We start from the raw sequence: 101,917 nt of genomic DNA on the forward strand, positions 1-101,917 counted from the left end.
GTTGGTGATAAACTGAATAATACCGATAAAATGGCCGCATAACTTAACTGAATGTCCGAAAAACTATTGCAAGTTCAGGATTAGGTGTTAGTTCTTAGGTATTAGTTAGGAAGCGCAAAGAGTGAAAGAGGTTGATGTAGCGGGACGCTACACCGAACGAGGGGGCAAGCTCAGGGGCCGGAGTGGATAACGGTGGATGAGGGAGTTGTATTTATATTAGGCTTACAAAAAAGCATAAGCATATTTGTAATGTTAGTGTTCAAAAGCTTATAGTATTCATTAACTTTGTTACACTGATTAAAATTAGACGTTATGAATATTGCCGAGAAGAGAGATTTTATACACAGCCATTTACATCAGGTGAATGAGCCTGTATTGAATGATATCTATGAAAAAATGCTGGCTTTATTTAAAGAAGCGATGCTTGACGAATCAGAAGATGATATCAAGAAAGGAAATGTAATATCTCATCAATCGTTAAAGCAGGAGGTGCAAAATTGGAGACCTACCAAATAGTCTGGACAAACCGAGCGGTCAAAGATTTGCGCAAGGTTTATGATTTTTATACTGAGTAAATTGGAGAAGGTAAAGCTTATGAAATAATCGAAGAGTTATTGAGTAAAGTTGATGTTTTATCTGATGCTCGATTTGCTGAAATTGGTGTCACTGATGATGAGTTTAAACACCTTAAGAGATCTTATAAGAAATTGATTAAGAGGAATATTAAGATCACATATAGACTCAGTATCAGCAAATCGGTAGTTTATATTAATCGCTTATTTGATACTCGTCAGCATCCTCGCAAAAACAAATAGCACTGTCTAAGTATTTGACCAGGGTTGGGTATTGGTAGTTTTTGGTGTCATGGGTTGGTTCTTAGGTGTTAGGCAGGAGGCTGTAGGGAGATGATGCAAGGTGAGTAATGAGTGGCATGATGGTTCCCCCTCTGCCTTCGGCATCTCCCCAAGGGGAGAATAGGTTTACAGCTGTGCCTTCGGCATTTTCATCTCGGCTGCGCTCGATGACCGGCCGTGGGAGAATGGATTTAAATGATGCTGTCTTATCAGATGGGTTTGCTCAAGCCGCAAGGGCTCCAACTTTTTTCTACAGTCAAAAAAGGTTGGCAAAAAGTCCGCTGATTACACCATTCGATGACCCACTAAGCAAAGTTCCAGGAAAAATTTAAAGGATTACAAGTAGTGGAATTACTGTTTCTCTTGTTCATCATTCAAAGACAGGATTTTCTTCATTAACATGGAATCATCAAATAGAATGAGCCTTAAACCCTTAAACCACCCTTTTTTACAGCCTGGCAAAAGAAGTCAAGGTTGAGGGGCTAAAGGCAGATCTTAGTTTCGAATTAAAGGAATTGAAAACGCGAATTGAGCAAATATGGGTGTTAAGAGTAAGAGGTGAGTGATGAGTTGTGAGCGGTTAGAATGACAACGAAAATTAGAAAGATTAAGAGCCCCGAACCCGCAGGGCTTGACCTTTACTATTTGCCAGGCTGTGAGATTTTTGTTTAAGGATTTGAGGGTGGGGTAGTACTTAGCTCTTAGGAGTTAGGGTTTAGCTATTAGGGTGTAGGAGATAGGTATTTTAGGTTTGATAAGTGCAATGAAATGCACTTTTATATTAGAAAGCACATCCGGTAAAGTAAAATAGGGTGTAAAGTGCAGTTTGTTGCTCTTTTTGTGGTATTTGTTTGAAGTATTCTTTATTTTTGATACAAATAGAGCGGTATGTTGCACTTTTCAGAATTAATAAAAACCATTAAAGTCCGTAGAGAAATGCTGCAGGTGAATCAGGAAATGTTGGCTGATCTATCGGGTGTAAGCTTACGAACCATCAAGCAGTTTGAAAGTGGGAAAGGCAACCCCACCTTGCAGACGATGAGTAAAGTGGCTGATGCATTGGGTTTAGAACTTACATTGAAAGTAAAAACGTTAAATCCAGATGAATGAGACAAGCTAAAGTTATCTACAAAAACGAGGAGGCAGGTCTGCTTACTCAATTAGATAGTGGAGCATTTGTGTTTCGCTACAGTGATGCATGGTTTAATGCCACAGATAAACCACCTATTAGTCTTACATTACCTAAAAATCAGCAGGAATACCAGTCTGAATATTTGTTCCCGTTTTTTTACAATATGTTGCCGGAAGGGACGAATAAACAGGTTGTTTGTCATGCTATGCGTATTGATAAAGACGATCATTTTGGTTTATTGCTAACTACAGCAAGTTATGACACTATTGGCGCAGTTAGAATTATAAAAACGGATAATGTATGAGTTTACCTGATATACACTATTGCCCCGGAACATTAAAAGAAGGAAATAGAACCTATTCAGCAACAGCTCTAAAGCGTGTATTCAAGGGGAAGAAGGTAAGTCATATTCTTCCTTACGAGTCGCCGGCAACGAACGCGTTAACTGATGAACTGTTTAAGGATAACCGAAAAAGGATGTCTATTTCCGGTGTACAAGAAAAATTCTCTGTTTTGCTTGACAAAAATAAATTGCGTTTAATTACCGAAGGCGAACACGGGCAATACATTCTTAAACCTCAACCAAGTGCAGGTAAGCATCCTGAAATGATGCCAGCCAACGAGCATTTAACGATGCAAATAGCACGGCAGGTTTTTAATATCGAAACGGCCGAAAATGCACTTATTTTTTTTCGTAATGGCGAACCGGCCTATATTACTAAGCGATTTGATGTTCAAGATGACAACACGAAGGTGGCACAGGAAGATTTTGCTGCTTTAGCGCTAAGAACGCCTCAAACACACGGTGCAAACTATAAATACCTGGGTAACTATTATGATTTATTTGTGATAATGAAAAAGTTTGTTCCTGCCTATAATATTGAAGCTCCCAAGCTTTTGAAGCTTATCCTGTTTAATTATTTATTTTCTAACGGCGATGCACATTTTAAAAACTTTTCACTCATACAAACTGACTTTGGAGATTATAAATTGAGTCCGGCTTACGACTTGTTGAATAGCCGCATTCATATTGAAGATAAGGATTTTGCACTGGATGATGGTTTGTTACCTCCAGCTCTGGCAAAGGGAAAAGTACATGAACAGTTTTATCAACTTGGTGAGTTGGCAGGCATCAGTATCAAACTGATTGATAATATTTTTGCTCTGCTCAGTTCCGGTAAGGATGATGTTTTAAGGTTAATTAGTCATTCTTATCTTTCTGAAAAGTTGAAGCGTAACTACGAACAGGCCTATTTAACCCGCTTAAAAAAACTGAACAGGAAATAAGGGGTAGCTCTTAGGTGTTAGGTTCTAGCTATTAGTGTCTATCAATTGAAATTCGTGTATTTTTTGGCAGAAAATATAAGCAAACTGCCAATAGTTTTGATACTAAAATTTCGATAATCAGTGCTTTTACGGCTCGTCTAGGTTAGGGGTTAGCTAGGAGATGCAATGAAAAAGTATCAAGGGTCAAGCGCCTGCGGCTAGTGGAGGATGGAAGCGCAATGAGTCCTTCGGGAAGCTCAGGGCATTGTACTCAGCAATCAAGCATTGATTTGGTTATGTGAGATTTATGATGTTTGGATGTAGGAGTGTGCTTAGTGATTTATAGAGGATGAAAAAAAGCGAAGGATAACATGTAAGCTTTGTTGTTGCCATAATTTATCAGTTGTTATTAAGTTATGCCCATGGGCAGGTACAATCCATAGGCTTGAATTATCAATGGCATGGTGCATATCAACAGCTTCAGCAACAGAGAATAGGGGGTCGCTGTCGCCCAGAATTATTAGTGTTTTGGCTGTTATGGTAGATAAATAAGGGGGTGTGAAATTTATATCGTTATAGGTGTTGGAAAAGTTATTTAGTTGCTGGTATATTTTTCTGATTTGTTCATCCCCTCCAAGGTGTATGGAGCGGAGATATGATAAGTGGCTATCATTTAAATTATCAAATGTAAATGAGCTTAATACTTTTCTTGCCTGCTCTGAATAGTAGGACGATGTTCCAATTAGGACCATATTTGAGATTCTATCCGGTTGTTGCGTTGCCATGTGTAAAAGAGTCAGGCCACCAGAACTGTAACCTATTGCATTGAATTTGTTAATATTCAACTTATCGAGTAGGGCAAAGATATCAAGTGCTGACTCATTGTGTTTGAATTCATTAGTAGGATTGGTTGATTTACCATGTCCTCTCATGTCAGGGATGATTAATTTGTATTTTAATGATAAGGAATCTAGCAGATTATACCAGATAGTATGATTTTGTGTGAAACCATGCAGTAACACTAATGGGTATCCATCGCCAAAAGTCTCATAATAGATACTAACTCCATTAACTTCGGCAGTTTGCTTTGTTTGGGCGGCAGTTGAAGTTAATGTGATTAAAAAAATGGAAATTAGCAGGGCGTTTTTCATGACACAAATTAATAAGATGACTTAATAAACTGGTTTAAATCTTCACTGAGCTTTTGGAGTTGAAGCTGGTCGATGTACATCATGTGACCGGCTTCGTAGTATTTAATGGTGACGTTGTTTTTAGTATTCTCTTCAAAATGGATATGGTCAAAACAATAGGTGGTTACAGAGAAGGGGGTGGCACCATCATAGTAACCTGCTGCTACAAATATCTTAAGAAAAGGATTCTTAATCAACGCTCTACTAATGTCTTCACCCAAGTAGATTGGCCGACCTTTAAATTTGCCTAGTTTCCAACGATTAACTATAGAGCTGTTAAAGGTAATGTACTGACGATCATCCGGGTAGTTAAGATCTGTTTTTAGGTATTGGAAAAATGTGGATGAATATGAACCGTCCATAAATGTGGTACTTGGGTCATATATGGCATAATTAGACCAACTGTCAGTTGGATTAATCCGTCTTGTTAAACGGGAGTCGTACCGACCTATCATCAGACCTTCCTTTTCAAGTAGTTTGCCATAGAACATTTTAGTGCTAATGCGCAACTTCTTGCTTTTTAGATATTCCACATCTAAACCTGTGAATTCAGAGAGGTTTAATGCTAGACTGTTCAACTCTGATTCTGATAGGTTATTTCCTTTTATTATTGCCAGAGCAAGTTCATTCTGGGCAAATGTCTCTGATTTTTTGATGGTTGAAAACAGGTCTGGCATTAAATCATCATTTAATTTATTATGGAACCAGGCCGTTGCCGTGTAAAATGGTAAGGTGGTCATATATGGTAGCTCATTACCCGGGGAGTCCCAGGTGAGTATATCATTTGTAAATGGAGAAATAAGCATGATACCATTGATATACAAGCCGTATTCGTTCTGCAAAAAGGATGTTACTCCACAAGCTCTAAAGCCGCCATAGCTTTCTCCAATGATTAGTTTTGGAGAATTAAAGCGATTATTTTTAGATAGATATATCTAATGAATTCAGCAATGGATTGAATGTCATCGTCAATGCCATAGAATGTTTCTTCAGGTATTGTGTCTGCAGAAACACTAAATCCTGTCCCAACAGGGTCGATGAAGACTAAATCTGTATTTGGTAATACGGAGTAGATATTATCAACCAATTGATAAGGAGGTGGTAATAATTCTCCTTTTTCACCCATTTTGACTCTCTGAGGCCCCAGTATGCCAAGGTGTAACCAGACAGAGGAGGAACCTGGTCCACCATTAAATGAGAAAGTAATCGGACGAATAGAATCTGAGTTACCTAAGGTATAGGCCACGTAAAAGATGGATGCTGTTGGGTTTTGTTTTTTATCTCTGAGCAGTATTGTGCCAGCCGTGGCGGTATAGCGGAGAGCTGTATTGTTTATTAATAGTTCGTGTTGTGTAGTAACAGCTTCTTCTGTTAAATCTTTGGAGGTTTTTCCCTCTTGTGCTAATACGAGTGAAGTAAAGAGTGAAATAGTAATGACAATAGTTAACCTTTTAGCTGATTTCATAACAGGTTGTTTTGGTAAGTAACAAAGTATTGTCAGGGTGAAGTGTACAAAATTATGGTTGCAATTAAGAGATGTCAATACTTAATTAAAGGGAGTTGTTCGATTTGTAGCTAGAATTAGGGGACAAGCGCCTGCGGCTAGCGAGGGATGGAAGCGCAATGAGCCCTGAGGTATCGGGGGAGCCGACTTTTCAGAACACCTTGGAAGCCATGGAAGTGGCCGGACGTCAGTTAGGGGTAGTGAGTAATATTTTCTTTAACCTGAATCATGCCGAAACTAACGAAACCATTCAGACTATTGCACGGGAGGTTTCGCCTTTACTTACAGAATATTCCAATGATATATGGTTGAACGAGCAATTGTTTGAGAAGGTAAAAAAGGTTTATGACAGCCGTGAAGAAGCAAGTTATACGGCTGAAGAGGCCAAATTGCTGGAAGATACGTATACGGCATTTGTACGACGCGGTGCATTGTTAAGCGGGGAGAAAAGAGCTCGTTACCGGGAAATTACCAAGGAGCTTTCGAAATTAGGGTTGCAGTTTGGAGAGAATCTGCTGGCCGAAACCAACGGATATCAATTGCATATCACGGATAAAAAGGAATTGGAAGGCCTTCCTGAAGGCGTGATCAGTGCCGCTGCCGAAGTAGCAAAAGCACAGGCAAAGGAGGGATGGATATTTACTTTGCATTTTCCAAGTTATATGCCCTTCATGAAGTATTCGTCCAGGCGTGAGCTTCGGCAGCAAATGTACATGGCCTATTCAACCCGTGGTCATAATAACAACAAGCACGATAACAAGGAGATCATTACAAAACTCGTGTCGTTGAGGGTTGAAAAAGCAAAGCTTTTAGGATTTGAAACGCATGCTCATTATGTGCTTGAGGAGCGAATGGCTTTGGCCCCCGATAAAGTTAATGCATTCTTGCACGAGTTGTTGGATGCCTCATATAATGTAGGTAAGGAGGATGTTAAGGCCGTTGAGGATTACGCTCACCGTATTGGTCTTGAAGGACCTTTGCAACGCTGGGATTACCCTTATTATGCTGAGAAGCTGAAGTCTGAAAAATATGGATTGGACGATGAGGCGACTCGACCTTATTTCAGACTCGAAAAAGTGGAAGAAGGTGTATTTGGGTTGGCTGAAAAGCTGTATGGCTTAAGCTTCAAAGATAATAACGAGATAGCCAAATACCACGATGAGGTTAAGGTGTTCGAAGTTTTTGACGAAGACGGCAGTTTCCTGAGTGTGTTTTACGTTGATTATTTTCCGCGCAAGAGTAAGCAGGGTGGGGCCTGGATGACTTCGTTCAGGGATCAGTATGGAGAGGTGCGTCCGCATATTTCCATCGTGTGCAATTTTACGCGTCCTACGGGAGATAAACCATCGTTGCTGACCTTTAACGAGGTGCAGACATTTCTGCATGAATTTGGGCATGCCTTGCATGGTATGTTGAGCAAAGTAAAATATCAAAGTCTGGCCGGCACGAATGTATATCGCGATTTCGTGGAGCTGCCATCGCAGATCATGGAGAATTGGGCCACGTAAAAAGAATGGCTCAGGGAAGTGGGGATGCATTACAAAACCGGTGAAGTGATCCCCGATGATCTGATTCAAAAGATTATTGACAGTGATAAATACCAGAGTGGTTATGCCACGGTTCGCCAGTTGAGTTTTGGATTGAATGATATGGCTTGGCATTCGCTTAAGGATGCATTTAGCGGCGATGTAGTTGAGTTTGAAAAGGAGGCCATGAAAGCCACCGAGTTGTTTCCTGGAGTGGAAGGAACAGCCTTTTCCACAGGCTTCTCACATATTTTCGATGGAGGATATGCAGCCGGGTATTATGGCTACAAATGGGCCGAGGTGCTGGATGCCGATGCTTTTGACTCGTTCTTGGAGAATGGCATTTACGATAAAGCAACGGCTACTCGCTTCCGAAAAGAGATACTTGAAAAAGGAGGTACGCAGCATCCCATGACCTTGTATAAGAACTTTAAAGGACAGGAACCTTCGATTGAACCGTTGTTAAAACGTAGTGGCTTGATAAAATAAATTTTAGGGATGGCTTTTGAGTCATCCTTTTTTTAAAAATGCAAACTTTTTTATGTGTTTGTAATTTATGAAATATTGGTTATTAGTCAATTTAATGGTTCCTATCTATAATGCTTTTGTTAGTTCATATGGAAGGGCGTTGTCTATGGATTGTAAAATTTGACTTGTAAAAAATGTTTATTTTTGTAAGTTCGCAGTTAACTAATGTGTTTTATGAATTTCTCAAAGGATCTTGTAGATAAGCTAAACAATAGAAATGCAAAAGCATTAAAAGAATTTTTTGTAGGGTTTTATCCTTCGCTTTGTGTTTTTGCAAAAAAATATATTCCGGAATCTAATATTGTGGAAGATATTGTGCAGGATTCATTCATTGTTTTTTGGGAAGGGCAAAAACTATTTGATGATATAGATATATTGAAAGGTTTCTTATATAAAACAGCTAAATACAAATGTCTAAACCATTTAAAATTAAAAGGTTTACGAAACGAAATATTAGAAGGTGGTTTTGATAAAGATGATCTGTTATATGAGCTTGTTTTAGAGGAAGAAACATATAGAATTATTCATAAGGCTATTGAAGGCTTATCACCCCGAAGCCGACGTATTATTGAATTAAGTATGAAGGGGTATAAAAATCCTGAAATAGCCGAAGAATTAGATATTTCTATTAATACAGTTAAGACATTAAAGGGAAATGCCTATAAGTTATTAAGGAAAAACCTAAAAGATCATGTTTTTGTATTGTTTCTGCTTAACCAGGTGCTGAATATGTAGATTTTAATTTTTTTTCCTTTCATTATTGATTATCATTCTTTTCCTTCTTGCTGAGTTTTGCCATTTTTCGTGAAATATCGGAAATTGCAAAAAAATATTGTGTTTCATTCACCCTGTTTTAAATCTCATTACAATATTAAGTAGAAGGTGATAAGATGAATAAAATTCAGCATATAGTTAAGGTCGCAGAATTGATTGCAAAAAATATTTGCAACCAAAATGACTCTGTTGAAAAAGAAAAGCTTGATTCATGGAAAAATGAGTCGCTTCGGCATGAGAGACTGTACGATAAGATTGTTGACTGGGATAATTTTCAGGCGCGAAATAAAACATATAAAAGTTTTGATGCAGATAAAGCATGGGATGTATTTTATTATAATCTCAGTAAGAAAAAAACTAAGGTTAGGATATTGTCTATATTAAAATATGCAGCTGCAATTACGCTCCCTCTGTTGGTTGGAGGACTCATTTTTTATTTTCAGTCTGGAAGACAGCAAACTGTTTCGGAACAAATGGTATCAATTACCCCCGGAACACAAAGTGCAATAATAGTTTTGGATAATGGCAACAGAATCAATCTGGAAGAAAAGGAATTAAGTGAGCTGGTTGAAAACGATGGTTCAGTTATTCAGAATAAAAATGGAGAACTCAGTTATACTGCTATAAAAGAAAAAACATTAGGACAAAAACATCTGAAAAACACTTTAATTATACCAAGAGGTAGGGAATATAGTCTTGTTTTATCCGATGGTTCACGGGTGGTTCTTAATTCCGTAAGCAAGTTTACTTATCCGGTTGCATTTGACATGAATAAGCGCGAGGTGAGCTTGGAAGGAGAGGCGTATTTTGAAATTGAAAGAGATGAAACCCGGCCATTTTATGTCAATATCAACGGCTTGCGGATCGAAGTTCTTGGGACATCCTTCAATATAAAGGCCTATGGCGATGAAGAAGAAATATACACTACTTTGGTTGAGGGGCAAATTAAACTGAATACGGCAGTCAATGATAAGGAATGGATACTAAAACCTGATCAACAGGCTGTTTTGGAAAGAAGTAGTAATCAAGTCGTTGTTAATGATGTTGATGCCAAGCAGTTTATTGGATGGATCAGGGGTGTTTATTCATTCGATAACCAGCCTATTGAAGAAATAGTAAAGACACTTTCAAGGTGGTATGATTTCGATTATGAATTTAACAGTGAGAATGTTAAGAAGGTGAGATTTGAAGGTGGCTTGAATAAATATGATGATATCTATCCGATTCTGGATATAATGCAGAGTACTGGAAAAATAAAATATAAAGTGGAAGGAAAGAAAATAATCTTTATGTAGAAACGAAAACAGGAGATGTTTGCGCCATCTCCTGTCTAAACAATTTCTGCATGAAATACAGTAAAATAATTGTTTAATAAATCATTCAAAAGTATGAAAAAATTCTTGAATGCGTACTTTCTATATGCTGAAAGTAGGGCGAGGAAATTTAGGATTATGAAATTGGCAGTATTTTTTATGCTCATCGGATTGGTTCACGCATCAGCGAATTCGTATTCGCAGAGTGCCAAAATTAGTATTGATTTGAATAATGCGGAGCTAAAGGAAGTAATTAAAGAGATTCAGAAACAAACAGAATTCACCTTTTTTTACAGTCCCGAAGATGTAAAAGAAATTAAGAGTATTGATGTTAAGGTCATAGATGGCAAATTACAGGATATACTGAACGAGTGCATTAAAAACACTGGTTTGGAATATGAAATCAAACACAAAGCCATCATTTTAAAGAAATCCATTAACAATAGTAGCTCGGCAGAAATTGGTAATAACACGGAGGTGCAACGCAGAATCATAACCGGAAAAGTTACTGACATTCAAGGTGAACCGTTGCCTGGGGTTTCTATTGTTATTAAAGGAACAACATCCGGTAGTATTACGGATATTGATGGTAACTATACACTGGAAGTTCCAGATAATGCCGAGGTGCTGGTGTTCTCTTTTATTGGTATGAAAACACAGGAGATAGTAATTGGGGCGCAAACACTAATCAATATTTTAATGGAAGACGAGGCCTTTGGACTTGGTGAAGTTGTAGCAGTGGGGTATGGTTTTCAAAAAAAAGTAAACCTAACTGGTGCAGTAGCTACCATTACGGCAGAGGATATTAATAACCGTCCTGTGGTATCGGCAGCTGGTGCTTTGCAAGGCGCTGATCCATCTCTCAACCTGACTTTTGGTTCGGGAGTTTTAGATACTGATTATAATATTAATATCAGAGGTGTAACTTCAATTAACGGTGGTTCACCATTGATCCTTGCTGATGGTATGGAAGTTAACTTAAATCAGATCAATCCAAATGATATTGAATCAGTGTCTGTTCTTAAGGATGCTTCAAGTGCAGCAATATATGGAGCAAAGGCTTCTTCAGGAGTGATTTTGATTACTACCAAAAAGGGTAAAGATACCGGTGGGGTGAGTAAAATAAGTTATAATGGACGTATGGGTTGGTCGAAAAATACCACCTCTACCGATTTCATCAATACTGGTTATGATCATGTAAATATTGTTAATTCATTTTATCGTGTTTACAAGGGGCAAGACATGGCTTTATATTCTGACCAGGAAATGCAAATGCTATACGACCGGCGTAATGATGTAACCGAAAATCCGGATCGTCCATGGGTTACAGTAGGAGAGGGTGGAAAATACAATTATTACGGTAATTTTGACTGGCATAAATATTTCTTTCGGGATACACGGCCACAACAAGAGCATAACGTTAGTGCATCAGGTGGTAATGAAAAAATCAATTACTTTGTAAGTGGACGTTATCTAAACCAGGATGGTATTTTCAATATTTACGAAGATAATTACAATAACCTTTCGTTTCGTAGTAAGATTGAAGCCAAGTTAAAGCCATGGCTGAAGTATTCCAATAATATTAACTATAATGCCTCTATGTATAAGTACGCGGGGTTTTACGACGAACAATATACCTTTCGTGCACTGCAGTCAAATACAATGTCTTCCTTTTTACCGCGTAATCCCGATGGTTCTATTGTGCAGTATACGAATCAATTAAGTGCGAACTCTCCACTGGCAGCTGGACATGCCGGGTTTTTAACGGCTAATCAGGCACGCAACTCTCGTGGTAATAAGTACTTAATAATATCAAATCAGTTTGATGTTGATATTACAAAGGATTTGGTTTTGACAGCATCTTATGCTTATAAGTACCGAAATAGACTGTATAAATACCGGAATATGCCATTTGAGTATTCACGTCGTTTAGGTGAATATGAGAGTTTTGTGTCTGGTTCAGTGTATAATTTTTACCAGGAAAGCCACTATTATATCAATAATCATAATGCTAATGTTTATGCTACGTATGATCATAGCTGGGACAAGCATAACTTGAAGGCCGTATTTGGTTCTCAATACGAGGATTACCGGCAGACTTTCCTGAGGGCCAAACAAACGGATTTATTAAGTGATGACTTGGAATCATTTGCTGTAGCTACCGGGGAAATGACCTTGTCGCAAAGTATTAATGCCTTTCGCACTCTTGGTTATTTTAGCCGGATTAACTATGATTTTGAAGGTCGATATCTCGTTGAGTTGAGTGGACGTTGGGATGGTACGTCAAGATTTTCCAACGAGGATCGATGGGGATTTTTTCCATCAGCATCGGCCGGTTGGCGAGTTAGTGAAGAAGGTTTTTTTAATTCGTTGAAAGAGGTTGTAGGTAACTTAAAAGTTAGAGCGTCGGTTGGAAGTCTTGGTAATCAGCAGGTAGACTATTATTCATATATCGATCAAATTTATACTGATAGGGAAATGTCCTATACCTTTGATGGTGATAGCAAAGAAAATTATGCGACAGTATCAGCGCCTATTTCTTCATCGTTAACCTGGGAGACGGTTACTACCTATGATATAGGATTGGATGTGTCTTTGTTGAATAATCGTTTGTCTTTTACCGGTGATTATTACATCAGAGATACGAAAGACATGTTAACTGAGTCATTGACTCCTCCTAGTGTCTATGGAGCCAGTACTCCTAGGGCTAATTGTGCCGATTTGCGCACCAAAGGTTGGGAAATTTACCTGACATGGAACGATAGATTGACAGTTGCCAACAAACCTTTAACTTATAATATTGGTGTTACAGTTGGCGATTACCAATCAACGATTACCAAATATAATAATCCAGAGAAGTTAATCTCTGATTATTATGTTGGTAAAACATTAGGTGAAATTTGGGGATACTCAGTAGCTGGGTTATTTGCTACCGATGAAGAGGCTGCAGCTTATCAGGCTGAAATTGATGACAGGGCTGTGAATAATCGTGTGTATAATGGGAAGATTGATCGTTTTTTACTGGCAGGAGATGTACAATTTATAGATCTTAACGGAGACTATGAAATTAATGAAGGCTCAGGAACGGTAAGCGATCCGGGTGATAAGAGAATTATTGGTAATATGTTGCCACGTTATTCATATTCTGTTAATATGGGCGGCAATTGGAATGGTTTTGATTTATCTGTATTATTTCAAGGGGTAGGAAAGCAAGATTGGTATCCAACGCAAAACGCTTATAATTTTTGGGGGCCTTATTCTTTCCCTTCACTATCGTTTATCCATAAAGACTTCATGGATAATGTGTGGAGTGAGGATAATCCGAATGCATATTTTCCTCGCGCACGGGGGTATCAATCCTATAGCTCAGGTTCCTTAGGTGTGTATAACGATCGTTATCTGCAAGATGCATCCTATTTGCGATTGAAAAATCTGACTCTGGGATATACCTTACCGTTAAACAAGAAAATATTCGATAAGGTTAGAGTTTATGCTACCGGAGAAAACTTGTTTTACTGGTCGAAGCTTAAAAAGTATACCAAAACAGTTGATCCTGAATTAGCCAACTCTACTGATACTTATGACTCGAGAAGTGGAGTGGGGTATGCCTATTCAAAATCCTTTTCCGTTGGAGTTGATATTACTTTCTAATCACATGAACTGATACATTATGAAATTATTATATATATCAATTATTGCAATATTAGCCTTTGGGTTATCGGCCTGTGACGATTTCTTAACTTTGAACCCCGAAGATACTTTAAGCCCCGATACCTACTTTTCATCAGAAAATGAGTTGCGGCTTTGGACTAACTCATTCTATGCTCAAATGGATGAGGCTGATGGTCAGGCGGGGCAAAATGCCGATGATAATATCGACAATGCATTGGGTGCAATAATGGAAGGACAGCGCGATCCATCAAGTGAGAATGGGTGGAATTGGAGTATGCTGCGAAAGATTAACTACTATTTGCAAAACTCCCATAATTGCACCGATCTGGAGGCTCGGAATCATTATGATGGAGTGGCGTATTTCATGCGGGCTTATTTCTATTTTAAAAAGGTGCAACGTTATGGTGACGTGCCATGGTATAACCAGGTGATTGGATCAGCCGACGAGGAGTTGCTCTATAAACCGCGCGATAGCCGTGAGCTTGTTATGGATTCAGTAATGGCCGATTTAGATAATGCAATTAGTATGTTACGTACATCTAAAAGTGTATCAACTGTCACCAAGTGGACCGCTTTAGCATTAAAAACCCGTGCAGCTCTTTACGAAGGGACTTATCGTAAATACCACAATTTAGGAAATGCCGATAAATACCTTAAGCAGGTTGTGGATGCAGGGAAAGATTTCATAGCAAATAGTGGATATGGTCTCTACAATGAAGGGGACAAATCCTATCGTGATCTTTTTATCAGTGATGATGCAAAAGAAACTGAAGTGATCTTAACGCGTATTTATAGTATAGAATCAAATTTACGACATGGTATACCCTTTAATATTAGTAATATGCGGCAGGGGTTTACTAAAGATTTTATGAATCATTACCTGATGGCTAATGGTACCCGTATTAGCGATAATGCCGGATGGGAAACGATACAGTACCCTGCCGAGACGGTAAATCGTGATCCGCGTATGGCACAAACGGTGCTGTGTCCTGGATATATTCAGCCTGGTACTTCGGGGAAGGTAACCAACGATATCAGTGCTTTAACTGGGTATAAGTGTGTGAAGTTTATGGGTGAGCCTGAGTTTGATGGAGCCGCAAAAGCTATTTCTGATTGGCCACTTTTTCGAACAGCAGAGGTTTACTTAAATTATGCCGAAGCAAAAGCTGAATTAAACGAATTATCTCAGGCCGATCTGGATATAAGCATTAATAAAATCAGACAAAGGGCCAATATGCCTGGCTTAAACTTAGTTGCAGCTAACGGTAATCCTGATCCTTTTCTGGTGGACTATTATTCAAATGTGACTCAAAATTCAAATACAGGTGTTCTTCTGGAGATCCGAAGAGAAAGGACTATAGAGTTGGCTCTGGAAGGATTTCGTCAATGGGATCTTCTACGTTGGAAAGAAGGTCAGCGTTTCGTAGGTCCATATTATGGATGTTATTTTCCGGGTGAGGGAACCTATGATATGGATAATGACGGAAAAGACGATCTTGCGTTATGGGTAACAAATGAAATTACCATTCCCGGTGGAACAAGCAAACAAATTGGTGTTGATATTAAATTGTCTGATGGGAGTTCAGGTTATGTCACTGCTTTTGAGAGCTTCGATTTGGATTGGAATGAAGAACGGGATTATTTATGGCCCATACCAACAGACGAACGCGTTCTTTCCGGTGGAGTGCTGTCGCAAAATCCGGGATGGAAGGATAGTAGTGGTTATTAATCCTGCTAATATTGATGTAATGAATGCACTCCTGTTATGCTAATAATGTAAACAGGAGTGCAAATTATCGACGAATATAAATTTTGAAGATTGCGATTGATGAAGAGGTATTATTCTAGTGTTTTAATTATTTGCTTGTTGGCAGCTGCCGTAACAGCAGTTTCGTGTGATGATAACAATCTGGATGACGGCAGTAATAGTCAAGTCACGAAAAGTTCTAAAACGTATACAGATGCTCTCAATACGAGTGGTGCATTGAATGTGATGACGTTCAATATTCTGTGGGATAAAGTGACAACTGGTGATAAACAATGGTCGTATCGTCGACCAAGTTTGGTAAATCTTTTAAATCGACATAATCCTGATATTATTGGTGTGCAAGAAGCTTTTTTTAATCAAGCCAGGTACATTGCCAATGAAATTGATTATAAATATTTTGGATTTGGGATGAACGATGGTTTAAGCGAGACCGAATACCCGGATAGATACCAAAGTTTAAATCCTATTTTTTACAATCCCAATAGAGTTATTTTGCTTGATAAAGGGGTGTTTTGGTATTCGAGTGAATCGTCGTATCCAAATATTGGTTTTAGTAAAGGAACCACTGATCCGTATAATCGAATGTGCGTTTGGGGTAAGTTCAAAGAAAATGATGAAAGCGGGCAAACGTTTTATGTATTCAATACTCATTGGTCGACAGCAGAAGAAAGCCGAAAAAAGGGTGCTGTACTTTTGCTATCAAAAATTCAGGAGATTGCCGGAGAGAATGCTTTAGTAATCTGTACCGGAGATTTTAATTCTGATCCGGAGCGAGATGAATCTTACTCGATCATTACGGATGCTAATACACCTTTGCATTTAGTTAACACGAAAACAATATGCTCCCAAAAACCGGTTGGTCCTGATTTTACGGCTTCTGGTTTTGTTGTTGATTCCCGAACTGATGGTTGGGAAGTGGATCACATATTTGTCAGAAATATTGAAACCTGTACGGCACATAAGGTAATAACGGATTACGAGGGTGATAATTACCCTTCTGATCATTGGCCGGTTTTATCCATAATAGAGTTTAAGTAGAATTTATGAACGGGCAGGTATCCTGCTGTAACATACATTAATTTAACGAAAATGAAACTTTTAAATATATTACTGATTGGGTTTCTTCTGGTTGGTTGTCAGCTAGGAAATAAGCGAGAAACCAATCAGAAAGCACAGAACACAGTGGAAGCTATTCGGGAAAAGTTAACCAATCGGGTGTCCAGTTCTGTGATTGTAGTGGCGCATAGAGGCGATTGGCGAAATTTTCCGGAGAACTCCCTGGCGGCAATTGATAATGCTATTAAAATGGGCGTTGATATTGTTGAAATTGATGTTCAGCGCACAAAAGATAGTGTTTTAATTCTGATGCATGATAAGACGCTGGAAAGGACTACTACAGGGAAAGGTATTGTTTCGGAAACGTCCTATGAGAAGATTCAATCATTAAAACTGAAAAACGGTTGTGGTATCCGTACAAAACACCCTGTGCCTACGTTGGAAGAAGCGTTTATGCATGCCAAAGGAAAAATAATGCTCAACCTGGATAAGGCGGATCGGTATTTTGATCAGGTATTTGACCTGATGGAAAAAACAGGTGTGACAGACCAGATTATAATGAAAGGAACTAAAGAGGTTGAGAAAGTAAAGGCTTTTTATGGCGATTATTTAAATAAGGTTATTTATATGCCTGTTATTAATCTTGATAAGCCAAATGCACGCGAACAGATCCTTCTCTTCAAGGAGGCGCTTGATCCTGTTGCTTTTGAACTGCTCTATAAGAATGATTCCAATGTTTTAGCTAAAGAGGCTGGTTTGCTTTTAAAAGGTCAATCACTGATATGGTATAATACATTATGGGATACCATGGCCGGAGGCCATGATGACGATATGTCATTGGAGGATCTTAATGGTGGTTATGGATATTTGATTGATAGCCTGGGCGCGGGTATTATTCAAACCGATCGACCTCAGATGCTATTGGATTATCTGCGGGATAGAAAGTTACATCGGTAAGGTGGTAATATGAAATTATACATAGTAAAATGTATAGTTATACTCATTCAATTTAAATACGTATGATGAAATATTTAGTAGTACCATTGTGCTTTTTTATTGTAGTTGCCTGCAGTAAAGACACATCAACTCAAATAATGGAAACGACTGATTCTGTAGTGTATATTTCGAACGACGAAAGCCTCAATGTTGGGACACTAAATATCCGCTATAGTAATGACAATGATGGTGTCAACAACTGGGAATATCGTAAACAATGGGTTGTGGATTATATGAATTTTTTCGAGCTGGATGTCATTGGTTTTCAGGAGGAGAAACACGACCAGACAACTCAGCTGAAAATGTTAACATCCGATAATTATCGAATGATTGGGAAGGCCAGTAGCGCACAGCCCGGGTATGAATACAACGGGATTTATTACAATATAAATCGAGTTGAACTGCTTAAAGATGGCAGGTTTTGGTTGTCGGAAACGCCCGATGTAGAGAGTATTGGTTGGGATGCTAAATATCATCGACAGGTTACCTGGGCCAAGTTTAAACATAAGCTTACGCAAACAGAATTTTATGTTTTTAACACACACTTCTCTCATGTTAGTGATATAGCACGACAACATAGTGCCAAACTTCTAAAGAAAAAGATGCAGAGTATTGCTCTGGGATCTCCTGTTATAGCGACAGGCGATTTTAATTTTTGGCCAGATACAGCACCCTACAAAATCTTAACTCAAAATGCCGATGAAGGAGTGGTTCTGACTGAAGGGCGTCAATTGGTTGAACGACCCTATAATTCAAATTATACCGGGCATTGCTTCGGTAAGTGTTTCGAGGATGGCAAAATAGTCGACTACATCTTTGTTAATGATCAGGTATCCGTTTTAAAATACGGGGTTTTAACCGAACAAAGACAAGATGTCTTTCTATCTGATCACTACCCGGTGATTGCCAAAATATTATTTAACTAACTAAAATATGAAAAAATGAGATTAAAAAAATACGTTTTGCCAAAGCTCATAATATTGATGCTTGTATTCATAAGCTGTGAGGAGGAAAAAACAGAAGTGATCGATACAACACCTCCTACTGAAGTACTTAATTTAGTGGCTACGCCTGGTCAAGGAAAGGTGGCTTTGCAATGGGATCTTCCGGAAAAAAGCGATGCAGCTCAAATACGAATTACTTTTGTGCCTGTTAATGATGTTTCACAGCCTATTTTATTAACTCCTGAGTTTACTTCGTATGAAATTGTAGGGTTAGACGATGAAACTGAATATACGTTTACGTTGCAAACGGTGGATATTTATGTTAATAAATCAGTTGGTACTACAGTTACCGCTTTGACGGAAGCACCTGTGATAGTTGAGCCTGATGTATTAATTGATGAACGTGACGGCAGAACTTATAAAATAACCACTATTGGTGACCAGGTATGGATGGCTGAAAACCTGGCATATTTACCTGCAGGTCATTCTTTCTCAGGTAATACAACTGGTAGTGAAAGTCAGCCTTTTACCAGTCATTATTATGTATATGACTTTGATGAAGGCGGGGATATGACGGTTCTTAATGCTAACACAAATGCAAAAACTAACTATGAACAGTTGGGTGTACTATACAATTGGTATGCTGCAATTGGTATCCCGGAAAATGTGGCTGATGCTTCGAGTCTGGATGCTTACATGCAAACTTACACTGTTTGCCAGGGTGTCTGTCCGGATGGATGGCACTTGCCAAGCAATGAGGAATATGATGAGTTACTGGTAGCGATTGGTAAAGATGTTAATACCGGAGGAGATCCTTTGAAAGCTCGGTCGGGTTGGGATGTTAATCAAGGTACTGATGAATATGGATACGGATTGCTACCAACAGGACGAAGAAAAAGTGATAGTGCATTAGATTTTGAAGGTTCACCAAGCTATGGCTATTTATGGACATCTACTTTCTCAAAGTACGAGACCGGTACAACCGAAACAGGAACTGCCAGGGCTTATAACAGATACTTCAAAGGCGCTGACGATTATTTTAAACACAATACCTACCGAAGCAGCTATGGACTTGCTGTTCGATGTGTTAAGGATAGTGAAGAATAGATTCTAGAATGTACCCTCACAACGAATATGAGTTGTGGGGGTATAATCGACATATTTCTTATAGGTTAAATATTAGAAACCTAACTGCAAGGTGTCAGTTGGACAGGGTATTGTATGTCCGAAAATTAAATCAATTTCTAAATTTATATGAATAATGAAACTTAATATTTTGTTAATAATGCTATTGGCCCTGCTACATACAGGGATTACCAATGCTCAGACAAATCTGATAAAGGATCCGTTTTTTCAACACGATTATCTTACTAATTCAACAGATGAAACTGATAAGTGGATTCATAAGTTGAATCAGGAAGTGGTAAATGGCGAAATTAGCCGGGAAACTCAAAGTGGTTTTACGAATGCCTTTGTGCATTGTAATGTAGCCTATAAGTCATCTTCTGCCCGTTCTAATTGTTTTGTAGGCCAGCGTATTAGTGGCTTAGAGGCTAAGAGGTACAGGCTTGAATTTTGGATATGGTTCTCGACCAGGGATATGTATTATACAGCTGAAGTCACTCACTTGAATGAAAACTATACTAATGATAATGGTTCCAGGGTTGCTCAAGTTATCATGCAATCGGTAACAACCAGTGGAGGTAATTATCATACTCCGGGTAACTGGCAGAAAATATCAATGGATGTTGATCTGAGGGACGTAGAGGATTTAGGACGTTTAAAAGTAGTAAAGCTAGCTATCTACCCTAATTGTAATAATGTTACCACGCTTACCAAAGAATGTGATTATTATATTAGCGAGCCTCGTGTATATGAAGTGTCGGATGCGCATACCGATTATTTTACTGACAGTGGTTTTGATGCATGGCTGATTGAGGGCGAATCGCCTTTGCCCAGCGATTGGAATGTTAATTTGGGAAGTGATGCCTGTACCAAGCGTGCCCCTGGACATCTGGATACTGATTATGCTTGTTTGGTCGAAACCCATACAAATGGAGATGGCAGTTTTATTGAAACGATGCCTGGTAAGGTAATGATTCCCCGTAAAGAAGTAGCATTATCATTTTATGCGCGTTCTGCCGAGGATGGCGGACAAATGAACGTATTACTTGGAGTAACTAAAATTGGTGCTGTTGCCTTAACAAAAGACTGGAGCAGGTATGAATTGACTTATGATTATAGTAATGTCTCGGAGAGTGAAGAAGATAAGGTGCGGTTTGAGTTGCTGAATGCCAATGTTTATTATGTAGATGAAGTATGGTTGGCCCGTACTGATGGATTGATTGAGAAGAATAATGTGTTTGATCCAGGTAAAACCATAGAAGTAACCACTAATGCTGATAGTGGTGAAGGCTCATTAAGGCAAGCTGTTGCCAATGCAGTGGATGGTGACAGTATTGTTATTCCGGGCAATTTTACTATTACTTTGGCATCATCGTTGATAATCGATAAGGATGTTAAAATAAATGGTCAGGGTGCTGTTATTCAAGTTGCTGATCCAGGAATTACAAAACAGAAACTTATCGAGATAGGAAAAGCAAGTGATACCGGAGCATCCGCTTCAGATGTAGTGCTATACAATTTAAATTTGTATCCTGGGAACATTACGGGCACACACTCTACTGCCAGTAATGTGGCCAATTGTGGAGCAGGAATAACCATGTTTGACTACAATGTGCTTAAAGCTTATAATGTTACTATTGATGGAGGTAAAGGTAATTATTCCGGTGCAATCCATTTAGTTGGCTATAATGGAATTGCAAAGCTAATTAACTGTACATTTATTAATAATCAGGCAACCACAGCTAATGGAGGAGCTTTGATATTAAAGGGTACGAGTGTTTTGGAAGGCTGTTTTTTCGAAAACAACATAGCGAAAGGAAATGGTAGTGCTATTGCAACCTATGATGCGACAAAGATCTCTGATTGTGTCTTTAAATCTAACGAATCTCAGAATAGCACAGGAGGTGCTATTGTTAATTATGCGCAGGATAAGGGAGTTGTAGAAATAGATAGATGTTTATTTGATAGTAATAAGTCGACACATGCTACTGCAGGAGGTGGTGCTATTGCTGCCAACCATAATCACTGTTCCACTAAAGTTATTAACTCCACTTTTGTAAATAATCAGGGACCATTAGCCGGAGCGGTTTATTTTTGCACTAATTCAACCAAAACAACACGTGGGCAATGGACCTTTATTAATAATACATTTACCGGAAATACTTCTGCAGCTAATGGTGCTGGTGCTATGATTATTGATAATACAAAGGGTGATAGTTATGCATTTTCAGTAACACTGATTAACAATATTTTTGCCTACAATTACGATGCTTCTGGATTGCAAGATGTTATTGCCCAACATACCTTTGCGTATGTTTTAGAGGGGCGTAATAATATTTTTGGAACCTCCGTCGGTGTGGAAACTTGTACAAATACGGTAGCGTTTTCATACTCACCGGAGTCAGCTTTGTTTGCCGACTATTCGGTTACTACTAACAAAGTTCCCGTGTTGGATAAGAGTGGTGTAGTATTGCTTTCTGGTACTAATAGTGTGGCTTATCAGGCTGGTGTGGGGTATGCTGTCCATGATCCTGAAATTATTCCGGCGATTGATCAAAATGCTAATGTTCGGGCTGAAATTCCTTGTGTTGGAGCTGCAGAATATTCTTCACCAACAAGTATTGAGGATGCTTTTAAACGTAATGAAAGCATTATCTATCCAAATCCGGCAAATCAGCAAATCCGATTGAAAAGCAGTGCTGAAATACAGCATCTGGTGATTTATGATTTGGCTGGTGTAAAGCGTTTCGAGACATCAGACCTTGGGTCGGTTATTTGTTTGAATGGACTGTCTGCAGGTATTTATATTGTGAATATGAAAATTGAAAACAAAACGATTGTAGAACGCTTGGTTGTTAAGTGAACGATTAATTGATAATTACGAATATTATGAAATTGAAAATAGTATTGCCAGTATTAATGGGATTGTTGCTTTCAGGGGCTACATATGCTCAAAACGTTCAATTGGTTTCCAGACCTGTTGTGGAAAAAGAGCAGGTAAAAGCGTTGAAGAGTGTTAATGCATTTACGCTTTCAGATATTAATCATATCATTGGGTATGGTCAATCACTCTCATTAGGTTCAGTTGATCAATGTGTTATTTCACAGGCTCAAAAGTATAATTCATTGATGTTTAGTAAAGAGTTGCGCACATTGGACTATGCGGCCACAGATTTTACCAACGTAACATTTGTTCCTTTGATTGAAAAAGTATGGGCTAACCATGTCAATTATGCAGAGACGCCCTATAGTGGTATGTCGGAAATGTTGATAGAAACTATCTCAAAGCAAGACGGAACTTTTACAAAGCAATTGGTTTTTCAAGCTGCAGGTAAAGGAGGCACTTCCATTACAGGTTTAATTAAAGGTAATGAAAATACATATGGTTATATTCTTAAAGGTGTTGAACGAGCCAAGCAATTAGCCGATATGGATAGCAAGAGCTATAAAGTGCCATGTTTTACTTTTATTCATGGCGAAGCGGATACCTATGCCTACATGGATCCGGCACTTTATAAGAGTCATGTTATTCAAATGCAGGCAAGTATTGAAGCTGATATCAAGGCCATAAGCGGGCAAACCGAAGGAGTTCCATGTGTTCTTTCACAAACGGCTGCCTTCAATAGGTATTGGATGGTACGGCACAGCTCGAATATAGATAAGGAGGTATATCCGGAAATTTCGATAGCACAATATCAACTGGCGCTTGAGCACCCTGATCAATTTATTTTCTCTACTGCCATGTATCCAATTATTTATGGTTTGGATAATGTGCATTTAACCGCTGGGTCATCTAAGTTGGTAGGGGCTTATTTTGGTTATGCTATTAAAAAGGCCGTGGTTGATGGTGAATCAATGTTACCTATACACCCAACTAGTTATGTTTCGAATGGTAATGAATTGACTGTGACTTTTCATGTGCCTGTTGCGCCTTTAGCTTTGGATACCAAGCAAGTGCGTTTTATTGATAACTATGGATTTAACATCTATAGGGGTGATCGTGAAATCAAAATTGAATCGGTTGTGTTATCTGGAGAAGATGCCGTTAGGTTTGTTTGTTCAGAGCCTGTTCAATCAGGAGATGTGATTACTTATGCAATTAATGGTAAAACTACCGGTGCTCTGAATGGAGCTCGCGGTAACTTGCGCGATAGTCGTGGAGAAACAGTAACATTCCAAATTAATTGCACCACACATAAATTGCATAATTGGTGTCCAATCTTTAGAGAGATCATACAATTTTAATGATCTATATCTCATGACTAAAAGAAGCCTGTTGTGACTGTGCTTTTTTTAGTTTAAAATTTATCCATTTTATTTAGATAATGATACGGATCGTGAATACGACGTTCAGGATCCTATACTACATTGGCTTTATTAAAGCTTTTATAATATTGATTATTAAATGAATTTGAACTTTTATAAGAAGAAACCGGCTTTAGAAGTAAATCCTTCGGAGTCGGAATTTCAACAACGTAAGCGATACAAACGTCTGCGTTGGCAGACATTCTTGGCAGCGACAATTGGTTATAGTTTCTATTATGTTAGTAGAACAGGGTTGAATGTTGTTAAGAAGCCTATATTAGAAAGTGGCATTCTTGATACGAAGCAACTTGGTTATATTGGATCGGCTTTGCTTTTTACATATGCGATTGGGAAATTTGTGAATAGTTTTTTAGCTGATCATTCCAATATCAGGCGGTTTATGGCTACCGGATTGATTGTATCCGCTTGTGCCAATTTAATTGTTGGCATATTAGGGTTAATGAATAGCAATATTGGTTCAACAACTAACTTGTTTTTAATGTCATTTATTCTATTGTGGGGGATTAACGGATGGAGTCAATCAATGGGTGCCGGACCAAGTATCGTTTCATTGTCACGGTGGTTTCCTAAAAAAGAACGGGGTACATATTATGGCTTTTTTAGTGCAAGTCATAACTTTGGAGAGTTTTTGTCGTTCATTTTTGTAGGACTTATAGTAAGTCTTGTAGGATGGCAATGGGGATTTGTAAGTGCAGCATTGGCAGGTGCAGTGGGAGTGATAGTAATAGTGTTTTTTATGCACGACTCGCCTGAGAGTAAAGCGTTGCCATCGCTGGAAAAGCTTTCTAATGAAAGAGAAGAGAAAAAAACAGAGGTGAGTAAAACACAAATTGAAGTGTTAAAGAATCCTTATGTTTGGGTATTAGCTTTTTCAAGTGCGTTTATGTATATAAGCCGTTATGCAATAAACGGATGGGGAGTGCTTTTTTTGCAGGAACATAAGGGCTTTTCTCTTGAAATGGCAACGCGGATAATTTCCATTAATGCTTTGTTGGGGATTATTGGTACTATAGTATCAGGTTGGTTTTCCGATAAATTATTTAAAGGAAGTAGAAATGTTCCGGCTCTGATTTTTGGTGTTTTAAATACGGTATCTTTAAGTTTGTTTCTATTGTCGGGCGATAGTTTGTGGATAAATGTATTAAGTATGGTGTTGTTTGGTATTGCCATAGGTGTGCTAATTTGTTTCTTGGGTGGATTAATGGCTATTGATATAGTCCCCAGAAATGCCAGTGGAGCAGCTCTTGGTATTGTTGGTATAGCAAGTTACATAGGTGCAGGTATACAGGATGTAATAAGCGGTTACTTGATTGATAAGCATAAAACATATTCGGGGATGCTTAATGGAGTTGAACAATATGACTATAATTTTACAACAGTTGGTATGTTTTGGATTGGGGCGTCTATAGTATCTTTTGTTTTGGCGGTTTTGGTATGGAATGCAAAACAGAAGGTAAAAGAACAGTAGCTTTTATTCCACTGTATCAATAAAATTTTCATTAAACATGATATTAAGATTGTTTGACGTCAAAACTTATTGGACAAATTGATGCTTAAAATTAAGAGATACTTTTAGTTCTCCAAACAGCTAAATCATGATGATAATGATGAGCTATTGGAACCATTGAAAACTCAAAGAGTTTTCAATGGTTCCAATAGCTGCTACGATGCAGCTTTCCGGTTTTTCCTTCCCCTTTCTTTCATGGTTGATTTTTTAATTTGCATTCGTTGTTGTAAACGCTGTTCTGCATTGCCAAAATAGACATCAGATGGCGTTAAGTTATCTAACGATTCATGGTAACGCTCATAATTGTAATAATTGACAAATGCTTCTAAGCTGGCTCTTAAATCATCTGGATAGTAATAGTTATCCAGTTTAACGATATTCTTCATTGTCCTGTGATAGCGCTCAATCTTGCCCTGAGTCTGCGGATGATATGGTGCGCCCCTGACTGGAAATAACGGTCATATTGACCACCCTAAAACGATTTAATGTGACCACCTTGTAACGATACAAAGTGACCACCCTCGTTTTTCAGTAAAAAAAGAACTTTTTTCTGCTATTGGGATTCAAACAAATTTAATCATTTTCCTTTTTAAATGAAGAACGTTTTCTTCTCATGGATTCTCCTGTAAGTTCAATACGATGTGCTTGGTGTATTAACCGATCCAGGATTGCATCAGCAATGGTTTTCTCACCAATAATTTCATACCAGCCTTTGATAGGTATTTGCGATGTAACAATCATCGAGCCTTTACTGTGTCTGTCTTCCATAATTTCCAGCAGTGCAATTCTATTTTTGACTATCCAGTGGTTGCAATCCAAAATCATCTAGGATAATCAAATGCTGCCGTTCTTTTTTAGCCAGTTCCTTCAGGTAAGAACTATCAGCCTTGGCCATTTTTAGTTTAGAAAACAGTTTAGTGGTGTTATGGTACATCACACGGTAACCTGAGATACAAGCCTGATAACCCAGAGATGTAGCCAGGTAACTTTTTCCAGCTCCTGTACTGCCAGTGATAAGCACGTTTTCATTCTTACCTATAAAACTACATTCCGCTAAGCGCATCAACTTAGTCTGGTCAATGTTGCGACCTTCATCGTAGATGATGTTTTCCATTGACGCTTTGTAATGAAAGCGAGCATTTTTAATAGCCCTTTCTATCTTACGATTATTCCGATCATCCCATTCTGAATCAATCAGCATGGATACAAACTGGTCAAGCGTATAGTGGTCTGTTTTGCCTGTCTCTATAGCCGTCATAAAAGCGCTGTACATACCGTAGAACTTCATCTGTCGCATTTTAGATAGTGTTGTCTCGTTCATATCTGATAAGCTTTAGTTATTCGTAATATTTATCACCCCGTATGTTATTATGAAAGGGGATTGATTGTTGGTCATCAGACTCTTCATCTATCTTATCAAGGCCTCGTTTTAAGATATTATGGACAATCTTGTAGTTGAAAACATGATGTTCCAAGGCACGTTTACAAGCATTGCTCAAACGTTGGTTGCCTACTTTCTTGGCCATAGAAAGTACACCCATGCAGCTGCGATAAGCTTGTTCCGGATGCTGCTTGTGCTCGAGAAGTTGCACAATAAATTCTTTAACTGGTTCATCAATGGAAGCTGCCCAGTTGATAAAACGTTGTGGTGTCTAATCGGTGATAAAGCGATGCGTGGTTGCCAGATGCTCACTGTTTGTAGTGTAGTTGTATGGCCTTAACTCACGCTTGTGGGTAGCAATGCGATTGTATTTATAATAAACTTCGACGGAGGATGATGTATAAAGCAACTTAACGCGTTTGCGGATATACTGGTAAGGCACGTTGTAATAGTGTTTGTCTTCACCAAGGAGCACATGGCCGTTGAGCATAACTGTAGCCATAGCCTGCTTTTTAATCTCGTAGCGCTCCACAGGTAAGGGTTTTAAATGTGCTTTTTCATCCTCGATATAGAGCTGATAACGTGATGTTGGTCGTCCGGTAAGCTTAGCGTTATTATGCGTCTCCAACTCCTTCCAGATGGCTTTATTCAAGTCTCTGAGATTATGAAACACCTGTCGATTAATAACTGGGTATATGCGCTGATACAGGATTTTTACAGCTCCTTCGGCTAATGATTTATCCCTTGGCTTATAAGCTCTGGCTGGTAGAATGGTTGTGTCATAATGCTCTGCAAAGTCCTGGAACGTTTCATTGAGCTTCGGTTCATAACGATGGCTCTTGGTTACGGCTGACTTTAAGTTATCAGGTACAATGGCAGCCGGAACACCATTAAAGAAGTGCAAAGCGTTTTCTACTGATGCAACAAAATCCTCTTTCTTCTGACTCATCGATGCTTCAGCGTAAGTGTATTGGCTGGCACCCAAAATAGCCACAAAAAACTGCACCTGCTTGACTTCACCACTGTTAAGGTTGACTATCTCCAGTGTTTTACCAGCATAGTCAATAAACATCTTGTCGCCCGACTTGTGGTTCATGTGCATCACCGGATTGACCTTCTGGCTCCAACGGCGATAATACATCCCAAATTGGCTCGATTTAAAGCCGTCGGGGTGTTTAGCGATGTATTCTCTCCACATGTGCTGCCGGGTAATACCAGTCTTCTTTAATTGCCGTTCAACGTATGGGAAGAACTTGTAAAGCGCCTGTTGTTTCGGTGTTAAAACCTCTTGTTGATTATGGCTAAATAACTGCTCAAGTTCGCTGTCACTCTTTTCTTTAAGGTCATTGATGCTCATTTTGAGCACCGAATACAGGGCGATGTACTTCTTAACCGTATTGCGTGACAACGTCAAGTAGCGACTGATAAACGACTTGCTTTTACCCTGATGATGTAGATTTAATACTTTTCTTACTTTACTCATGTCTGTTAGTTTATTAGCCATAGATTTTAGCATTTGGTTAAATGCAACAATTTACAGCTTCAGCAGCATGAAAAAGTCTTTGATTTTACCTGGTCAATTTGCTCCGTTAGAGCCTGGTCACTTTGGAGCGTCAGAGAGTGGTCACTTTCATTCGTTAGACCTGGTCAATTTAAATCGTTAAGAGGTGGTCAACTTCAGCGTTTTTTCCAGTTTACCTGATATACACTATTGCCCCGGTACATTAAAAGAAGGAAATAAAACCTATTCAGCAACAGCTCTAAAGCGTGTATTCAAGGGGAAGAAGGTAAGTCATATTCTTCCTTACGAGTCGCCGGCAACGAACGCGTTAACTGATGAACTGTTTGCGGATAACCGAAAAAGGATGTCTATTTCCGGGGTACAAGAAAAATTCTCTGTTTTGCTGGATAAAAATAAATTGCGTTTAATTACCGAAGGCGAACAAGGGCAATACATTCTTAAACCTCAACCAAGTGCTGGTAAACATCCTGAAATGATGCCAGCCAACGAGCATTTAACGATGCAAATAGCAAGGCAGGTTTTTAATATCGAAACGGCCGAAAATGCGCTTATTTTTTTTCGTAACGGCGAACCGGCCTATATTACTAAGCGATTTGATGTTCAAGATGACAACACGAAGGTGGCACAGGAAGATTTTGCTGCTTTAGCGCTAAGAACGCCTCAAACACATGGCACAAACTATAAATACCTGGGTAACTATTATGATTTATTTGTGATAATGAAAAAGTTTGTTCCTGCCTATAATATTGAAGCTCCCAAGCTTTTGAAGCTTATCCTGTTTAATTATTTATTTTCTAACGGCGATGCACATTTTAAAAACTTTTCACTCATACAAACTGACTTTGGAGATTATAAATTGAGTCCGGCTTACGATTTGTTGAATAGCCGCATTCACATTGAAGATAGGGATTTTGCACTGGATGATGGTTTGTTACCTCCAGCTCTGGCAAAGGGAAAAGTGCATGAGCAGTTTTATCAACTTGGTGAGTTGGCAGGCATCAATATCAAACTGATTGATAATATTTTTGCTCTGCTCAGTTCCGGGAAGGATGATGTTTTAAGGTTAATTAGTCACTCCTATCTGTCTGAAAAGTTGAAGCGTAACTACGAACAGGCCTATTTAACACGGTTAAAAAAACTGAACAGGAAATAAGGGGTAGCTCTTAGGTGTTAGGTTCTGGCTATTAGTGTCTATCAATTGAAATTCGTGTATTTTTTGGCAGAAAATATAAGCAAGCTGCCAATAGTGTTGATACTAAAATATTGATAATTAGTACTTTTGTGACTCGTCCAGGTTGGGGTTAGTTAGGAGATGCAATGAAAAAGTATCAAGGGTCAAGATTCGTCTAGTGCGGTTTATAGAAGAAGTTGTTAAGTATATTGATAAAAGGAGTATGCCACACCGGGCTAGCAGAGATCAGGTCATGTCCGTAGTTAGGTGCGATCCATAAATATGCGTTAGGTATAGAGCGGTATAACTCAAGGGCTGTTTCAACCGGAAAAAGGATATCCCGGTCGCCTTGAATGATTAGCGTTTTAGTACGGATGGTTGAAAGCATCGGCGCAGTGAAATTTATGTCGTTGTAGGATTCGGAAAAGCCATTGAGTTGATGAAGAAGTTCCCTGACTTGCTTTTCCCCCCGTGGGTGTATTTTTAAGTAATAATCCCTTGTTGCTTTGTTAAGTGTTTCATAGGTATAATCCTTAAGAACATTACGACTAGACTTGGGGAAGTAAGGCGCTGTGCCAATCAAAACCATGGCTTCCAGTCTGGAGGTATCCATAAGGGCCATGTGTAAAAGCGTGAGGCCTCCGGCACTATAGCCAATAGCTTTGAATTTATTAATATCAAGATGATCTAATAGGCTGTAGATGTCAATGGCGGATTGTTTACATGTGAATTTATGCGCCGGGTTGGTAGACTGTCCATGCCCTCGCAAATCAGGGATTATAAGTTGATAATGAGATGAAAGAGAATCAATCAGATGATACCAGTCAGCATGTGTTTGTGTAAAGCCATGCAAAAGAACAAGTGGGGATCCTTCTCCATAGCTCTCGTAATAAATATCCACGTCTTTTAAATGGACGATTTCGTTGGTTTGGCTACAACATAAAATGACATTATAGATAAATAGAAAGAATACTATGTGAGTCTTCATAAGATATTGATTTTAATGATTGAGTACGAATTTTATTCCTTTAGTTAATGCGGCCGGGAACATCGAGTAGTGGGTTTCATTTCCAATAATAGCTGTTTGGTAGACGAAGCCTGTATAGTTACGCTCCTCGATGATCTTATTAAAGTCATGCCATGGTTCCACCATTGTAAACTGCCTATTGAAAAAAATACAATACCAATTATCCTACGATTAGGATCAGAAAGTTTATATTCATTCTCAATAAAAGGCAGTAATTCTTATCTGCACATTGCTTTTTTGCCCAAAGCCGAAGGTGCAAAACAGGGTTATCACGAGGCATGCTAGAAGGGAAAGTTTCATGGCTTGATAGAAAAATTAATAAGCGGATTTAATAAATTGGTTTAGATCTTCGCTCAACTTTTGTAACTGGGTTTGGTCATTGTATATCATGTGACCGGCTTCGTAGTATTTAATGGTGACGTTGTCTTTAGTATTCTCTTCAAAATGGATATGGTCAAAACAATAGTTGGTTACAGAGAAGGGGGTGGCACCATCATAGTAACCTGCTGCTACAAATATCTTAAGAAAAGGATTCTTAATCAACGCTCTACTAATGTCTTCACCCAAGTAGATTGGCCGACCTTTAAATTTGCCTAGTTTCCAACGATTAGCTATAGAGCTGTTAAAGGTAATGTACTGACGATCATCCGGGTAGTTAAGATCTGTTTTTAGGTATTGGAAAAATGTGGATGAATATGAACCGTCCATAAATGTGGTACTTGGGTCATATATGGCATAATTAGACCAACTGTCAGTTGGATTAATCCGTCTTGTTAAACGGGAGTCGTACCGACCTATCATCAGACCTTCCTTTTCAAGTAGTTTGTCATAGAACATTTTAGTGCTAATGCGCAACTTCTTGCTTTTTAGATATTCCACATCTAAACCTGTGAATTCAGAGAGGTTTAATGCAAGACTGTTTAACTCTGATTCTGATAGGTTATTTCCTTTTATTATTGCCAGAGCAAGTTCATTATGGGCAAATGTCTCTGATTTTTTGATGGTTGAAAACAGGTCTGGCATTAAATCATCATTTAATTTATTATGGAACCAGGCCGTTGCCGTGTAAAATGGTAAGGTGGTCATATATGGTAGCTCATTACCCGGGGAGTCCCAGGTGAGTATATCATTTGTAAATGGAGAAATAAGCATGATACCATTGATATACAAGCCGTATTCGTTCTGCAAAAAGGATGTTACTCCACAAGCTCTAAAGCCGCCATAGCTTTCTCCAATGATTAGTTTTGGAGAATTAAAGCGATTATTTTTAGATAAGTATAGGCGAATGAATTCGGCAGTCGCCTGAATATCTTCATCAATCCCATAGAAGAAGTCTTGAGAAGTTGGATCAAGAGCAATGCTAAAGCCAGTACCCACAGGATCGATGAAGACCAGGTCGGTATTTGGCAGCACCGAATAGATGTTATCAATCAGATGATAAGGGGGAGGTGTTGATCGACCATTGTCACTCATTTTTACTCTTTTGGGACCAAGAATCCCCAGATTCAACCAAAATGAAGAAGAGCCAGGACCTCCGTTGAAAGAAAAGGTAACCGGCCGGTTAGTTATGTTATCATCTAAAGAATAAGCTACATAAAAGATAGAGGCTGCTGGCTTTTGGTCTTTATTCTTGAGGATGATGGTGCCAGCTGTTGCTGTGTAGTTGAGTGTAGAATTATTAATTACCAGTTTGTGTTTGGTTTTAACTGTTTGCTCCTTTAGCTCCAGACTCTTTTTTTCCTCTTGTGCTAATATAAATGAGAAGCAAAATGAAATTGTAAGAGCAAGTAATGTAGTGGTTATGGATTTCATGACAGTGTAATTTAGATTGTATTCGAACGAGAACAAGACTATCAGGGAGGTGTCCATAAAATTACCGGGTTAAATAAGATTTGTCAATACTGAAATTAAACATTTAAGTTATACAGATATAAATATCACATGGTAGTGGCAGTATGAAGCATAAAATGAGGCTCAAGCGCCTGCGGCTAGCGTAGGATGGAAGCGCAATGAGTCCTTCGGCAAGCTCAGGAGCCGGAACGGAGGACGGTGGATGAGGTGGCGGAGGCGGTTTGCGGTGGAATAGCGGGTCGAGCCGACTGCGAGTGGAGCAAGGGTGGCAGGTTGAGAGCGATGAAATAGCGGAAACTGCCATAGCTTGGTAGTGGAGGTACGGAACGGACAAGCCGAGGGATGGCAGATTTTTGTACTGGCTGGAGTGAATACGGAGGCCAGTGCAAAAATGTGACCCCGTAAGGGCTTTGCCCACGGGGCGCAGCAGCCCGATGCCCGCAGCGACTAGCAGGCGAGCCAAACACAGGCAGCGCTTGGGGTGAGGGCTTATTGGCCGAACAGGCGCAGCGTAGCAAGGCGGTGATGACAATGTGCCCGAGGCACAAAGAGAGCTGCCGTGAGGAAGACCGTGGGAGTTGCAAAGGGCGTGACGGATTGGCGAATATTAAAGTGGTGAGTACTGAGTAATGAGTAGTGAGATGATTTGCCGCTTGACTAATTAAAGACGAATTGGTGAACTGTGAAATTGATGAATTGATGAGGTTTGGGATTAATGATTGTTAGCTATGAAATAGGGAATGAGCCACCCGGAGGGCGAGACAGCGGATGCCGAGACTTTAAAAATTGACACGGAGGCATTGGCTGGCACGATACGGCATGCGCTTTTGCCGACAAGGGATGACGAACACCGATGGACCTGGTCAAGTATGTTGGGATGTTCGATTAATGATGAGGGGAATAGTTGAAGGGTTGAATTGATAAACTGGTTGAGGAGTTTATTAGTTGAAGGGTTGAGGTGAATAACTGGGGAACTGAGAATTTGGTGAACTATTTAACTGAGGGATTGGGGATGTTGGGATTGTCATTTATCAGGATTTATTTATATTTAAGCTTTATCTGTCAGTATTATGAACGAATTAATTGTAACCCCTCAATCTAAGCTTCCTCCGGTATTTGCCAATATGAGTGCCAGCTATAAGGCTTATTGGTTTATTGGTATACTTGAATGCTTGGTTGAAGAAGGGTTGGAGGAGATTCCGATACGGCGTATTTGTGCGCGTATGCTGGTAAATGCCTGGTATCCGGTTCATTTTTTTAAGCTGCATTTTGGGGGGCTCAGGATTTAATTAGTCAGCATAATGACTTTGTGAAGGAATATCGGGGATTAGCAGCTGATATTAGGAAGAACAATCTATTAGAGATATTAACAGAAACAGCAGATAAAGAGATTGTTGAGAAGGTAATGCATTTTAGAAAGCATGTGCCCTTCCGCTTCTTATCGCCCTGGATCGGTTATAAGAGTGATACTCAGGTAGAGAAAGATTCTCAGGATTATAAAAATGAAGCTCCCTATGCAATCTTTCGTGACCGTAATACCATTGTCATAAATTCTACATGGATATCCTTTTTGAAATCGAATTATAAGCTTTTGATTGATTATGGTTATTGGTGTTTATCGCAATATGTTCAGTCAAAAAATCCAGGGGTACCTGATATTGCGGGTAAGTTAATAAAACCGGCCGTAAGAGGAAGTTTAGTGGCGCAGCGTATGTACTGGCAAATTGTTTTTGACCAAGTCGAACAGTTACAGTGCATTTATACCCATAAACAGCTTACGCCCCAAAAGTTTGACGTTGAACATTACATACCATGGAGTTTTACTGCTCATAACTTGATTTGGAATCTGGTACCAGCTGATTCAAGTATCAATTCATCAAAAAATAATAAGTTGCCGAATAAAAGTTTTTTGAAGGATTTTGTTGATTTACAAAGAATGGGTTTGCAAATTGTATTCGATAAAAGTCCGAAGAACAAGTTATTAGATGACTTTGCTGTATTTGGTGTTTCTGTCAAAGAATTGCTTAATTTACCCTCACATCGGTTCTTCGAGCTTTATGACAATCAAATATCACCCCAGTTGCAGTTGGCTCATCAACTGGGATTTGCTTATTGGAACTACCCAAATCATTAAAGTATGACAAAGAATCATTCCCACCTGACGGCCAAAGAACGCGATAAAATTTCTTTTCCAACAAATTGGCTCTTGCGCAATGGCTTACTTCGCGGACGCATATTGGATTTTGGTTGCGGCTTAGGGGCTGATACGAAGGGACTGCAAGCGGCAGGGTTTGATGTGGAAGCTTATGATCCGTATTACAAGCCTAAGCTACTTGATGGTTATTTTGATACCATTATTTGTCAGTATGTGATAAATGTGCTTGAAGAGAAATATCAGGAGCAAATAATTCTGGAGATGAGCTCCAAGCTGGCGCCCGGCGGCAGTGTATTTATCACAGTAAGACGTGATGTTAGATATCAAGGCTATCGAACGCATAAAATCCATCAGAAAACCACTTATCAACGTAATGTTCTTCTTAATTTCCCATCAGTATATGTGAATGATTTTTGTGAAATATACCAGATCAAGCGCAAAGTAGATCATCCTGTTAAATCAGCTTGTATTTTCTGCAGGCCATCTAATAAACTAAAGTATATCGCCGAATCATCAAACGCATTTGCGGTGTATGATGGCTATCCGGTAAGCAAAGGGCATGCCTTGGTAATACCCAAGATGCATGAAGCAGATTATTTTAGCTTATCCAGCTCTTTGCAGCATGAGCTTGTTGATGTTGTGGCTTTTGTCAAGAATTATCTGAGGCATAAATATATGCCTGATGGTTTTAATGTGGGCATTAATGTGGGGCAGGCAGCCGGCCAGACGGTTTTTCATGTACATATTCATATTATACCCCGTTATAAGGGCGATACACCTAATCCCAAAGGCGGTGTACGACACGTTATAAAAGGTAAAGGGTTTTATTAGGTGGGATTTATGATGTGAGGGATAGTTGAAGAGTTTATGCGTTGAAGTGAATAACTGGTGAGCTGGTTAGTTGGTGAACTGAGAAACTGGTGATCCGGTGAGTTGAAAAAATGGTTTAAGAGTAGAATAGTTGAACTGAGGAATTGGAGAAGGTGAGTAATATACGGATGCGATCTTGATGAGCAGCTTGTGGATAGAGAACGCATCCGGGGGAATCTTAGATTGTATTTTTTGCTTTTCAAGCAAAATCCAGGTTGTTTCGATTAATAGGCTGACCTGTTGAATATCATCTTCTTTTATCCAGCGAATCCTTTGGCCAAATAATCACATTCATCATTTCCCGCAGGCGGCTGCGTACCCGTTGGCCGTAGAGTTTTTCAATGTCCTTGGCATTGAGGTTAGTGGTGGCGTGGGTTATGAGCCTATCAGAGATAAATAAGTCGTAGCGGCTGAGAATGACTTCTGCCATGACGTTGCACTCGGATCCAAAGTGTTTGATATTGGATTCAGCCCCAAGGTCGTCGAGGCAGATGGTCTTGGGTGTTTTGTGTCCCGGCGTGATGTGGAAGCTATGTTTGCTGTAGCGGTGAATCACCTCGTAGCCATCTTTCTGAAATTCAAAACTGATATCGCGGCAAGCCTTAATGGCAAAGCGCTGATATGCCGGCAGAATGGAAGGCAGCAGCTTCATGAGGGCGGTCTTTCCACAACCAACGGGGCCTATCATCAGGATGCCTTTGCGGAGGTTTATGCCTTCTTGGCCGGCCACCTGTTGGTCTTGAATGAAGTAGGCAAAAAGCTTTTTGATGATGGGCATGTCTTCCTCATAGAGGTGAAAATGTGAACCGTATAGGGTCTGGCCATTGCGCGTGATGAGGTCGAGCGATCTTTTAAAATCGTAGTAGATGGTGTTGTCCTGGATGTGGTAGTGGGGCATAATGGGTAGTTGTTAGTTGGTGAACTGGTGAGTTGAAGAATTGGTTTAAGAGTTTATGAGTTGAACTGAAAAACTGGGCAACTGGGGAATAGTTTAAGAGTTGAGGAGTTGAAGGGTTGAATTGGGAGGTGAGCCGTGAGATGATTTGCAGTCTGGTACTGTTGTCCACGAATTTCACTAATTAGCACGAATGGTTCGAAGCGCTAAAGGGGCTCATCGTAGTTAGAGGATGAAGGTGGTGAAGAGATGGGGCGTAGCGGCCCACTGCGTCTATCGGGTTTAGGGGCATCATCTGTGCCATATTTTTCCCGGAATTGCTTTTTTCGCGCCTCGTGGGCTTGCTTCTCAAATTTTTTGATGTTAAGCATCCAGTTGCGGGCGGCAGCTTTCCAGTCTTTCATGGGCGTTTTGCCGCCAACGAGCCAGCCGTTTGACTCGTAGTAGTTGAAGAAGCGCTGGGCTTCGGCTTCAGGGTGGCCTTTTTCGTGAAAGTAGATTTGAATGTGCCGGAGCGGTGGATTTTTCCCCTTAGTCTGTTGGGCAGCTCTCCCAGGGGAGCATTGGGTTGATTTATGATGTTTGATGTGAGATGTATTTTTCATGGTGCTATCATTTTTAGGTATCGACGTTGAATATTTTTCTTCTTCATAGAGTGTGTTGTTTTTATCGTTTATAGAAGGGCTCACTTTTGATACTGAAGGTGTACAGGATATCGTATCAAAACTGTACAGGATAACAAGGCTGCCCTTGGTTTTGTCGAAGGATGGATCATAGCGTATGAATTTGTGATGATGCAGGTCTTTCAAGGCTTGTACATAGGTGTTTGGTGAGCCGATACGCGCTAGTTTCATGGTTTCTTTTCTGGTGATACTGACAGGGTTTTCAAAGCGGTTGCTGTTCCACATCCTGAACAAGACCAGGTAGAGACTGATGTGATAGGCCTTCAGGACTGTTAGCTGATCCATCAGGGCTAATGTGTTGTTAAGGTGCCTGATGTAGTTCATGGTGTTATTAGTATGCAGTTGTTAGTCAGTAGTCAGTAGTTAGAAGGCAGAAGGCGGAAGACAGAAATGATTGACAGCTTGCCTGACATCGCTTTAGCTGTTAAAACGAAGCTTCGTTTATTATAGACCGGCTTTGCCTTGTTGGGTGCTAGTATGACTGCTTGTTTTCTAGGAGCATCTTTTGGATATCGTCGCGGTTGTAGTAGATGACACCGCCTACCTTGGTGAAGGGCAGGGTGCCGTTATTGCGCAGGTTTTGCAGGGTACCGTTGGATACTTCCAGCAGGGCTTTGGCTTCGTTGGACTTTAGCCAGGTCTTGGTTTTTGGCTTGATGTTCTCTTTGAGTATTTGTTCGATATCACTGAGTAGTGATTTGCGGAATTGCCTCAAGTCATCGGTGGTGATGAGGTCGAGTAGTAATTTCTTGTTCTCGGTATTCATTTTTTTAGATGTTAGATCGCAACAAAAGTTGCTGTTAGAAATCAGATTATAGATGATTGATTTTGAACAAGAACAAAGGAAGGTAAATCGTCAATGCAAAAACAGTTGCAGGGGTTGTGCAACCTGTCAACAACCCCCCAAGAATAAAGGCTTATAGCCGTGTGAAAAAAATTAAATTTTATTGGATTGTATCAGTTTGAGCTGTTCCAGTATTTTTGTTTTCACGGCATCTACGGCTCCTCTTTCGGGTGAGTAGAATTTATTATACAGGCTCTCGAAGGATATGTTGTCGGTTTGCTTGGTGGCACAGTGTTGAGAAAAATGTTTAATGAGTTTTCTGATTTCAGCCTTTGAGAATATGTCTGATTCAACACAAAGGCGTAGGTAACACGCCAGTTGTGAAACAGATAATCCAGTGTTCAGCTTATGATCATTTGTTGGGGGTGTTTCATGCTGTGAAAATTTATCATTAATGTGGCAGGTGTTGGTCATGTAGTTAATCTCCTGGATCAGCCAGTTACTTAAGGTTTGCTGTAAAGCCGGTTGATCGGGTTGATAGCTCCAGCCATTGATTGGCGTAGTTTGCTTGACGAATTTATGATAATAATGAAGCAAGCGAAGCTGGTCGGCTTTGCTTTCCCTGGCACTACATTGGAGTTGGGTGTATTGGCTAAGGTGATTAATGCATTTCTCGGAGTTCAGGTTAAAGGCAATCACTTGTTTGTATAAAAATTCGGGTCTTCTTGTTAGCCCACTATTCATGACTGTTGGTGATTGTAGTCGATCGAGCCAGGCATTTAAAAAATGAATTTTGCTGTAGCTGTTATGTTCATCAGGCAGGCTAATAAAATCGTTTATGGGATGCAGAACGAGTTGTATCAGCTCTTCGGGTACCTGGTAGATATAAAACGCTTTGCTTAGTTCAGCCAGGCGTACCTTCATGGTATCGCGATTGTAGTTGATCCAGGCGATGGGCTGCTTTAGTTCAAAGTTAAAATACTTGTGGAATTCCTTACTGATCTGTAGTAGTGTTTTACTAAGCCTATAATGAGGGGTTTGATATTTACCACATTGACAATAAGAAAGTATTAAATCAATTATTAATAAGTAAAAATTAGAATTATGGAAACATTACAAAAGTTATAAAATGACTAAATATCATCATGTAAAACATGTCATTCAGACAGAAGAAAACTATTTTATGAAGAACTACCTATTAAGGTGCAGAATGAGTTTAAGGAATTTATCTATTAAAATAACAATCTCAATGTAAGTAAAATCTTTAATTGGGGTAAATTTACCTCGATAATTTTGCAGTAAGCGATATAAGTAGTATATTTGAGGTAAATTTACCTTTTATGATATCGGAGATACTAAAACATAGCATCAAACACTCAGGTGACAGATCAATTAAGAAGCTCTTCGCTGAAAAGCTTGAATTAACAGGTTTAAGTAAAACTCAATTTGAAAAGTTAGCAAATATACAAAGAAGAAGTTTGGATGGTATACTTGATAAAACTTCTAAGCAAACGGATATTATCAATCTGCTCAAAGTAGGTGAATTTCTTGAGTTAGAAATTGTGGAGTTAATGATTTTACACTTTGCAGATAGGCCTATAGAAGAAATTAAAGAGTTGCAGAATTCAATGGAAACTACTTTTATAAATAAGTATTTTGACCTTAAAGCACTGTCTAGTAATGGTTTTATCAAGAAAAACACCACGGTAGATGAATTGAAGGGAAGGATCTGTAATTTTTTTCAAATAGAATCAATCTATGAATATGAAAACCAGTTAAATGAGGTTTTGTATAGTAGGTCAAAAAGAAACTTTAGCGACAAAATGAAAGACTTTTGGATTAAGTCTTCCTATAAATATTTTGAGCTTGTTAATAATCCAAATCATTACTCTAGGCATGAACTTGTTGATTTAATTCCTAAAATAAAACCTTATACACAAAATGTAGAGAAGGGTCTTATAACAGTATTTAGGGCGCTGTACAATGTTGGAGTAACAGTTGTATTTCAACCGAGTTTACCAAAAACACAAGTGCGTGGAGCTACTTTCCTTATTAAAGACAAGCCTTGTATTGTAATTACTGATTTATTCAAAAGCTATCCAACCATTTGGTTTGCATTATTGCATGAATTGCATCATGTGCTTTACGATTTAGAACACCTTAAAAAGACACAATATCATTTAACAGGAGAGCCGGATTTGTTCTTGCTTCAAGAAGATAAGGCAAATAAATTCGCTTCGGATTACTTAATATCTGAAGATAAAATGAGGTTTATTGAGCCATTAATTAATAATCCATTAATGGTATCTAGATTTGCGAAAGAGATTCAGGTGCACCCATCAATTATTTATTCGCAATATCAATTTAGGCAAAAAGAAAAAGGGAAAAACTACTGGGGAGCATTTAGAGAGCATTTCCCAAATGTAGAATTAGCAAAAAAACAATTAAATGTTAGTAACTGGGATGTTGAGTCTTTGTTGGAAGCAGCAAATAAAGTAAGAGAACTTTTAACTGTATAATATGGAAAATAAGAGCATTAAGAAAGAGTCTGGATTATCATTAGAGGAGCAGGAGCGACTTGTGATTTTAATGAAAGCAGAAGACGTAAAAGGTGAGCAATTGTCAATTAACTTAGAAGCTGAACTAGTTGTCGAAAATGAGGCCGAAGAGTTGATTGGAAAAAATATTGATGACCCAATGGAGAAGTTTCAATTGTATTATAATGGTCTAACGAAACTTCTTAAGGATAATCTGCCGAAGGGTAAAAGAAATGAAGAAGCAAGGCGTATTATTTATGATGAAAAGAATATCTTAATTAATCGTGGGGCAAAAAAAGATGAAAAAGGCATAAGAGGCAGTGATGGTCGAATGGCTTATATTGAAGATTTGGAAGATGCAATTAAGATTGTTGCTGGATGGATTTCTAATAAAGGAACATATTTTGACCTTTATAAGGCATTTTGGGATAAAAATGAAGAGCTTGGATATGGTCATCAAAATTAACAAACATTGACACTGCTAAAATGAAAAAGCCTGTAAATCAAACGATTTACAGGCCTTTGTGTTTTTTTGATAGTGTTGAATGTGATCCCGGCGGGATCGTATCTTAATTGATATAATATTCTAAATCAGTCTTTTATAAAGCACTTAAAAATAAGGGTCTCGATATCGTCTCTTCTGATATTTATTAAATTAAAAACAAATGTCAATAATTATAGTGAGTAATGCAAATAGCTGATTTATTTAATAGGTTTAGTCGTAATAAGGTAATAAGACCACATACTTAATACATTTGAATATATTCATATTAATGGCACACTGCTTACTTAACCTTCTAAACGAAATTAACTACTACCGAAAGAAAATATGATGTTAAAGATAAGGGTACTACTCTTTGGAATCATCTTGTTTCATTATTTGTTAATTTATTCCATATCTGATAAGTATCAGTTAAGCTTATTATTTGTTGAAGATGGTTTATCGCACAATCAAGTATCCTTGATTGTGCAGGAACAATATGATTTTTGTTTAATAAAGTTGAAATCTATCCAAAACATGCCCAAACGTTAACTGCTGACTATCGCGTAAAAATAGATATTGATACTTTAAATAAATGGCTATTCTGTCTAGTTTCTGATGCGATGAAGTCTTGAGTTTCCTATTTATAAGTTTAAGTAATTTAGTAGTATATCAGTGTTAATTCATCTCAGGTAATCTAAAGGTTGTGTGAGGCAGAAATAACTAATAATTCAGTATTAATAAGATTTATAAGATTGTTTTAATAAAAAAGTTAATGCTAATAGAATGAAGTTATCGTCTTACCCATCCAATAAAAAAAGAATGAACAGAAAATTAACAAACGATAGCACAAATTGAATTTGTATGTTTTGTGTTATATTCTAATGTAAATTTAACATTGATTGGTTATAGGAAGAGGTAATTTTATTAGCAATTCTTTTTAATCAATTCAACATGAAGCTAAAATATAAATCGACTAATTGTGTTATCAATCAATCAGTTTCTATTGAGCGTATCAAACTGCCTCATAGTGAACAAAACTGGCATTTTCATGCAGAATTTGAGTTGATTTATCATTTAAAAGGGAAAGGAATCCGAATGGTTGGTGACCATTTGGAAAAATTTAATGATGGCGATTTGGTTCTTGTTGGTTCTGGTCTTCCTCATCTGTGGAAAATGCAGGATGATTCTGATGATGTGGATGTCGTTGTTCTTAAATTTGGTGAAGAATTCAGTAAAGGTGCATATTTATCGATACCAGAATTTAACAATATAAGGCGGCTCTTGGATTTAGCTCAACGAGGAATCAGCTTTGGAAATGTGACGCTTTCCAAAGTACGTGAATTGCTGGTTGCAATTTCTTCATGCGGTGGAGCCATACGTATCATAACCTTGTTAAAGATTTTATCGATACTGGCCGATGGGATTGATAAAGAATTATTGGCATCTACTCACTTTATAATATCGGATTCAAAATCTGATGACCAACGTCTCAGTAAAGTAATTGATTATGTTGTAAATAACTATTTACAGCAGGTGTCATTAGATGAAATTTCCAGAGAAGCTGCCATGACACCAAATTCGTTATGTCGGTTTTTTAAGGATCGGACAAATAAAACGATTTTTCAGTTTATCAATGAATTTAGAGTTGGAAAGGCATGTGAATTACTTATAAATGGAAACATGTCAATCTCAGAGGTTTGTTACGAATCAGGTTTTCATTCGTTAACCAGCTTTAACCGTGTTTTTAAGGAAATCAAGAAAACTACGCCAAGGGATTTTCGAAGCAGATACTATCCGATCTATAAGGAATGTCATACGAATGCCTGTTCTGCTTGATAAACAGGATGTTTTTTTAGAAGAGTTGTTTTGTTTGGATTGCAAATTAGATTTTTTGTGGGTTCTAATGAATCTGCCAGTCTGATTTATTTTATCTGGTTAATAACTGGTTATTGTTGGATAAAAAATGCAAAGTATCTACCTGGACTACAGTGTACATTTGCTTCGTGGTAAAAACGGAGAAAACATATAAAAGTTAGGGATAATGAATTTTGGATACCAGAAATTATACATAGGAGGCGAGCTAATTGACTCCAGTAAACAATTTAAAACTGATGTAATTTGTCCGGCTACAGGAGAATCGGTTGCGGTAATCGCAGAAGCAGCTAAAGAAGATACCGAAAGAGCTATTGAAGCTGCCCGTAGAGGCTTTTCTTACTGGTCAAAGTTACCATTGACAGAGCGCACCGAATGGATGATGAAGTTACGTCAGGCCGTATTGGACAATGAGGATTTGCTGCGTCAGGCTATGGTTCACGAAATGGGAAAAACCTATGAAGGTGCCTGGGAGGATATTGAGGCAGTGGTTAATGGATTAGAATGGTATCCAAACGCCATGAAAAACTTGCGGGATGAGCAGATTCCGGATTACGAAGGGACACATACGCATAAGATGGTGCATCAGCCAGCCGGTGTGGCGGTGGCCTATCTGGCATGGAATTTCCCATTACTTAATGTAGGTTTTAAGTTGGGGCCGGCTTTAGCTGCCGGATGTAGTTTAATTATCAAGCCTTCCTCCTTGTCACCATTGTCGGCTTATTTATTAGGCAAGATTATGCATGACATCAACTTCCCGGCTGGGGTTGTAAATATTATTGGCGGAAGCATTGATAACGTCGCAGATATATTAACAAAAAGTAAACAAACGAATGTGTTGACTATGATTGGTTCAACACAAACCGGTTTAAGAGTGATTGCCGATAGCACTACATCCATCAAGAAGTTAAGCATGGAATTGGGTGGTAATTCACCATTTATTGTTTTTGAAGATGCTGACTTTGATAAAGCATTGGATTTGGCGATAGGGCTAAAATTTGGTAATAGCGGACAAATATGTGTGGCAGCCAATCGCATATTTGTGCATGAAGACATTTACGATAAGTTTCTATCTGCTTATGTTGAACGGGCAAAAGCACTAAAACTTGGTTTTGGAAAAGATGAGAAACCAGATATGGGACCTGTAGTAACGCTCAATGATCGTGACAGGATGTTCGACTTGATTCATGAGGCTGTTTCGAAAGGAGCTGTGGTTGAAACAGGTGCTAAAATACCGGAAGGTAAAGAGAAAGGGAACTGGATTGAGCCAACGGTTCTATCAAATGTGAACACAAAGATGCGTGTGGCGAAGGAAGAGATTTTTGGTCCGGTAGCAGCTCTGTATAAATTCTCTACAGACGATGAAGTGCTTGAAATGGCTAACGATACAGAATACGGTTTGGCATCATACATTTTCACCAATAACCATGCACGTATTGAACGATTCAGTGCAGAATTGGAATTTGGAGAGGTACAGGTTAACGGTGTTAAATACTCTATTTATCTGCCACATGGAGGTATTAAAAATAGTGGAATTGGTCATGATTGCTCTCACCTGGCATTGGATGATTACCTCGTGAAAAAACGAGTGTCTGTTGCCAAATAAAACTTATTCAACTCATAAATCTGCCGTTAAAGAATTACCTTATGGAAGCAATGTTCTTACCTTTTTTATTAATCGTATTTGCCAGTATTTTGCAGGGATCATTTGGTTTGGGGATGAAATATATGGCTCCCTTAAAATGGGAGTCGTGGTGGCTGGTGCATGTACTTATAGCCATGATTATTTTACCATTAGGTTGGGCCTACGTCGCTGTGCCGGATTTATTTGATGTTTTAGGTAACTCATTTTCAAATCCTGATATGCAAAGTGTTGTTTTTATTGCCATGTTGTTTGGTTTTCTGTGGGGAATTGGCGGAATCTTATTCGGTGTTAGTGTGCCATACATTGGGTTATCATTAACCATGGGTATCGTGATGGGTTTAGCCGGTTCTGTTGGAGCCTTAATTCCATTGTTACGAATGGAAAACTCCACTTCTTTACCTCAATTCCCTTATGTTATAGCCGGATTGCTTATTACCCTCGTAGGCGTAACTATTACCGCCAAAGCCGGTATTGATAAAGATAAGTTGACTTCGGAAGCATCGGGTGATAAATCCAATATTCTGAAAGGAATACTGATTGCTGTTAGCTGTGGTGTTCTATCGGCCTTATTAAATGTCGGTTTCGTTGAAGCTGCTCCAATAGCAAAGCTTGCAGAAAGCATGGGGGCCATCGACAGAAATGCCAGTTTGGCAGCATGGGTAGTTGTATTAATGGGGGCCTTTATTATGAACGCGGGATATGCCATCTTTTTGCTGGTCAAAAATAAATCATGGAGTTCTTTCAAGGTTGAGGGTTCAGGCAAAGCCTATCGCTGGGCCATATTAGCAAGTGTTTTTTGGTTTGGAGCGCTGGGGGTATATGGCCAGGGAGCCGCATTAATCGGCCCGATTGGTAGTGTAATCGGATGGCCCATGTTACTAGGATTGTCCTTAATTGTAAGTAATTTCTGGGCCTATAGAGCCGGAGAATGGAATGGTGCGGCTAAGCCATTCCGATTATTATTAATAGGACTTGCAGTACTAATTATTGCAAGTATAATCCTGGGATATGCCAATATGGTATAAGGAGGAACCCACCTGAAAATAACAAGAAAATAAGTTGATGAAGATAGTTAAAATAGAACCCTATGTCGTTAGTCAGGAACTAAAAAAACCGTTTTACTTCTCTCAATGGGAATACAAAACACGCACTATCTGTTTGGTTAAAGTAACTGCCGAAGATGGTACCTATGGCTGGGGCGAAGGGTATGGTCCTGCTCATTTGGTGAAAGCCGGAATAGAGTTCTTTAAACCGTTTATAACAGGAATGAATGCAATGGAACATGAAACAGTGTGGCAAACGATGTACCGTCGATCACTTGATTATGCGCGACGTGGTGTAATACTTGCGGCCCTAAGTGCAATAGATATTGCGTTATGGGATATTAAAGGAAAGCATTATAAGATGCCGGTTTCAAGCCTGCTAGGGGGTAGAAAGCGCGAAAAGATAAAGCCTTATGCCACAGGTCTGTATTTTACACAATGTCAAAATCAGAAGCAGGAATTAGTTGATGAGGCAATTGACTACAAGCAGCAAGGTTTTAAAGGATTAAAGATGAAGGTTGGTTTGGGTATTTCCAGGGATGTTGAATATATAAAGGCCATTCGTCAAGCCATTGGAGAGGATATGGAGCTGATGATTGATTCCAATCATGCCTATTCATTGAAAGAAGCCATGTTATTGGCACGAAAAATTGAGCATCTGGATATTGCCTGGTTTGAGGAACCGGTTTCTCCGGAGCACTATAACTGTTATAAACTATTACGGGATAAAACCCATATTCCCATTGCAGGTGGTGAATGTGAATACTTACGATACGGTTTTTTACAGTTATTTCAGAATGATTCTGTGGACATCGCACAGCCTGATATTGCAGCGGCCGGAGGGTTGACAGAGGTTAAAAAAATAGCCGCCATGGCCAATACTTTTGGTATTGAGGTAGTGCCGCACAGCTGGGGCACTGGTATTGCTTTGCATGCCGCGATGCATTTAATTGCCAATCTGGATGTAATTCCTGGTCGTATGTTCGATTCAACTCCATGGATGGAATTGGACAGAACAGAAAATGAGTTGCGCGATGTATTGATTGAACCCTTGATTGTGCCTGAAAATGGCTATCTGCAGGTGCCTGAGCGGCCTGGTTTAGGAGTAGATGTGAATATGGATGTATTGGCCAAATACGTAGTTGATTAATTAAATGACTGATGATAAAGTACTTTACAAACATTGTTGCCTTGCTGTTATTAATTTCATCAGCGGCATGCGCTCAAAACAACAGCAATACCATTTCCTTAAATGGAACCTGGAACATCGTTTTTGATGATGCAAATGAAGGAGTAGTGAAGAAGTGGTTTCTGAATGAAGAATTCAGCAAGCTGGAAAGTAAGCACATTGAGGTTCCCTCTTGTTGGGAGGAGACAGAGGAAAACTACGAAGGAGTTGGGTTTTATACCAGAAACTTTACTATTCCGGCCAACTGGGAAGGTAAAATTGTGGAGATTGATTTCGATGCTGTGAATTATTATTCAGAAGTATGGATAAACGAACAGGTGGTAGGTTTTCACGAAGGTGGTTACACGCCTTTCAGCTTCCGTATTGATAAACTCCTCAAGTTCGGTGAGGAAAATACAATTATGGTCAGGGTGGTGAGTCCTATCATACTTACCGATAAGCGCATTGATGGAATGGGGCGCCAGGAAGTACCCATGTGGCGTGGTGCCATCACTGGTGGAATCTGGCAAGGCGTAAACCTAAGCGCCAAGGGACATACCCATTTGGCCGATGTGTTTATTGAGCCGCGTATTGCATCTAATGAGGCAGTATTGAATATGACCGTTAATAATGCGGATGCCTTTACAAACAACAAATTAGTTGAGGTTAGCATAGAAGATGCAAAAGGAAACGTTGTTGCTTACAGGAAAGAGAGCATCGTGGCTTTACCCGGTAAAAACAAATTGAGCTGGTCAATGAAAATTGAGGATGTCAAATATTGGTCAATGGATAATCCTTACTTATATAAGGCCAATGTTAGCGTATTGGATGACAAAGTACTTGAAGATAAGTGGTCGCACAAATTTGGGATGCGTGAGTTTTCTGTCAAAGATGATCAGTTCACTTTAAACGGTAATCCACTATATCTGAAAGCCACCTTTTTTGAGGGGCTTTATCCCGTTAAACTGGCTTATCCGGATAGCCGCGAGATGGCCATTAAGGAAATTACTCTCGCCAAAGAAGCTGGGTTTAATATGATTCGTCCCTGGCGAAAGCCGGCCCCACCGATGTGGTTGGATTTATGTGATTCATTGGGCGTGTTAACAGTTGGAAGTCTTGTGATGGAATGTATGTTACGACCTATTTCAACGCCTCGACTGTCGTATGTGGTAGAAAATGAATTGAGAGAAACCATTCTCAATAATCGTAATCGTACCTGTGTCGTACAATGGGAGTTGTTCAATGAGATTAATCGCCCTATTTTAACGCAGATGCTCAATTCCATGTCGGTTTTAGCGCGTGAATTGGACCCTACCCGTATGATTCTCGATGAGTCAGGAGGTTGGGGCGAAGGTGCCAATATTTACCTGCCTTATGAGCAAACCCCTATGAAATTTAATGACATTCACCATTACAGTGGCTCGCAGGTTTGTGAAGCAGAATTTAATGGATACCTGGCTACCGCTAAAACAAAAGAGGAGAAGGAAAATTCTGGAATAATTGATGCTAAAGGCTACGGGAAACATGTGGTACCTGGTATGATGACTTATCTGTCGGAGGTAGGTTATGGCAGTACACCGGATTTGATTAGCAATAATGAGGAGTTTAAGAAGAAAGGTAATCCCATTGTTGCACCACCGGTCTATCATAAAGCTCTGAATGACGGCTATGTGGCAGCATTAAAGAAGGTTGGATTTGATAAGATTTATTCAAATGTACAAGACCTTTATTTTGAAGAGCAAAAAATACATGGTATCGCTAATAAGCGCATGTTAGAAGCTATCCGCTTAAATTCAACCGTTAAGGGCTATTGTGTTCATGCATTAGTGGGAGGTGACTGGGTATTAGGTGCCGGTTTACTTGATTTATGGCGAAATCCAAAGACTCTGGTTTATGATATGACCAAAGCAGCTAATCAGCCACAGATAGCTCCAATACGCATTTTACCCCGTAATGTTTATGCACAAAAAGGAGCACTGTTGCAGGTATTTGGAGTAAGTGAGTTAGCAGATGAAAAGGCTGTTGTTGACGTGCAGATTAAGGATGGCAGTAAAAAGGTGGTGTGGTCAGAAAAGCTGAACACCAATTTCACATCCGGTATTTCGACTTTTATAGATGTCAAACTGGATACCAAAGACTACTCAGGTTCCTATACGGTAGAGGTAAGCGTAAGTAATGAAAGTGGTGAGATGATTACCAAAAATGAACAGCCTTTCGATGTTTTTACCACAGCACAGCTAGCTTCGCCTAAAGCCAAAGTTGCAGTAGTGGATGATGAGGGAAGCCTGAAAGCATTTCTGGATGCTAAAGGAGTTCAATACCTAGAGTTTACAAAAGAGTTGGATAAATCCATTCCGGTCTTAGTAGGTAAAGGTCAAAAAAAGGATAAGCGCTATCAACAGACTGCTATGGATGTAAAAGCCTTTGTTGAACAAGGGGGGTATGCTGTTTTTTTAGAAACCGTTGGCAATAAAATACCTGGGTTCGACCGGGTACTGCACGAAGTGGATGAGGATGCTTTACCACTTAATGCTGAACTGCATGCCAAGTGGGCCACACGTGGCGGTTGGGCGGCCAAATCACATATCGTAACAGAGCATTCGGTATTTGATGGATTGCCAACAAACCAGATAATGCATGGCGTATATGAAAATGTGCACCCAGTTGAATCCATGTCAAAAATTAAGGGACAGTACATTGCAGGTATGATTGGTTACGACCATTTTCCCAACAACGATGTAATGGTCCGTCATTATAACGGGCCGGGTGAAGTATGGTGGGCAGCAGATGTATTGGAGGCCAACATTGGAAAAGGACAAATGCTGATGTCAACCTTACGCATTATCGATTTTCTGGACAAAGACCCGGTGGCCGAAAAGCTGCTGTTTAATATTATGAACTATGCCACTTCTCAGGCACAGCAATAAGAATAAACGAGTCATACAATGCTGCCAATAGCTGTTGCTATCGAGCAGCATTGTTTTTTATAAAGATGAATAGTGTTATGAGACCTTTTTTTGTATTCCTCCTTTTAAGCTTTGGCCTTATTCAGGTTTTTGCCACTGACAAGCAGTGGAAGGCCAGATGGATATGGGCTGATGAAGATTTGAAAGCAGAAGCAGTGTTGGCCCGAAAGACCTTTGACATAAACACTTTACCGGATGAGGCAACGCTCAAAATAACCGCATCTGATTTTTACCAGCTGTACATCAATGGGCAATACATCAATAGAGGCCCTGCCCGAAGTGCAGCAAATCACCAGGCATATGATCACATCGATATTCGCCCCTATCTGAATAAAGGAACGAATGTAATAGCGGTTAGAGCGGTGTTTGAACCTGGGGCTCAATCCTATCAGTTTGAAGCACGTGCCGGCTTATTGGTGCAGATGGAGGTGGACAATCAGGTGATTGTTTCCGATGATTCATGGCGATTGATGGTAGATAGTAGCTGGGATAAGGAGTCTCCTGTCATCAGCCGTTTTCAGCGTGATGTATGTGATAATGTGGATATGCGATCCTACAGCCATGCTTGGTTTACTGGAGACTTTGATGATTCTTCTTGGTCTTTCGCCCATGAACTGATGCGTAATGCAGGTTGGCCAGCGCATCAGAAAGGTGTACGAGCTACTGCTTCAATAAATCCATGGATTAAGTTGGTCAAGCGCGATATTCCTATGTTAAAGGAAGAGTTGCTGTTGAAGCCAACACTTATTCTTACAAAAAACTACTTAGAATATCCTCAAGGATTGGTTAGTGAAAAAATCCTTTTGGATGGAACAATTGATAAAGCCATTAGCAAAAAAGAACGATTTGAATTGGTTTTTCAGGAAGGTGAGAAAGGCCGCCTGCTACTCTTTGATTTTGGGAAAGTAATGAATGGCTTTCCCTTAATTAACATTGAGGGGATATCCGGAACACAAATACGTGTATTATGTGCACCATATGTGCTGAATAACCATTTTTGTGCCAGTCTGGTGGATGCAAAATACGAAGACCGCATCACACTATCAGGGAAGAGGGACTTATGGGAGGCGTCTTATTTCAAACCATGCCGTTATATGGCCGTCTGGGTAGAGAATTCCGGATATCCGGTTACAATAAATCAAATAGCATTGCGACATATTTCATACCCTTTTGAACAGAAAGGACTTATGGAATCGGCAGATGCCCCATGGGTAAAAGATTTCTTTACAGCTTCTGCTAAAACAATAGAGGTTTGCACCACGGATGCAATCACCGATAATTACCGCGAGCGTCGCCAGTATGCCCAAACAGGGTATTATGGTGCTCTGGGCAATTATTACATCTTTGGTGACATGGCTTTGCAGCGCCGTTATTTGATACAGATTGCTCAGGAGCAAATGGCCGATGGTATTATGCCGGCGTATGCCCCACTGGCAACAAGCGACTATATGGTAATATTGGATTCTAATTGTTTTTGGCTAAAAAGCTTATGGAACTATTATTTGTATAGTGGTGATGAAAAAACTGTTAGGCAGTTACTGCCAGCAGCAGAACGTATTTTAGAACTCTTACATGGTTTTACGAATGAACATGGTTTGATTGACAATCCACCCTATGCCTATTGGCTCGATCATGCCGTAAATGATCGAAGTGGTGCTAATTTTACCTTAAATGCTCATTATTTGGAGGCTTTAGAGAATTATTCTGAATTGTTGACTAGGTTAAATGATACTAATTCAGAACGCTATGCTGCTAAAGCATCAAGCTTGCGAAACAGTCTTCAAAGTCAATTTTGGGACGAAGCGTCAGGCTTATTTGTGGATGCAGTAGTTGATGGGAAGCAATCAGAAAAGTATAGTGAGCACGCCAATGCTATGGTTTTAGCCTTGAATATTGCTACAGAAGAACAAGGCGAACGAATTGCTCAAAAGCTATTGGAAGATGATGACAATGATTTCGCCATGAGAGCATCCGGTATGACGATGGTGACGCCTGCCATGTCCTATTATCTGCATAAAGGATTATGCGAATATGGATATGTAAAAGAATCCTTCCAATTGTTTAATGATCGTTTTGGTCATATGCTGGCAGACAACACCAATAAAACCCTTTGGGAAGAGTGGTGGTTGCATGGTACCGGGCGAACGGGGAAGTTTATGCCTGGCAAAACACGTAGCGATGCCCAGACAGAGAGTGCTTTCCCGCCGGCTTTATTTGCGGAGTATTTATTCGGTTTAAAGCCTGTTGAACCGGGACTAAAGAGATGGGCATTAAATTACATCGATTCGGGTGTCGAAAATCTGAAGGGGGTTATTCCGGTTGGAAATGCTCAAATGCAAATTGAGTGGAAGGCTGGCAAGAAGCAAAGTCTCAAGTTGGTCATTCCTCAGGGTATTCAAATTGATGTGGATATAAAAAGCTTGGATGCAAAGGGAACTGTTTGGGTAAATAAGCAGGAGTTAGGAGGAGATGCAACAACATTGAACCTGATAGAAGGAGAGTATAACATTATATTTTAATCATTACAATTACAAAGATGCAGCCAATTGCACAAAAGGCCATGGCGCCTGATATCATAAAAAAAGTAGACGATGCCGGCGTTATTGCCGTACTGGTAATTGATGAAGTGAAGCATGCGATGCCTGTGGCCAAAGCCTTATTGGCAGGTGGGGTGTCAGCCATTGAACTAACGCTTCGTACACCTGTAGCCTGGGAGGCTGCCAAGGCTATTAAAGACGATCTGCCTGAGATAACCCTTGGTTTTGGTACGGTACTAACTGTTGAACAAGTGTTTAACGCGGCAAAAGTAGGGGCTGATTTTGCGGTGGCGCCAGGTTGCAATCCCAGAGTAATTGCTGCAGCTCAGGATTGCGGTTTGTCCTTTGCTCCAGGCGTAGTAACACCAACTGACATAGAAATGGCGTTGGAACAAGGCTGTCGTGTTATGAAATACTTCCCGGCAGAAACATCCGGGGGCATGATGCACCTCACCAATATGGTGGCGCCCTATAACTATTTAAATCTGAAGTTTATACCGCTTGGTGGTTTAAACATCAATAACGCTGCCAACTATATAAAGTCGCCATTGATTACGGCTATTGGCGGTTCATGGATTGCCAAGCAGGAGTTTATTAAAGGTGAACAATGGACAACCATTACACAGAATGCAAAAGAGATCAGTCAGTTGATCAGGAATATTAGAAGTAATAAAAAAGATTAAAGACAAATGTATCAGGACACAAGAAGAAATTGCTTGGATTTGTAATTAAATCATCTTGATACTAATATCTTGAAACTAAATAAATGAAAACAATAGTAACTTTTGGAGAGATTATGGGGCGAATGGCCTCACCAGCAAATTTGCGATTAAGACAAACACGCGAATTTGAAATCACTTATGCCGGGGCAGAAGCCAGTGTGGCTGCTTCTATCTGTAATTTTGGTGGAAAAGCACGTTATGTGACGGCTTTACCTAAGCATGCATTAGCTGAAGCAACAATGGATTCAGTTAGAGCCGTTGGTGTTGACGTAAGCTATGTGTTGCGTACCGACAATGGACGTTTAGGACTCTATTTTTTGGAAACCGGTGCCAATCAGCGTCCAAGCAATGTTATATACGATCGAGAGGATTCAGCGTTGGCTATTACAGCAGCTGACCAATATGACTGGGACGGTATTTTCGATGGTGCGCAGTGGTTACATTTGAGTGGCATTACGCCTGCGCTTTCAAAGAATGCAGCGGAAGCCACCTTGGTGGCAGCGCAAAAGGCCAAAGCAGCCGGTGCATTGGTTTCTATTGACTTAAATTTCCGTGGTAAACTATGGAAGTGGGATGCTTCCAAATCAGCGCATGAACTGGCTCAGCTCACCTTGCGTAAAATCTTGCCTTTTATCGATGTGGTAATTGCCAATGAAGAAGATTGCCACGATGTGTTAGGAATTCAGGCTGGTGATACGAATGTGCATTCAGGGGCCATAGATACGGCTCGCTATCCCGATGTGGCACGTCAGGTAGTGAAGCAATTTCCCAATGTGAGTAAGGTAGCCATTACCTTACGAGAGAGCTTATCAGCTTCTCATAACAACTGGGGAGCTATGCTCTACGATGCCAAATCAGATACCTCGTTTTTTGCACCTTTGGATGCAGAGGGGAATTATCAGTCATATAAAATCAAAAATATTGTTGATCGCGTAGGGGGTGGGGATTCTTTTGCAGGCGGTTTAATCTATGCGCTAACAACCTCAGAATTGTCAGAACCTCAGGTTGCTATACTATATGCGGTGGCGGCATCGTGTTTGAAACATTCTATTAAAGGAGATTTTAATTTTTCTACACGAGCTGAGGTTGAAGCGTTAATGGGAGGAAGTACATCTGGTCGTGTCGTGCGGTAATCAATATAGGGAGTAAAATAACTTTGTGTTATTAATTGAATGATTTCTGTCACTTATAAAACAGTTGTGTTAACATCTTTGGGAGATCGTAATTATTGACTACAATTCAGGACAAATGAAATATCTTTTATTCTTTATTTTATATACAGCAGTTATTCCAACCTGCTTAAGTCAGGTTGAGAAGCCCAATGTGATCCTTATTATGTGCGATGATCTGAACGACTACCAGGGTGTTTTTGGCGGTCATCCACAGGCACAAACACCTCATATTGACGCCATGGCAGCTGCTGGTGTACAGTTTATCAATGCGCAATCCAATGTGCCGGTTTGCCAGCCATCACGCAATAGTCTCTTCACTGGCGTATATCCGCATGATTCCAACGATTTTGGCTGGACAGGCCGTACCAAGCAAATGGTGTTGAAGCACAACAAAACCTTGATGCAGCTTTTTCAGGAAAATGGTTATTACACCCTTGGAACAGGTAAATTGCTACACGGTAATAACGAAACAAAATCATGGGATGAGTGGGGAATGAATACCAAGCACAATTATGGACCGTTTCCTTTTGATGGTGAGAAAATGGTGGCCCACCCGAAAGTGCCACAGCCCTATCAGTCAATTGGACCTGTCGATGGCTCATATGGCCGTTTATCAACCTGTGATTCATGGGTATATGGAAGGGATAAGAAGCCATTTAATTATGAGAGTGATGATAAGCGTGACCTGATGCAGGATGAGTTGCATGCGCAATGGGCGAGTAATAAGCTGAAAGAACTGGAGGCGAAAGATAGTTCTCAGCCTTTTTTTATGGGTGTTGGATTTGTCAATCCGCATACCCCCTTACATGCACCTGATCGTTTTTTTGATATGTTCCCAATTGAGGAACTGGAGCTGGCTCCCTGGTTAGAAAATGATGCTGAAGATACCTTCCTGAAGTATAATATCAATCCTAATAACAAAGGCTTTAGATACTATCGTACAATACTTGAGTCTTATAATGGCGATCGTGAGTTAGCATTAAAGCATTTCTTACAGGCTTACCTGGCTTGTGTGGCTTTTGTTGATGAACAGATTGGAAAGGTGTTGGATACCTTGGAAAAAACCAAATTTAAGGATAACACTATTGTGATTCTGACAGCCGACCATGGTTGGCAGATGGGAGAGAAAAATTACCTGTTTAAGAATTCGCCATGGGATGAAAGTTCCCGTGTGCCAATGGTGATAATGGCACCTGATGCCCATGTTGGAGCAAAGGTTGAGCAGCCTGTTTCTTTGATAGATATATATCCAACCTTATTAGATTACTGTAATTTATCAGGAAGTAACACAATTAATGAAGAAGGTGGGAAATTAGGAGGCTATAGCATGTTGCCATTGTTAGATAATGATGAGGAAACAATTTGGCGTGGACCGAGGGGAGCATTAACTATTGTTGGAAATATCGGGTCTTCGACTGCTATTGAAGAACAACATTATTCGTACCGTACAAAAGATTGGCGATATATTCGTTATGCAGATGGTACGGAAGAGTTGTACCACCATAAAAATGATCCTCATGAGTGGAAGAACTTAGTTGATGATAATAAGTACAAGATGGTAAAACTTAGCTTGTATAAAGAGGTTTGCGAAATATTAGGTGTAAAACTATAGAAACAGAGATTATGAAAATTATTAATATTGTAGCCATTGTTCTTGCTGTAGTTTGTTCATCAGCCATAGATACTTACGCAAAAGTAAAAAAGCTTAAACCCAATTTAATTGTAATCATGGCCGATGACCTTGGCTATGCTGATGTGGGCTTTAATGGTTGTAAAGATATTCCAACACCTAACATTGACCGAATAGCCAGCGAAGGCGTGAAGTTCACTAATGGTTATACCTCCTATTCGGTATGTAGTCCTAGTCGTGCTGGTTTTTTAACAGGTCGTTACCAGCAGCGTTTTGGTTTTGAACGTAACCCGCAATATCGTCCTGATGATCCTGATATGGGACTGACCACCGATGAAATGATCATAGCGGAATCATTGGCTCAGGTAGGTTATCAATCTACTGTCATTGGAAAATGGCACATGGGAGCTCATAAGGCAACACATCATCCCCTTAACAGAGGTTTTGCCGAATTCTTCGGGCACCTGGGCGGAGGACACCGTTATTTTCCTGAGGAATTAACCATCAAAGATAGTTATGCCATATCAGGTGAACATGATAGCTATCGCACCTGGATAATGCGAAATCATACGCCTGTAAAAACAAGTAAATACCTGACGGATGAGTTTTCTGATGAAGCGGTCAGCTTTATTAAACGTCATGCTAATGAGCCTTTCTTCCTGTTTCTATCTTACAATGCACCCCACGGACCATTACAAGCTACGGATGAATACCTTCAGCGCTTTCCTGATATTAAAGATACCAAGCGTAAAACCTATGCCGCCATGGTAAGTGCTCTGGACGATGGTGTTGGTCGCGTGCTTGAAACATTAGAAGATTTAGCCATTGATGATAATACAATCATCTTTTTCTTATCGGATAATGGAGGCCCGGAGACAAAGAATGCATCTGATAATGGGCCTCTGCGTGAAGGAAAAAGCTCACATTATGAGGGTGGATACCGTGTGCCATTTGCTATGCGCTGGAAAAGTCAGGTTGATGCAACGGTTTATGATTTTCCAATATCATCACTCGATATTTTTGCTACTATCTCGGCATTGGCTAAATCGCCCATTAATAAGGATAAACCCTTGGATGGCGTTAACCTCATTCCGTATGTTACTGGAAATAGCAATAAAGCACCACATCAAAATATCTATTTAAGAAAGTTTGATCAGCAACGTTATTGTGTACGAGATGGTGATTACAAATTAGTTATGCATAATAATGGGAAAACAAAGGAATTGTATAACCTCAGTGAGGATATTGGAGAGCAAAATAATTTAGCTGACCAAATGCCTGAGAAAGTGAAAGAATTGGAATTAATACTAAATGAGTGGACCTCTGAATTGATAGATCCTACTTTTCTTGGCCTGATACATTCTGAAGCCTGGAAGAAGGAAGGGCGTAAGGCTAAGTGAAATTAAACTAGGAATTGACAAATTCTCCTGAAGAATCAATAAGAAGTTTGGTTAAAACCTGGTTGTCTTTGGATAATAAACGCTCAAACCAATCATCAGTAAACCAGTACTTTTGAATATTGCTCAAACCGGGCTTTTAACCGTTAAAAAAGTAATTTAATATGAGGCGAGTTGTTTTGTTAATATACATGGCTGTAATGACTAGCGGCGTTATGGCACAGACAGTTGTTTTTTCTGATGATTTTGAATCATATGCTCTTAATGATGAGTTAGCAACACTTGGATATGTCTTTATTAAAAAGGCAGATTATCCAGGAACTATTAGCACCTCTGTTCAGAGCAACAATGGCAATCATTACGCTGCCTGTGTAGCCAGCGAAAACGGTCAGACCCTCATGCAGCTGCGTAAGGAAGTTGATGTTACTGCAGGCAAACAATACAAGCTGAGCATTAAAACAACCAGTCCATTTAAACGTCATTTACGCGTTTATCAATCCGATGGTATCACATTATTAAATCAAGGTGAAGATTTTACGCCATCAGAAGAGCAGAAGACGCGATGGATAGATCATGAGATGACTTTTACAGCAGGAGCCGGTATGAATACGGTGTACGTCGGTGTCTTCCACAATTGGTCGGGCACGCTGTTAGTGGATGAAATAAAAGTGGAGGAAGTCGCATTTACCGAGATAAGCGATTATTACATCAGTAGTTCAGAAGGTGACGATGCCAACGATGGCACCATAGATGCACCTTTCCAATCTTTAGAAAGAATTAGTCAGGCACCACTAAAGCCCGGTAATACCGTTAATTTTAAATGTGGGGATCGTTTCGATGGTCATTTTGTTGTAAATGGTTCAGGTACATTGGAAAATCCCATTACCATAACTTCATACGGAGAAGGTAATAAACCAATTATTACCGGGGAAGTAGGATCTGCAGCCGGTGGCGATTATCAGGAAGCTATTTTAGTGGAGAATCACGATAACCTTATTTTTGATGGTTTGGAGATTAATAATGAACGAACAGTCAACCGAGCAGGCGTGGATGAAACCGATGCCTATGGTATTTATGTCTTAAATACCGGAGCAGAAATCATGCGTAATTTTGTCTTCCGAAATATGACTTTTCAGAATGTATATGCACCAAAGCCCATTTTACAAGGTGAGGGGGAAGATGCTTTTAATGGATTAGAGGTGGCTGCTGTTCGATTCTATACAGCCAAAAACACCGTTGCTGGTCAGGAAAAGAATATCCAGGATGTTCTGATGGAAGACTGTTATTTCACCGACTTACAACGCTTAGGTGTTCATATGAAGCATGCTGGTGGAGCCGACGGAATTGGTGATGAAATAATTAATCGAAATATGAACCTGGTCTTTCGTAATAATGAATTTCATTATACAGGTGGAACATGCATATTACCTACAAAAACATACAATTGCTTAATTGAGGACAACCTGTTTAATCACCCAGGTTCCGATGTTGATCCGCGTATGCCTAACCGTGGCAGCTCGGTTTGGACCTGGCGTTGTTACAATACTGTTATTCAGCGTAACCGTTGCATTAGCACCAGAGGTTACCTTGATTCACATGGTATTCATATCGATCACGAAAACCACAACACCTTTGTACAGTACAACTATATGGAAGATTGTGAAGGTGGTTTTGTTGAGATTCTAGGCGGAAACGTTAATGCTGTCTATCGTTTTAATGTGAGTGTGAACGATGGGTGGCGCGATAACCCCAATTGGAAGAACAGCAATCATACCATTTGGATTAATCAAAATGCACCATCGGGCACACACTATTGCGACTATAGCTACATTTACAATAATACGGTTGTTATCGACCAACCATACGCAACTGCAATTGATGTGAATGCAAAAAACACGCACATCTTTAATAATATATTCTACTCAAGTAATGGTTCGGGCATTGGCACCAAACAGATGGTCATGAATAATAATGGCACAGAGCTGTTTATGGCGAACAATCTGTTCTTTGGAGGTGTGGCGCAAAACTTTATGAGTTTGGATGCTGCCCCAGTTACAGGTGACCCTTTATTCACAACGGAAGAAGACGAAGCTTCTGACAAATACCAGGTAAAATCTAATAGTCCTGCCATTAATGCCGGGGTCGCTAAACTAGGCCCGCCAATTCCCGGAGCTGGTGAAGGTATTTTTAAGGATATACCAGAATATCCTACAGTAGATTTTTATGGTAATCCTATCGATTTTAATAACGAAACACCAAACATAGGAGCCTGTAATGTAAAGGAAACAATATCGGATATTGGCGACTATGCCCATTTACCCAAATTAAATATCTCACCTAACCCATCTACTGGATTGGTGTTCATAAACGGGATTGAAAAGGAAAGTTGTGCAAGGGTATTCGACTTAAGAGGAAGGAAAGTGTTGGAACAAAATGTGATAAAACAAATGAATGTCGGACACATTGATTCTGGCTTGTATGTGCTATTGCTTGACGGTTATCAACCAATGAAATTAATGATTAAATAAATACTACACTACACCAATTTTTATGGGGAGGTCTAATGACTTCCCTTTTTTACACCCAAGGCTTATGAATTTCCAAGTAAATGCATCCTGAGTTAATATGCGTTGGAGCTGGACCTGATAATTATTGCCCATTATCAGATAATATTAGCGCTTTATTGCATTTGTTAATCATGTATTTTTACTTTTCATGTAAAGTGTAAAATTACAAATGGATATGAATTTATTTCAAAGGTGTTTCTCCATAATAATATTAGCCTTGTTAATCGTTACATGTAAACAGGCAGATACGGTATCATTAACAAAGCATCCAAATGTTATCCTAATCATGTGTGACGACCTGAACGACTACCAGGGTGCTTTTGGTGGTCATCCGCAAGCCCACACCCCCAATATTGATAAACTGGCAGCATCGGGTGTACGCTTTATCAATGCTCAAACCAATATTGGCTTGTGTAACCCTTCACGCAATAGCTTATTTACAGGTGTCTATCCACATCAATCACGTAATTTTGGCTTAGATACTAAATCGACCAAACAGCTATTTAAGAATAATAAAACCATCATGGAGCAATTCTCAGAAAAGGGCTATTACGTCATGGGGAGCGGTAAACTATTGCATTCCAATCAAAAACATCTTTGGGATGAGTGGGGTGTTCAAATTAATAATTATGGCCCTTTCGCTTATGATGGCGAGAAACAGGTCGGTCATCCATCGGTTCCGCAACCATTCCGCAGCATTGGTGATATCGATGGTTCTTATGCACCGTTATCTGATATACCCAAGTTTAAAGACGATGAAGTAAAAGGGGAGAACGTAGGATGGACTTATTCCGGTAAAGACGGAAAAGTGTTTAACTACATTGATGAAACAAACCGTGACTTATTGCCTGATGAACTGCATGCACAATGGGCGGCCAAACGAATCAAAGAAATGGATGTGCAAGAAAATGATCAGCCTTTTTTCATGGGAATTGGTTTTGTTCGTCCACACACACCCCTGTATGCACCTAAACGATTCTTTGATATGTTTCCCGTCGATGAACTTGAACTGCCGGTGATAAAAGCGAATGATGTTGATGATACCTATTACAAGGACAACTATCCGGTTGAACGGACCAAGGATGATAAGTGGTATACCAACACTTCAAAAGGGCAGATGTACTCAAAGATGCTTACTCAGTCGTACGGTAATAATGAGGAGGAAGGCTTAAAACACTTTCTGCAGGCTTACCTGGCATGTGTTGCCTTTGTTGATGAGCAGGTAGGCGTTGTTCTGGATGCTTTGAACGATAGTCAGTTTGCTAAAAATACGATTGTAGTTTTAACCAGTGATCATGGCTGGCAGATGGGGCAAAAGCAATACTTGTTTAAGAACTCACCATGGGAAAACAGCACCCGTATTCCTCTGGTTGTGAATATGCCAGGAGTTAAACCAGGAACCTTAGTGGAACAACCTGTTTCATTGGTCGATATTTACCCGAGCTTGATTGATATTTGTAATCTGGGCAATCACAATAGAAAGAATGAAGAGGGTCTGCCATTGGGTGGATATAGTTTTAAGGCTTTGTTAAAAGATCCAACTTTTGATGATTGGAATGGACCGAAAGGTGCACTCACGGCCATTGCTACCGATGTTGTTGATTACAACATAGAGGCACAAACATTTACTTATCGTACCCAAGAGTTTCGGTATATTACTTATCCTGATGGTTCAGAGGAATTGTATGATTTAAATAATGATCCGTTTGAATGGCATAATCTGGCAAACGATCCAGCATATGCACCATCATTGAGCGAACTAAAAAAGCAAGTGAATGAGATTATCAATGGCCGATAGATAAATCAACCATCATGTACGAGTGTATTGTTCTTTGGGAAACACGAAGATGAAGCACATGGAATGACCAACTAACAAAAAAAGTATTGGATAAAAAACTACCATCCTTTATTTCTAAATCAAAACCTATTAGGTAGCTAATGATAAAAGTAATATACCGTCATTGCTTGTTGATGAGCAAATTATTGACTATTTCCTGTAGACTTTTAACTCTCTCTATGTGTCGTGTAATCAGCACTCTGGACTTTATGAGTGCATGAGAATGCATTCATTGGTAAAAATAAAAAAACACAGAATTAAGCAAAAATGTGCTATTATTTGGATAAAATAGGCACCTCTTTTTTCTATAAAAACTACATCTTGCCATTGCATATTTACGCGTGCATAAAGCATTTAATACTCATTGAAAAATCAATCATATAGATGAAGAAGTTAATCATTGCGCACTTATTATTACTTGTCAGTTTAAGTGCATTTTCTGCAAAGAAAGCAGATTGGGACAATGTAAAAGTATTACAGATTAACCGAGAAAAACCGCATGCAACCATGATGGTTTATCAATCGGAACAAGCTGCATTGAGTTTTGATAAAAAGCAATCGGCCTATCACCAGTGTTTAAATGGTCTATGGAAGTTTAAGTGGTCGGAGAACCCATCATCGCGCCCGGTTGATTTTTACAAAAGCACATTTAATGATGCAGAGTGGGGAACCATTTCTGTGCCGTCAAACTGGGAACTGGAAGGCCACGGTGTACCAATTTATACCAACATTGAATATCCTTTTGATAAAGAAAACCTGGAAGCTCCTAAAGAATGGAATCCGGTGGGTTCATATCGTCGTAACTTCACATTACCAGCTAATTGGGATGGACGTCAGGTTTACATCAACTTCGATGGTGTACAATCGGCCTTTTACGTTTGGGTCAATGGCAAAAAGGTTGGTTACAGTCAGGGCAGTCGTACGCCAGGCGAGTTTAATATCACGCAATACTTAAAGGTAGGTGATAATCAATTGGCTGTTGAAGTGTATCGCTGGAGCGATGGTTCTTATTTAGAAGATCAGGATTTTTGGCGCTTAAGTGGTATTTTCCGCGATGTGTATTTGTGGTCAACACCATCATCACACATCCGCGATTTTAATGTAACAGCTACTCTGGATGAATCAAATACGAATGGTATTTTGAAATTAGAGGGTGAAGTAGTTTCAACCGTAGCAAATGCTGTAGTTGTTGAATATCAATTATTAGACTCAGAAGGTCAGGAGCTACTAAAACATTCTATTGATGTAGTTGCAGATAAAGGAATAACCACTTTTAAGGCCGACGAGCACACGCTAAAGAATATTACTAGCTGGAACGCTGAGTCGCCAACTTTATACATGCTTTTAATGTCATTGAAAGATAAAAGAGGGAATGTGTTGGAAGTCATTCCACAGAAAGTTGGTTTTCGTCGCATTGAAATTAAAGATGGCAAGTTATTGGTCAACGGTGTTCAGGTATTATTTAAGGGTGTAAACCGTCACGAGCATTCACCTGAAACGGGGCATTATGTTACTACCGAAGATATGATGCGCGACATTGTGTTGATGAAGCAAAATAATATCAATGCCGTTCGTACAAGTCATTATCCAAATGCGCCGGAGTGGTATGACTTATGTGATGAGCATGGCCTTTATCTTATTGATGAAGGAAATATTGAAACCCATGGTTTTAACAACAATAAGAACAACCGTTTGTCGAATGCTCCAGAATGGAGAGAAGCACATCTCGACCGTGTGAAGCGAATGGTATATCGGGATCGTAATCACCCATCTGTAATTATCTGGTCGTTTGGTAACGAAAGTGGCGACGGTCCAAATGTAGAGCATGTTTACAAGTGGGTGCAAAAGGCCGACCCTACTCGTCCTTTCCATTACGAGGGAACATCAGCTCATGGTTACAATACAGCTGATATCTTCTCATTAATGTACGGAACACCGGAGCGTTGTGCCCAGATAATAAAGAAACATGCCGATATGCCATTTATCCTATGCGAGTACACACACGCGATGGGAAATAGTAACGGTAACTTAAAAGAATACTGGGATCAGATTTATGCCGATAACAATTTCCAGGGCGCCTTTGTGTGGGACTGGATGGATCAGGGCTTGAAGCAGCCTGTGCCGGCTAACTACAGAGCCACTGCTCAAGATGACCATTTCTATGCTTATGGTGGATGGTGGGAAACAGCACGTGGTATCTATCACGATGAAACCTTCTGTATGAATGGTTTATTAGCAGCCAATTGGACGCCGCATCCGGGTTTAAATGCCATTAAGTATCATTACCGCAACATCCATGTTGAAGTAATTGATAAAAAGAATAACACTTTTAAAATCACTAACTGGTTCGACTTTTCAAACACCAAGGACCTGGTGACCGGAGCCTGGGAGTTACTTGAGAATGGTGTTGTGATTAAATCTGGTCTGATTCAGGAGCTAGATATTGAAGCTCGGAGCAGTAAAGAATTTACTTTGGAGTTGGTTAATTTCAACGCGAAGCAAAATGCGGAGTACCATGTGAGTTTTAAGTTTGAGGCAAAACATGCTTCACCTTATGCTGCCGCCGGTCATTTATTAGCCTGGGACCAGTTTGAATTGGAACAGAGTCAATTGGCAAACCTATCAGAGCTGAAAACAACTTCAAAACCTCAAATGCGCGTGAATGGTCGTAAGGTTTATGTGTGGGGCGATGAGTTTTCAATTGTATTTGATAAATTAACAGGGCGTCTTGAGAAATACTACATAGGTGAAGAGCAGATTATTAGGCAAGGTGCACATCCTGATTTCTGGAGAGCTTTAACCGATAATGACCGTGGCGGTATTAAAGGCGCATCTGCCAAAGTGCCTAAGTTATATACGTGGGAGAAAGCCAATGCATGGTTAATTAATGAGTTTACCGAGCAAGAAGTAGGCAATACCATTGTTATTACGGCCAAAGGTAACTTACCGGTGATTGATGCTGAATATTCTCAAACATATACAGTGTATGGCAATGGTGAAGTGGATGTAGCTTGCAGTTACACAACTGGCGAAACCAAGTTGCCGATGATGATTCGCCAGGGAACAGAGTTGGTATTGGCAGCTGGTTACGATAATGTTGAGTGGTTTGGAACGGAAGGACCAACATACAACGACCGCAACAATGAATTAGTAGGTGTTTATCAATCAACGGTAGATAAACTTTGGGTGGAGTACTCAAGTCCCCAGGAAAATGGCTATCGCTCTGATACTCGTTGGGTAACAATGACGAATGCATATGGTAAAGGACTTAAAATTACAGGTGATGAGGTCATTGGTTTTGGTGCCACTCATTATCCTAAAGCCGAAATGCACCGTGCCGAATACTCGTTTGAGCTAACAAAGCATGCTGAAGTATTCCTGAATATTGACCATAAACAAATGGGTATTGGTGGCACAACAAGCTGGATGGATAATGCTTTTCCACGTAAAGAATACCGCTTAAAAAGTGAAGATTATAGTTTTATCTACCGTCTTTCACCAATTAAGTAATCATATTTAATAAAGATAGTTAGAGTGCTTTTTTTCATAAATTTTAGATTTGTATTAAGTATAAATAACCATTATAAGGAGTGGTTATTTATACTTTTACATTTAACCCAAAACACCACCAGATGCTAATAAAAAGTTCTTTGCCTTTAATGCTCATAATGCTTTTTGGGATGTTTACATCATGCCAGACTAAGCTATTAGAACAACCAAACATCCTTTGGATAACCATTGAAGATACTTCGCCACATTTTATCGGCTGTTATGGTAATGAAGATGCCCGAACACCAGTTATTGATCATCTGGCCATGGATGGTGTTCGTTTTACCAATGCCTTTTCAACCGGAACCGTTTGTTCGCCAAGCCGCACGGCCATCATTACAGGCGTGAAAACTTACAAAACAGGAACTGGAAATCATCGCAGTGCTATTGCGGTACCAAATTATATGAAAGGTTTTCCATACTACCTTCAACAACTAGGGTATTATACTTCCAACAATAAAAAGACAGATTATAATGTAGGCGACGAAAAAGCCTATACCGTTGAAGCCTGGCACGAGAGTGCTGATACAGCAGGTTGGTGGAACAGGGCAGAGGGGCAACCATTCTTTGCAGTCTTCAATTTTATGGATTCACACCAATCGCGCACAATGACACACACCTATGGTTGGTATAAGAAGCAGGTACTAAATGAGTTGGCTGCTGAAGAACGTATAGGTGAGAATGACTTTGATATGCCTCCATTTTATAACGATACGCCTGCTATGCGTAAGCAGTTTGCCCGGGTTTATAACTCCCTCAAGCTGACTGATAATAAAATTGGCGCCTTATTGCAACGATTGGAAGCTGATGGATTAAAGGAAAATACCGTTATCATTTTCTATGCCGATCATGGTGAAGGTATTCCACGAGGTAAAACCAATGGTATCAACCTGGGCTATCGGGTGCCGTTTATTATGTGGTTTCCTGAAAAATATAAGCATTTATCTCCCTGGGGAACCAATGGTGTGGTTACCGATGAGTTGGTTAGTTTTGAAGATTTAGCGCCAACTGTTATTAGTTTGGCTGGTGGTGAAATTCCTGAGCACATGACAGGTCGTATTATGATGGGCGAAAATCGGTCTAAAAGAGCCGAACATTTGGTGTTGTCGTCCGATAGAGCGGATAATGGCATTGACCTGGTTCGAACAGTAACCAATGGAAAGTACCTTTATTCGCGTAATTTTATGCCTTTTATCCCTGAAGCCAGGTACATACGTTACATGGAGATAAGCGATATCAAGCAGCAGATGCGTCGCGATTATGAACAAAATCTGCTTAATCCTGTACAAAAACGACTGTTTGAAGCACGTCCTGCCGAGTATCTTTACAACATTGAAGATGATGTGTGGGAGTTGAACAATCTGGTTGACGATGAAAAGCACCAGGAGGTACTCAATGAGATGAGACAACTGCTTAAACAGGAAATGCTGGAAGCAAGAGATGTGATGCTGTTGCCCGAATATGAGCTGGAGATGCTTGCTCAAGAACAGACTCCTTACGAATATCGATTAAGTGATAGTTATGCCATCAATGATATTTTGGCGAGTGCCTGGTTATCCGGCGATAGAAGCAAAGAAGCAGCAACAAAGCAAGTGCAGAATTTATCACATCCTGATAAAATTGTTCGTTATTGGGCGGCAGTAGGTTTGCGGTCTCAATCAAAAGAACAATTGCAGCCTTTTGAAAAAGAGATAAAACAAGCGATGTCTGATGAATATGCACCGGTGGCCATTACAGCTGCAGCCATGGCTTATAATCAGTTTAATAGTAGTGAAGCACAATCAGTATTAAAGAGCTATTTGCTTCATGAAAATGATATGCTGGCCTTATTGACGATTCATTACTTAATGTATGTGGATAATAAGCAGCCTTTTGCAGAAACAGTAAGAGCTTCGCGTGAGATGAAAGGCAGAACCTATAATCCTAAGGCAGCCGCTGTTGATTTTTTAGGTAGTTTAGGTTTAGTTCCTAATAATCCATCGTACCGTCAATAAATTAAATTGGTATTTATGAAGCTGGTTCTATTATTAGTAATCATCACATTTGCAACCTCAATTGGCTGTCAGTCAAATGCGGAAACAAAGAAAGGGGAAATCGACAAACCCAATATTCTCTATATTATTCTCGACGATTTAGGATATGGCGATGTGGGCTTTAATGGTCAGGATAAGATACTAACGCCGCGCATCGACCAGCTAGCAAAGGAAGGCATTGTCTTTACCAATCATTATGCCGGTGCCCCTGTTTGTGGGCCTTCACGTGCTGTATTGATGACCGGTAAACACTTGGGCCATTGTACTGTCCGTGGCAATCCACGTTGGTCCTTATCTGGAAATCCCGTTGATATCGATTCTACAGATGTAACCATTGCCGAGGAATTAAGGAGAGCTGGTTACGCAACAGCAATTATCGGCAAATGGGGACTGGCCGAGAACTTAAGTCATGGCAGACCAAACCAGCAAGGATTTGATTATTTCTATGGGTTTAATCGTCATCTGCCTGCACATCATTATTATCCCGAGCAAGTCTATCGTAACGAGGAGTTAATAAGCATTGAGGGCAATGTTACGGTCGAAAAGAAAGGGCAGTACATTACCGATTTGTTTACTCAGGAAGCCAAACAGTATATCCGTCAGGTTGCTAAACAGGAACAACCATTTTATTTGCATCTGGCCTATACAACACCTCACTATGAGTTGACGATTCCAGCAGAACGCAAAGCGTTGTATCAGGATAAAGACTGGCCTATGCGCGAAATGAAAGCAGGTCATTACCTGAATGATAAAAATGGCCATGTTACCTACGCATCCATGGTGAGTGATGTCGATCGTCAGATAGGTGAAGTATTGGATGTATTGGATGAATTAAAGATTGCTGAGAATACATTGGTGGTTTTTACCAGCGATAACGGACACGAATACGACCTTTTAACGGATGAGTTTTTTAATTCAAATGGGGATGGCAGAGGACGAAAGCGCGATTTATACGAAGGAGGCATTAAAGTGCCGTTTGCAGCCCGTTGGCCAAAGCACATTGCGCCAAACACAACATCGAGCCATGTGAGTGCCTTTTGGGATTTTTTGCCAACGGTATGCGAGATTACCGGCCTGGAACCTAGTGATAAGAGTATTGATGGTCTATCGTTTTTGCCTGCTTTAACAGGTAACGCTAAAGAGCAAGAGCAACACAGTTATTTGTATTGGGAGTTTAACGAAAGTAAAGGACAGGTACAGGCGCTTAGAAAAGGTGATTGGAAACTGCTTCGCTTTGTAGCTCAAAACAAGGTGGAATTGTATAAAATCACAACTGATATGTCTGAAATACAAAATGTAGCTGAAAAATACCCGGATAAGTGCCAAGAGTTACTGGCTTTATTAGATAAGGCACGTACCGAACATCCTCAATTTCCATTAACAAAACGTTCCAATCCATACAAAAAGAAGAAATAGATTAAGAAAACAGTGAAACATAAGCTAATATAAATTATAAGTGATGATAAGAACAAAACTAGCAAGCTTGTTCATGGTGCTAACCATATTTTTTACAGCTTGTCAACCAGAAAAAAAAGCAACAAAAAGTAAATCCCCAAAACCAAATATTGTGGTTATTTACCTCGATGACCTGGGTTACGGCGATTTAAGTTCATATGGTGCTACAGAATTGCAAACGCCTAACATTGATGCTTTGGCAAACGGAGGAGTGAAGTTCACCAATGGTTATGCCTCGTCGGCCACATGTACGCCAAGTCGCTACGCTTTGTTAACGGGTGTTTACCCATGGAAAAATAAAAATGCAAAGATACTACCCGGTACAGCTCCTTTAATTATTGATACGGCACAGGTTACTTTGCCTAAAATGCTAAAGACACAAGGTTACCAAACAGCACTGGTTGGAAAGTGGCACTTAGGTTTGGGCACAGGTCATGTTAACTGGAACGAAGCCGTATCACCAGGTCCCAATGAAGTAGGTTTTGATTATGCCTATTACATGGCAGCCACACAGGATCGTGTGCCAACTGTATATCTTGAAAATGGCATGGTTGAAGGACTGGACCCCAATGATCCGATTGAAGTGGATTACAATAACAACTTTGAAGGTCAGCCAACAGGCAAGGACAATCCGGAGCTATGCGACATGATGTGGCACCATGGGCACAATGCAACCATTGTGAATGGCGTACCGCGCATTGGCTATATGAAAGGTGGCGAAGCAGCCAAGTGGAGCGATATTGATATGGCCGACCATTTTCTGGGTAAAGCGCAGGACTATGTGAAGACGCATAAGGACCAACCTTTCTTTCTGTATTACGCTATGCAACAACCACATGTGCCACGCACGCCTCACCCTCGTTTCGAAGGGAAGTCGGGCATGGGACCTCGTGGTGATGTCATCCTGGAGGCTGACTGGTGTATCGGTGAGTTCATGAAAACACTTGAAGAAGAAGGCATCCTTGAAAATACATTAATCGTGTTCTCAAGTGATAACGGCCCAGTATTAAACGATGGATACTATGACGATGCAGTTGAGAAACTAGGTAAGCACACTCCGGCCGGTCCATTACGTGGCGGCAAATACAGCCTGTTTGAAGCTGGTACACGTGTACCATTTATTACATATTGGAAAGGTACCATTCAGCCAGGTGTATCAGACGCCTTAGTTTGCCAGATGGATTTATTGGCCTCATTGGCTAAGTTAACCGGAACTGAGGAAACAAGTACCGATAGTGAAGAGCTAATGGATGTGTTGATGGGCAAAAGTGCTGATGGCCGTGAAGAATTAGTGATTGAAGCCACCACCCGCACCGCATTGCGAAAAGGTGACTGGTTAATGATCCCGCCATACAAAGGAGCTAAAAAGAATAATCATGTGAATATTGAGTTGGGTAACGACGAAGTATTTCAGTTATATAATCTGAATGAGGATATCGGTCAGCAAAATAATGTGGCTGATAGTAACCCGGAAAAATTAGCTGAAATGGTAGATGCCTTTAAAGCTATTCGAGGAGAAAACTACTTTAAGACGCAGAAGTTAGAGTTGAAGTAAGCGACAATTAGTTTATTAAAAAGTTTGTTCAAATCAATTGATCAGACTTTTTTATTTGAAATAGAATGGATATGCCAGTTTAGCACTCATTCGTAATCGTTAATGAGTAGAAAAATAAAAATCTGTTAATATTCGTTCGATATGTGGTCAGTTACGTAATAAGACGAGTGTATCTTCGAACAATTAATTATCGATACAAATGAAGAATTTAGTATTAATATTCACCTTAGTAGTGGCATGTACCTGTCAAGTGTACGCCAAGAGTAATAATAAGCAACGACCAAATCTGGTAATCATCCACACCGATGAGCATAACCTGCGCACACTAGGTTGTTATCGAGAAACGATGAATGATGAGCAGGCGTTGATGTGGGGAAAGAAGACCATTGTTGAAACACCAAATTTGGATAAAATTGCCAGTGAGGGTGTTTTATGCAAAAATTGGTATGCCACCTCACCAGTTTGTACACCTTCTCGTGCCTCAATGATTAGTGGTTTGTATCCCATTGCAACGGGTTCGCACCGTAATGATTTGCCCTTAAAAGATGAGCTGGTTACTTTTGCACATATATTAAAAGACAATGGGTATGCCACATCCTACGTCGGTAAGTGGCATCTCGATGGTGATGATAAACCTGGTTTTGCACCAAAGCGTCAGTTTGGCTTTTCAGATAATCGATACATGTTTAACCGGGGACACTGGAAGGCATTGGCAGAAGATGACAAAGGATTACGCGTAGACCAGGCTATTACAAAAAAGGGAGTGGCTTTCGATGTAGAAAAGGTTACTGAAGAGTCTTTCACAACTGATTTCCTTGTTGAACGCTCCTTGGAAATTATCAAACGAGATATGGATCAACCCTTTGCTTTGATGCTATCCATCCCAGATCCGCATGGACCTAATCAGGTAAGAGCTCCCTATGACACTATGTTTGATCATATGCACTTCGAAGATCCACGAACTATGCATCCTGATCCGGAAATTTCGCCCAAGTGGTTGAATTTACAAGGGAAAAAGAATCGGACATTGTCATTAAAGCAAGACCAAATGGCAGATTACTTCGGCATGGTAAAATGCATTGATGACAATGTAGGACGCATCCTCAATTTTTTGGAAATGGAAGGATTGAGTGAAAATACCATCGTTGTTTTTACATCCGATCATGGCGACCTGATGGGCGAGCACGGTAAGCATAATAAAGGCTTACCATATGAGATGTCGGCTCGTGTACCATTCTTACTTAAATATCCGGACCAGGTGATAGCTGGAAAGCGAATTCAAAAAGCATTCACAATGGCAGATTTTACACCAACAATTCTTGGTTTAATGAATGTGGATCATTCTGCCTATAATTTTCATGGTGAGGATTTATCAACCGATTTTACTAATAAAGACAAGGTTTTGACAGATGACCGTATTGTCTATATCACAAATGCTTTCGGACGTTGGGTGGCAGCGATTGATAATCGCTACAAATTGGTATTGTCACCAAATGATAGTCCCTGGTTATTTGATTTGGAAAAAGATCCGGACGAGGTGGTTAATTATTATGGTCAGCCTGATTACAAGGAGGTTAGTGATCGTATGATGAAGGAATTATACAGACAAATGGAAGCCTTTGGAGAGCCAGCTTTGGAATCCGGCAACTTAATTAAGTAGCGTTATGAATAGATATTACATTTTTGCATTTGTGTTTTGGTGCAGTATTACTGGTGCTGCACAAAGTGTTGAATTAAATAAAAAAGGCGTACAGCAAGCTCCAAACATTCTGTTTATTGCCATTGATGACATGAATGACTGGACAGGGTTTTTAGGTGGTCATCCACAGTCTATCACACCCAATATGGATAAATTGGCTGCCAAAGGAGTTAACTTCACTAATGCCCACTGCTCCGCACCAGGTTGCTCGCCTAGTCGGAATGCCTTGCTTTATGGCATTGAGCCCTTCAATTCTGGTCTTTATCCGTTTTATGAGGATGCAATTCATAAGCAGTTGATGGAACGCTACATCACATTGCCGCGTTTATTAAAAGAGAATGGCTACAATACCTATGGAGCCGGTAAAATACATCATGGACAAAGGGGTGATGAGCGTGAGTGGAACGATTTTTTTGAATTGCAGAACTCCAGAAAAGTGTTTAAGGAAGGTGCCGGCTATCAGGTGGGTAACAGTAAAAAAAATTCATTTCGCCCAACTGTTAATGCTGATGAAGAACATGTGGATCACCAGGTGGCAAGTTATGGTATAGATGTATTAAAAAGAGAACACCATAAACCTTTCTTTCTGGCGGTAGGATTGGTAAAACCACACTTGCCATTTGATTGTCCAGAGCGTTTCTTCAATGCATTGCCTGATGAGATTGAGGCCCCAGCGCTTTGGGCAGACGATTTGAAAGATATACCTGTCGAGGGTAATAGTTTCAGAAGAGCGGGTGATGACACGCGTTTTAAAAAGGATAAAGCCTGGGAAGAGGTTCGACGTGCTTACTTAGCCTGTATTTCCTGGACCGATTACAATGTTGGCCGTGTATTAGATGCTTTGGAGCAAAGTCCTTACGCTGATAATACCATTGTTGTGCTGTGGTCTGACCATGGTTTTCATTTGGGTGAGAAGATGAGCTTTAAAAAGTTTACCCTTTGGGAAGAAGCCACTCGTGTGCCTTTTATTATATACGATGGGCGAAATAAAACACATCAAGGTGGTCAAATCTACAAACCGGCTGTTTCATTAATAAATATTTATCGTACCCTGGCCGACATGGCAGGAATAGAAGCTCCCGCATATGTCGATGGTGAAAGTTTAGTGTCAGTTTTGGAAAATACAGATACTGAATTGACTAAACCGACTATTACATCGTGGGGTAGAGGCAACTATGCTATTAGAACAGGAGAATGGCGTTATATTCGCTACTTTGATGGGACCGAGGAGTTATATCATCACAAGTCAGATGCTAACGAATGGCACAACCTGGCCAACGATATTAAGCATAAGAAGGTAAAAGAAGAATTGGCTGCCAGATTGCCTAAGCGGGATGCTGAAACCATTCAGGAGTATATTTCTCCATGGAGTGTATATGGCGTCGATAAAGAAAAGTGGAAAACGAAGAAGAAATAGCATTAGATAATAAGTACTTAACCGTTATTTTTAATAGTATAAATAGAAAAGGATGATTAAAAAACTAAGCATAGTTCTCATAGCTTTATTAATAAGCTTACCTCTTTGGGCCAATACGTATTATGTTGACGCCAATAATGGAAGTGATTCCAATAATGGATTATCAAAAGATGCAGCCATTAAAAGCCTAAAACGTGCCAGTGCATTGCCTTTAAAAGCGGGTGATAATCTATTGTTGGCTAATGGGCAGGTCTTTTTGGGAAGCCTGGAACTAAAGGATGTTAGCGGTAGCAAAAGTCACCCAATTATCGTGTCCAATTATTCACTCAGTAAAAATGACCTGGACAAATTACCAATTATTGATGCAAAAGGTTATCGTAACGGACTGTTATTGATGAACTGTAGCCATATCCATGTGAGTAATCTGCAGATAACCGCTGATGCAGGTGGAGTACCTGGCGGAACATCTATAAAGGACGATATGCGCTGTGGCGTACTGATTACTTGTGATAATGCCGCAGAATACGAAAATATCAAATTATCACTGTTAAATGTTAAAGATATATTCTACGCCGATAAAAGTGTGGTTCGTAGTAAAAAAGAAACCAATTCGGCCAACGGAACGCAGGCTTATGGCTGGGGCATACGGTTGATTAATCGTACCAAAGGAGCGCTTTTAAAAGATATGATGGTAGAAAATTGTCATGTTGAGAATGTTGGACATACCGGTATTAAAGCCACAGGTGGAAATCACAGCATAAAGGGTTTAAAGTTGTATGATAATACGGTTACACATACCGGAGGACCTGGTATACAGATGAGTGGTATATTAGATGGGCATGTCAAAGGCAATACCATCACCTACTCTGGTAGCACAACCGATACACGCAAATGGGGCAGAGGTAGCGGTTTGTGGACCTGGGGATGTTCACGGGTATTGATTGAGCACAACTCATTTCGATTCGCTAACGGTCCTGCCGATTCTGCAGGTTGTCACATTGATTTTAACTGTGATAATGTTATCGTTCAATATAATGTGAGTGAAGGAAACGCTGGTGGTTTCTGCGAGATTTTGGGAAATAATTATAATTGTGCCTACCGTTATAATATTAGTATTAATGATGGACACCGGGTTAAAAAAGTAAACGGTGCTTTTCAGGAAGGTAAAATATTTTGGCTGAGTGGCTTCAATGGTAAGGGAAAAGAACATAATGGCCCATTTAACTCGTATTTTTATAATAATACCATATACGTGAAAAATGATATTGTGGCAAAAATGGCGGTAACGCGAACAGCGCAAGGCGCTTTATTGGCCAATAATATCTTTTACATCGAAGGGGAGAGTAAACTGGTATTGGGCGATCAGTATAAACCGGCAACCACTGGAGAGTCGCTGGTTAAAAACATCATATTTAAGAACAACCTTTTTTTAAAAGCGGATAACTGGCCTGTAGATGTATTAATTCAGGATGAGGCACCAATAATAGGTAATCCTAAGTTCACCAACGTTAATGGTAATACAGCTGAAGATTTTGTTCCTAAGCATGTGCTTTTAATAAAGGATAAAGGAATTCAGATTGTTAATATACCTGATGATAAAGAGGGTTTATTCGTAGGATTAAAAGTTGAAAAAGATATTCTTGGTAATAAAATTAATGGACTGCCAGATATAGGTGCAATTGAAATAGAATAAAGGTCTACAACTTCAACAATTGAAAAAGTGAATTCTTAAGAAGGTAATAAACAGAAAGTATACCTCTTAATGGTTTCACTTTTTTATTTTGACTATCTGCGGTTTAAGGGATATGAATAATAGTTAATCAAATATATTGTTAGTGCCCATAAACTTGCTTATTACGTGATTTGAAAAATGAAGTGGTTTTTAAGTATACACCTGATAGTAATACAATCCGATCAATTAAATTTAAAAGTGAGTATTCTTCCAGATTTGTCCCTGATAGTTAATGTGGCAATATGTGGTCAGTATTGGATAATTAATGAAGAATTATAGTATTGGCCTCCCCCTATATTTGAAATGTAAATAACTGTTAAAAACTCATGCTAAAACATCAGTTTTCTAGATAGTATATCGACAATTTAATATATAAAATTAGCATTGTATCACAGGGTTTGAAATTTTCTAATAGATTGAAAAGCAGTACTTGAAGTTGTTTTTTGACGCAAAACCAACAAATATTAACAAATAATGGACATCTCTTAATTATTGTCAATGTAAATGTGAAAATGTGTTAATGTAATATGTGTTGTAGAGGTAGTTTTGAGTGTAATTTTTCTCAGAAAGGGAGAACAAAATAACGAAGAGAGAGTAAATAGTAATATTAATTCAAAGTGTATGAAAAGATTCTTTAAAACATTCATTTTTGTCTGCACCTTGCTGTCAATAGCCATATCGGCTTCTGCTCAGCAAAATGTAACAGGTGTTGTGACCGATGATAAGGGTGATCCCATAGTCGGGGCCACGGTTGTAATCGAAGGAACAACAACTGGTACCATTACAGACTTTAACGGAGTGTACAACCTGCGGGTTGAAACGGGACAAACATTAAGCATTAGCTTTATTGGATTTACAACCCAGCAGGTTCAGGTTGGGAGTGAAACCACAATTAATGTTCAACTGGTCAGTGAGGATATAGGTTTGGACGAGGTTGTAGTTATTGGTTTTGGAGAGAAAAAGAAAGTAACAGTAACAGGGTCCGTATCAACAATCAACAGTGAGGAGCTACTAAAATCGCCAACAGCTAACGTGACGAATGCGCTGGCTGGTAAAATTTCTGGTATCTCAGCGGTTCAGAATACTGGTCAGCCAGGGGCTGATGAGGCAGCACTGGCTATTCGAGGCAACCGTAATATTCTAACAATTGTGGATGGAGTTGAAAGACCGTTTTCGCAAATTGATCCTGAAGAAATTGAAAGTATATCAGTACTAAAAGATGCATCCGCAACAGCCGTTTATGGTATTCGTGGGGGTAATGGTGTTTTAATAGTGACCACCAAGCGCGGAGAAAAAGGTCGTGCGAAGATTTCTGTTTCTTCATCAATAGGTTTTCAGCAGCCAACCATGTTAGCTGAGAAATCCAATAGCTATACCTATGCCATGGCGCATAACGAACGAGCTGCTAATGATGGAACGCCTGAGGAGAATTTTGTCTTTGGTCCTGAGGCACTTGAGGCTTTTGCAAATGGAGGTAATCTGCTATATCCCGATATGGATTGGAATGAGTACTTATTTAGAGACAAGGCATTTCAGAGCAAAACAAACTTCACCATGAGAGGTGGAACTGACCGGGTTCGGTACTTTGTGGCTTTAGGTTATTTAACACAGGATGGTTTATTGAAAAACCTGGACCCACGATTTGATGAGAACTTTACCTTCGATCGATACAACTATCGCACTAACCTGGACATTGATGTCACAAAATCAACCTTGCTAAAATTGAGTTTGGGTGGTCGTACAGAAGTGCGCAATCAGCCAAGAGCTAAAGATGCAGAAGAGGGTATTTGGAAAGAGGCCAGTTGGGCGCAACCAATGTCGGGTTCAGGAATTGTTGACGGAAAGTGGGTCACCACTTCTGCCGATAATGTATCTATTGAAATGAAAGATCCATTAAATGCCTTTTATGGTCGTGGTAACGAAAATCAAACAAGGGCTGTGCTAAATATGGACCTGGATGTTATTCAAAAGTTAGACTTCGTGACACGTGGCTTGAAATTGCGTGTGAAAGGTTCGTACAATACAACGTATACACATTCAAAAACGCGTAGCTCGTCACCAGACAGATACGAAGCGATTAAAGATCCAATGGATCCTGATAATATTGTGTTCAGAAAGATCAATGATGAAGGTACTCTGGGCTATAACGAGCCGGATCCAACCAAAGCACGTAACTGGTATGTGGAAGGTGGATTAAACTACAATCGCAAATTTGGTAATCACGATGTTAGCGGTTTATTATTATATAACCAGCGTACGGTTTATTATCCATCTCAATTCACCGATATACCGAATAGAACGTTAGGTTTGGTGGCACGTATGACATATAATTATAAGACCAAGTACCTGGTAGACTTTAACCTTGGTTATAACGGTTCCGAAAACTTTCCTGAAGGCAAACGTTTCGACTACTTCCCTGCAGTATCATTGGGTTACATTATAACGGAAGAAAGCTTTATGGAAAATATAGGTGTGTTTGATTATCTGAAATTACGAGCATCCTATGGTCAGGTGGGTAATGACCAGATTGGTGGTGGTCGCTTCCTGTATCAGCCTGATGCCTGGAATTATGACGCTGCAGGTTATAGCTTTGGCTATGAATCAGATTATATTGATCAGGGTGCTCTTGAGCTTCGTATCGGTAATCCAAATATTACATGGGAAACAATTACACAGAGGAATATTGGTTTTGATGCCAAGTTTTTAGATGCACGCTTAAGTACCAGTGTTGATTTATTCCATGAGAAAAGAGAAGACATGTTGGTAACACGTCAGACAGTACCCAACTATGTAGCTGCCGTATTACCTGCAGTAAACCTCAAAGAGCGTGAAAATAAAGGATATGAAGTTGAATTAGGTTGGGATGACAATGCCGGCGGTTTTAGATATTACATCAATGCCAACCTTTCATTCGCACGTAACAAGATTATTTATATGGACGAGGTGCCTCAGCCATATGCATACCTGGAAAGAACAGGTAAGCCTGAGGGACAGCCTTTTGCATACATCAGTGATGGCTTCTTTACTGAGGAGGTGAATACAGATATGGATCCGAATTATCCAAATCAAGGCTATCGTTTTCCAGGTGATGTGAAGTATAAGGATTTAAATGGCGATGGAAAGATCGATGATTTAGATCAGAAAGCAATCGGATACTCGCCTAATGTGCCAGAGTATAACTTTGGTCTGAATACCGGATTTAACTGGAAGAATTTTGATTTCTCGATGACGTGGTCGGGAGTGGCCAATACCTATCGTTTATTACCAAATGTTTTGCGTCAACCATTTGCAGGACAAAATAGAGCTTTATACGATCACTTGTATGATGGCAGATGGACACAGGAAAAAGCAGATGCTGGTGCTCATATTGAGTATCCTCGTCTATCACTAGCTAGTAAAGACAATAACTACCAGGTATCCGATTTATATTACCAGGATGCTTCTTTTATTCGATTGAAGAGTGTAGAGCTAGGTTATACTATTAAAGCAAACTTTTTTAAACGCGCTGGACTGCGTGATGTTAGAGTATATGCAAATGGTTTTAACCTCCTGACATTTAGTGATTTTGATATCTATGACCCTGAATCAAATCCGGGATCGAATGGTCTGTACCCAATGGTTAAGATGTATAACATGGGTGTTAAGTTTAATTTCTAAAAGAGCAGCGATGATGAAACATATAACATACTTAAAATTCGCTTTTCTGGCGGTTGTAATTGGCATCTTATCAGTATCGTGCGAAGATATTGGGCCGGGTGCGTTAGAGAAGCCTGAAGGACAGGATGTGACCATTGACACCATTTTCTCGTCAACTGAATATGCAGAACGGGTATTATTTAATTCCTACCGTTCATTACGATCAGGAATCTTAAAAAATGGACGAAGTCATGCTATCGGACAAGATCTTCAGGAAGACATTACTGATTTATCGCATACCTTTAAATCATGGGGAACGGCGATGACTACTTATTATGCAGGTGGCTTAAATTCAGCCAACTCGTATGTGTCTTCTAATCACCCGGATGCATGGTTAGCACCTATGTGTATTTTGCCATACGGAGACACACCTAATAAAGGGATTACGACATTTAAAGCAATACGTAATTGTCATATCTTCTTAGACCATGTTCACAAAGTGCCCGATATGTCAGAAGGTTACCGTGAGCAACTAAAGGCGGAAGCAAGAGTGATTATCGCCTATAATATGACGGAGCTATTCCGCAACTATGGTGGAGTTCCAATGATTGGCAAGGTATATTCGCCAGATGACGATTTTACAAATCCGCGCATGACAGTAGAAGCGACTGTAGATTCAATTGTTAGTTTATTGGATAAGGCGATTCCTAATTTACCATGGCAATTCAGTGAGGCAGATATGAGTTCATTGGCTGGTCGTTTCACTCAGGCCGGTGCTATGGCACTTAAAACACGTTTATTATTATTTGCTGCCAGTCCGCTGTTTAATAGCTCAGAGCCATACCTGAAAGGTAATTCCAGCGAAGACGAGTTGTATTGGTGGTATGGTAATTACAGTGATAGCCGCTGGCAACGCGCTGCTGATGCTGCCAAAGCGCTGATCGATAAAATTGAGACAGAAGGCGGATATGCAATGGAAATGCCTGAAACAGAAGATGTGTGGGGCTATCGCGATGCTTATCGCCGAGGGTATTATTTCCAGGGTAATTTCAGCACCAATGCCTCACGACGCAGTACTGAAGTACTCATAAGTATCAGAGATGGCTACGAAAGTGCAAATCGTTGGGGAGGTAGCATGTACGACTCCAGCCTGAATTATGGTGGAGCCACCTGTACCAATGAATATATGCGCATGTTCCCTATGGCAGATGGCACGCCTATTACCGATCCATCATCAGGCTGGGATGAGTCAGTTGATCCATTAGGAAGTGAAGGTAGTGGTGCTGCACGTAAGTTTAATCGCGACCCTCGTTTATACGAAACCATGCAATGCCTGGATGATGACTGGGGAGGTGAAACTGTGCAAAACTGGAAGAATAACCAGGGTGGCTGGGCCAAACATGTGGCCGGACCTCGACGTACCAATGGTTCGGGCAGTACGGTTATTCGTAAATTCATTCCTGGTTGGGCCAATAGTTTTTATCCCATTAATAACCATCATTTTCCTTATATCCGTATCCCGGAAATTTACCTGTCGTACGCCGAAGCCATGGCTGCTTTGGGCAATATGAATGAAGCTTACACATACGTTAACAAGGTTCGTAACCGTGTTGGACTGAAGAATATTGAGGAAGTGAAAGCTTGGTCACCCGAAGAATTGGTGCAGCAAATATTAACAGAGCGAGCTTGTGAATTTGGTTTTGAGCAGGTACGTTGGTTTGATATGACGCGTCACAAGCTGGAGAGTGCCTTTACGCAACCACTGCATAATGTCTGGATTGAAAAAAATGCTGATGGGTCATTCACATATACCTATCCTGAAATTAATGTGAACCGACGTTTATGGTGGACCGCTTTTGATGCTAAATGGTACTTGTTGCCATTCCCGATGAATGAGATTCAGAAAGGTTATGGATTGGTTCAAAACCCAGGTTGGTAACCAAAGGGACGTATGTAAAACAGAAAAAAGTTAGAATATGAATATAAAAAATATAATAAGAGCTCTTTTCGTACCCTGCCTTAGTTTACTGACCATTGGGCAAGTAACAGCTCAGGAGTCCGATTCGACTCTGGTTAATTTAGGATACGGAGTGACGCAGCCGGCAAATGAAACAACATCAGCTACCGGCGTAGCGACAGCCAAAGATTTATCGAAGTATTTTGCCATTAATCCGGCTAATGCCTTGTTCGGTCAGATTCCAGGTTTGACGGTGATGCAAAATGGCGGTGACTGGTGGAATCAAGGTCCCAACTTATTTGTAAGGGGGCAGTCGAACTTAGATAATACATCAGCTGCTTTGATACTGGTTGATGGTTTTGAACGAAATATTGCCACCCTTACGGTTGCTGAAATCGAATCAGTAACCGTGTTGAAAGATGCGGCTGCAACAGCCATTTATGGCCAGCGCGGAGCAAACGGTGTGATACTGGTAACCACAAAAAGAGGTATGGATGAGGGCATGAAAGTGGATTTCTCTTATGAGTACAGCACCAATAAAGCCTTCCGAATGCCGAAGATGCTGGATGCCTATGGTTACGCCAGTGCTATGAATGAAGCGCTTGCTTTGGATGGACAGGACTACCTGTATTCTGCTGAAGAGTTGGATGCCTATAAAAACGGTACTTACCCTGAGTATTTTCCTAATGTCAACTGGATGGATGAAGTATTGCAGAACACCGGTTTTGTGCATGATTTTAATTCAACATTCCAGGGAGGTAAAGGCCGTACACGCTATTTCGTTAGTTTGAATTACATGGATGGTAATGGGCTGTTAAAGCAAGATCGAAATGAAAACAGCTTTTCAACACAATTAAATTATCGTCGTGCTAATTTAAGAACGAACCTGGATATTGAGTTAACCAAAAGTACCTTGATGAAGATTAATCTGGCAGGTCGTATTTCCGGAACTAACCGTCCTGGTAAAGCAACCTCATCCAAGTTATTCGGTCGTTTGTATGATACACCGGCTAATGCATTCCCTATTCAATATGCAAATGGTGTATTTGGAGGTTCGCCAACCTATCCGTATAACCCGGTTGCCGATGTAAATGAAACGGGCTATGCCATTTCTCACGAGCGTACTTTCTATGGTGATATTACATTGGAACAGGATTTAAGTGCATTGACTGAAGGTTTGTCTATTTCAGCATCTGTATCATTTGATAATAATGTATCGTACTGGGATAACAAATCAAAATTCTATGCATACGCTTATAAAACGGCAAAAATTGATGAAGTGAATGGTGAGTTGTATGATTTTACATCAACCCCAGGAGGAGAGGATACCGCATTAGATTTTACTACGAGTGTTGGGGGGCAAGCACGCCATGCCAACGGAATTGTAAAGTTAAACTACGACAAACAATGGGGTAAACATAAAGTCAATACGTTTGGTTTATTTCATGTTGATAGTGAAACAACCTTTGGTCAAAATAACACATTCCACCGCGTAAACTATGCAGCGCAGGTTAATTATGCCTATAACAAAAAGTATCTAGCAGGATTAACAGCATCTTACAGTGGAAACAACATTCTTTCTGAGGAAAATCGGTTCCAATTCTATCCAGCTGTTTCATTAGGTTGGGTAGTATCAGAAGAAAGTTTCTTAAGTAGTGTTGATGCGATTAACTTATTAAAGTTAAGAGCTTCAGCTGGGTTAGTTGGCTTAGAACAGAATGAACAGCATTTGCACCGTCAGAAGTTCAGCGGTGGTGGTAAATACTGGTATGGTGATAATAATAATCAATTAGGAGGATTACAGGAGAGTCGTCGTGCCAACCCTAATGTATTACCAGAAAAAAGCACACAAGTCAACGTAGGTTTGGATGCCCGTTTCTTTGGAGGCTTAAGCCTTAATGCAGATGTATTCTATGAAGAACGAAGTCAGATTCTGATTTCTGAAGCCAATTCAACATCTAATGTCATAGGTGTTGGTGCCACTATGGTTTCAGATGGTATTGTAGAGAACAAAGGCTTTGAAGTAGGTGCTTTATGGCATGATAACATTGGTGATTTCAGTTATACCATTGGCGCACAGTACTCAATGGCACAAAATGAAATCATTGAGCAGAATGAAATATTCCGCGAGTGGGATTACTTACGCAGAACAGGTCACTCTGTAGGTCAGGTATTTGGTTTGCAAGATGCAGGCTTCTTTAATGAAGGAGAAGTAAACGGTGTTGATAATATCTACAATGGTGTTGAATATACCTTTACACAGGTATTAAGACCGGGTGATGTGAAGTATGTCGATCAGAATGGTGACAACAGAATTGACGAGTTTGATGTGGTCGCCATTGGTAAGAACTGGTTACCTGAAGTGAATTATGCCTTAACATTGGGTGCAGAATATAAAGGAGCTGGTTTTAGTGCCATTTTCCAGGGCGCCAGCAATGTTTCTGTTATGCTGAATACACCAAGTATATTCTGGCCATTGTATAATAACAACAACATCTCTGAATTCTCAAATGACCGTTGGACACCGGCAACAGCTTCAACAGCCACATTACCACGTTTAACACCTGAGAAGAATGAGAATAACTACCGTGCCAGTACCGTTTGGCAGCGCGATGCTTCCTATCTTAAGTTGCGTACTTTAGAAGTATACTATCACTTACCACAGACATTAGTCGAAAAAGTGAAGTTGAAAAGAGCGAAAGTATTCTTCAGAGGCATGAACTTATTCTCTGTAGATAATATTGAGATTATGGATCCTGAGGAAATAGGAGCCGTTTACCCAACGCTCACATCGTATAATATTGGTTTAAGCGTAGGATTTTAATTTTAAAAAAGGTAGACATGATTAGAAATATTATATTATCAATTTTTCTGGTAACACTCTTCACCGGGTGTGATGATTTCCTGGACTACACCGAACACTCGTTTTACGATGATCCGGAAACCATCTTTAGTACCTATAACCGCACACGACAGTTTCTGGCAGATATCTACAGCACTTTACCTGATGATTATGCCAGTATTGACGGAACCATGCGCTCTGCGGCTACTGATGAAGCTGAATTTGTAAAACAAAGTAACAATATTCAGAAGTTTACGAATGGTCAATGGTCGGCGTTTAACGCTTTGGACAACAACTGGTCTAAATACTATACCGGTATTCGTTCAGTTAACTTATTTTTGGACCAGATTGATGGACGTACCTTCGACGATTACAAGTACAATGAAGATTATGAAGAAGAACAGGAACGTTATGACAAGTTTCAATACGAAGCGCGTTTCCTGAGAGCTTTCTTCTACTTCGAATTGGCTAAGCGTTATGGTGATATTCCAATGCCGGAAGATGTTGTTAATGATGTGAACGAAATTAATAACATTGAGCGCTCCAACTTTGATGATGTGATCGACTACATTGTTTCGGAATGTGATGCTATTAGTGAAGAACTGCCCGTTACCTGGAGCAACCAGGTATTTGTAGAAACTGGTCGTGTTACAAGGGGTGCTGTATATGCCCTTAAAGCAAGGGCTTTATTATATGCGGCGAGTCCTCTGCATAATATCTCTGGTGATGTGACAAAGTGGGAAGCGGCAGCAACAGCTGCCAATGCGTTTTTGATTAACCCCGATTTTGCATATGGCTTTGATGCGCAATATTACAACAGCAGTGATATGGCAAAGGGTTCATTTAATAACCGTACCAGTGCTGAACTGATTTTTGAAAGAAGGGAAGCCAATTCAAATGCTTTTGAGAAAGCTAATTTTCCAATGGGTTTTGAAGGAGCCAACGGAAATGCTACCTGTCCAAGTCAGAATCTGGTGGATGCCTATCAAACTGCAGATGGTTATGATGTTATTTTAGACAATGGCGTTTGGTCGGCATCGGGTAGTTCAGTATTTGATCCGGCTAATCCATATGATAACCGAGATCCACGTTTAAAACAAACGATTATTGTGAATGGTAGTACATGGAAATCAACCACAGTTGAAACATTTACTGATGGAGCCAATGGTTTACCATTAGCCGATGCCACACCAACAGGTTATTACCTGAAAAAATATGTACGTGAGGATATAACGATTGCTGGTAGTAATACAAATACCAAAGAACATGCATGGGTAATTTTCCGCCTGTCGGAGGTGTATTTGAACCTGGCAGAAGCTTTAAATGAAGCTTATGGCCCAACAGGTGCACCAGCTGGTTTTGCTATGGATGCAACAACGGCTTTAAACATGGTACGTACGCGTGCTGCCGTAGGTTTACCTGCAGTTTCCGGTCTATCACAAGCTGAATTACGTGCAGCTATTATTCGCGAGCGTCAGGTGGAGCTGGCATTCGAAGATCACCGATTCTGGGATGTGCGTCGCTGGCGATTATTTGATAGTAGTAATCCGGACAATGTGACGGAAGATATTTATGGTATTGATATTACCAACAATGGTGGTGCATTGAGCTATAGCAAAAAGTTGGTAGATGATCGCTTGTGGGATGACAAGATGTATCTATACCCGATTCCTTACAATGAAACGACAATTAATACAAACCTTGGACAAAACCCGGGTTGGTAGGTTATGAACTTTTAAAATTTTTGAAAATGAAAAACAAAAATATATTTCTTTTCCTGCTGGCAGTCATTACGGTTTTTGCAGGTTGTGATGAGCAGTATAACATTGGTACATTTGATGTGGATAGCAATCTGATGCCCGGACCACGTACCGATGGTCCTATGGCTCCGGCTGCAGTTGTAGCTTCTTACGATGCTTACTGCGATAAAGTAGAAGTTAACTGGTTGCCTACCGTGAGAACAACAGCTTATGATTTATACAAAAATGGTGAGGTGCTGGCAGCGGGCTTAACCGATACTTTTTATGTGGATACCGATGCCTTATCGGTGGACACTGAATATACAGTATACTCCAAGAATGCCAATGGAGATTCTGAAACGGCCTCTGCAGCTGTAGGTCGCATGGCCATGGTACCACCAACGCCAGTGAACTTTGCAGCAACAGACGGGGAGTATGAAGCAAAGGTTGACTTGTCATGGGATCCGGTGGATTTTGCCCAGTATTACATTCTTAAAAGAGGCGATGTTGTGTTAAGTGATGCTGTAGTTGGCACAGTCTATTCTGATAATGTGGACGCCCCCACCGAACCAACTGAATATACGCTTATTGCTGTTGGAGTTTGTGGAGAATCACCTGCAGTAACAACAACTGGTTACTGCGATCCTTTGATTGCCTTCTTATATCCAATAAATGAGAATTTTGATGGGTATGATTTAGGTTTTAATTTATCATCTCTGGATATTTTCCAACACATTATTCAGTACGATGCGACAGGTGGTCCCGGAGCTTTTACTGCAACGGATGCAACTTCAGTAAGCGGGGAGAAGAGTGGCGTAGTTGCTTATAATAATCCTGGTAATAATGTTTCGCAGGCAGGTTCAATTCAGCTTATCTTTAAAAATTTCACCTTACTGGAAGGGCAACGATATAGAATTAGCTATAAGTTGAAATGCGACATACCTACTTCAATGCATATTGCCGTGGATGGCGATGGAAGTGGTAACCCAAGTAAAGGAGATGGCGTGGATAACTACCTGTTACCTACAGCTGTTAATACTAAGAATGGTAATTTATTTGGTATCCAGATGGCAGCTAAGCCGGAATGGACAGAAGTGTCCTACGAATTTCCGGCAACAGGTGATTTGGCTCAAAATAATCTGGATCCGGATCCAGTAGCGTTAGGCTGGACACCTACCACTATTCAGGCTGGTCAGGAAACTCCGCTTATCTCAATTACTTATTGGGTAGGAAAAGGTAAAGCACCTAATCTTGAAAATCCGCCAATTTACATAGATGATTTGATGATTGAATTGATTAGATAATGAGTGGTTTAATTCTGTATTAATGAGTTAAATGTTTTAAAGATGGTAGTTCGATCCACGGGCTGCCATTTTTCTTCATACTAAAACCCGACAAAATGTTTAAATATACGCTTGTATTGCCCCTGATGGCGATTGTTTTTTTAGGCTGTTGTAATAAAACAAATCAAAAACAGCCCGCTCCGGCATCCATTACCTACTACGTTGATGCAGACAATGGCAGTGACAGCAATTCCGGGCTTAAACCGGAGAAGGCCTTTGCCAGTCTTGCGAAAATAAACAAGCTGACTTTGAAGGCTGGAACCCATGTATTATTTAAGAGTGGAACATCCTATACAGGTCAGCTAAAACCAAAGGGCATTGGTAAGCCCGGACAGCCAATAGTGATAGCCAGGTATGGCGGCGATGAACGACCGGTGATTAATGCTGCCGGAATGCATAAGTCAGCCGTTCATATTTACAATATGGCTTATGTAGAATTGCGTGATCTTGAGATTACCAATAGCGGAGCAGAGCGTGAGAATGGAAGACGAGGAGTAATTGTTGAAGCGGAGAACTGTGGTAAAGTGAAACACATTATCCTGAATAATTTGTTTATCCACGATGTCAATGGCAGCCTGGTTAAGAGTGAAGGTGGTGGGTCGGCAATTCTATGGAAGAACCATGGTGATCAGTATATTACTACATTTGACAGTTTGATTATTGAAAATTGTCATCTTAAAGATTGTGCCCGTAACGGGATTAATGCCCGTGGTTATACGCGGCGAGATAATTGGCATCCATCTACCAATGTAATCATTAGAAATAATCTCCTTGAAGGTATCCCTGGCGATGGCATTGTACCTATAGGAACCGATGGCGCGCTAATTGAATATAATGTAATGCGCGATTGCCCGGATATACTATCACATGCAGAAGCAGCTGCTGGTATTTGGCCCTGGAGTGCTGATAATACTTTAATACAGTTTAATGAAGTATCAGGCCATACTGCCAAATGGGATGGACAAGGTTTTGATTCAGACTGGAATTGCATTAATACGACTATTCAATACAATTACAGTCACGATAATTACGGTGGTTTTCTATTGATTTGTAACAAAGGCAATACGATCAATACCCCATCCAATGTGGGGACGAAGAACACCATTGTACGCTATAATATAAGTGTCAACGATGGCATCCGCCCATATCAGACAGAGCGTCGTGGTTGGTTCTCGCCTTGTATGCACATTTCAGGTCCGGTTGAGGATAACTTTATCCATCACAATCTGTTTGTATTTCCTGTGAAAGAAAGTGCTGATATTGACCGAACATTTATACAAATGGATAATTGGGGCGGTCCCTGGGCCAATAAAACATTAGTTGCCAATAACCATATGAAATTCATTGAGCCGTATCGTATGTTCTATGGCGAAAGTAAACAAACTTATTGTATCGATAATACTTTTGAAACTAGTATGATGGATTTAAACAGCAGTACTGAAATTCCTTTTTGGGCAAAGGATTACATGAACGATTATGATGAAAATTGGAAAGAGAAGATGATTGAAGTTTTTTTTAAGAATGATGAGGAGATGAAGAGCATTCTAAATAGATAATTAATAATATAATCAGATAAAATATGTGTGATTATCAAGCTATTTTATCTGATTAAGGCTAATATCATTAAATGGTTCATTAGCTGAATCAAAGAAATTAGCAAAATGCTGTCGGGTAAACGAGTAGAGATCAAGCAGACTAATCATAGAAGTGGAATGTTTACTGTGCAGGTTGTCACATTTGGTAAACAACAGTCAAAACGAATTATTGTGTTGTAAATCAATAAAAAGGCCATAAGGCTTATCAAGAAAGGTGCACAAATTAACACTAAAACTAACACAAAAACGTCTTTGCCATATATCAGATAGCCATTGATTAATCTGTGGACATATTTAACATGCTTTATAGGTAGTTTTAAAATTGATAAAATGTCAAATTTTTAGAAACGGATATGAAGAAACTATCTTTAATCATATTGAGCCTGCTGCTTATTAGTCTTGTTAGTGCTCAGAATACTAAACCCAATATCGTTATCATTTACGTGGATGATTTAGGGTATGGCGACTTAAGTTGCTATGGGGCTACTGAAGTACAAACCCCAAATGTTGATAAACTGGCCAATGGCGGTGTTAAATTCACCGATGGCCATTGCTCAGCTTCTACCTGCACACCATCTCGTTATTCATTGCTAACCGGACGTTATGCATTCCGTAAGGATGCGGCTGTATTACCCGGTGATGCCCCCTTATTGATTAGTACCGACAGGCCAACTCTGCCAGGTATGTTAAAACAGAACGGTTATCGCACAGCCGTTATTGGTAAATGGCACTTGGGGTTGGGTAATGGAAATGTAGATTGGAATGGCAAGGTGGCTCCGGGCCCGCTTGAAATCGGCTTTGATTACAGTTACCTTATTCCTTCAACCGGCGACCGTGTGCCTTCTGTTATGCTTGAGAATCATCACGTGGTGGGCCTTGATCCGGAAGATCCCATTGAAATCAATTACAAAAAAAAGGTGGGAACGGACCCTACAGGGATAGAAAATCCTGAATTATTGCGCTATCCTTCAGATCAATTTCATGGTAAAACCATTGTGAATGGCGTTAGCCGTATCGGTTATATGTCTGGAGGTAATTCGGCACGCTTTAGAGATGAAACAGTACCCTACCAGATGTTGAATAAAGCACGTTTGTTTATCGACGAAAGCCAGGAGGAGCCATTCTTCCTGTATTTCGCCTTTCATGATATACATGTGCCACGCTTGCCGGATGCCCCGTTTATTGGCGCTACCAACATGGGGGTGCGTGGCGATGCTATTGTACAAATGGATTATATCACCGGTGAGTTGGTGAAACATCTGGAGAAGCGTGGTCTGAGTGAAAATACCATTATCGTATTCTCGAGCGATAACGGACCGGTGCTTGATGATGGCTATTCCGATGAAGCGGTCGATTTGCTGGGGAAACATCAACCGGCAGGTCCATACAGGGGAAATAAATATAGCGCTTTCGAAGCAGGTACCCGTGTGCCAACCATTGTGTATTGGCCGGGCACCATTGAAGCAAAAGAAAGTGATGCTTTAGTTACTCACACGGATTTGTATGCATCCTTCGCTGAATTAATCGGACATGAACTAGCAGCCACAGAAGCTCCCGACAGTTACCCCATGTGGTCAACTTTTGCGGGCCAATCAGATGAAGGACGTGATTTTCTGCTGGAAGAATCGGTAACTCTTTCATTGCGTCACGGGAATTACAAGTATATCCATCCAACCAATAAAAAAGCAGCCTGGATAAAAGAAGAAAAAAACATTGAAGCAGGTACATCCACCGAACCTCAATTATTTGATTTATCAAGCGATGTGGGTGAGAGAGTAAATATTGCCCATAAAAAGAAGAAGCTGGTTAAAATGATGCAGGCCGAAATAGCTCGAATTAAAAACAACGAAGGAACACGTTAAGCGTGTTAAAAACTGTATAAAACATCACATCAATGAAGAATCTGCAATTACTATTGTCAATCTTGATGCTTAGTCTGTTTGCCTCATGTGGTAGTCAGACACAAACTCAACAAGAAAATAAACGACCTAACATACTTTTACTTTTAGCCGATGATATGGGCTATGGCGAATTAGGGTGTTATGGTCAAGAACTTATACAAACACCTGTTTTGGATAGTTTGGCTGAACAAGGCATGCGTTTTACCGATTTTTATGCGGGTAACGCAGTCTGTTCGCCATCCAGAGCCGTATTGATGACGGGTAAGTCCTCATCCTACAATACTATACGTGGTAATAGCGGGTATTATGGTGATGACCAATGGATGCGGGTAGCACTTAAAAACAGCGATGTAACCATGGCCGAGATGCTGCGTGAAGCAGGTTACCAAACCGGATTTGTAGGTAAGTGGCATTTGTGTGCACCTAACGATTTATCCACCTGGGCTTTTAATCGTGGATTTGATTATGCTGTGCAAGAGCAGTGGAGCTCTCGATTTGGGGGAGAAGCTTATGACGAGCAGATGCATTGGATTAATGGGAAGCAAGATTCGATTTATTACCATGTGAACGAATGGGAATGTAAGGATGATTTCAGAACTAATCTGGCTTTTAACTGGCTGGATACTATCAATACTGATCAACCATTTTTCCTGTTTATGTCTTACCGTGCACCGCATGGGCATGAATATACCATTGGTAATAACACCCTTTATCAGGATAAGGACTGGCCGGAAGCAGAGCGTTTACACGCGTCGAAAATAACCTTGCTGGACAAGCAGGTTGGACGTATGCTGACCAAGCTGGAAGAGATGGGTGAGTTGGATAATACCTTGATTATTTTTACTAGTGACAATGGGGCTCATAAAGAAGGTCATGGTCACTGTCCAAACTTCTTTAAGAGCAACGGGAAACTAAAAGGCATAAAACGTGATATGTACGAAGGCGGTATTCGTGTACCAATGATTGCCTATTGGAAAGACCACATAGAAGCAGCCAGCCTGTCACATCATATCGCAAGTGCTCAGGATCTGATGCTAACATTTGCCCAAGTGGCTGGCACTAAAGCACCGGAAGCATCCAATGGTGTTTCCATTCTACCTGCCTTAACTGGCGAGGAGCAAGCGGAGCATGAATTCTTAAACTGGGAATTTCAGTTGGATGGCTGGTTTCGCACGATGCCTAAAGGGGGATTCCGTCAGTCGGCACGTATCGGTAACTGGAAGGGTGTACGCTATGGTATAGATTCAAACACAGAATTGTATAATCTGGATATTGATATTAAGGAGCAAAATAATATTGCAGCTGAACATCCTGAAATTGTTGAATTGATGGAACAGGCTTTTAAAAACCGCAGTGATAATGAAGCTTTTCCTGAGGGCGGAGTTATCCAGGATTACAAGCCATCAGACAGGTATAAACAAGGCCATCAATAGTCTATCAGGAAAATGAAACTTATGAAGCATATTATAATTCATCTAATTTTTCTGGGACTGTTAGCTACCAGTTGTACTGTTCAACAAGGTAGTCGCAGAGTAGAAGTATTAGATAGTAATTGGCAATTTATTAATGAAGATATCAAGAGAGCAGAACAACTCAATTTTAACACAGATAATTGGGAAATAGTAACAGTGCCGCACGATTGGGCCATCAAAGGGCCTTTTGACCATGAGGTAGATAAACAGAGTGGTATCATCAAGCAGAATAATGAAAAGATAGCCACTGAAAAAACCGGTCGAACGGGTGCTTTACCACATGTAGGTGTGGGGTGGTATCGTAAAATTTTTACTGTTCCTGATTTTAAAACAGGAAAGAAAGTACTATTGACATTTGATGGCGCTATGAGTCAGCCTCAGGTTTTTATCAATGGCACCAAGGTAGGTGAGTGGAAGAACGGTTATAACTATTTCTATTTTGACATAAGCCAATATCTTCAAAAAGGTAATAACCTTTTGGCAGTTCGCCTGGAGAATTTGCCTTATTCATCGCGCTGGTATCCCGGTGCGGGCTTATACCGAAAGGTGCAACTAATTGTTAAAGATGAAGTTTCCTTTAAGCACTGGGGACATTTTATAACGACTCCTCATGTGTCTGCAGAAAGCGCTACCATTACTATTAATAGCAAAATCAATGGCCGTGATTGCCATGTTGAGACGATTATCAAAGATGGTGCAGGCAATATTGTTGCACGTCATCAATCAGGTACAAGTGATGGTGGTGAAATAGAACAAACATTAACAGTAGATACCCCGGCTATCTGGGATGTGGACACACCCAATCTGTATTATGCCGAGTTAAGTTTGTATCAAAACAATCAGCTTAAGGACAGGGAAACCGTTCGCTTTGGCATTCGCAAAATAGAATACAATCCCGATAAAGGTGGTTTTTTATTGAATGATAAAGTGACTAAGTTTAAAGGCGTTTGTCTGCATCATGATTTGGGACCGCTTGGCGCAGCTGTTAATAAAGCCGCCTTGAAAAGGCAGTTAACGATATTGAAAGACATGGGCTGTAACGCCATTCGTTCTTCTCATAATATGCCATCGCTGGAGCAGTTGGAGCTATGTGATGAAATGGGCTTTTTGTTTCTGGCCGAGAGTTTTGATGAGTGGAAAAAGCCTAAAATGAAGAACGGCTATAACTTGTTTTTTGATGAGTGGGCTGAAAAAGATGTGGTGAACTTGGTGCACGCAACACGCAATCACCCCTGTATTGTAATGTGGAGTGCAGGTAATGAAGTGCCCGACCAATGGGGCAAAGAAGGTGTGGAGCGAGCAAGATGGTTACAGGATATTTTTCATCGCGAAGATCCGACGCGCCCGGTGACGGTGGGGATGGATCAGGTAGAAGCAACCATGAAAAGTGGCTTTGGAGCTGTGATGGATATACCTGGCTTGAATTACCGCGTTCACCTTTATGATGAAGCTTATGAGAAATTTCCACAAGGCATGCTATTGGGTTCTGAAACAGCTTCGACTGTCAGCTCCAGAGGTTTTTACCGCTTTCCGGTAATGCCAATTAAGGACGATTACAATGCCTCTATAGAACAGAAAGAAGCTATTTATGGAGATACCTATCAATGTTCGTCATACGACCTTGAGTATTGTGGCTGGTCTAATTTACCTGATGATGACTTTGTATTGCAGGATGATAAGCCTTGGGTAATTGGTGAGTTTGTATGGACTGGTTTTGATTACCTGGGTGAACCAACCCCGTTCGATCAGTTCTGGCCATCGCGCAGCTCCTATTTTGGAATTTGCGACTTAGCGGGCTTGCCAAAAGATCGTTACTACCTGTACCGCAGTCGCTGGAATACAAAGGATGAAACCTTGCATATTCTACCACACTGGAACTGGGAAGGGCGCGAAGGGAAAATAACCCCTGTTTTTGTTTACACCGATTACAACAGTGCTGAGTTATTTGTCAATGGCGTCAGTCAGGGTGTTCGCACAAAAACAAAGGATAAGAGTAAGCAGCATCGTTACCGCTTAATGTGGATGGGTGTGAAATACGAACCAGGTACCATTAGAGTAGTGGCCTATGATGATAAGGGCAAAGTTGCAGCTGAAAAAGAAGTGCATACGGCAGGCAAAGCCCATCACATCGAATTAAGTGCAGACAGGAGGAACATTCATGCCGATGGGCAAGACCTTGCCTATGTGACGGTCTCGGTGGTTGATAAAGATGGCAATCTGTGTCCGCATGCCAACAACCAACTGGAATTTGAAGTAACAGGAGCCGGTCAATTTAAAGCCGTTTGTAATGGTGATGCCACCTCATTGGAAATGTTTCATAAGCCAACCATGAAAGCTTTTAATGGTCAGTTGGTAGTGACAGTTCAATCAATGAACGAGACAGGAGATATTCAGCTGAAAGTAAAGAGCGAAGGCCTGAAAACAGCAAGCATTACAATTAAAACGAAATAACAAAGACATTTCTTTGGGAGCCTTGATCTTTTTGCTTCGTTTTTGCATCAAGGCAAAAATGAAGAGCCCAGCCGGCTTGAGGCGAAGGTAAGATTAAAGCCTCCGTGGGTTGAACGGAAAGAAGAGAATAGGTATAAAAAAAGAAAATATATAATTATGGTACTTAATAAGTTGTCTATCATTTTCAGTGTGTTTTTACTGATTTTTCTGTCCTTGAATATAAGGGCTAAAAATAAAACTGATAAACCCAACTTCATCATCATCTTAGCTGATGATTTAGGATACGGAGATGTGGGTTTTACTGGTAGTACCCAAATTAGAACGCCAAATATTGATGCGTTAGCCAACGCCGGCGTAACCTTTACGCAGGGCTACGTATCGGCACCGGTTTGCGGACCATCAAGAGCAGGTTTAATGACAGGTCGTAACCAGGTAAATTTTGGTTTCGATAACAACCCAATCGTTGATTTACCACAGTTTGATGAGAACTTTGTCGGCCTTCCTGTTGATGAAACAACCATAGCTGACCGCCTGGCTGAACTGGGTTATGTCAATGGTTTAATAGGCAAGTGGCACCTTGGCGAAGCAGAGCATTTTCATCCCTTAAAGCGAGGTTTTCACGAGTTTTGGGGTTACCTGGGCGGTGGTCACAATTATGTACCTGTTAACCCCAAAGGTAAACCTTATCCATACAAGATTCTGTGTAACTATAAAGAGCCTCAACCCATCACTTATATTACCGATGATAAAGGTGATGAATGTGTTGATTTTATTAGACGTCATAAAGATGAACCTTTCTTTTTGTATGCATCGTTTAATGCTCCTCATGCACCCATGCAGGCTACTGAAGATGACTTGAAGTTGTACGCCCATGTAAAAGATGAGAAACGCCGTACCTATTGCGCCATGGTACATCGTCTGGATGTGAATGTGGGAAGGATAGTTGAGGAATTGAAAAAGCAAAAGCTATACGACAATTCTGTTATTGTTTTCTTTAGCGATAATGGTGGTCCTTGCCATCATAATGCATCTTTAAATATGCCATTACGTGGTGCAAAAGGTACCCTCTTGGAAGGCGGTATCCGTGTGCCATTTACGATGACTTGGCCTAAGCACTTAAAGGCAGGTACTGAGTTTGATCATCCTATATCAAGTCTTGATTTAACACCCACTTTTGTTGCTTTAGCCGGTGGTAGCATTGATGCCAAAGCCAAACTGGATGGCGTAAATATCTTCCCGTATGTTAATGGAGAAGAGGCGGGACGTCCGCATGACGAAATGCTCTGGCGTTTCACCATCAGTGCCAGTATTCGTGAAGGAAACTGGAAACTGGTACGATTGCCGGATCGTTTACCAATGCTTTATGATCTGTCAAAAGATATTGCTGAGCAAAACAATGTAGCCGATGAAAACCGGGAGTTAGTTGAATTGATGCTAAAAAAGCTGGGTGATTGGGATATTACACGTCCACAGGTATTGTACCAGGAAGGAAACAAATGGAGACGTGAGCAGGTGGATTTGTACGACAGGAAATATCAGTTGGTACAGCCGTAGAATCATAAATAGCGCAACATATGCAAGATTGCCAACTCACTTTGATAAGCATTATCAAAACACAAACAGAGTTGGCAATCTGGCATTGTCTTTTATACAAGCTTTATGATATTGGTGTGACGTAAATGTATGATCTCTGCAATAAAACAATCAAACAATGAAATTATTTAACGCTTTGCTGTTACTCACCTCCATTCTTTGCGTGGTGAATGTATCAGCTCAAACAGAATTATTAAGCAATAAGATAACACCCTTAAAAAAATACGACCAAGACCATCTTTACCGCATCGCCCTACCCATTGGAGGTATTGGTACAGGAACCGTTTCCTTGGGAGGGTCAGGTCAACTGCAAGACTGGGAAGTGATGAACGTACCGGCAAAAGGCTTTAGCACGGTGACCACTGGTAACGATGCACCTTTTTTTGCCATTTATACTAAAAAGAAAGATGAGAAGCCGAATACAAAGGCTCTGTTAGGTCCTATTCATTATGCCGATTATCAGCATTACGAAGGACGCTCGGTTGATCACCATGGTTTTCCCCGTTTCCGTGAAGCTTCATTTGAAACCACTTATCCCTTTGGTATCGTCAATCTGGCGGATAAAACCATGCCGGTGGATGTGAAAATCGTAGGTTATAATCCATTGGTTCCTGCGGACGCTGATGCCTCAGGCATTCCAATGGCAATATTAAAATACGAGGTAACCAATACAACAAATGAAACTATTGAAGTGGCTGTTTCGGGTAATATCCGCAATTTTATTGGTAAAGATGGTAGGAAGCATACTTCTGACTGGAAAGGGGACTATATTCCAATAGGTGCAAAAGACAATAAAAACGAATTTAAAACTACAGAAAAACTTCAGGGTATTTACATGTATTCCGAAGGTGTGGACAAGGATGATGCGGCCTGGGGAACGTTTGCTATCTCAACTCCCAAAGGCCATGGTAATATAACCTACAGAACAAGTTCAGGTCACAACCGTTGGGGAAGCAGCGTGCTTGATTTCTTCGATGATTTTAGTGCAGATGGGCTGTTAAGCGAGAAAGATAAGTCTTATGATGCTGACCCAATGGCTTCTTTAGCGGTATCCAAAACATTAAAAGCAGGAGAAACAAAAACATTCACTTTCTACCTGACATGGAATTTCCCGAATCGTTATGCCTGGTCGTCTGAAAAATTGACGAATTATTATTCCACACAATATGAAGATGCCTGGGATGTGATCGAAAAAGAAGTAGAACGCTTACCGGAGTTAACGGAGCAAACACTTTCGTTTGTAAATGCTCTGCAAGAGAGTGCTTATCCTGAGGTCGTCAAAGAAGCGGCTTTATTCAACCTAAGCACATTACGCTCACAAACGGTATTCCGTACTGCCGATGGATACCTGTTTGGTTGGGAAGGGGTTATGGACCGCTTTGGTTCTTGTTTCGGCTCATGTACACATGTTTGGAATTACGAGCAAGCCACAGCATTCCTGTTTAACGATTTAGCCAAAGGCATGCGAGAGGTGGAGTTTAAGTATGCTATGAACCCTGAGGGGCACATGGGCTTCAGAACAAAGCTTCCTCTGATGGAAGGTGCTTCTGGTATTGATGTGGCAGCGGCTGACGGACAAATGGGCACCATTATGAAGTTTTACCGTGAATGGCAATTGTCAGGTGATGATGAGTTCCTGAATCAGTACTGGGCCAAAGTGAAATCTGCTCTGGCTTTTGCCTGGGTGGAGAATGGCTGGGATGGTGATGTGGATGGAGTGATGGAAGGGGTGCAGCACAACACTATGGATGTGGAATATTTTGGACCTAATCCACAGATGCAGATTTGGTATTTGGGTGCTTTAAAGGCAGCCGAACAAATGGCGCTTCATGTCAATGATAAAACGTTTGCCAGGAAATGTAAGAAGCTATACAAGAATGGGTCAGCCTGGACCGATGAGAACTTATTCAATGGTGAGTATTATGTGCATAAAATACAAACACCACATAGTAAAGATGATATAGCCAAAGGGCTGATGTCAAGCATGGGCAGTAAGTCAATTGACAATCCTGAATTTCAACTGGAAACAGGTTGTTTGGTGGATCAACTGGTTGGTCAATATATGGCTCATGTATTGGGTTTAGGCTATCTGGTGAAGGAACAAAATGTAAAAACTACCCTGCAGAGTATTCTTAAATACAACCAGTGTGAAGATATGTACGAGCATTTTAATAACATGCGTTCCTACGCCATGGGTGATGAGAAAGCCTTACTGATGGCTAGCTGGCCAAAGGGTGGCCGTCCGAAAAGCCCATTCCCTTACTGGTCGGAAGTCATGACTGGATTTGAGTACACAGCTGCCATTGGCATGTTGTACGAAGGCATGGAGCAGGAAGGAGTGGAGTGTATAAAAAACATACGTGACCGTTACGACGGACAAAAGCGAAACCCATTTGATGAAGCAGAGTGCGGGCATCATTATGCACGAGCTATGGCTTCGTGGGCAGGTATCATTGCCGAAAGTGGGTTTCAATATTCAGCAATTGATAAATCCATCCAATTTACCGATAAACCAGGCAAATACTTTTGGTCCAATGGCTCAGCCTGGGGTATGTGTGAAATTACACAAGATGGCAAAGGGTTTAAGGTTACGCTTGAAGTGCTTTATGGAGAACTGGCATTAAGCAGTTTCCAACTTCGAGAAAACAAAGTTCACAGATTTAGAAATTCAGAATTTATCACAGCAAACCAAAAACTAAACTTTCAATACTAATCTCTGCGCCTTTGAGTCTCTGTGTTTAGTTAAATTTAAAAGCTTCAAAATGAATAAAACAATAACATTCCTTTTAACCCTGGTATTTACGACATTTATCGGAAAAGCCGATGTAAAGCTAGCCGATGTTTTTACCAGCAACATGGTATTACAGCGTAACTTAAATTTGAAAGTGTGGGGGAGTGCTGATCCGGGAGAAAAAATATCGCTGACTTTTAAGGGACAAAAACTAAAAACCAATGCTGATAGAGACGGAGAGTGGTCTTTGTTACTGAAGCCCATGCAAGCTGGTGGCCCATTTAAGATGACCATAAGTGGAAAAAATGAAGTGGTACTAAAGAACATTCTGATTGGCGATGTCTGGATTTGCTCTGGTCAATCCAATATGCAATGGCCGGTTTCAAAATCCAATAATGCAGAGCAGGAGATCAAAGCGGCCAACTACCCAAATATCCGCTTGTTTGAAGTGCCACGTAGTGTCAGCAATGTTCCTGTTGATTCTATTCCCTTTGCCAAATGGAAGGTTTGTACACCTGAAACAGTAACTAACTTCTCTGCTGTTGGCTATTATTTTGGCCGTGATTTACAGAAGGAAATTGATGTGCCCATTGGGCTGATACATACCGCGTGGGGTGGTACATGCGTTGAAACCTGGACGTCAAAAGCATCCATAACAAAGTTGCCAAAATATGAGGATTTTGGAGAAAGGATTGATAATTACAATGTAAACACGGTAGCTCAAAAATATGAAGATGACCTAAAGGTAGCCTTGGGAGGTTTTCCGGATAAGAAAAGGGGCATGCAGGAACAATGGATGAAGCCCGATACGGACAGAAGCGAATGGTTGAGTATGAATCTACCAACTTTATGGGAAAATGCTGGTTACAATCGCCTGAATGGCCGCGTGTGGTTTAGCTTTGATTTTAGTTTAACAGAACTAGAATTAGACAGCATCGCCCAATTGCACTTAGGGCAAATTCATGATTCGGATATCACATGGGTGAATGGTGTAAAAGTAGGAGGAATGAGTTGGGCCAACGAAGAAGAACGTGTTTATTCTGTTCCAGTTCAACTACTAAAAACAGGTAAAAACAATATTACAGTTCGTGTAGAAGACAAGTATTACAAAGGCGGTTTTGCCAGTAAGGCTGACAAGATGTTCTTCCAACTTGGGGAAAAGAAAATACCTTTAAGTGGAGACTGGCAATTTAAAGTTGATACTGTTATACCTGATTTTAAACCCTTCCCCAATGATGTCCCCAGCTTGTTGTACAATGCCATGATTCATCCCCTCATTCCTTATGGTATCAAAGGTGTGATCTGGTACCAGGGTGAGTCCAATGCAGCACGAGGGAAACAGTATGCTCTTACTTTTCCAAACATGATTAACAACTGGCGGGAGGATTGGCAACAGGGTGATTTCCCCTTATTATTTGTACAATTGGCCAACTATCAACAGGCTGAAAAGATGCCAAAAGAGGACGCCTGGGCCGAACTGCGCGAAAGCCAGACAAAGACGCTTAATATTGAAAATACAGGTATGGCTGTAGCTATTGATATTGGAGAGGCTAACGATATTCACCCCAAAAACAAACAGGATGTTGGGAATCGATTAATGTTATCTGCCTTAAAAGTAGCTTATGGTAAGGATATTGTTCATTCCGGACCTATCTATCAATCAATGCAGATAGAAGGCAATAAAGCCATTATTAGCTTTGATCATATTGGTTCTGGACTGGTGGTAAATAGCAAGCATGGTTATGTAAATGAGTTTAAAATGGCAGGTGAGGATAAACAATTCTATTGGGCTCAAGCAAAAATTGAGGGTGATAAGGTGATTGTCTGGTCAGATAATGTCGATCAACCAGTAGCTGTGCGCTTTGCCTGGTCACGTAATCCGTCTGAATTTAACCTATACAATAAAGAGGGCTTACCGGCTTCTCCTTTCAGAACCGATGATTGGGAGGGAGTGACGGATGGTAAGTCGTTTGATGATTAGTAAAATGAAAAATTTAATGCTAGGATAATGAAAAAATTAATTACTTATTTCTCTGTTTTAATATTGGTATCACTCCTTAGTTGTGATGGCAGAAAGAGCAACAGTTCTCGCAGGGGAACTCAAAAAACGTATAATACAAGCCATGAATCAATAGCGTCTTACGGCGTGCCGACATGGTATAGTGAGGGTAAATTAGGTATATTTATGCATCTGAGTGCTTTCTCTGTAATTCCTTATGGGAATGAGTGGTATGCCTCTAGCATGTACTTTGCAGATGATAACCCAACCATTAAAGGAAAAGAACACCGAAAGAAAGCCAGGGTTTATCATGAAGAAAACTACGGGTCGCTAAAAGAATTTGGCTACAAGGATTTTATACCATTGCTAAAAATGGAGAAGTTTGATGCTGATTATTATGCTGATTTGGTGAAGAGATCTGGTGCCACCTATTTTGCTGCTCCAGCTGTACATCATGATGGTTTTGCCATGTGGGATTCAAAGGTCATTGATTGGAATTCTGTTAAAATGGGGCCAAAGCGTGATGTAGTAGGTGAACTAACTGCAGCCATGCGCAGCAAGGGGATTAAAACAGGTGTGTCAACCCATTACGGTCGCCACTGGAAATACTATACCTTTCGACCTGAGTTTGATACCTGGGATCGCGCCTATGAAGGGCTCTATGGTAAGCGACGAGGAGATCTTGATCCGCCACGGCCCGAAGATGCCTTAAAATGGGAATCTGTAATGAACGAACTGATCGATAATTACCAGCCTGATTATATTTTTGTGGATGGAGGTATATGTGATGCTCATTCTGAATATCAAAAAGAATACTTCCGCGACGCACTGTATCGCACACTTGCTCGCTATTACAATAAAAGTATAGACTGGGATAAGGAAGTAGTATTATCCTGGAAGCGCGATGCCATGTTAAAAGGTGAAGCTGTTTACGATACTGAAAAAAACCTTGAGGAAGGCATTCCAACTCGTCCATGGCAAGCTCACTTTACAGCGAATGGCAGGTGGGCGTATTCTGGCGAAACAGCTGCCTATCCAATTAATGCAGTGCTGCGTTGCTTTATCGATCTGGTAAGCCGTAATGGCAATATGTTGCTCAATATTGCACCAAGACCGGATGGAACATTGGATAAGGCACAGGAAAATTTATTGTTGGAACTAGGTCAATGGATGGAAGTGAATGCAGAGGGCATAAAAGGATCAACACCCTGGGAGATTTATGGTGCCGGCGAGCTTAATTCGCTTCGTGGTGGTTCAAAAATAAACGAATACGATTCCAATGCCATTCGCTATACTCAAAAAGATGGAATACTATATGCCTGGTTTGTGAGTTGGCCTGAAAGCGGAAAGATAATATTACCTCAGGCAAGTAAATTTAATCCTATAGAAATTAAAGCTCTTGGTGGTGTTGATTCTTTGAAATTTGTACACGAAGGAAGTGACATAATTGTTGAATTGCCGGCTCAACAGTTTGGGCAGCATGTATGGGGATTAAAACTATGCAAAACATAACCTGGAAAAGCCGGAAAAGTATCAGTTATCAAGATATGAGTATCAAGACGATTCTCAGCTTGCTTAGAAATATTTGACAAAATAAACATGAATAACAAAAGTAAGATACTAATAACTTACTTAGAGATAATTCAAAATCGAGAAGAATACAGGGAAATCGCTTTTAAAAGCAAAAATACCACCCCACCTGTCGGCACCCCTCCTAAAATTCAGGAGGGGACGGGTTTATGATATGAACCTGCTACATTTGTAAGGACAGTAAGTTAAGATATATGGCTCTAAATTATATATCTTAGAATCATTATGAGT

Annotated in this window: 67 protein-coding genes and 2 pseudogenes; 55 read left to right on the plus strand and 14 right to left on the minus strand. The window is 40.2% G+C overall.

The window, feature by feature from the left end:
• Positions 1 to 312: 312 nt before the first annotated feature.
• The 4 genes from ACRD7A_RS14510 (at position 313) to ACRD7A_RS14525 (ending at position 3,273) form a co-directional block, all read left to right on the plus strand.
• On the plus strand, positions 313 to 516 hold the full coding sequence (locus ACRD7A_RS14510; protein WP_430811901.1) for a hypothetical protein: 204 nt from the start codon (positions 313 to 315) through the stop codon (positions 514 to 516).
• Positions 517 to 1,742: 1,226 nt separating this feature from the next.
• Complete coding sequence (locus ACRD7A_RS14515; RefSeq protein ID WP_430811902.1) at positions 1,743 to 1,964, plus strand: helix-turn-helix domain-containing protein; 222 nt, start codon at positions 1,743 to 1,745, stop codon at positions 1,962 to 1,964.
• Positions 1,961 to 2,290: a HipA N-terminal domain-containing protein gene (locus ACRD7A_RS14520; RefSeq protein ID WP_430811903.1), complete on the plus strand. Its 330-nt coding sequence runs from the start codon at positions 1,961 to 1,963 to the stop codon at positions 2,288 to 2,290. Before ACRD7A_RS14515 ends, ACRD7A_RS14520 begins: the two co-directional genes overlap by 4 nt.
• Positions 2,287 to 3,273: a type II toxin-antitoxin system HipA family toxin gene (locus ACRD7A_RS14525; RefSeq protein ID WP_430811904.1), complete on the plus strand. Its 987-nt coding sequence runs from the start codon at positions 2,287 to 2,289 to the stop codon at positions 3,271 to 3,273. Before ACRD7A_RS14520 ends, ACRD7A_RS14525 begins: the two co-directional genes overlap by 4 nt.
• 311 nt (positions 3,274 to 3,584) lie before the next feature.
• Here ACRD7A_RS14525 and ACRD7A_RS14530 read toward each other — a convergent pair whose 3' ends face one another.
• Genes ACRD7A_RS14530 through ACRD7A_RS14540 form a run of 3 tightly spaced genes read right to left on the minus strand, consistent with a single transcriptional unit; the run spans position 3,585 to position 5,907 of the window.
• Positions 3,585 to 4,403: an alpha/beta fold hydrolase gene (locus tag ACRD7A_RS14530; RefSeq protein ID WP_430811905.1), complete on the minus strand. Its 819-nt coding sequence runs from the start codon at positions 4,401 to 4,403 to the stop codon at positions 3,585 to 3,587.
• A gap of 8 nt (positions 4,404 to 4,411) precedes the next feature.
• Positions 4,412 to 5,284, minus strand: coding sequence for a hypothetical protein (locus ACRD7A_RS14535; protein WP_430811906.1), 873 nt, complete (start codon positions 5,282 to 5,284; stop codon positions 4,412 to 4,414).
• A gap of 50 nt (positions 5,285 to 5,334) precedes the next feature.
• Positions 5,335 to 5,907, minus strand: a complete 573-nt coding sequence (locus ACRD7A_RS14540; RefSeq protein ID WP_430811907.1) for a S10 family serine carboxypeptidase-like protein — start codon at positions 5,905 to 5,907, stop codon at positions 5,335 to 5,337.
• 710 nt (positions 5,908 to 6,617) lie between these two features.
• Here ACRD7A_RS14540 and ACRD7A_RS14545 point away from each other — a divergent pair.
• From ACRD7A_RS14545 to ACRD7A_RS14600, 12 genes and pseudogenes are all read left to right on the plus strand, one after another.
• Positions 6,618 to 7,961: pseudogene (locus ACRD7A_RS14545) on the plus strand (M3 family metallopeptidase).
• 213 nt (positions 7,962 to 8,174) lie between these two features.
• Positions 8,175 to 8,735 (plus strand): RNA polymerase sigma factor, encoded by a 561-nt coding sequence (locus tag ACRD7A_RS14550; RefSeq protein ID WP_430811908.1) that lies wholly within the window; start codon positions 8,175 to 8,177, stop codon positions 8,733 to 8,735.
• Between the two features lie 155 nt (positions 8,736 to 8,890).
• Positions 8,891 to 10,069, plus strand: coding sequence for a FecR family protein (locus ACRD7A_RS14555; protein WP_430811909.1), 1,179 nt, complete (start codon positions 8,891 to 8,893; stop codon positions 10,067 to 10,069).
• A 156-nt stretch (positions 10,070 to 10,225) separates the two neighbouring features.
• On the plus strand, positions 10,226 to 13,738 hold the full coding sequence (locus ACRD7A_RS14560; protein WP_430811910.1) for a TonB-dependent receptor: 3,513 nt from the start codon (positions 10,226 to 10,228) through the stop codon (positions 13,736 to 13,738).
• Between the two features lie 19 nt (positions 13,739 to 13,757).
• On the plus strand, positions 13,758 to 15,488 hold the full coding sequence (locus ACRD7A_RS14565; RefSeq protein ID WP_430811911.1) for a RagB/SusD family nutrient uptake outer membrane protein: 1,731 nt from the start codon (positions 13,758 to 13,760) through the stop codon (positions 15,486 to 15,488).
• 99 nt (positions 15,489 to 15,587) lie between these two features.
• Positions 15,588 to 16,565, plus strand: a complete 978-nt coding sequence (locus tag ACRD7A_RS14570) for an endonuclease/exonuclease/phosphatase family protein (RefSeq protein WP_430811912.1) — start codon at positions 15,588 to 15,590, stop codon at positions 16,563 to 16,565.
• 51 nt (positions 16,566 to 16,616) lie between these two features.
• Positions 16,617 to 17,540 (plus strand): glycerophosphodiester phosphodiesterase family protein, encoded by a 924-nt coding sequence (locus ACRD7A_RS14575; RefSeq protein WP_430811913.1) that lies wholly within the window; start codon positions 16,617 to 16,619, stop codon positions 17,538 to 17,540.
• A 62-nt stretch (positions 17,541 to 17,602) separates the two neighbouring features.
• The gene (locus tag ACRD7A_RS14580; protein WP_430811914.1) at positions 17,603 to 18,505 is read left to right on the plus strand and encodes an endonuclease/exonuclease/phosphatase family protein; all 903 of its coding nucleotides are present in this window, start codon (positions 17,603 to 17,605) and stop codon (positions 18,503 to 18,505) included.
• A gap of 57 nt (positions 18,506 to 18,562) precedes the next feature.
• A complete protein-coding gene (locus tag ACRD7A_RS14585) occupies positions 18,563 to 19,630 on the plus strand; it encodes an FISUMP domain-containing protein (RefSeq protein WP_430811915.1) in 1,068 nt (355 codons plus the stop codon).
• Positions 19,631 to 19,784: 154 nt separating this feature from the next.
• Positions 19,785 to 22,511, plus strand: a complete 2,727-nt coding sequence (locus ACRD7A_RS14590; RefSeq protein ID WP_430811916.1) for a T9SS type A sorting domain-containing protein — start codon at positions 19,785 to 19,787, stop codon at positions 22,509 to 22,511.
• A 26-nt stretch (positions 22,512 to 22,537) separates the two neighbouring features.
• Positions 22,538 to 23,893, plus strand: coding sequence for a hypothetical protein (locus tag ACRD7A_RS14595; RefSeq protein ID WP_430811917.1), 1,356 nt, complete (start codon positions 22,538 to 22,540; stop codon positions 23,891 to 23,893).
• 160 nt (positions 23,894 to 24,053) lie between these two features.
• Positions 24,054 to 25,442, plus strand: a complete 1,389-nt coding sequence (locus ACRD7A_RS14600; RefSeq protein WP_430811918.1) for an MFS transporter — start codon at positions 24,054 to 24,056, stop codon at positions 25,440 to 25,442.
• Between the two features lie 194 nt (positions 25,443 to 25,636).
• Here ACRD7A_RS14600 and ACRD7A_RS14605 read toward each other — a convergent pair.
• From ACRD7A_RS14605 to istA, 5 genes and pseudogenes are all read right to left on the minus strand, one after another.
• Positions 25,637 to 25,912 (minus strand): annotated as a pseudogene (locus tag ACRD7A_RS14605) (integrase core domain-containing protein); the annotation flags it as partial.
• A 142-nt stretch (positions 25,913 to 26,054) separates the two neighbouring features.
• Positions 26,055 to 26,306, minus strand: a complete 252-nt coding sequence (locus tag ACRD7A_RS14610) for an ATP-binding protein (protein ID WP_430811919.1) — start codon at positions 26,304 to 26,306, stop codon at positions 26,055 to 26,057.
• On the minus strand, positions 26,269 to 26,802 hold the full coding sequence (locus ACRD7A_RS14615; protein ID WP_430811920.1) for an ATP-binding protein: 534 nt from the start codon (positions 26,800 to 26,802) through the stop codon (positions 26,269 to 26,271). The genes ACRD7A_RS14610 and ACRD7A_RS14615 overlap by 38 nt, the downstream gene beginning before the upstream one ends.
• Before the next feature lie 16 nt (positions 26,803 to 26,818).
• Entirely contained in the window at positions 26,819 to 27,073 is a 255-nt protein-coding gene (locus ACRD7A_RS14620) for a hypothetical protein (protein WP_430811921.1), read from the minus strand.
• Between the two features lie 60 nt (positions 27,074 to 27,133).
• Entirely contained in the window at positions 27,134 to 28,345 is a 1,212-nt protein-coding gene (gene istA, locus ACRD7A_RS14625; RefSeq protein ID WP_430811922.1) for an IS21 family transposase, read from the minus strand.
• A 184-nt stretch (positions 28,346 to 28,529) separates the two neighbouring features.
• Here istA and ACRD7A_RS14630 point away from each other — a divergent pair, with 184 nt between their 5' ends.
• Positions 28,530 to 29,537, plus strand: a complete 1,008-nt coding sequence (locus ACRD7A_RS14630) for a type II toxin-antitoxin system HipA family toxin (protein ID WP_430811923.1) — start codon at positions 28,530 to 28,532, stop codon at positions 29,535 to 29,537.
• Positions 29,538 to 29,730: 193 nt separating this feature from the next.
• Here the strand turns inward: ACRD7A_RS14630 and ACRD7A_RS14635 are convergent, their stop codons facing one another.
• Together ACRD7A_RS14635 and ACRD7A_RS14640 are read right to left on the minus strand one after the other, a co-directional pair.
• Positions 29,731 to 30,543, minus strand: a complete 813-nt coding sequence (locus ACRD7A_RS14635; protein ID WP_430811924.1) for an alpha/beta fold hydrolase — start codon at positions 30,541 to 30,543, stop codon at positions 29,731 to 29,733.
• 354 nt (positions 30,544 to 30,897) lie between these two features.
• Complete coding sequence (locus ACRD7A_RS14640) at positions 30,898 to 32,394, minus strand: S10 family peptidase (protein WP_430811925.1); 1,497 nt, start codon at positions 32,392 to 32,394, stop codon at positions 30,898 to 30,900.
• A 779-nt stretch (positions 32,395 to 33,173) separates the two neighbouring features.
• Here ACRD7A_RS14640 and ACRD7A_RS14645 point away from each other — a divergent pair.
• The 4 genes from ACRD7A_RS14645 (at position 33,174) to ACRD7A_RS14660 (ending at position 35,419) form a co-directional block, all read left to right on the plus strand.
• Positions 33,174 to 33,341, plus strand: coding sequence for a hypothetical protein (locus tag ACRD7A_RS14645; RefSeq protein WP_430811926.1), 168 nt, complete (start codon positions 33,174 to 33,176; stop codon positions 33,339 to 33,341).
• 162 nt (positions 33,342 to 33,503) lie between these two features.
• Positions 33,504 to 33,722, plus strand: coding sequence for a hypothetical protein (locus ACRD7A_RS14650; RefSeq protein WP_430811927.1), 219 nt, complete (start codon positions 33,504 to 33,506; stop codon positions 33,720 to 33,722).
• Positions 33,723 to 33,742: 20 nt separating this feature from the next.
• Entirely contained in the window at positions 33,743 to 34,567 is an 825-nt protein-coding gene (locus ACRD7A_RS14655; protein ID WP_430811928.1) for an HNH endonuclease domain-containing protein, read from the plus strand.
• 3 nt (positions 34,568 to 34,570) lie between these two features.
• Positions 34,571 to 35,419: an HIT domain-containing protein gene (locus ACRD7A_RS14660; RefSeq protein ID WP_430811929.1), complete on the plus strand. Its 849-nt coding sequence runs from the start codon at positions 34,571 to 34,573 to the stop codon at positions 35,417 to 35,419.
• A 286-nt stretch (positions 35,420 to 35,705) separates the two neighbouring features.
• Here the strand turns inward: ACRD7A_RS14660 and ACRD7A_RS14665 are convergent, their stop codons facing one another.
• From ACRD7A_RS14665 to ACRD7A_RS14680, 4 genes are all read right to left on the minus strand, one after another.
• The gene (locus ACRD7A_RS14665; RefSeq protein WP_430811930.1) at positions 35,706 to 36,356 is read right to left on the minus strand and encodes an ATP-binding protein; all 651 of its coding nucleotides are present in this window, start codon (positions 36,354 to 36,356) and stop codon (positions 35,706 to 35,708) included.
• A 203-nt stretch (positions 36,357 to 36,559) separates the two neighbouring features.
• Entirely contained in the window at positions 36,560 to 37,360 is an 801-nt protein-coding gene (locus tag ACRD7A_RS14670; RefSeq protein ID WP_430811931.1) for a hypothetical protein, read from the minus strand.
• 148 nt (positions 37,361 to 37,508) lie between these two features.
• Positions 37,509 to 37,802, minus strand: coding sequence for a helix-turn-helix domain-containing protein (locus tag ACRD7A_RS14675; protein ID WP_430811932.1), 294 nt, complete (start codon positions 37,800 to 37,802; stop codon positions 37,509 to 37,511).
• 171 nt (positions 37,803 to 37,973) lie between these two features.
• A complete protein-coding gene (locus ACRD7A_RS14680) occupies positions 37,974 to 38,744 on the minus strand; it encodes a hypothetical protein (protein WP_430811933.1) in 771 nt (256 codons plus the stop codon).
• 416 nt (positions 38,745 to 39,160) lie between these two features.
• Between ACRD7A_RS14680 and ACRD7A_RS14685 the strand changes: the two genes are divergently transcribed.
• The 34 genes from ACRD7A_RS14685 to ACRD7A_RS14850 all read left to right on the plus strand — a co-directional run bounded on the left by ACRD7A_RS14685 (position 39,161) and on the right by ACRD7A_RS14850 (position 101,608).
• The gene (locus tag ACRD7A_RS14685) at positions 39,161 to 40,339 is read left to right on the plus strand and encodes an ImmA/IrrE family metallo-endopeptidase (RefSeq protein ID WP_430811934.1); all 1,179 of its coding nucleotides are present in this window, start codon (positions 39,161 to 39,163) and stop codon (positions 40,337 to 40,339) included.
• Between the two features lies 1 nt (position 40,340).
• The gene (locus ACRD7A_RS14690) at positions 40,341 to 40,823 is read left to right on the plus strand and encodes a hypothetical protein (RefSeq protein WP_430811935.1); all 483 of its coding nucleotides are present in this window, start codon (positions 40,341 to 40,343) and stop codon (positions 40,821 to 40,823) included.
• A 969-nt stretch (positions 40,824 to 41,792) separates the two neighbouring features.
• Positions 41,793 to 42,677 (plus strand): AraC family transcriptional regulator, encoded by an 885-nt coding sequence (locus ACRD7A_RS14695; protein WP_430811936.1) that lies wholly within the window; start codon positions 41,793 to 41,795, stop codon positions 42,675 to 42,677.
• A 205-nt stretch (positions 42,678 to 42,882) separates the two neighbouring features.
• A complete protein-coding gene (locus ACRD7A_RS14700) occupies positions 42,883 to 44,319 on the plus strand; it encodes an NAD-dependent succinate-semialdehyde dehydrogenase (protein ID WP_430811937.1) in 1,437 nt (478 codons plus the stop codon).
• Positions 44,320 to 44,360: 41 nt separating this feature from the next.
• The gene (locus ACRD7A_RS14705) at positions 44,361 to 45,383 is read left to right on the plus strand and encodes an L-rhamnose/proton symporter RhaT (RefSeq protein WP_430811938.1); all 1,023 of its coding nucleotides are present in this window, start codon (positions 44,361 to 44,363) and stop codon (positions 45,381 to 45,383) included.
• A gap of 37 nt (positions 45,384 to 45,420) precedes the next feature.
• Entirely contained in the window at positions 45,421 to 46,551 is a 1,131-nt protein-coding gene (locus ACRD7A_RS14710; RefSeq protein WP_430811939.1) for a mandelate racemase/muconate lactonizing enzyme family protein, read from the plus strand.
• A gap of 11 nt (positions 46,552 to 46,562) precedes the next feature.
• A complete protein-coding gene (locus tag ACRD7A_RS14715; protein ID WP_430811940.1) occupies positions 46,563 to 49,496 on the plus strand; it encodes a glycoside hydrolase family 2 protein in 2,934 nt (977 codons plus the stop codon).
• 77 nt (positions 49,497 to 49,573) lie between these two features.
• The gene (locus tag ACRD7A_RS14720) at positions 49,574 to 52,054 is read left to right on the plus strand and encodes a family 78 glycoside hydrolase catalytic domain (RefSeq protein WP_430811941.1); all 2,481 of its coding nucleotides are present in this window, start codon (positions 49,574 to 49,576) and stop codon (positions 52,052 to 52,054) included.
• A gap of 17 nt (positions 52,055 to 52,071) precedes the next feature.
• A complete protein-coding gene (locus ACRD7A_RS14725; RefSeq protein ID WP_430811942.1) occupies positions 52,072 to 52,755 on the plus strand; it encodes a bifunctional 4-hydroxy-2-oxoglutarate aldolase/2-dehydro-3-deoxy-phosphogluconate aldolase in 684 nt (227 codons plus the stop codon).
• Between the two features lie 83 nt (positions 52,756 to 52,838).
• On the plus strand, positions 52,839 to 53,927 hold the full coding sequence (locus ACRD7A_RS14730; RefSeq protein ID WP_430811943.1) for a sugar kinase: 1,089 nt from the start codon (positions 52,839 to 52,841) through the stop codon (positions 53,925 to 53,927).
• A gap of 115 nt (positions 53,928 to 54,042) precedes the next feature.
• A complete protein-coding gene (locus ACRD7A_RS14735; protein ID WP_430811944.1) occupies positions 54,043 to 55,578 on the plus strand; it encodes a sulfatase in 1,536 nt (511 codons plus the stop codon).
• An 11-nt stretch (positions 55,579 to 55,589) separates the two neighbouring features.
• Positions 55,590 to 56,996, plus strand: a complete 1,407-nt coding sequence (locus ACRD7A_RS14740) for a sulfatase-like hydrolase/transferase (RefSeq protein WP_430811945.1) — start codon at positions 55,590 to 55,592, stop codon at positions 56,994 to 56,996.
• A 161-nt stretch (positions 56,997 to 57,157) separates the two neighbouring features.
• Positions 57,158 to 59,521: a T9SS type A sorting domain-containing protein gene (locus ACRD7A_RS14745; protein WP_430811946.1), complete on the plus strand. Its 2,364-nt coding sequence runs from the start codon at positions 57,158 to 57,160 to the stop codon at positions 59,519 to 59,521.
• A gap of 214 nt (positions 59,522 to 59,735) precedes the next feature.
• Positions 59,736 to 61,358 (plus strand): sulfatase, encoded by a 1,623-nt coding sequence (locus ACRD7A_RS14750; protein ID WP_430811947.1) that lies wholly within the window; start codon positions 59,736 to 59,738, stop codon positions 61,356 to 61,358.
• A gap of 423 nt (positions 61,359 to 61,781) precedes the next feature.
• On the plus strand, positions 61,782 to 64,907 hold the full coding sequence (gene lacZ, locus ACRD7A_RS14755) for a beta-galactosidase, LacZ type (RefSeq protein ID WP_430811948.1): 3,126 nt from the start codon (positions 61,782 to 61,784) through the stop codon (positions 64,905 to 64,907).
• Between the two features lie 170 nt (positions 64,908 to 65,077).
• Complete coding sequence (locus ACRD7A_RS14760) at positions 65,078 to 66,940, plus strand: sulfatase family protein (protein ID WP_430811949.1); 1,863 nt, start codon at positions 65,078 to 65,080, stop codon at positions 66,938 to 66,940.
• 15 nt (positions 66,941 to 66,955) lie between these two features.
• Positions 66,956 to 68,395: an arylsulfatase gene (locus ACRD7A_RS14765; RefSeq protein WP_430811950.1), complete on the plus strand. Its 1,440-nt coding sequence runs from the start codon at positions 66,956 to 66,958 to the stop codon at positions 68,393 to 68,395.
• Positions 68,396 to 68,546: 151 nt separating this feature from the next.
• Positions 68,547 to 69,989 carry a sulfatase family protein gene (locus ACRD7A_RS14770; RefSeq protein ID WP_430811951.1) on the plus strand — a complete coding sequence of 481 codons (1,443 nt, stop codon included), beginning with the start codon at positions 68,547 to 68,549 and terminating at the stop codon, positions 69,987 to 69,989.
• A 199-nt stretch (positions 69,990 to 70,188) separates the two neighbouring features.
• Positions 70,189 to 71,649 (plus strand): sulfatase family protein, encoded by a 1,461-nt coding sequence (locus tag ACRD7A_RS14775; protein ID WP_430811952.1) that lies wholly within the window; start codon positions 70,189 to 70,191, stop codon positions 71,647 to 71,649.
• Positions 71,650 to 71,653: 4 nt separating this feature from the next.
• Positions 71,654 to 73,105 (plus strand): sulfatase, encoded by a 1,452-nt coding sequence (locus ACRD7A_RS14780; protein WP_430811953.1) that lies wholly within the window; start codon positions 71,654 to 71,656, stop codon positions 73,103 to 73,105.
• Positions 73,106 to 73,157: 52 nt separating this feature from the next.
• Positions 73,158 to 74,798: a right-handed parallel beta-helix repeat-containing protein gene (locus ACRD7A_RS14785; RefSeq protein WP_430811954.1), complete on the plus strand. Its 1,641-nt coding sequence runs from the start codon at positions 73,158 to 73,160 to the stop codon at positions 74,796 to 74,798.
• A gap of 660 nt (positions 74,799 to 75,458) precedes the next feature.
• A complete protein-coding gene (locus ACRD7A_RS14790; protein WP_430811955.1) occupies positions 75,459 to 78,494 on the plus strand; it encodes a SusC/RagA family TonB-linked outer membrane protein in 3,036 nt (1,011 codons plus the stop codon).
• Positions 78,495 to 78,504: 10 nt separating this feature from the next.
• Positions 78,505 to 80,412 (plus strand): RagB/SusD family nutrient uptake outer membrane protein, encoded by a 1,908-nt coding sequence (locus ACRD7A_RS14795; RefSeq protein WP_430811956.1) that lies wholly within the window; start codon positions 78,505 to 78,507, stop codon positions 80,410 to 80,412.
• 37 nt (positions 80,413 to 80,449) lie between these two features.
• Complete coding sequence (locus ACRD7A_RS14800; protein ID WP_430811957.1) at positions 80,450 to 83,254, plus strand: SusC/RagA family TonB-linked outer membrane protein; 2,805 nt, start codon at positions 80,450 to 80,452, stop codon at positions 83,252 to 83,254.
• Positions 83,255 to 83,271: 17 nt separating this feature from the next.
• Positions 83,272 to 84,996 (plus strand): RagB/SusD family nutrient uptake outer membrane protein, encoded by a 1,725-nt coding sequence (locus ACRD7A_RS14805; RefSeq protein ID WP_430811958.1) that lies wholly within the window; start codon positions 83,272 to 83,274, stop codon positions 84,994 to 84,996.
• Between the two features lie 26 nt (positions 84,997 to 85,022).
• Complete coding sequence (locus tag ACRD7A_RS14810; protein WP_430811959.1) at positions 85,023 to 86,315, plus strand: fibronectin type III domain-containing protein; 1,293 nt, start codon at positions 85,023 to 85,025, stop codon at positions 86,313 to 86,315.
• A 95-nt stretch (positions 86,316 to 86,410) separates the two neighbouring features.
• Positions 86,411 to 87,910: a right-handed parallel beta-helix repeat-containing protein gene (locus tag ACRD7A_RS14815; protein ID WP_430811960.1), complete on the plus strand. Its 1,500-nt coding sequence runs from the start codon at positions 86,411 to 86,413 to the stop codon at positions 87,908 to 87,910.
• Positions 87,911 to 88,302: 392 nt separating this feature from the next.
• Positions 88,303 to 89,811, plus strand: a complete 1,509-nt coding sequence (locus tag ACRD7A_RS14820) for a sulfatase family protein (protein WP_430811961.1) — start codon at positions 88,303 to 88,305, stop codon at positions 89,809 to 89,811.
• A gap of 32 nt (positions 89,812 to 89,843) precedes the next feature.
• Positions 89,844 to 91,283, plus strand: coding sequence for a sulfatase-like hydrolase/transferase (locus tag ACRD7A_RS14825; RefSeq protein WP_430811962.1), 1,440 nt, complete (start codon positions 89,844 to 89,846; stop codon positions 91,281 to 91,283).
• 21 nt (positions 91,284 to 91,304) lie between these two features.
• Complete coding sequence (locus tag ACRD7A_RS14830) at positions 91,305 to 93,773, plus strand: glycoside hydrolase family 2 TIM barrel-domain containing protein (RefSeq protein ID WP_430811963.1); 2,469 nt, start codon at positions 91,305 to 91,307, stop codon at positions 93,771 to 93,773.
• Between the two features lie 156 nt (positions 93,774 to 93,929).
• A complete protein-coding gene (locus ACRD7A_RS14835) occupies positions 93,930 to 95,327 on the plus strand; it encodes a sulfatase (protein WP_430811964.1) in 1,398 nt (465 codons plus the stop codon).
• Between the two features lie 157 nt (positions 95,328 to 95,484).
• Positions 95,485 to 98,079 carry a GH116 family glycosyl-hydrolase gene (locus tag ACRD7A_RS14840; RefSeq protein ID WP_430811965.1) on the plus strand — a complete coding sequence of 865 codons (2,595 nt, stop codon included), beginning with the start codon at positions 95,485 to 95,487 and terminating at the stop codon, positions 98,077 to 98,079.
• 49 nt (positions 98,080 to 98,128) lie between these two features.
• Complete coding sequence (locus ACRD7A_RS14845) at positions 98,129 to 100,078, plus strand: sialate O-acetylesterase (protein ID WP_430811966.1); 1,950 nt, start codon at positions 98,129 to 98,131, stop codon at positions 100,076 to 100,078.
• A 27-nt stretch (positions 100,079 to 100,105) separates the two neighbouring features.
• The gene (locus tag ACRD7A_RS14850; protein WP_430811967.1) at positions 100,106 to 101,608 is read left to right on the plus strand and encodes an alpha-L-fucosidase; all 1,503 of its coding nucleotides are present in this window, start codon (positions 100,106 to 100,108) and stop codon (positions 101,606 to 101,608) included.
• Positions 101,609 to 101,917 lie beyond the last annotated feature (309 nt).

It is taken from the genome of Carboxylicivirga longa (genome assembly GCF_050589825.1).
Taxonomy (GTDB): Bacteria; Bacteroidota; Bacteroidia; order Bacteroidales; family Marinilabiliaceae; genus Carboxylicivirga; species Carboxylicivirga longa.

Coding starts and splice junctions, on each gene's coding strand:
- ACRD7A_RS14695 (WP_430811936.1), top strand. CDS start 41,793: ATGAAGCTAAAATATAAATCGACTAATTGTGTTATCAATCAATCAGTT.
- ACRD7A_RS14540 (WP_430811907.1), bottom strand. CDS start 5,907: ATGAAATCAGCTAAAAGGTTAACTATTGTCATTACTATTTCACTCTTT.
- ACRD7A_RS14555 (WP_430811909.1), top strand. CDS start 8,891: ATGAATAAAATTCAGCATATAGTTAAGGTCGCAGAATTGATTGCAAAA.
- ACRD7A_RS14785 (WP_430811954.1), top strand. CDS start 73,158: ATGATTAAAAAACTAAGCATAGTTCTCATAGCTTTATTAATAAGCTTA.
- ACRD7A_RS14745 (WP_430811946.1), top strand. CDS start 57,158: ATGAGGCGAGTTGTTTTGTTAATATACATGGCTGTAATGACTAGCGGC.
- ACRD7A_RS14735 (WP_430811944.1), top strand. CDS start 54,043: ATGAAATATCTTTTATTCTTTATTTTATATACAGCAGTTATTCCAACC.
- ACRD7A_RS14845 (WP_430811966.1), top strand. CDS start 98,129: ATGAATAAAACAATAACATTCCTTTTAACCCTGGTATTTACGACATTT.
- ACRD7A_RS14580 (WP_430811914.1), top strand. CDS start 17,603: ATGATGAAATATTTAGTAGTACCATTGTGCTTTTTTATTGTAGTTGCC.
- ACRD7A_RS14800 (WP_430811957.1), top strand. CDS start 80,450: ATGAATATAAAAAATATAATAAGAGCTCTTTTCGTACCCTGCCTTAGT.
- ACRD7A_RS14520 (WP_430811903.1), top strand. CDS start 1,961: ATGAGACAAGCTAAAGTTATCTACAAAAACGAGGAGGCAGGTCTGCTT.
- ACRD7A_RS14635 (WP_430811924.1), bottom strand. CDS start 30,543: ATGAAGACTCACATAGTATTCTTTCTATTTATCTATAATGTCATTTTA.
- ACRD7A_RS14670 (WP_430811931.1), bottom strand. CDS start 37,360: ATGAACTACATCAGGCACCTTAACAACACATTAGCCCTGATGGATCAG.
- ACRD7A_RS14690 (WP_430811935.1), top strand. CDS start 40,341: ATGGAAAATAAGAGCATTAAGAAAGAGTCTGGATTATCATTAGAGGAG.
- ACRD7A_RS14565 (WP_430811911.1), top strand. CDS start 13,758: ATGAAATTATTATATATATCAATTATTGCAATATTAGCCTTTGGGTTA.
- ACRD7A_RS14615 (WP_430811920.1), bottom strand. CDS start 26,802: ATGAACGAGACAACACTATCTAAAATGCGACAGATGAAGTTCTACGGT.
- ACRD7A_RS14790 (WP_430811955.1), top strand. CDS start 75,459: ATGAAAAGATTCTTTAAAACATTCATTTTTGTCTGCACCTTGCTGTCA.
- ACRD7A_RS14715 (WP_430811940.1), top strand. CDS start 46,563: ATGATAAAGTACTTTACAAACATTGTTGCCTTGCTGTTATTAATTTCA.
- ACRD7A_RS14730 (WP_430811943.1), top strand. CDS start 52,839: ATGAAAACAATAGTAACTTTTGGAGAGATTATGGGGCGAATGGCCTCA.
- ACRD7A_RS14530 (WP_430811905.1), bottom strand. CDS start 4,403: ATGAAAAACGCCCTGCTAATTTCCATTTTTTTAATCACATTAACTTCA.
- ACRD7A_RS14640 (WP_430811925.1), bottom strand. CDS start 32,394: ATGAAATCCATAACCACTACATTACTTGCTCTTACAATTTCATTTTGC.
- ACRD7A_RS14820 (WP_430811961.1), top strand. CDS start 88,303: ATGAAGAAACTATCTTTAATCATATTGAGCCTGCTGCTTATTAGTCTT.
- ACRD7A_RS14515 (WP_430811902.1), top strand. CDS start 1,743: ATGTTGCACTTTTCAGAATTAATAAAAACCATTAAAGTCCGTAGAGAA.
- ACRD7A_RS14590 (WP_430811916.1), top strand. CDS start 19,785: ATGAAACTTAATATTTTGTTAATAATGCTATTGGCCCTGCTACATACA.
- ACRD7A_RS14595 (WP_430811917.1), top strand. CDS start 22,538: ATGAAATTGAAAATAGTATTGCCAGTATTAATGGGATTGTTGCTTTCA.
- ACRD7A_RS14835 (WP_430811964.1), top strand. CDS start 93,930: ATGGTACTTAATAAGTTGTCTATCATTTTCAGTGTGTTTTTACTGATT.
- ACRD7A_RS14585 (WP_430811915.1), top strand. CDS start 18,563: ATGCTTGTATTCATAAGCTGTGAGGAGGAAAAAACAGAAGTGATCGAT.
- ACRD7A_RS14850 (WP_430811967.1), top strand. CDS start 100,106: ATGAAAAAATTAATTACTTATTTCTCTGTTTTAATATTGGTATCACTC.
- ACRD7A_RS14550 (WP_430811908.1), top strand. CDS start 8,175: ATGAATTTCTCAAAGGATCTTGTAGATAAGCTAAACAATAGAAATGCA.
- ACRD7A_RS14740 (WP_430811945.1), top strand. CDS start 55,590: ATGAAAATTATTAATATTGTAGCCATTGTTCTTGCTGTAGTTTGTTCA.
- ACRD7A_RS14525 (WP_430811904.1), top strand. CDS start 2,287: ATGAGTTTACCTGATATACACTATTGCCCCGGAACATTAAAAGAAGGA.
- ACRD7A_RS14840 (WP_430811965.1), top strand. CDS start 95,485: ATGAAATTATTTAACGCTTTGCTGTTACTCACCTCCATTCTTTGCGTG.
- ACRD7A_RS14725 (WP_430811942.1), top strand. CDS start 52,072: ATGCAGCCAATTGCACAAAAGGCCATGGCGCCTGATATCATAAAAAAA.
- ACRD7A_RS14750 (WP_430811947.1), top strand. CDS start 59,736: ATGAATTTATTTCAAAGGTGTTTCTCCATAATAATATTAGCCTTGTTA.
- ACRD7A_RS14765 (WP_430811950.1), top strand. CDS start 66,956: ATGAAGCTGGTTCTATTATTAGTAATCATCACATTTGCAACCTCAATT.
- ACRD7A_RS14760 (WP_430811949.1), top strand. CDS start 65,078: ATGTTTACATCATGCCAGACTAAGCTATTAGAACAACCAAACATCCTT.
- ACRD7A_RS14830 (WP_430811963.1), top strand. CDS start 91,305: ATGAAGCATATTATAATTCATCTAATTTTTCTGGGACTGTTAGCTACC.
- ACRD7A_RS14575 (WP_430811913.1), top strand. CDS start 16,617: ATGAAACTTTTAAATATATTACTGATTGGGTTTCTTCTGGTTGGTTGT.
- ACRD7A_RS14665 (WP_430811930.1), bottom strand. CDS start 36,356: ATGCCCCACTACCACATCCAGGACAACACCATCTACTACGATTTTAAA.
- ACRD7A_RS14780 (WP_430811953.1), top strand. CDS start 71,654: ATGAATAGATATTACATTTTTGCATTTGTGTTTTGGTGCAGTATTACT.
- ACRD7A_RS14570 (WP_430811912.1), top strand. CDS start 15,588: ATGAAGAGGTATTATTCTAGTGTTTTAATTATTTGCTTGTTGGCAGCT.
- lacZ (WP_430811948.1), top strand. CDS start 61,782: ATGAAGAAGTTAATCATTGCGCACTTATTATTACTTGTCAGTTTAAGT.
- ACRD7A_RS14775 (WP_430811952.1), top strand. CDS start 70,189: ATGAAGAATTTAGTATTAATATTCACCTTAGTAGTGGCATGTACCTGT.
- ACRD7A_RS14560 (WP_430811910.1), top strand. CDS start 10,226: ATGAAATTGGCAGTATTTTTTATGCTCATCGGATTGGTTCACGCATCA.
- ACRD7A_RS14680 (WP_430811933.1), bottom strand. CDS start 38,744: ATGAAGGTACGCCTGGCTGAACTAAGCAAAGCGTTTTATATCTACCAG.
- ACRD7A_RS14710 (WP_430811939.1), top strand. CDS start 45,421: ATGAAGATAGTTAAAATAGAACCCTATGTCGTTAGTCAGGAACTAAAA.
- ACRD7A_RS14650 (WP_430811927.1), top strand. CDS start 33,504: ATGAACGAATTAATTGTAACCCCTCAATCTAAGCTTCCTCCGGTATTT.
- ACRD7A_RS14805 (WP_430811958.1), top strand. CDS start 83,272: ATGATTAGAAATATTATATTATCAATTTTTCTGGTAACACTCTTCACC.
- ACRD7A_RS14795 (WP_430811956.1), top strand. CDS start 78,505: ATGATGAAACATATAACATACTTAAAATTCGCTTTTCTGGCGGTTGTA.
- ACRD7A_RS14600 (WP_430811918.1), top strand. CDS start 24,054: ATGAATTTGAACTTTTATAAGAAGAAACCGGCTTTAGAAGTAAATCCT.
- ACRD7A_RS14610 (WP_430811919.1), bottom strand. CDS start 26,306: ATGATTTTGGATTGCAACCACTGGATAGTCAAAAATAGAATTGCACTG.
- ACRD7A_RS14720 (WP_430811941.1), top strand. CDS start 49,574: ATGAGACCTTTTTTTGTATTCCTCCTTTTAAGCTTTGGCCTTATTCAG.
- ACRD7A_RS14810 (WP_430811959.1), top strand. CDS start 85,023: ATGAAAAACAAAAATATATTTCTTTTCCTGCTGGCAGTCATTACGGTT.
- ACRD7A_RS14645 (WP_430811926.1), top strand. CDS start 33,174: ATGAGCCACCCGGAGGGCGAGACAGCGGATGCCGAGACTTTAAAAATT.
- ACRD7A_RS14700 (WP_430811937.1), top strand. CDS start 42,883: ATGAATTTTGGATACCAGAAATTATACATAGGAGGCGAGCTAATTGAC.
- istA (WP_430811922.1), bottom strand. CDS start 28,345: ATGAGTAAAGTAAGAAAAGTATTAAATCTACATCATCAGGGTAAAAGC.
- ACRD7A_RS14675 (WP_430811932.1), bottom strand. CDS start 37,802: ATGAATACCGAGAACAAGAAATTACTACTCGACCTCATCACCACCGAT.
- ACRD7A_RS14815 (WP_430811960.1), top strand. CDS start 86,411: ATGTTTAAATATACGCTTGTATTGCCCCTGATGGCGATTGTTTTTTTA.
- ACRD7A_RS14705 (WP_430811938.1), top strand. CDS start 44,361: ATGGAAGCAATGTTCTTACCTTTTTTATTAATCGTATTTGCCAGTATT.
- ACRD7A_RS14685 (WP_430811934.1), top strand. CDS start 39,161: ATGATATCGGAGATACTAAAACATAGCATCAAACACTCAGGTGACAGA.
- ACRD7A_RS14825 (WP_430811962.1), top strand. CDS start 89,844: ATGAAGAATCTGCAATTACTATTGTCAATCTTGATGCTTAGTCTGTTT.
- ACRD7A_RS14510 (WP_430811901.1), top strand. CDS start 313: ATGAATATTGCCGAGAAGAGAGATTTTATACACAGCCATTTACATCAG.
- ACRD7A_RS14660 (WP_430811929.1), top strand. CDS start 34,571: ATGACAAAGAATCATTCCCACCTGACGGCCAAAGAACGCGATAAAATT.